Below are 114918 nucleotides of genomic sequence, written 5' to 3'. Positions count from 1 at the left end.
GGTCCCGGGTGGCGCGGTCGGCCCACTGGACGTCCTCGACGACCAGCAGCACGGGCCGGTCGGCGGCGAGCCCGAGCAGGACCCGGCCGGCCGTGTCCAGATGGTGCGGGACGGCCTGCACGGTCCCGCCCGGCGACGGCGGCAGGAGCCCGAGGGCCTCCAGCTCGCCCCGCCACGGCTCGACGACCGCGCGCCCGGCGGGCTCGCGGGCCAGCGTCCGCACGGCCAGGGTGAGCGGCAGCAGCGGCGGGCTCTCCCCCACGTCGACCGCGGCGCCGGCGAGCACGACGGCCCCGGACCGCCCGGCCCGGGCCACCAGCTCGGCGACCAGCCGCGACTTGCCGACGCCCGCCTCGCCGCAGACCAGCGCGACCCCCGGCGTGCCGGTGCGGGCCGCCTCGAACAGCTCGGAAAGGGACCGCAGCTCGTCGGTACGTCCGATCAGGGGCGGACGGGCCGGGGCGGTCACTCTGCGTACGGTATTCAGCCCGGGCCTCCTGGTCCAGCAGGTAGACCCGCCCGTGGCGCGGCCGGGCCGTGGGGACCCGACGGGCCGGGGCGGTCGCAGACACGGGACCCCCGGCCCGCTCCTGCGCCACCCCCTCGGCCCCGGCCCGGCGGCACCCTCCCCCACGCCACGAGAAGAGCGCGCCGGACCGCCACCGGATACGCCCGGCCGGAAAAAGATTCAGGCGGTGCGGCCGGAGGCCGCCAGACCCGCCGTGAACAGCACGAGCACCGCCGCGAGGACCACGAGGAGCGGCCCGGACCAGGTGCCGGTCGCCTCGTGCACGGCGCCCACGACGGACGGCCCGGTCGCGGCGACGGTGTAGCCGCCGCCCTGGACCAGCGCGGACATCCGGCGGTTCTCGGTGAGGTCCCGCGCCCGCCGGACGACGAGGGAGAAGATCACGGTGATCCCGCCGCCCTGCGCGGCCCCGCCCAGCGCGCACCACACCGCCCAGCCCTCCGGGGCGAGCAGCAGGCCGAGCGGCAGCGCCGCCCACGCCGCGCAGACCACGGCCACGACGATCCGCGGCGAGGGGCACAGCCGCAGCAGCACGGGGACGCCGAAGGCGCCGACGATCGCCGCGACCTGGAAGACCGAGGAGCTCACGCCCGCCGCGGAGTCGCTCATCCCGAGCTCGTCGCCGAGCAGGAGCGGCAGCCAGGCCGTGACGCCGAAGTAGGCGAAGGCCTGGCCGGCGAACGCGATCGTGAGGCCCCAGACCACCGGGCGGCGCCACCACACGGGCCCGGCGACGGAGGCCTCGGCGGCCGCGTCGGCCGGCGTGCCCGCGCCCAACGACCGGGTCGCCCACCACCACACACCTGCCGCGACCAGCACCAGCACGCCCCAGGACGCCAGGGCGAAGCGCCAGTCCGTGGCACCCGCGATCGGCACGGTCAGCGAGAGCGTGATCATCGAGCCGATGTTGAGCGCGGCCGTGTACATGCCGAGCACGGCGCCGGCCTGCCGCGGCAGGTCCCGCCCGATCACCACCGGCACCGCCACGTTGCCGACGGTGATCGCCGCGCCGATCAGCAGCGTCCCGGCGACCGCGGCCGGCAGCCCGTCGAGGGAACGGACGATCGTCCCGCCGAGCAGCACGCCCAGCGCGACCAGCACGCCGCGGCCGAGCCCGGTGCGCGCCAGCAGCGCCGACGCCAGCGGGGTGGCCAGCCCGAAGCACAGCACCGGGAGGCTGGTGAGCAGACCGGCCGTGCCGGCGTCGATCCCCAGGTCCGCGCGGATCGCCTCGGTGACCGGCGAGACGGCGACGATCGGACCGCGCAGGTTCAGCGCGAGCAGCAGGATCGCGGCGACGAGCAGGGCGGGGGCGACGGTCCGGGGCGGGGCTGCGGTGGGGGCGGGAGCGGCAGTTTCGTGCGTGGCGGTCACTGGTTTCATCCTTGCAGTGCGAAACCACGACGTCACGCGGTCGTGAGCGAGGGAACTGGCGTGGGCCCGTGGACGAGACGCACGACACGACGGTCGCGGTGGTGGCGGTCGCTGTAGCCGCTCAGTCCTCGCGGCGCTGGTAGACGTCCGGGATCCCGTCGGCGTCGGAGTCGACCGCCTCCTCCGCCTCCATCCGCCGGTAGCGGGCGTTGCGGATGCGCAGGATCACGCTCGCGACCAGCGCCGAGAGCAGCGAGCCGGTGAGCACGCCGATCTTCACCTCGCCGTCGATCGCCGAGCCCGGGCCGAAGGCCAGCTCGCCGATCAGCAGTGACACCGTGAACCCGATTCCGCCGAGCACCGAGAGGCCGAGCACGTCCCACCAGCTCAGGCCCTCGGCGAGCTGCGCCCGGGTGAACCGCTGGACCGCCCAGGTCGCGCCGAGCACGCCCACCGTCTTGCCCACGAACAGGCCCAGGACCACCCCGAGGGTGACCGGGTGCAGGAAGGCGCCGACGCCGGCGTCGACCACGGACACCCCGGCCGCGAAGAACGCGAAGACCGGCACGGCGACGCCCGCCGACAGCGGCCGGAACCGGTGCTCGAAGTGCTCGGCCAGGCCCGGCCCGGGTCCCGCGGCGCGCCGCACCACCGGCACGGCGAACCCGAGCAGCACCCCGGCGACCGTGGCGTGCACCCCGGAGGCGTGCACCAGCCCCCAGGTGAGGGCGGCGAGCGGGAGCAGCAGCCACCAGGACCGGACCCGCCGCTGCACGAGCACCGCGAACAGCGCGAGCGGGACCAGCGCCAGCAGCAGCGGCAGCGGGTGCAGGTCGTCGGTGTAGAAGATCGCGATGATCGTGATGGCCAGCAGGTCGTCGACCACGGCGAGGGTGAGCAGGAAGGTGCGCAGGGCCGAGGGCAGGTGCGTGGAGATCACCGCGAGCACGGCCAGGGCGAACGCGATGTCGGTGGCGGTCGGGATGGCCCAGCCGACGGCCGTGCCCGCCCCCAGGTTCAGCGCGGTGAAGATCACGGCCGGCACGATCATGCCGCCGACCGCCGCGGCCACCGGCAGCGACGCCCGCCGGGGATCGCGCAGGTCCCCGGCCACGAACTCGCGCTTGAGCTCCAGCCCGGCCACGAAGAAGAAGACCGCCAGCAGCCCGTCCGACGCCCACGCCGCGAGCGTGAGGTCGAGGTGGAGCGCAGCCGGCCCGACCGTGATCGCGCCGAGCGCCGAGTAGGCCCCGCGCCACGGCGAGTTCGCCCAGATCAGCGCGACGACGGCCGCCCCGACGAGCAGCAGCCCGCCCACGGTCTCGGTGCGGAGCAGGTCGCCGATGCGGCGGGCCTCGGGCCAGGTGCCGCGGTCGAACAGGCGGGCGGGACGGCTCACGACGGTTGGCCTCTCGGTGTGCGGGCACGGCGGGACGGACGCCGACCAGACTTCCCGGCACACCGCGGGCCACCCTACGGCACGCCTTGCGCACGCGAAAAGCGAAAATGTGGCATCTTCGGTATCGACGCAGGTGAGGAGGCCCCGTCATGACCGGTGCCGGCATCGGGTCCGCCCGTGGCCGCAGGCCCACGTCCGCCCCGGCCACCGCAGGGGAGATCTTCGCGCTCATCCGGCAGGGTGCCGTCGCCACCCGGACCGAGATCGGCCGGGCGACCGGGCTGTCCCGGACCGCCGTGGCCGCCCGGGTGGACCGGCTCCTCAAGGAGGGCCTGGTCACGGAGGTGCAGGGGGGCGCCGCGACCGGGGGCCGGCCCGCCGCCCGGCTCGCCTTCCACACCGCCGGGGGCACGGTGCTGGCCGCGTCCGTCGGCGTCAGCCGGACCTCGCTCGCCGTCTGCGACCTCGCCGGGACCGTCCTGGCCCAGGACTCGGTGCGGATGCGGGTGCGCAGCGGGCCCGAGGCCGTGCTGGAGGCGGTCGGCGACCGGCTGGCCCGGCTCGTCCAGGAGACCGGCAGCGACCCGGCCCAGGTGCGCGGCATCGGGCTGTCGATCCCCGGCACCGTCGACTCCGTCGCGGGGTGCAGCATCGGCGTCCCGGTGCTGCCGGGCTGGGCCGAGGTCAAGCTGCCGCCGCTGCTCACCGACCGGTTCCCGGTGCCGGTGCGGGTGGACAACGACGTGAACGTCATGGCCATCGCCGAACAGCACGCGCACCCCGGCATCGACGACCTGCTGGTGGTGAAGGTCTCCACGGGGATCGGCGCCGCGGTGGTGAGCGGGGGCACGCTGCAGCGGGGCGCCCGGGGGTCGGCCGGCGAGATCGGCCACACCCAGATCGCCGACGGGCCGGGCACGCCGTGCCACTGCGGCAACGTCGACTGCCTGGAGATCCTGGCCAGCGGCAGCGCGCTCATCCGCGACCTTACCGCGCGCGGGCGCACCGTCGACACCGTGTCCGGGGTCGTCGACCTGGTGCGCAGCGGGGACGCCGAGGCCGTCCGGCTGGTGCGCACCGCCGGGCGGCGGATCGGCGAGGTGCTGGCCTCGGCCGTGAACCTGCTCAACCCGGCGGTGATCACCGTGGGCGGCGACCTCGTCGGCGCCTACGAGCCGCTGGTCGCGGGCATCCGGGAGTCGGTCTTCAAGCGGTCGGTCGCCACCGCCACGCAGACGCTGCGGGTGGAGCCGGGCGCACTGGCCGGGCGCAGCGGGGTGACCGGCTGCGCGATCCTCGTGCTGGACCAGGTGCTGTCCCCCTCGGCGGTCGACGACGTCCTGGCCCAGCACGACCTCACCCCGCCGGACTGACCGCCGGGGCCCGGTAGCCGACGAACTCCAGCTCGCGCGAGACCGTGAAGCCGAGGTGCTCGTAGAGCCGGATGGCCGCGGTGTTGGTCGCGGCGGCGTGCAGGAAGGGCAGCTCCCCCCGCTCGCGGATCACCGCGCCCACCGCCCGGACGAGCCGGGCCGCCAGCCCCTGCCCGCGCGCGGCGGGGTCGGTGCACACCGCGGAGATCTCGGTGCCGCCCGGCACCCGCATGCGCTCCCCCGCCATCGCGACCAGCGCGCCGTCGCGGCGGATGCCGAGGTAGGTGCCGAGCTGGATCGTCCGCGGCAGGAACGGGCCGGGCTTCGTCCGGGCGACCAGGTCCAGCATCTCGGCCACGTCCGCGGGCCCGAGGCGCACGGCCTCCGGGTCGGGGGCGACCTCCAGCGCGTCGCCGGTCATCTGCACCCCGGGCAGGTCCATGCCGGTCTCCCAGCCCACGGGCGCCTCGCGGCGCGGGCCGGCCAGCACCGCGGACCCGCCGGGACCGCTCACCGCGGCGAGGTCGGCCCAGTCCTCCGGGGTGGGGTCCAGCGGCAGCCCGGCGAACGGGGTGACGTCCGGCTGGTAGCGGGCCGCGCGGCCGCGGAGGTCGGCGAAGGCGCGGTGCGGCCCGGTGAGGGCGGCGAGGACGGGGTTGCCGAGAGGTCCGGTCGTGTCATCGGGGGACGGGAGAGCCACGAGATCCATCCTGCCTCGCCCTCGGGGTATAGCGTTCCGACGGCTGCACACTCCGGCACGACCAGGTTGGAGCATCCTCCGTGACGCAGGCATCGACCCCCGCCGTGGTCGGCGGCACGTCCGTCCACCGCACCCGCGGCCGGCTGTCCGACGGCCGGGAGATCCTCTGGTACGACCGGGAGCCGGGCCGGGTGCCCGGCACGGACGGGCGCGGCCTGCCCGAGGTCCACACGGTGTCGCAGATCCGCTACGACGAGCTGCTCGACGAGTGGGTGGCGATCGCGAGCCACCGGCAGACGCGCACGTTCCAGCCCTCCGGCGGGGCGGACCAGTGCCCGCTGTGCCCGACGGTCCCGGGCCGCGTCACCGAGGTGCCCACCCCGGACTACGAGACGGTGGTGTTCGAGAACCGCTTCCCGTCGTTCTCCGGCGGGGTCGGCCGGGCCGAGGTGGTCTGCTTCACCAGCGACCACGACGGCCGCTTCGGCGCCCTGCCGCCGGACCGCGTCCGGCTCGTGATCGACACGCTGGCGGACCGCACCGCCGAGCTCTCCGCCCGCCCGGACGTCGAGCAGGTCTTCCCGTTCGAGAACCGCGGCGAGGAGATCGGGGTGACCCTCGCCCACCCGCACGGGCAGATCTACGGGTACCCGTTCGTCACGCCGCGGACCCGGCAGCAGCTGGAGTCCGCCCGCCGGTACCGGACGCGGACGCGGGGCAACCTCTACGCCGACATCCTCGAGCGGGAGCGGACCGAGGGCGACCGGGTGGTCACCGAGACCCGGCACTGGACCGCGTTCGTCCCCAAGGCCGCGCGCTGGCCCGTCGAGGTGCACCTCTACCCCCACCGCGGCGCCCCGGACCTGCCGGACCTCACGGACGTCGAGCGCACCGACCTCGCCACGATCTGGCTCGACGTGCTCGGCCGGCTGGAGCTCTTCCACGGCCGTCCCCTCCCCTACATCGCGGCGTGGCACCAGGCCCCGGTGCGCACGGACCGCGACCTCGCCTGGCTGCACCTCGAGCTGTTCTCGATCCTGCGGGCGCCGAACAAGCTCAAGTTCCTGGCCGGCTCCGAGTCCGGCATGGGCGTGTTCATCAACGACACCACCCCCGAGGACGTCGCCGCGCGGCTGCGCGAGCTGGGCCCCGGTCAGGACGGCGCCGTGACGGGCGGGGCGGGGGCATGAGCGTCGCCACCCGGTTCGCCGAGGTCTACGGCCACGACCCGGCCGGGGTGTGGGCGGCGCCGGGCCGGGTCAACCTGATCGGCGAGCACACCGACTACAACGACGGCTTCGTGCTGCCCCTGGCCCTGGACCGGCGGACCCGCGTCGCCGCCGAGCTCGCCCGGGGCGCCACGACGGTCCGCTCGTCCCGCGAGGCGGAGCCCGTGACGTTCGCGGCGGAGACGGTCGCGCCGGGCGAGGTCACCGGGTGGGCCGCCTACGTGGCCGGGGTGGTCTGGGCCTTCCGCCAGGCGGGGTTGCCCGTCGCGGACCTCGACCTGTTCGTGCAGGGCGACGTGCCGGTGGGGGCCGGGCTGTCGTCGTCCGCCTCTCTGGAGTGCGCGGTCGCGGTGGCGCTGTGCGAGCTGACCGGCACCGGCCTCGACCTCACCGAGATCGCGCACCTCGCCCGGCGCGCGGAGAACGAGTTCGTCGGCGCGCCCACCGGCGGGATGGACCAGATGGCCGCGATGCACGGCGTGGCGGACCGGCTCGTCTTCCTCGACACCCGGGACGACCACGTCGAGCTGATCCCGTTCGCGCTGGCCACGCACGGGCTGCGGCTGCTGGTGATCGACACCCGGGCCCCCCACCAGCTCGTCGACGGCCAGTACGGCGCCCGCCGCGCCGACTGCGCGAAGGCAGCCGAGCTGCTGGGGGTGCCGGCGCTGCGGGACGCGACCGTCGCGGCGGTGGAGAGCCTCACCGACGAGCGCCTGCGCCGGCGGGCCCGGCACGTGGTGACCGAGGACGAGCGGGTGCTCGAGGTGGTCGGGCGGCTGCGGGCGGGGAAGGACCCGCGCGCGATCGGGCCGCTGCTGTCGGCCTCGCACACGTCGATGCGGGAGGACTTCGAGATCACGGTCCCGCACGTCGACGTCGCCGCCGCCGTGGCCGAGGAGGCCGGCGCGCACGGGGCCCGGATGACGGGCGGCGGGTTCGGCGGCTGCGTGATCGCGCTGGTCGACGCCGAGGCCGGCGACGGGGTCACGGGCGCGGTCACGGCCGCCTACGCCGAGCGCGGCTGGGAGCCGCCGGTGGTCTTCGACGCCGTGGCCGCCGACGGTGCGGGGCGCGCATGACGCCGTGTCCGTGCGGGTCGGGCGAGCCCTACGGGGCCTGCTGCGGGCGTCTGCACGCCGGCGAGCGGGCGGTGACCGCCGAGCAGCTGATGCGCAGCCGGTTCGCGGCCTTCGCGGTGGGCGACGAGGAGTACCTGCGGCGGACCTGGCACCGGTCGACCCGGCCGCGCCGGCTGGACCTCGACCCGGCCGTGCGGTGGACGCACCTGGAGATCGTGGGCCGGGTGGCGGGCGGCCCGCTGGACACCGACGGGATCGTCGAGTTCCGGGCCCACCACCGGGTCGGCGGCCGGCCGGGGGTGCAGGCCGAGCGCAGCCGGTTCGTCCGCGAGGACGGGGCCTGGCTCTACCTCTCCGCCGAGTAGCGGCTGGTCAGCGGCCGGACCAGAGCGGCTCGTAGCGCGCCCATTCGCGGGCCCAGGCGGCGTGGTTGCGGGCGGCGCACCGGGCGTGGACGAGGGCGCGCAGGCCGAGCAGCACCAGCACCCCGACCAGGAGCACGAGCAGCCCGCCGACGACGCCCGTGACCGCGGCCTGCAGCGCGTCGACCGGCGGCGGGGCGATCGCGCCGCTGCTGCGGTCCACCCACACCGGCACGGTCGACCCGGCCGGCTGGGAGCCGAGGACCGGCACGGTCCCGGTGTGCACGCGGCCGTCCGGCGCCGTCCAGGAGGCGGGGGCGGTGACCTGCGCGGTGCTCGCGGCGGCGTCGACACCGATCGCCCCGTCGACGGGCTCGAGGAGGGTGGCCTCGACCGAGATCCGGTTCACGGCGTCGGCCCGGGCCTGCTCCAGCCCGTTCCCGTGCAGCTGCAGCCCGGTCAGCACCGCGACGGCGACGAGGACCAGACCGAGCACGCCGAGGAGCCAGGAGGCCGCCGACTCGACGCGGTCCGTCGCCCGCCGGGGGATCCGGTCGGTCCCGACCGCGGAGTACGGGTGCGGGCGGTCCGAATGATCCGGATTCCCTGGCCGGTGGGGTTGCACGTTCGGGGTTCCTCTCCACGGGGATACCTCCACGGTGCGCCCGGCCGCGGATCCCGGCAACGTGAGTGAGACCCACTTGACCGTGGGATCCGTCACCATGGGGAAGCGGGCCGTCACCGACCGTTCACCGAAGGTTCTCGGCCTCCGGCGGCCGCGGGGCGCCCCAGGCGAGCGCCAGGAGGAGCCGCGAGCGGTTCTCCGGATCGTCGAGCTGGGGGCCGAAGAGCTCGTGCAGCCGCGCCAGGCGGTAGCGCACCGTCTGCGGGTGGACGTGCAGCTCGGCGGCCATGGCCTGGCGGTCACCCAGATGGCGGAGGTAGGCCGAGAGCGTCTCGCACAGCCGCTCCCGCGAGGCCGGCGCCGAGGCCTCGAGCGGGCGGAGCACCTGGGCGCGCAGCACCTCCAGCAGCCGCGAGTCGCGGTGCACGATGATCGCGTCGAGGTGCTCCTCGGCGAAGACGGGGTCCTCGGGCAGCACCCCGGTGCGCTGCAGCCGGGCCGCGACCTCGGCGATGTGCAGGCTGGCCGGAAGCCGGTCCGGCGACACCGTGGGCCCGACGACCGCGCGGGTGCCGCGCAGCATCCCCGTGAGCCGCTGCCGCCGCCCGCTCTGCGCCGGGTCCGGCACGATCGCCCCGGACAGCCGCGCCCGGTTGATCATCAGCGACGCCGGGTCGAACCGGGACAGCAGGCCGTGGCCGAGCAGGCTGTCGTCCTGCACCAGGACCACCGCGACCTCCTGCGGCACCTGCCAGCCGGCCCGGGCCGCGGCGGCCTGCACGGCACCCTCGGTGGCGCGGTCGGAGAGCAGCAGCTCCACCAGCTCCTCGCGCAGCCGCTCGCGGGCGACCGCGGCCTCGGACTGCTCGAGCACGAAGCCGTGCGCCGCCGACGACGACAGCCGGTCGACGAACGCGAACACGCCCTCGGCCAGCCCGGCCAGCACCGCCGGCTCCAGGTGCAGCTCCACCGCCACCAGCGCGACGTGCCGCCAGAACACCCGCGCCCCGAGCTGGAAGGCCGACAGCAGCGTGGAGACGTCCCGGCCCTCCCGCCACTGCGTGCGGCCGATCTCCTCGAACAGCTCCTGCTCGCCGAACCCGGACGGGTACTCCCCCGTGACCTCGGGATCGGCCGCGATCTCGCTGCTGACCGCGACCAGCCGGTGCAACGCGTGGTGCGCCGCCGCGGCGACCTCCGTGCGATTCGCGTCGACGAACCGGGCGTAATCCGGCCATTCGGTCAACAATGCCGCGCTGACCTCCTCCAGCACGGCCGGGACGCGCGCGAGCAGGGCGTCGACGAGGTCGTCCGTTCCGGCGCGCGGCATCTCCACACGGAGGTTGTACGCCCGGAGGGGCGAAGGGCGCAGCCCTTTTGTACGTCCGTGACAATTCTGGCCCGGAAGAATTAACACGCGTTGAGGAGAGTCCCACCGCCTTCCTGCGACACGATCAGCGGCGTGGGACGGGGGAACGGAACGCCCGTGGGGGCGTCGGCAGGCGTGCGCGCCGGCGGGGCCGAGGCCGGCCGGCGGGCCGCGCCCGACCCGTCCGCCGTGGTCCCGGCCGATCCCGCGGGAGCCGACCGGCTGCGCGCGGCCGAGTCCGCCGAGAACTTCCCCGTCGCGATGCGGGTCCTGCCCACGCGGTATCGCCGCAGGTTGCGGGCGGTGTACGACGTCGTCCGGATGATCGACGACCTCGGCGACGAGGGCGCCGGCACCCCCGCCGAGCGGATCGCCGCGCTCGAGGCCTTCCGCGCCGACCTGCACGCGCCCGCGCCCACCCGGCCGGTGCTGCGCCGGCTGGCCGAGGTCGCGCCGGACCTGCCGGCGGAGCCGTTCGACCGGCTCCTCGACGCGAACGTCCTGGACCAGCAGCAGTCGACGTACGACACCTGGGACGCGCTCCTCGGCTACTGCGCCTTGTCCGCCGACCCCATCGGGCGGCTCGTCCTGGCCATCTTCGAGGTGCCCGCGGACGGCGGGATCGAGCACGCCTCCGACGCCGTCTGCACCGCGCTGCAGCTCCTCGAGCACCTGCAGGACGTCCGGGAGGACCGTGGCCGGGGCCGGATCTACCTGCCGGCCGCGGACCGCGCGGCGTTCGGGGTCACGGAAGCCGACCTCGACCGCCCCGTGGCCACCGCGGAGCTGCGCGCGCTCGTCCGGCACGAGACGCAGCGCGCCGAGCAGCTCCTCGACGCCGGCACGCCGATCGTCGGCGCCCTGCACGGGTGGGCGCGGCTCGCGGTGGCGGGCTACGTCGCCGGCGGCCGCGCGGCGGCCGACGCCCTGCACCGGGTCGACGGCGAGGTCCTCGGCCGTGCCGCCGAGGCCGCGCACAGCAGGAAACGGGATGTCCTGCGGCACCTGCCCGCGGTACTCCTGCAGTCCCGACGACCCGGCCGCCCGCGCGGGACCCGGCCCCGACCGGATCTCCCGCGCCCGACCCCCCGGAGCTGCCGATGACCGACCCCTCCCGGCCGGCCGCCACCACCGCCGCCCCGACCGAGCGCTCCCCCGCCGGCGACGGCACCGCCACCGACCGCGACACACTGACCGACACCGGCACCGACAACACCGACACCGACACCGACACCGACACCGACCGCACCGACTACACCGCCGACCTCTCCGCCGCCTACGCCGCCTGCGAGGAGATCACCCGCCGCGAGGCCCGCAACTTCTCGTACGGGATCCGCCTCCTGCCGACCCCGAAACGGGCCGCGCTCTCGGCCGTCTACGCCCTCGCCCGTCGCATCGACGACATCGGCGACGGCGACTTCGACCCGCCCGGCGGCGCCGTCGCGGTCTCGTTCGCGCAGAAGGCCGCCGCGCTCGCCGCGGTCAGGGCCTCGGTCCAGGCGATGCGGGAGCAGACCCCCGATCCGTTCGACCCGGTGCTGGTCGGCGTCACCGACGCCGCCCGCCGTTATCCGATCCCGCTCGGCGCCTTCGAGGAGCTGGTCGACGGCGTCGAGGCCGACGCCCGGATGGACCACGCCGCGGAGCAGCTCGGCGGAGACGGAGCTCGCGGAGTCGACCGTCAGATCGACGGAGCTCGCGGAGTCGACCATCAGAACGAGGCCGCGCGTCCGCACGCCACGTTCGACGACATGACGGTCTACTGCCGGCAGGTCGCGGGCTCGGTGGGCCGGCTCTGCCTGGGCATCTTCGGCTCCCGCCCCGACGAGCACGCCGTGGAGTACGCCGACCGGCTCGGCATCGCCCTGCAGCAGACCAACATCCTCCGCGACCTCCGCGAGGACCTGCGCAACGGCCGGGTCTACCTGCCCACCGAGGAGCTCGCGCGGTTCGGCGCCGAGCTCCGCCTCGACGCGGCCGGCGCCCTCGACGACCCGGACGGCGCCCTCGCCGCCTACATCCGCTTCGCCGCGGACCGGGCGCGCGACTGGTACGCCGAGGGGCTGAAGCTGCTCCCGCTCCTCGACCGGCGCAGCGCCGCCTGCGCCGGGGCGATGGCGGGCATCTACCGGCGCCTGCTGGAGGACATCGCCGCCGATCCGCGATCCGTCTACGCGCAACGGCGGTCGCTGTCCGGGGCGCAGAAGATCGGCGTGGCGCTCCGCGCCCTGGCGGGGCGGACGGTGTGACGGGCGCGGCGCGGGTCGCGGTCGTCGGCGGGGGGCTCGCCGGCGTCGCCGCCGCGCTCCGGTGCGCCGAGGCGGGGCTCGCCGTCACGCTGCTCGAGTCGCGCGCCCGGCTCGGCGGGGTGGCCGGCTCGTTCACCCGCGGGGAGCTCGCGGTCGACACCGGCCAGCACGTCTTCCTCCGCTGCTGCACGGCCTACCGGGACTTCGTCGCGCGGATCGGCGCCGCGGACCTGATCATGATCCAGGAGCGGCTGGACATCCCGGTCCTGGCACCCGGCGCCGCTCCGGCCCGGCTGCGTCGCACCGGGCTGCCCGCCCCGCTGCACCTGGGAGGTGCCCTCCTGCGCTACCGGCACCTTCCCGTCGCCGACCGGTTCCGGCTGGTCCGGGCGGCCCTGGCGCTCGGCGCGGTCGACCGCGCGGACCCCGCCACGGACGCCCGGTCCTTCGGCGACTGGCTGGCCGCCCACGGACAGGGCCGCCGGGCCGTCGACGCGCTCTGGGACCTGGTCGGCATCGCCACCCTGAACGCCCGGGCCGGCGACGCGTCGCTCGCGCTCGCCGCCACGGTCTTCCAGCTCGGCCTGCTCACCGACGCCGCCGCCGGCGACATCGGCTGGGCCACCGCGCCGCTCGGCGCGATCCACGACGACGCCGCCCGCCGCGCCCTCGCGGCGGCCGGTGTGGAGGTGAGGAGGTCCGCAAGGGCGCGGGCGCTGGTGCAGGACGCGACCCGGCCTGGAGGCCGGTGGCGGGTCCCGGTGGGAACTGCCGACGGAGAGGAGGAGCTCGTGACCGACCGGATCGTGTGCGCCGTACCGCCGGGCCCGGCGGAGCGGCTGCTGCCCGCGGGGGCGCTGCCGCTGCCCGGGGGCTGGGCCGACCGGCTGGGCAGCACCCCCATCGTCAACGTGCACGTCGTCTACGACCGCCGGGTCCTCGGCCCCGGGGTCGGCACCGGGATCGCTGCCGGCTTCGCCGCGGGCGTCGACACGCCCGTGCAGTGGGTCTTCGACCGGACCGGCCAGTCCGGCGCCGCCTCGGTGTACGGCCCGCGGGCCCAGTACCTCGCCGTGTCGCTCTCGGCCGCCGACGACCTCGTCGGGCTGCCCGCGGCCACGCTGCGCGAGCGGTACCTCCCGGCCCTGGAGGCGCTGCTGCCGGCCGCCCGGGACGCGGTGGTCCTCGACTCGTTCGTGACCCGGGAGCCGCACGCCACCTTCCGCGGCGCCCCCGGCCAGGCGGCGCTGCGCCCCGGCCCCCGCACCGCCCTGCCCGGGCTCTACGTCGCCGGCGCGTGGACCGACACCGGCTGGCCCGCGACGATGGAGGGCGCGGTGCGCAGCGGCGAGGCCGCCGCCGAGGCCCTCCTCGCCGACGCGGCGGCCGTACCCGCGGAGGTGGCCGCGTGACCGCCGTCCTCGGGACCGCCGACACCGCCGCGGCCGGCCCGGACGTGCCGGCCCTGCTCGCGGGCTGCCGGGACGCCGTCACGCCCGCGCTGAAGGCCGCCGTCGCCCGGCTCGACACCGCCAGCCGCGAGCAGGCCGAGTACCACCTGGGCTGGGTGGAGCTCGACGGTTCGCCGGGCCGCGGCGGCGGCAAGGCCGTGCGGCCCGCACTGGCGCTGCTCTCCGCCCGGGCCGCCGGCGCGCCGGCCGGGACCGGGATCGCCGGGGCCGTGGCCGTGGAGCTGGTGCACAACTTCTCCCTGCTCCACGACGACCTCATGGACGGCGACACGGAGCGCCGGCACCGCCCGACCGTCTGGGCCCGCTGGGGCGCGGCCTCGGCCATCCTCTGCGGCGACGCCCTGCTGGCGCTGGCCACCGAGGTGCTGCTCGAGGACCCGTCCCCGCACGCGGCCGAGGCGGCCCGGCTGATCGCCACCACCACCCGCGAGCTGATCCGCGGGCAGGCGGAGGACGTCGCCTTCGAGGAGCGCACGGACGTCGGCGTCGACGAGTGCCTGTCGATGGCGGCCGGCAAGACCGGCTCGCTGCTGGCCACCAGCGCGGCGATCGGTGCGGTGCTGGCCGGGGCCCCGCCGGCCGCGGTGACCGGCCTGCGGGAGTACGGCGCGGCGATCGGGTTGGCCTTCCAGCTCGTCGACGACCTGCTGGGGATCTGGGGCGACCCGGCGGTCACCGGCAAGCCCGTGCTGTCGGACCTGCGCTCGCGCAAGAAGTCCCTGCCCGTGACCTTCGCCGTGCAGCGCGGCGGGGCGGCCGGGCGGGAGCTGGCCGCGTGGCTCGCGCGCTCGGGCGAGCAGACCGAAGAGGAGCTGCACGCGGCCGCCGACCTCGTCGAACGGGGCGGCGGGCGCGACTGGGCCGCCGCCGAGGCGCGGCGGCAGATGGACCTCGCCGAACGGGCCCTCACCGGTGCCGGGCTCGCCGGCGACCCCCGTGCCGAGCTCGTCGCGCTCGGCCGCCACCTCACGACCCGTAGCTTCTGACCAGGGAGAACTGGTGACCCTCACCGCACCGGAGACCAGCACCACCGAGGCCGGTGACGCGCGGCGGACGCTCGACGCGGCCGTCGGCTTCCTCAGGTCGATCCAGCACGAGCGCGGCTGGTGGCAGGGCGACCTCGAGACCAACGTGACCATGGACGCCGAGGACCTGCTCATGCGGGAGTTCCTCGGCATCCGCACGGCGCGGGAGACGGAGGAGGCCGCCCGCTGGATCCGCTCGCAGCAGCGGGAGGACGGCACCTGGGCGACCTTCGCGGGCGGGCCCGGCGACCTCTCCACGACGATCGAGGCCTGGGTCGCGCTGCGGCTGGCCGGGGACGACCCGGCCGAGCCGCACCTGCGCGCGGCGGAGAAGTTCTGCGTGGCCGACGGCGGGATCGAGCGCTCCCGGGTGTTCACCCGGATCTGGCTGGCGCTGTTCGGGCTGTGGTCGTGGGACGACCTGCCGAACATGCCCCCGGAGCTGATCTTCCTGCCGAAGTGGTTCCCGCTGAACGTCTACGACTGGTCCTGCTGGGCCCGGCAGACGGTGGTGCCGCTGACGATCGTCGCCACCCTGCGGCCCGCACGGCCGCTGCCCTTCGGCGTCGACGAGCTGCGCTCCGGGGCGGCCCCCGAGGCGTTCGACGCGCCGTGGACCTGGGCCGGTGCCTTCGAGCGGCTCGACGTCGGCCTGCACGCCTACGCGAAGCGGCCGATCGCGCCGTTGCGCCGGCTGGCGATGCGCCGCGGCGCCGAGTGGATCCTCGCCCGCCAGGAGGCCGACGGCGGCTGGGGCGGGATCCAGCCGCCGTGGGTCTACTCGCTGATCGCCCTGCACCTGCTCGGCTACCCGCTCGACCACCCGGCGATGAAGGCCGGGATCGAGGGCTTCGAGCGCTTCCTCGTCCGCCGGGAGACCCCGGACGGCACGATCCGCATGCTCGAGGCCTGCCAGTCCCCCGTCTGGGACACCTGCCTGGCGGTCACCGCCCTGCTCGACGCCGGCGTCCCCGCCGACGACCCGGACGTGGTCCGGGCCGCGACCTGGATGCTCGACGAGGAGATCCAGGGGGTCCGCGGCGACTGGGCGGTCCGCCGGCCCGACCTCCCCGTGGGCGGCTGGGCCTTCGAGTTCGACAACGACGGCTACCCCGACACGGACGACACCGCCGAGGTCGTGCTGGCCCTGCGTCGGGTGGCGCACCCCGACCCGGGGCGGCTGCGGGCGGCCGTCGACCGCGGCCTCGCCTGGACCGTCGGGATGCAGTCCTCCGACGGCGGCTGGGGCGCCTTCGACGCCGACAACACCCGCGAGCTCGTCACCAAGCTGCCGTTCTGCGACTTCGGTGCCGTGATCGACCCGCCGTCCGCCGACGTGACCGCGCACGTGGTCGAGATGCTCGCCCACGAGGGCCTGGCGGACGGCGAGGCCTGCCGGCGCGGGGTGCGCTGGCTGCTCGACCACCAGGAGTCCGACGGCTCGTGGTTCGGCCGGTGGGGCACCAACCACGTCTACGGCACCGGCGGCGTCGTGCCGGCGCTGGTCGCGGCCGGGATCCCCGCGTCCGACCCGGCGGTCCGGCGCGCGGTCGCGTGGCTCGAGCGCTACCAGAACGCCGACGGCGGCTGGGGCGAGGACATCCGCTCGTACTCCGACCCGAGCTGGATCGGCCGCGGCGAGTCCACGGCGTCGCAGACGGCGTGGGGGTTGCTCGCGCTGGTCGCGGCCGGGCAGGCGCGGTCGGAGGCGGCCCGCCGGGCCGTCGCGTTCCTCGCGAGCACGCAGCTCCCCGACGGCAGCTGGGAGGAGGAGATGTACACGGGCACCGGGTTCCCCGGCGCCTTCTACATCCGCTACCGGCTGTACCGCATGACGTTCCCCGTCTCCGCCCTCGGGCGCTGGTGCGAGGAGGTGGGCGCATGAGCACGCTCCGGGACCACCGGGCACTGGGACCGCCGGTCGTCTGTGCCCCGCTGGGGGTGGAACGCGCCGCCCTCCGCGGCGTGGTCGGCGACGCGTCGGTCGTCCGGACGGGCATGGGTCCGGCCCGCGCGCAGGCGTCGGCCGCGTGGATCGCCTCCGGCGGCCCGCGTCCGGTGCTGGTCACCGGCGTGGCCGGGGCCCTCGACACCGCGGTCCGAGCGGGCGACCTCGTGGTCGCCGACGAGATCCGGTTCACCGACTTCCGGGCGCCGGTGCCCGTCCCGACCGCCGCGGCGCTCGCCGCGGCGCTGCGCCGGCTCGGCCTGCGGGTGCACCTGGGGCCGATCGTGTCCTCGCCGACGGTGGTCGAGGGGGTGCGGCGCGCGGGGCTCGGTCGCGAGGGCGCCCTCGCCGTCGACATGGAGTCCGGGTGGCTCGCCGAGGCCTCGGCGGGCGGGCCGTTCGCGGTGGTCCGGGCGATCGTCGACACCCCGGAGGCGCCGCTGGTGCGGCCGGGCACGCCGATCCGCGGCTTCACCGCCCTGCGCGCCCTGCGCCGGGCCGCGCCCGCCCTGCGGGAGTGGTTCGCGGCGGCCGCCGCCCGCGAGGTCGTGCTCGCCGAGCCGCGCAGCTTCTGCGCCGGGGTGGAGCGGGCGATCGACATCGTCGACCGGGCGCTCGACCGCTATGGCGCCCCGGTCTACGTGCGCCGGCAGATCGTGCACAACGCCCACGTCGTGCGACGGCTGACCGAGCGCGGCGCGGTGTTCGTCCAGGAGGTCGGGGAGGTGCCCCGCGGCGCGACCTGCGTGCTCGCCGCGCACGGGGTCTCGCCCGCGGTCCGCGCCGAGGCCGTGGCCCGCGACCTCGCCGTCATCGACGCCACCTGCCCGCTGGTCGCCAAGGTGCACGCCGAGGTCAAGCGGCACACCGGCCGCGGCGAGACGGTCTTCCTCATCGGCCACTCCGACCACGAGGAGGTCGAGGGCACCGTCGGCGAGGCCCCCGCCGACATCGTCGTGGTCGAGGACGAGGCCATGGCCCACACGGTGACCGCGCCCGATCCGGGCCGGGTCGCCTACGCGATGCAGACCACCCTCGCGGTGGACGAGGCCGAACGGATCGCCGCGGTGCTGCGCGGCCGGTTCCCGGCCATCTCGACCCCCCGCCGCGACGACATCTGCTACGCCACCACGAACCGCCAGCGCGCCATCCGCGCGGTGGCCGCCGAGACCGACCTCGTGCTCGTCGTCGGCTCGGAGAACTCGTCGAACTCCCGCCGGCTGGCCGAGGTGGCCGCCCGCGCGGGTACCCCCGCCCACCTCGTCGACGACGTGGGCGGGATCGACCTGACCTGGCTCCGCGGGGCCCGGCGGGTCGGGGTCAGCGCGGGGGCGTCGGCGCCCCCGGAGCTCGTCGACGAGGTCGTGTCCTGTCTCTCCGGCCTCGGCCCGGTCGCCGTCACGACGACCACCACCGGGACCGAGGACGTCGTCTTCACCCTTCCCAAGGAGGTGAGCTGACCAGATGGCCATGCCACTGCGCCAGTCGATCCGTCTCGGTTCGTACCTGCTGAAGCAGAAGATCAAGGGAACCGAGAAGTTCCCGATCCTGGTCGAGCTCGAACCACTGTTCGCCTGCAACCTCAAGTGCAACGGCTGCGGGAAGATCCAGCAGCCCGCGCACCTGCTCAAGCAGCGCATGCCGGTCGAGCAGGCCGTGAACGCCGTCCTGGAGAGCGGCGCGCCGATGGTCTCCATCGCCGGCGGCGAGCCGTTGATGCACAAGGAGATCGACGTCATCGTCCGGCGGCTGCTGGACCTCGGCAAGATCGTCTTCCTGTGCACGAACGCGGTGCTCCTGCCCAAGCACCTGCACCGCTTCACCCCGCACAAGAACTTCGCCTGGATGGTCCACATCGACGGGCTGCGCGAGCGGCACGACGAGTCGGTGGCCAAGGAGGGCGTGTTCGACCAGGCCGTCGCCGCGATCCGGATGGCGCAGGAGGCCGGGTTCCGGGTCAACACGAACACCACGTTCTTCGACACGGACACCCCGCAGGACGTCATCGACGTGCTCGACTACCTCAACGACGAGCTGAAGATCGACAACATGCAGATCTCGCCCGGGTACGCCTACGAGAAGGCCCCGGACCAGGAGCACTTCCTGGGCGTGCAGCAGACGCGCGAGCTGTTCAAGAAGGCCTTCGACGGCGGCCGCCGCCGGAGGTGGCGGCTCAACCACTCGTCGGTCTTCCTGGACTTCCTCGAGGGGCGCCGCGACCTCGACTGCACGGCGTGGGCCATCCCGTCGTACTCGCTGCTCGGCTGGCAGAAGCCCTGCTACCTGCTCGACGACGGGTACGTGAAGACCTACCGCGAGCTCATCGACGACACCGACTGGGAGGCCTACGGGCGCGGCCGGGACGAGCGCTGCGCCAACTGCATGGCGCACTGCGGCTACGAGCCTTCTGCGGTGTTCGCCACACTCGGGTCGTTGCGGGACACCATCCGCACCGCCGCGGGCGCCTGACGACGGCTCCGGGGCAGGTCGACGGGCAGGTCAGCGGTGGCGGGGCGCGGGCTCACGGGGAGGTCACAACGGGCGACCGGCCCGTTATCTCCCCGTGACCCGGCCCGCTACACTCCGGCTCACGCGCTCGACGACGCGCGCGGACTGGTACCCCGAGCCGACAAGGACCTGCATGCCGGAGCACCGGATGACGACTCTGATCCATCTCCCCCCGATCGGATCCCTGTTACGCCACGCCGGACGCCCGCTCCTGGAGTCCACGCTGATCCCCCTCGCGCTGTTCTGGATCCTGTTCACGCACGCGGGGTTCGACGCCGGGATCATCGGGGCGCTGTCCTGGTCGGCGCTGGCCATCGGCCGGCGGGTCGTCACGCGGCGGAAGATCCCCGCGATCCTGTGGCTGACCACCGTCCTGCTCGTCGTCCGGACCGTGGTCGGGCTGTGGACCGGGTCCGCGTTCCTCTACTTCCTCCAGCCCACCGTGCAGAACTTCGTGTTCGCCGGGCTGCTGCTCGTCACGATCGGGCTGGAGCGGCCGCTGCTGGCCAAGCTGGCGGACGACTTCTGCGCCTTCCCCGACGCGCTCACCCAGCACCCGCGGATGAAGAGCTTCTTCAAGAAGGTCTCGCTGCTCTGGGCGGCGGTCTTCCTGGTCAACGGCGTGACCACGCTCGCCGTGCTGGCCACGCAGACCGTCGGCAACTTCCTCATGGTGTCCACGGCCGGCTCGTACTCGCTGGTCGCGGTGGGCATCGGGCTCTCGCTCTGGTGGTTCCAGCGCTCGCTGGCCGGCGAGGGCATCGGGCTGCGCATCGGGGTGCCGCAGCCCAAGCTCCGCGTGGGCTGACCCCGTCCTCACAGGCGGCGGGCCAGCTCCTCGAGCTCCGCGTCGAGCGTCCGCCGGGAGAACTCCCGGGCCCGCCGGCTCAGCTCCGCCCGGCCCTCGGGGTCGGCCCGCAGCCGCCGGACGGCCGCGGTGACGTCGGCGGGGCGGGGGCAGACCAGCGCCAGCCCCGCCTCTTCCGTCATCCGGGCCCCGGCGCGGCCGTGCCCCGGCACAGGGTTCGCGAACAGCACGGGGGTGCCGACGGCGAGCGACTCGCTCGCGATCATCCCGCCGGCCGTGGTGAGCACCAGGTCCGCCGCGGTGATCAGCTCGGGCACCCGGTCCGTCCAGCCCAGGGCGCTCAGCCCGGGCGCGCCCCGCGCCGCCAGCCGCACCCGCAACCGCTCGTTGCGCCCGCACAGCACCACGGCCTCGACCGGAGGGCCCTCCCCCGCCCCGCCGGCGAGCACGGCGTCGACCACGCCCTCCATGCCGCCGAAGGCCAGCGAGCCGCCGGTCACCAGGACCACGAACGCCGCCTCCGGCAGCCCGAGCGCCCGCCGGGTGGCCGCCCGGTCGCCGGGGTGGAAGCGCCGGTCGACGGCGGCGGGCGCCACCCGCACCTCGGCCTCCGGGACCAGGCCGGCGGCCTGCGCGCGGCTGGCCGGCAGCAACGTCCAGGTCTCGTCGACGTCCGCCCACACCCAGAAGGGGTGCACGGCGACGTCCGTGACCACCGCGACGCTGCGCGCGGGCAGCTGCCCGCGCCGGCGCAGCCAGGCCAGCCCGCCGCTGATCATCGGGTAGGTGGAGACCACCAGGTCCGGGTGCTCCTCGCGCAGCAGCGGGGCCAGGGAGCGACCCAGGCGCGCGGCCGCGACCCGCTTGCACAGCGCGGCGAACCGCGGGTGGCGCACGAGCAGGTCGTAGCCCAGCCCGTACAGGCCGGGGGCCCAGCGCATGGTGGCGGCGTAGGAGCGGCGCAGCACCGCGTCCCGCACCCCGCCGCGGCGCCCACCGCTCGCGCTCTCCACCTCGTGCACCTCGGCGGCGGGCCAGAGCTCCCGCATCCGCGCCGCCAGCGCGCGGGCCGCCGCCACGTGGCCCTCGCCCACCGGGGCCGACAGCACCAGCACCCGGCGCGGCGCGTCACCGTCCATAGAGGACACGGTACCCCCGTCCCGGTCCCCCCGACCACTCCCCGCACGGCAAGGACGACATGACGGATCCGCAACGGTTGCTGCTGGTCACCGGCAGTATGGGCGCGGGCCACCACGCGGCGGCGCGCGCCGTCGAGGAGCGCGCCCGGCGGCTGTGGCCGGGCGTCGAGGTGACCTGGACCGAGACCCTCGACGGCATGGGCCGGCGCGCCGGGCCGGTGTTCCGGGCGGTCTACGCCGGCTGCATCCGGTACCTGCCCCGGGTGTACGAGCTGTACTTCCGGCTGCTCTGGCACGTGCCCTTCTTCCGGGCCGGCACCCGCGCCGTGATCGGGCGATGGAGCGGCCGCGGCCTGGAACCGGCGCTCCGGGAGCACCGGCCCGACCTGGTCGTGGCCACCTTCCCGGAGGGCATCACCGGGCTGGCGTGGCTGCGCCGCCGGGGCCGGCTGCCCGTCCCCGCCGTCGCCCTGGTCAACGACCCCGCCCCGCACCCGCTGTGGGCCTCCCCGGCGCTGGACCTGCACCTGGTCAGCACGGAGGAGGGCGCTGCGCTGCTCCGCAGGGCCGCGCCCGGCGCGCCGGTCCGGGTGGCGGCGCTGCCCGTGGTCTCCGCCTTCGCCCCGCCGGAGGAGGCACCGCGGGAGCGGCCCCAGGTCCTTGTCTCCTGCGGCTCGCTGGCCTTCGGCGACGTGGCCGCGGTCTGCGCCGGCGCGCTCGACGCCGGCGCGGACGTCGTCGTCACGGCGGGCCGGCTGCCCGCGCTGCGCCGCCGGCTGCAGCGGCTGGCCGGCACCCACCCGGACGGGGCGCGCCTGACCGTCGTCGACTGGATCGACGACCCCGCGACCGCCACCCGTGAGTCCGACATGGTGATCACCAACGGCGGGGGCGCCACCGCGCTCGAGGCCCTGGCCTGCGCCCGCCCGCTGCTGCTCGCCGACCCGATCCCCGGGCACGGCCGGGCCAACGCCGAGGTGCTGGCCGCCGCGGGGCTCGCCCGGATCTGCCGCGGGCGGACGGGCGTGGCGGAGGCGGTCGCCGAGCTCCGCGACCCCGGTGCCCGGGCGGTCGTCGTCAAGGACCTGCGGCGCCGGCTCGAGGCGCAGGACCTGGACCGGGACGTCGCGGCACTCGCCGGCCTCGGTGCGGTGGACCCGGTGCCGCCCGTCGAGGAGCGGTTGCGCCCGCAGGACGCCCTGTTCGTGCACGCCGCCACCCCGGAGGTTCCGCAGCAGGTCGGGGCCCGGATCACGGTCGAGGGCGCCCCCGCGGAGGGCTGGGTGGCGCACCTCGACGGCCTGGTCCGCGCGCGGGCGCCGCACCTCGACCTGCTGACCCGGGGGCTGGCCCCGCCGCGCCCGGACCGACCGCTGCGCTGGCGGCACGATCCCGCCCCGGACCCGCTGGCCCACGTCCGGCGCGAGGTGTGGCGGATCGGGCCGGAGGGCGACCACCCGAGCTGGGACGCGGCCGTCACGGCGTTCTTCGCCGACGCGCTCGACCCGGGTCTGGGCTGGGAGCTGCAGGCCGCCTGCGCGGACACCGGTGAGGCCGCCGTGCTGGCCCGGGTGCACCACGCCCTCGGCGACGGGCTGGCGGTCACCGACGGGCTGATCCGCCTGCTCACCGACGAGAACGCCGGGACCCCGGCCGCCCGGATGGCGGCCGCCACCGACGGCGGGCGGGGCGAGCGGCTCCGGCACGCGCTCACCGTCGTCCGGGGCATCGCCAGTCTCGCCGCCGCGGGGCCGGCCGGCAGGTCCCCGCTGGTCGGGCGCTCGGGACCCGGGCCGCGGCGGATCGCGGTCGACCTCGACGGGTCCGCCGTCCGGCGCGCGGCCCGCGCCCACGGCGTCGGCACCACGGTGCTGGTCCTGGCCGCCCTCGCGCAGACGCTGCACGAGGAGTTCGACGCCCCGCCGCGGGTCCGCACCATGGTGCCGATGACGACCCGGACCCGGGCGGGCGTGGGCAGCCGAGCCGGCGGGAATCGGACGGCCGCGGTGTCGGTGGATCTGCCGACCGGGCCGATGGCCCCGGCCGAGCGGATCGCCCGCATGGACCGCGCGCTGGCCGCGGGCTCGTCGGCCGGGCAGCCGGAGGGCGCGGCAGCGGTGCTGGCGGCGCTCGGTCTGCTGCCGGGCCGGGTGCAGGCCCCGCTGGTCCGGTTCGTGTACGGCCGGCGGTTCTTCCACCTGCTGGCCTCGGTCATGCCGGGTGCCCGCCGGCCGCTGCACGTGCGCGGCGGGTTGATCACGACGGTCCAGCCGGTGCTGCCGCTCGCCGACGGCGTCGGTCTCGCGGTCGGGGCGTTGCACTGGGGCCGGTACACGTGCGTGGGGATCACCGCGGACCCCGCCGTACTTCCCGTGATCGAGGGAATACCCGCTGGCCTGAGGCGGTCGTTGGGGAGTATGCAGCTACCCGTACACCCGTACTGATCGAACGGTTCGGGACGCGCACCGGGGGGTGGGTATGGACGGCGACATGGTGATCGCGGTCCCTGCCGCCGTGCTCGGGGCCGCGGGGTTCGGGCTCGCCACCGCGGCCCAGCAGCGCGCCACGCACGAGGTGGAGACCGCGCCGACGCTGAGCCCGCGGCTGATCACCACGCTGCTCCGCCGGCCGATGTGGCTGCTGGGGCTGGTGGCGACGATCGTCGCCCTGTTGCTGCAGCTCATCGCGCTGGCGTACGGGGCGATCGCGGTCGTCCAGCCGCTGCTGGTCACCGGCGTGGTGTTCGCGGCGGCGTTCTCGTCGCTGATGTCCCGCCGCCGGCCGGACCCGCTGATCCTGCTGGGCGCGCTGCTCTGCGCCGCCGGGATCGCCGCGTTCCTGCTGCTCGCGCGACCGGTGCCGTCGGACCAGGAGCACGTCGACGTCTGGGGCGGGCTGCCGCTCGCCATCGCGCTGGCCGCGGCGGTGGTCGGGGCGATCGCGTACTCGTCGCTGGTGCGGCACCCCACCCGCGTGCTCGCGCTCGCCCTGGCGACGGGGATCATGTACGGCGTCACGGCCGGGCTGATGAAGGTCGTCACGGGGCAGCTGCGGGTCGGGCTGCTGGAGCCGTTCCAGCACGTCACGCTGTACGCGGTGTGCGTGATCGGGCCGATCGGCTTCCTGCTGAGCCAGAACACGTTCCAGCAGGGGCGGATGGTGTCGCCGGCCGTCGCCGTGATCACCAGCGTCGACCCGGTGGTCGCGGTGCTGATCGGGGTATGGTGGCTCGGCGAGCGCCTCGACGCCACGCCGGCGCTCCTCGCGGGCCAGTGCATCGCCGCGGTCGTGGTGATCGCCGGGATCGCCTTCATCACCCTGCGCGGCAGCCACCTGCTCCACGAGCTCGACGCCCAGCACGCGGCGGCCGGGAGGGCCGGGCCGGACGTGGCCCCCGGATGAGCCGCATCGTGGAACCATACTGTCGAATTTCTCGCGTCGTATTCGCATCATGGAACCATAATGCGATTTCTCGGCCGTTCTACGGGAGTTGTGGATCCATAGTGCGGAGCGCGTGATGAGGGTGGAGGGCCGGGTCGCGCTGGTCACGGGGGCGTCGTCGGGGATCGGGGCCGCTGTCGCCCAGCGGCTGGCGGGCGACGGCGCACGGCTGGTGGTGACCGGGCGGGACCCGGAGCGGCTGCAGCAGGTCGCCGAGCGGACCGGCGCCAAGGCCGTCGTCGCCGACCTCGCCGCGGGCGTCGACACCCTGCTCGACGCGCTGCCCGCCCGGCCCGCGCTCGTCGTCCACTGCGCGGGGGTCGGGGCGGCCGGGCCGCTCGAGGACCTCTCCCCCGCCCGGGTCGACGAGCTGATCGACCTCAACCTGCGGGCGCCGGTCCAGCTGACCCGGGCGCTGCTGCCCGGCCTGCGGGAGGAGCGCGGTCACCTGGTGTTCGTCGCCTCCATCGCGGCCCTCGGAGTGGCCGGCGAGGCCGTGTACTCGGCCACGAAGGCGGGGCTGCGGGGGTTCGCCGACGCGGTGCGGATCGAGGCGCCCGAGGTCGGCGTCACGACGGTGCTGCCCGGGGCGGTGGACACGCCCTACTTCGGGCGGCGGGGCCGGGAGTACGACCGGCGCTTCCCGCGGCCGATCCGTGCCGACCGGGTGGCCGAGGAGATCGCCCGCGGGATCCGGCGGGGGTCCGTCGAGGTCGTCACGCCGCGGTGGCTGGCGCTGGGCGCGAAGGTGCACGGCGCCGCCCCGGCCCTGTTCGCCCGGGCCTCGCGCCGCTTCGGCTGACGCCCTGGTCGCATGATGGAACCATCATGCGACCAGAGCGCGTTCGAAACCGCACTATGGTTCCATACTGCGATTCCACGCGTCCGGAACCTCAGTATGGTTCCACGATGCGAGTCAAAGCGTGGCGCGCAGGTGCTCGGCGATGTCCGCGATCCGGCCGAGCACGCCGTTCAGGAAGCGCGGCGAGTCGTCCGTCGACAGGGTCCGGGCGAGCTCGACGGCCTCGGTGATCGCCACCGGGTCGTCGATCTCGTCCACCCAGAGCAGCTCGTAGACGCCGATCCGCAGCAGCGTGCGGTCGACGGCCGGCATCCGGGCGACCGTCCAGCCCTCGGCGTGCTCGGCGAGGAGCTGGTCGATCCGCTCCCGGTTCTCCACCACGCCGCGCACCAGCAGCGCGGCGTAGTCCGAGACGGGCGGGGCGTCGTCCGTCTCGCGGCGCTGGGTCAGCACCTCGAGGGGGTCGGCGCCGCGCGCCTCCGACTCGAAGAGGATGTCGAGGGCGCGCTTGCGGGCCTTGGTCCTGGCCCGCACGTCAGCTGCTGACGCGGCCGAGGTACCGGCCGTCGCGGGTGTCGACCTTCACCTTGGTGCCGGTCTCGAGGAACAGCGGGACCTGGATCTCGGCGCCGGTCTCCAGCGTGGCCGGCTTGGTGCCGCCGGTGGAGCGGTCGCCCTGCAGGCCCGGGTCGGTGTGCGAGATGACCAGCTCGACCGAGGTGGGCAGCTCGACGAACAGCGGCGCGTCCTCGTGGAAGCTGATCTGCGCGACCTGGTTCTCGAGCAGGTAGTTCGCGGCGTCGCCGACCACGTTCTCCGGGATGGGGAGCTGGTCGTAGGTGTCGCCGTCCATGAAGACGAAGTCCGCGCCGTCCCGGTACAGGTAGGTCATGTCGCGGCGGTCGACCGTCGCGGTCTCGACCTTGGTGCCGGCGTTGAACGTCTTGTCGACGACCTTGCCGGTCATCACGTTCTTCAGCGTGGTGCGCACGAAGGCGCCGCCCTTGCCGGGCTTGACGTGCTGGAACGCCTGGACCGACCACAGCTGGCCCTCCAGGTTGAGCACCAAGCCGTTCTTCAGGTCGTTCGTGGTGGCCACGTGCGGGTCTCTCCTGGTTCGTCGGTACTGCAGAGCGGTACTGCAGGGTCGTACTCGGCGGGGCGCGCGTGTGCCGACCGTGACGACGGATGACGAACCGGTACGACCGCACGCGGCGGATGTCGCTCTCGGCGGCGGCGCCCGGACTCCCGCCCGGGACGGACCCCGCCGAACCGCCGTCGAGGATACCGCCGCGTGCCGGAGCACGAGCGTGACCCCGGCGGGCGTCCCTCGTCAGGCGACCTCGACGAGGTCCTTCGTGAACCCGGTGAGGGTCTCGGCCGGCCCGGCCCCCGGCACGACCAGGGTGTCCTCGATGCGGACCCCGCCCCGCCCGGCGAGGTAGACCCCGGGCTCCACGGTGACGACCATGCCGGCCTCCAGCACGTCCTTCGAGGCGGCGGACAGCGCCGGGGCCTCGTGGATCTGCAGCCCGACGCCGTGGCCCAGACCGTGCAGGAACTCCGGGCCCCGCCCCGCCGCGGTGATCGGCTCGCGGGACGCCGCGTCGACGTCCGCGGCGGGCACTCCGGCCTCCACGGCCGCGCAGCCGGCCGCCTGCGCCCCGTGGACCAGGGCGTACAGCTCGCGCTGCCAGTCCGCGGCCCGGCCGAGCACCAGCGTGCGGGTCATGTCCGAGTGGTAGCCGCCGACCAGGGCGCCGAAGTCCAGCTTGAGGAGGTCGCCGGGACGCAGCGGCGCGTCGGACGGGCTGTGGTGCGGGATCGCGGAGTTCGGGCCCGCGGCGACGATCGCGTCGAACGCCGGCCCGTCCGCCCCGAGCGCGCGCATCCGGAACTCCAGGTCCAGGGCGATCTCCCGCTCGGTCCGGCCCGCCCGGACCCCGCCCGCGTCGAGCAGGTCGGTGAGCGCGTTGTCGGCGATGGCGCAGGCCCGCCGGATCGCCTCGATCTCGGTGTCGTCCTTGATCATCCGCAGCTGCGCGACGAGCCCAGGCGCCCGCTCGAGCGTCGCACCCTCCGCGGCGGCGGACAGGGCCGCGTGCGCGTCGACGGTCACGGCGTCGGACTCGAAGCCCAGCCGCCGGATCCCGAGCGCCGACGCCCGCGCGGCCAGTGCCAGCGCCGTCGCCCGCTCGATCAGCGGCGGCACGTCCGGCACCTCGGCGGCGGCCTGGATCGTGTAGCGGCCGTCCGTGCCGAACCGGCTGCCGGCGTCGTCCGTCGCGGCGAGCAGCAGGGCGCCGTTGGAGCCGGTGAACCCGGTCAGGTAGCGGACGTTGACGAGGTCGGTGACCAGCAGCCCGTCGAGCCCCGCGGCGCGCACCCGCACGCGGAGGGCCTCGCGGCGCGCGGCCTGCGGACGGGGGCTTCGGGTGCTGGTCGGGGCGGCACCGGTCATGGGTCTCAGCCTAGGCTTGGCCGCATGAGTGGGTCGGGGCTGTACTTCAGGCAGCTGCTGTCCGGACAGGACTTCGCGGTCGGCGACCGGGTCGCCACCCAGATGGTCAACTTCGCCTACCTCATCGGGGACGAGGAGTCCCGCGAGGCCGTCGTCGTCGACCCGGCCTACGCCCCGGACGACCTGCTCGACGTGCTCGAGGCCGACCGCATGCGGCTCACCGGCGTGCTCGCCACGCACCACCACCCCGATCACGTCGGCGGGACGATGATGGGCTTCGACCTCGCCGGACTCACCGGGCTGCTCGGCCGCACGCCGGTCCCGGTGCACGTGCAGAAGGCCGAGGCCGAGTGGGTCACCAAGGTCACCGGGCTCTCCGTCGCCGACCTCACCCTGCACGAGAACGACGACGTGGTGCAGGTCGGCGACATCCCCATCCGGCTGCTGCACACCCCCGGCCACACACCCGGCAGCCAGTGCTTCCTGGTCGACGGGCGGCTGGTCGCCGGCGACACCCTGTTCCTGCAGGGCTGCGGCCGCACGGACTTCCCGGGCGGCGACGTCGAGGCGATGTACCGCAGCATCCAGCGCCTCGGCTCCCTCGCGGGCAACCCGGTCGTCTACCCGGGGCACCGCTACTCCGAGGAGCCGCACTCCCCGCTGCTCGACGTCCGCCGCGCCAACGTCGTGTTCCGCCCACGGTCGGCGGAGGAGTTCGTGCTGGCCTTCGGCTGAGGGTCACCAGGCGGCTAGAGGCTCGCGAGGTAGCGCAGGGCCAGGACGTAGCCCTGCACGCCGAGGCCGACGATGGTGCCGGTCGCCACGGGGCTGACGTAGCTGTGGTGCCGGAACTCCTCGCGCGTGTGCACGTTGCTGATGTGCACCTCGATCAGGCCGCCGGTCAGCATCGCGCAGGCGTCCCGCACCGCCACGCTGGTGTGCGTCCAGGCGGCGGGGTTGAGCACGACCGGGGTGCCGGCGTCGGCGGCCTCGTGCAGCCAGCCGATCAGCTCGCCCTCGGTGTTGGTCTGCCGGACCTCGACCTCCAGCCCCAGCTCGGTGCCGGTCTTCTCGCACAGCGCGACCAGGTCGGCGTAGGTCGTGTGGCCGTAGATGCCGGGCTCGCGCAGGCCGAGCCGGTTGAGGTTGGGGCCGTTGAGCACCAGCACGCGCGTCATGCGCTCACCGTCGCATAGGCCTGCTCGAGCAGCTCCGGCGCGGGGCCCTCGAGCCGGCCCGGCTTCGCGAGGCCGTCGAGCACCACGAACCTCAGCATCCCGGCCCGGGACTTCTTGTCGCCCTTCATGGTCTCGATCAGCTCCGGCAGTACCCCGGCCTCGTACGTCGTGGGGAGGCCGATCGAGGTGAGGATCGCGCGGTGCCGGTCGGTGGTCGCGTCGTCGAGGCGTCCGGCGGCCCGGGCGAGCTCCGCGGCGAACACCAGCCCGACGCTCACCGCCGCCCCGTGCCGCCAGGTGTAGTCCTCGCGGCGCTCGATGGCGTGCCCCAGCGTGTGGCCGTAGTTGAGGATCTCCCGCAGGTGGGACTCGCGCAGGTCCGCGCCCACGACGTCGGCCTTCACCTGGATCGACCGGCGGACCAGCTCCGGCAGCACCTCGCCGGCCGGGTCGAGCGCGGCCTTCGGGTCCCGCTCGACGAGGTCGAGGATCACCGGGTCCGCGATGAAGCCGGCCTTGATCACCTCGGCCATGCCCGCCACCAGCTCCGGCTCGGGCAGCGACTCCAGCGTCGCCAGGTCCACGAGCACGGCGGAGGGCTCGTAGAAGGCGCCGACCAGGTTCTTCCCGGCCGCTGTGTTGATGCCGGTCTTGCCGCCGACGGCCGCGTCGACCATCGCGAGCAGGGTGGTCGGCACGTGCACGACCTTCACCCCGCGCATCCAGGTCGCGGCCACGAAGCCGGCCAGGTCGGTCGCCGCTCCCCCGCCGAACCCGATCACGACGTCCTGGCGGGTCAGCCCGATCTGCCCGCAGACCTCCCAGCAGAACCCGGCGACGGCGAGCGCCTTGCCCTCCTCGGCGTCGGGCACCTCGACACGGTGGGCGTCGACACCGGCGTCCTCCAGCTCCTGCCGCACGGCCTCCGCCGCCTCCGCCAGCGCGGGCTGGTGCACCAGCAGCGCGGTCCGCGACCCCAGGTCCCGCACGACGCCGGGCAGCCCGGCCCGCACCCCGCGCCCGACGATCACGTCGTAGGGGCGCTCCGCGGCGACGCGGATGGTGGTCGGCGGGTCCGCCTGTGCCGCGGACATGGCTGCGGTCGGGCTCGTCTCCGAGGGGCCGGGCTGGGTCATGGGACGACCCTAACCGCCCCCATATGCGCGACCTGCGGGCCCGTCGCGCCCGTCCTGCCCTCGCCCGGGTGATCGGGTGGCGGTCAGGAGCCGGGGCGGCCGAAGACGGGGTCCGGGAGCGGGGCGTCGTCGGACGGGGTGATCGCGTCGTCGGGGTCGCCCGGGCTCGGGGCCGGGGCGGGGCTCGCGGCGGCGTCGAGATCGAGGGCCGTGAGCACCGCGGCGGCGACCTGGTTCGCGCTGCGCTTGACCGTGTCGATCTCGACCGTGGCGACCTCCTGGTACAGCGGGGCGCGCGCCTCGAGCAGCGCGCGGAAGGTCGCCCGCGGGTTCACCCCGGCCAGCAGCGGACGCGCGGTCGACATGCCGGTGCGGCGGATGCCGTCGGCCAGCCCGACCTTGAGGTAGACGACCCGGTGCGCGGCCAGGAGTGCACGCGTCGACCCGGCCAGCACCGATCCCCCGCCGAGGGCGAGCACCCCGCAGTCCGTGCCCAGCAGCTCGGCCACGACCTCGCGCTCCACGGCGCGGAAGGCCTCCTCGCCCTGGGAGGTGAACATCTCCGCGATCGTGGTGCCGACGCGCGCCTCGATCTCGGTGTCGACGTCCGTGAACGGCACCTCCAGCCGGCGCCCGAGGACCCGCCCGACGGTGCTCTTGCCCGCCCCGGGGGGACCCACCAGCACCAGCACCGGCCTCGTCGCGTCGCTCACGGCGCGATCGTATCCGCCGTTCGCCCGGCGTCCACCGACCGCCCGCAGGCGCCCACACAGCCCGCGCCCAGTGCCCTGTTGTGAAGCGAATCGGCGAATTGGCCCCTTCGTCAGAAGGGGCCTCGGCTTCCGAGGCCGGTGGGTTCTCAGTGCGTGAAGCGGCGCGTCACGTCCTCCCGGTAGGACGCCGCGTTGCGCCGGGTCTCGGCCAGCGAGTCGCCGCCGAACTTCTCCAGCGCCGCCTCGGCCAGCACCAGCGCCACCATCGACTCGGCGACCACCCCGGCACGCGGGACGGCGCAGGCGTCGGACCGCTGGTGGATCGCGGTGGCCTCCTCGCCGGTGGTGGTGTCGATCGTGCGCAGCGCCCGCGGCACCGTCGAGATCGGCTTCATGGCCACCCGCACGCGGACGGGCTCGCCGTTGGTCATGCCGCCCTCGATGCCGCCCGCGCGGTTGGACAGCCGCTTCACCGGGTCGCCCGGGATCATCTCGTCGTGCGCGGCGGAGCCGCGGCGGTGCGCGGTGCGGAAGCCGTCGCCGATCTCCACGCCCTTCATCGCCTGGATGCCCATGAGCGCGGCGGCGAGCTTGGCGTCGAGCCGGCGGTCCGACTGGACGTAGGAGCCGACTCCGACCGGCATGCCGTAGGCCAGCACCTCGATGACCCCGCCCAGGGTGTCGCCGTCCTCGTGCGCCGCGTCGATCTCGGCCATCATCCGCTCGGCCGTGGCCTCGGAGAAGGCGCGGACCGGGCTGGCGTCGACGCGGTCGAGGTCGCCGGGCCCGGGCACCGGGTCGTCCTCGGGGGCGTCGACGGCGCCGATCGCGACGACGTGCGACACGACGTCGACCCCGAACGCCTGCTTGAGGAACGCCTTGGCGACCGTGCCGAGCACGACCTTCGCGGCGGTCTCGCGGGCGCTGGCGCGCTCGAGGACCGGGCGGGCCTCGTCGAAGCCGTACTTCGTCATGCCGGCGAGGTCGGCGTGGCCGGGGCGCGGCCGGGTGAGCGGGGCGTTGCGGGCCCGGTTCGCGATGAGCTCCGGGTCGACGGGATCGGCCGCCATGACCGTCTCCCACTTGGGCCACTCGGTGTTGCCGATCCGGACGGCCACCGGGCCGCCCTGGGTCACGCCGTGCCGGAGGCCGCCGATCACCTCGAGCTCGTCCGCCTCGAACGCCATCCGCGGGCTGCGGCCGTGGCCCAGCTTGCGGCGGCCGAGCTCGGCCTGCAGCTCCTTGGTCGTGATCTCGACACCGGCGACCATGCCCTCCAGCACGGCGACCAGCGCGGGACCGTGCGACTCCCCGGCGGTGATCCAACGCAGCACGCCGCGATTCTCTCACCCCCCGCCCATCGGCCCGACGGCACCGCTCGTGCCGCCCACCAGCGCCGCCACGAACACCACCAGCCACGCCGAGCCGAGCATCGGCGGGCCGAGCGGTAGCTCCGCCGGAGGCGCCGACCTCGACGCGCCCCTCCGCCACGTCGCCGCGCCTGATGCCCTGTCGGACCGGGGCGGTGCCGCCGGCGAGCCCTGCCCGTCGAACAGGGCACCGGCGCCACGAGCACGCGGAGCCGACCGCGCCACCACCCATCCGGCCATACCGACACCGACGACGGCCGTGAGCGCACAGCCGAGGAGCAGGGCCGGCCACGAGGCCGCGGCGGACAGGGCGCCCACCGGGGCCGCGAGCTTCACGTCGCCCAGGCCGAGCGACCGGGGCGACACCGCGTGGACCAGCAGGTACGCCCCGGCGAGGAGGGCGGCGCCCGCGGCGGCGCGCCCGACCGCCGCGAGACCCACCGGCACGGTGAGGAGCAGGGCGGCGGGCAGTGCGGGCAGGGTGAGCGCGTCGGGCAGGCGATGATGCCGCACGTCGACCACGCTCGCCACCACCGCGAGCCACCCGGCGCCGAGGAGCAGGGGCAGCCAGGCCCACGACAGCACCCCGGCCCCCGCCGTACCGACGACGCCCGCCCAGGGCACCCCGACCGCGACCTCCAGCCAGGGCGGCTGCACCCGCGTACCGCGGCGCATCCGCGCCAGCAGCACCCGGCCGGCCGCGCCGGCCAGCATCCCGAGCCCGAACCCCAGGAGCGCCCAGCCGACGACGGTCCCGCTGGGCAGCAGCCCGTTCGGCGTGATCCCGCTCGCCGCCAGCCCGGCACCCACCCCGGGCAGCGGCGGACCCGCACCCGAGAGCCCGCCGGGCACCAGCGCCTCCACCCTCACCACCACCGACACGACCATGCCGCCGATGCTCGCCCGATCTGCCGACGAGCGGTGGACCCACCGTGAAGCTGTGCACAGGCCCGCCGATCCGTGGACGAACCTCCGCGGAGCGAGCCAGGAGGGCCCCGTCCTGTCGCACCCACCTGGTAGTGCGCGTCACCCGCCTCGGCACCCGACCGGCCGGTGCAGCGCCGTTGCGGGCGGGGAAGGATCGTGGGGTGCCCGACCCCGCTCGTCCCGCCCCGCCCCTCGCACCCGCCGTCATCCGGGCGGAGATCGACCACGGCCGGGCGGAGCTGGTCGGCGATCCCGAGCGCCCGCTGGCTTGGACCCTGCTGGTCAACGGCACCGCCCAGTCCCACGTCGACCTGGCCGACCCCGAGCACCTGGAGTTCGAGTACGTCCGGCGCATCGGGCACGTGGTCGACACGATCGCACCGCCCACGACCCCGGTGCGTGCGGTCCACCTCGGCGGCGGTGCCTGGACGCTCCCCCGCTACGTCGCCGCGACCCGCCCGGGTTCGCCCCAGCTCGTCGTCGAGCTCGACGCGGCCCTGATCGACCTGGTCGCCGCTCGGCTGCCCGCCGACGACACCGGCATCGACGTGGTCAGCGGCGACGCCCGCGCGCTCCTCGCCACCCGCCCGGACGCCTCGGCCGAACTGCTTGTCCTCGACGTCTTCGCCGGCGCCCGGACCCCCGCCCACCTGACCTCGGCCGAGTTCGTCGCCGACGTGCGGCGGGTGCTCGCGCCGGACGGGGTCTACGTCGCGAACGTGGCCGACGGCGGCGCGCTCGAGTTCGCCCGCGGCCAGATCGCCACCGTGGGCGCGCAGTTCCCCGAGCTCGCGGTGATCGCCGCGCCGGACCTGCTGTCCGGCCGGCGCTTCGGCAACCTCGTGCTGGTCGCCGCCGACCGGCCGCTGCCGGTGGCCGACCTGACCCGGCGCGCCGCGGGCGACCCGTTCCGTGCGCGGGTGCTGGCCGGCCCGGCGGTCGCCACGCTGGCGAAGGGCGCCGCGGTGCGGCACGACCGCTCGACCACTCCCTCGCCGGTCCCGCCGCCGGGCTTCTTCGGGCAGTGAGGCCCGGCTAGAACGCCCCGTTCCGGATGGCCTCGCCGACGTTGGTCTGGTGCTCGGCCAGCGACGTCGCGAAGCAGGACGTGCCGTCCTTCTGGCACCGCACGAAGAAGGTCCACGGACCCGCCTCCGGGTCGAGCGCTGCGGCGATCGCGTCCTTGCCCGGCGCCGCGATCGGCGTCGGCGGCAGCCCCGTGTTCTGGTACGAGTTGTACGGCCCCGCCGTGCCCCGCGCCTCCGCCGTGGTCCGCAGGGCCTGCAGGTCCAGCGGGTAGTTGACCGTGGAGTCCAGCTCGAGCCGCTGGTTGATGTCGAGCCGGTTCGTGATCACCCGGGCGACCTTGCCCATGTCCGGGGTGATCGCCTCCTTCTCGGCCAGCGAGGCGAGCACCAGGAGCTGGTAGGTGGCGAGCCCGTCGTGGCTCGCGTCGGCGGTGAGCCCGCTCGACTCGAGCTGCGCGACCGACACCGCGAACAGGGACTTCCAGACGTCCGCGGCGGACGTGCCCGGCGCGACGTCGTACAGGCCCGGCACGATCAGGCCCTCGAACTTCCGGTTCGGCTCGGCCCGCGCGACGTCCTCGACCGCCCACTGGGGCACCCCGAGCGACGCCGGGTCGGCCGTGGCCATGACCTGCCGCAGCTCCGCCGGGCTCACGCAGCGCCGCTGGCCGTCGATCCGGCCGCAGCTGGCCTGCGAGATCAGGCTGATCACGCCGGGTGCGACGGTCCCGTCCGGCGAGCGGGTGTCGTCCAGCTGGGTGCCGCCGCGGATCTCCAGCCGCCCCACCCGCGACGACGGGTCGATCATCAGGGCGACCGCGGACTCGCCCGACATCTGCAGCCGCATCTGGTAGTAGCCGGGCTGGATCCCGAGGACCTTCTTCTCCTCGGCCGCGGCCTCGGTGAAGGCCTCCGGGCTGGCGACGACGCCGCGGCGGGCCAGCATCGTGCCGATCTGCCGGGTGGAGTCCCCGTCGAGGACCCGGACCACGGCGTCCCCCTGGCCGTCGCCGTCGAAGTCGTCCGTGAAGAAGGTGGAACCCACCAGGTACGCACCCCCGCCGAACACCACCCCGAGCAGGACCAGCGCGGCGAGCAGCACGAACAGGCCGCGCCGACGACGCTTGCGCGCGATCTCGCGCAGCTCCGCCCGCCGCGCCGCGAGCTCCTCGCGGCGGGTCAGGAAGGGACCGGTGGGTGGGGTCACGCCGCGCAGCCCGCCCGGTGGCGGATCCGACTGCTGCGGCGCGTCCCGTTCACAGCTCCGGAGGGTAACGGGTCCCCGCACCGGCCCGGCACGGAGCACGCCCGACCGGGCCGGACGGTCACCGTCGGGTGTCCAGGTACCCCTGCAGGATGGCGACGGCGGCGGCCTGGTCGATCACCGCGCGTTGCTTGCGCCCCTTGACCCGGCCCCGCAGCTGCTGGGTCGCGACGACGGTCGTGAGCCGCTCGTCGTGCAGCACGACGGGCACCGTGAGCACGGCCTCCAGCTCGGCCCGGAACGCCTGCGCGGCCTCGGCCGCCGGTCCCTCCCGGCCGGCGAGGGTGCGGGGCAGCCCGAGCACGACCTCGACGGCCAGGTGCTCCGCGACCAGCTCCGCCACGCGCCGGGCCGCGCCCTCGCGCGGCACGGTCTCGAGGGGGGTGGCGACCAGGCCGTCGGGATCGCACAGGGCGACCCCGACGCGCACCGATCCCACGTCGACGCCGAGCCGGCGCCCTCGCGGCTCGATCACCGTGGCGACCTCAACCGCGCCGAGCTGTGGACGGACACGGGATCAACCCCGGACCGCCTCGCGCAGCTTCCGGATGGCGGCCGCGACGCCCGACGGGTCCGTGCCGCCGCCCTGGGCGAGGTCCGGCTTGCCGCCGCCCCGCCCGCCGACGGCCGGCGCGAACGCCGGAATGAGCTTGCCGGCGGCCAGGCCCTTGTCCCGGGCCGCGGCGGTGGTGGCCACGACGAACGCGACCTTCTCCCCGTCCGTGGAGAACAGCGCCACGACACCCGGCTTCGACCCGAGCCGCCCGCGGACGTCCGACGCCAGGTTGCGCAGGTCGTTGCCCGCCAGCCCGGCCGGGGCCTCGACCGCCACCACGGACACCCCGCCCAGGTCCTCGGCCTGCTCGGCGAGGGTCCCGGCGGAGGCCAGCACGGCCTCGGCGCGGTGCTTCTCCAGGTCCCGCTCGGCGTCGCGCAGCCGCTCGACCAGCCCGTTGACCCGCTCCGGCAGGTCCTCCGGCTTGGCCTTGAGCTGCTCGGCCAGCTGGCTGACGAGGAGGTGCTCCTTGGACATGTGGTCGAACGCGTCGAGCCCCACGAGGGCCTCCACGCGCCGGATGCCCGAGCCGATCGAGCCCTCGGACAGCACCTTGATCAGGCCGATCTCGCCGGTCCGGCCGACGTGCGTGCCACCGCAGAGCTCGCGGGAGTAGTCGCCCATGTCGACCACGCGGACGCGGTCGCCGTACTTCTCGCCGAAGAGCATCATCGCGCCGAGCCGCTTGGCCTCGTCCATCGACGTCTCGTAGGCCTCGACCTCGCGGTTCTGCTGCAGCACCGCGTTGATCTCGCCCTCCACCTCGGCGAGCTGGGTGGGCGTGACGGCGCCGGACGGCGAGGTGAAGTCGAACCGCAGCCGCCCCGGGGCGTTGAGCGACCCGGCCTGCGCGGCGGAGGTGCCCAGCGCGCCGCGGACGCCCGCGTGCACCAGGTGCGTCCCGGTGTGGGCGCGGGAGATCGACGCCCGGCGGGCCACGTCGATCTCGGCGACGACCGGCGAGTCGACCGTGGCCGTGCCGTTGGTGACGACGCCGCGGTGCACCCGCAGGCCCGCGACCGGCGACTGCACGTCGTCCACCCGGATGGTGAACGAGTCCGACCGCAGCTCACCGGTGTCGGCCTGCTGGCCACCGGCCTCGGCGTAGAACGGCGTGCGGTTGAGGACGACCTCGACCGCCGAGCCCTCGGACGCGGCCGGCACCGGCTGCCCGTCGACCAGCAGTCCGACGATGGTGCCCTCGGCGGCCAGGTCGCGGTAGCCGAGGAACTCCGTGATGCCGTGGTTGTCCAGCACCGCGCGGTAGACCGAGGCGTCGCCGTGCCCGACCTTGCGGGAGGCGGCGTCGGCCTTGGCCCGGGTGCGCTGCTCCTGCATGAGCGCGGTGAACCGGTCCTGGTCGACTTCGAGCCCCTGCTCGGCGGCCATCTCCAGGGTGAGGTCGATCGGGAAGCCGTAGGTGTCGTGCAGCTGGAAGGCGCGGTCGCCGGGCAGCACCAGGCCGCCGGCCTTCTTCGTCTCCGCCACGGCGGTGTCGAAGATGCGCGAGCCCGCCGTCAGCGTGGAGAGGAAGGCCTCCTCCTCCGCCTCGACGACGGCCGCGATCCGCTCGAAGTTCGTGATCAGCTCGGGGTAGGTCGGCGCCATCTCGTCCCGCACCACCTCGGCGAAGGCGCGCAGCACCGGCTGGGTCACGCCGAGCAGCCGGGCCGAGCGCACGATCCGGCGCAGCAGCCGGCGCAGCACGTAGCCACGGCCCTCGTTCGACGGCGTGACGCCGTCGCCGATGATCATCACGCCGGAGCGGGCGTGGTCGGCGATGACCCGGAAGCGGGTGTCGTCCTCGGCGTTCGCCCCGTACTTGCGGCCCGACAGGGCCTCCGCCCGGGCGATCACCGGGCGGACCAGGTCGGTCTCGTAGACGTTGGCCACGCCCTGCAGCAGGTAGGCGACCCGCTCGACGCCCATGCCGGTGTCGATGTTCTTGCTGGGCAGGGTGCCGATCGGCGGGTGGCCGACCTTCGGGCTCAGCTCGCCGCGCTCGTCCTGCATGAAGACGAGGTTCCAGATCTCGAGGTACCGGTCCTCGTCGGCCTCCGGGCCGCCGTCGCGGCCGTACTCCGGGCCGCGGTCGTAGTAGATCTCCGAGCAGGGGCCGCCGGGACCGGGCACGCCCATGTCCCAGTAGTTGTCCTTGCCGCCGCGGCGCTGGATCCGCTCCTCGGGCAGCCCGGCGATCTCCTTCCAGAGCGCGATGGCCTCGTCGTCGTCCTGGTAGACGGTGACCCAGATGCGCTCGGGGTCGAACCCGAACCCGCCCGAGTCGCGGTCCCCGGTCACGAGGGTCCAGGCCAGCTCGATCGCCCCGGCCTTGAAGTAGTCGCCGAAGCTGAAGTTCCCGGCCATCTGGAAGAACGTGTTGTGCCGGGTGGTGCGGCCGACCTCGTCGATGTCGCCGGTGCGCACGCACTTCTGGATCGACGTGGCGCGCGGGTACGGCGCCGGGACGTCACCCAGGAAGTACGGCTTGAACTGCACCATGCCGGCGTTGACGAACAGCAGGTTGGGGTCGTCGAGGATCAGCGACGCGCTGGCCACCGGGGTGTGCCCGGCCTTGACGAAGTGCTCGGTGAAACGACGGACGATCTCGTGGGTCTGCACGGGGTGTCTCTCTCGCGGATAACGGGTGGGACGACGGCGCGGTGCGGCAGGGACCGCTCAGGCCCCTGCCCCGCGCGCTCGCCCCCGAGGGCGGGCCGGCTCGTCCTCGGCCACGGCCTCACTGTAGGACGGGACGTGTGCGCCCGTCCGCCGCTCGACCAGGTCGGTGAGCTCCTGCTCTCGGGTGGCCATCCCGGCACGCACCTCGGCACCGAAGGCGCCGAGGCCGGCCCCGAGCTCGCGCAGCCCCTCCGCCAGGTCGGCGCCGATGCCCTGCGGGGTGAGCCGCTGCCTGGTCTCGGTGAGCCTGCGCGTGACGTAGGCGCCGGCGGCCGCGCCGACGCCCATCCAGAACAGCCGCCTCACTTCTTCCTCCCCCGGCGACGGCCGCGGGAGTGGGCGCCGCCGTCGCGGCCGGCGCGACGGGCCTTGATGGCCTTGTTCAGGCCGTAGGAGAAGGCGGCGGCGCGCACCAGCGGTCCGCCCAGGGTCGCGGTGAACAGCGAGGTCAGCACCGACACGTTGCTGGTGACGGTCTTGGCGTTCGACGTGATCCCGTCGACCCGCTCGAGCTGGGTGTTCACGCTGTTCAGCGTGGTGTGCGCGTCGACCAGCAGCGGGGCGCTGCCCTCGTGGGCCTTGCGGATCGCGACGGTCGCCTCGTCGAGCGTCCGGCCGAGCTTCAACAGCGGGATCGCGAGCAGCACGACGAGCACCACGAACGCGATCGCCGCGATGAGCGCGGCGATCTGACCAGCCGACACGGACCCCTCCAGCGATCTTCGAATGACGACCGCCACGAGCGTGGAGATCGGCGGTCAGGCTACTCCCCCGGCCGCCGGTCCCCACGTCCGGATCACGCCCGGATCAGCCGGTGGTGTCGACCGCGCCCCCGTCCGTGTCGGCGTCGACGGCGGCCGCCACGGCCTCGGCGACCTCGCGGGGCAGGCCGCCGGTGACGAGCTGGCGCAGCCGCGCGAGCGCGCGGTGCTGGGTGACGCGGACGGCGCCGGGGGTGGAGCCGACGGTCTGCGCGGTCTCCTCGGCGCTGAGGCCGACGACCACCCGGAGGACGAGGACCTCGCGCTGCCGCTCGGTCAGCACGCCGAGCAGCCCGCCCAGGCGCTGGTTGAGCTCGGCGGTCAGCGCCAGGTGCTCCGGCCCGTCGAGCACCACGCCGGTGTCCGGGACGTCCGCGACCGGCTCGGAGCGGTTGCGGCCGATGGCCCGGAAGGTGTCGGTGACCTTGTGCGCGGCGATGCCGTACACGAAGGCACGGAAGGACAGGCCCTTGACGGTGTAGGTCGGCAGGGCGGCGAGCACGGCGACGCAGACGTCCTGCGCCACGTCCTCGGCCGAGCCGATGACCGTCTCCTGGCGGCCGAGCCGGGCGCGGCAGTACCGCAGCACGAGCGGGCGGATCTCCTCGAGGAGCCGCTCGCGGGCCCGCGGGTCGCCCTCGACGGCGGCGGCCACGTACTGCTCGAGGACCGAGGGTGCCGGGACCGACCGGGTCCGCCGCCCCGTCGTCCCCGGGACGACGGTGAGCCGCGGGACCTGGACCTCGGCGGGTGCCGGGCCGGGATCGGCGGTGAGTCCCTCCGGCTCGGCGAACGCGGCGCCGAACGGATCCGGGGGGTCGAAGGCTGCCGCGGCGGTCATCGGACCGGTTCCGAGGCAGGGCGGATCGAAGCGTGCATGGGTTCCCCTCCCCTGCGACGCACGAGGGTGTGCCCGACCCCGGGGCCGGACGGCGCCCCTCCGCGCCGTGCGGTAGTGAGCGGCCGGGGCCCGATGTGCCCGTCGGACCCTGGCCGCGTGCTCCGGACGGAGCGACCGTGCGACACCGCCCGGCCGCACGAGGCGACCCCCGACGGGCCGGTGCCCGTACCGTCCTCCCGGGCGATGATCGCGGGGCCGTGCCCTGCCCGACGAGACCGTTCGAGATTCAAGTACGTGGTCACCATCTTGGGTGATCCTCGAAATGGAGTCAAGCCCAACTCGGCGTGTTTCGGCTACCGTCCGTCGATATGACCACCGGCGGAAGCGGCCGTTCGAGCGATGCCCGGGCGCGGGCCGCGCGAACGAAGCGCGACCGCACCCGCCGCGCCCTGCTGGACGCCGCCGACGCCAACTTCGGCACCCGCGGGTGGAACCGCACGCGTATGGAGGACATCGCGGCCACCGCGGGGGTGAGCCCGGCGACCGCCTACAACCACTTCCCGAGCAAACACGCACTCATCGGCGCCGTCTACGGGCCACTGGTCCATAGTCTCGTGCAGCAGGCGGAGCAGGACCGCAGGGCCGGACGGCCGGTACTCGACGCACTGCGCGACCAGGTCAACGCCCTGACCAGGACGAGTTGGCGACACCGCGGTCTCACCGCCGCGTTCTGGTACGCCGTCCAGGACTACGTCTCGACCCGGGTCGGAGGGCCCCCGGACCCGGCCGACCTGGGCGATCCGCGCACCCTCGCCCCGGTCCCGGACGCGATCCTCGGCCTCCTGCAGGACGGGCAGGCCTCCGGGGAGCTGCGCCCGTACCCGCCGGCCCTGGAGATCAGCGGGTTGATCGTCAACACCCTCCTCATCCGCGCCGTGAACCGGCCCCACGAGCCTCCCGAGCAGACCGCCGAATTGTTACTCACCGTGCTCTTCGGGACACTCAAGCCGGAGCTGCTCTGCCACGCCCCGGAGGACGAGCGGCCGCTCGCGAGCGACCACTGAACGCTCTCACGGGACGGGCGGCCGTCGGCGCACGACGAGCGGTACCGAACGGGTGTATCCGGTCCCCCGCTGCGGGCGCGTTCCTTGCCGTACCCCACAGGTCGTCGTACCTGTACCGATCATGGAACGTCGCGCGGTGTCCCGCACCGCCACCCTGCTCTCCCTCGCACTGTCCCTCGGCGCGGCCACGGTCCTCGCGGCCGCCCCCGCCGCCGCGGCCCCCGCCGGCCCCACGGGCTCCACGGAGGCCGACAGCACGACCAGCGCCACCTCCGAGTCCACGGCCCGGCCCGACGGCGGGCGGACCGTCACCCTCTACTCCGGCCCGGTCCGCGTGCAGCGCGGAGCCGAGTGGCTGCCGGTCGACCTCACCCTGCAGGCCGGGCCCGACGGCGTCGTCCGGCCCGTCGCGGCACCCCACGACCTCACGCTGACCCCGACGGGACCGTCGGTGCGGTACGCGGAGGGCGGGTCGGCGGCCGTCGTGTGGCCGGCCCCGCTGCCCGCCCCGCGGCTCGACGGCTCGACGGCCACCTACCCGCAGGTCCGCCCCGGCTACGACCTCGAGGTCGAGGCGACCCGCGCCGGCTTCGTCGCCTCCGTGCGCAAGGACGGCGCCCCGACCGGCCCCGCGCCGGAGCTGAAGCTGACCGGCAACGCCGAGGCGGTGCCGGACGCGACCGGCTCGCTGACCGAGGCGGAGTCCGCCGTCAGCCGGGTGGTCGCGGCCGCCCCGGTCACCGCCGCGGCGCCGGTTCCCTTCGACACCACCGCGCAGACGACCGTCAAGAACACCGACACCTCGGGCGACCCGGACCTCCGGCTCGGCAGCTACGACGGCAAGGAGGCGGCCCGCAGCTACCTCACGTTCGACCTCACCCAGGCCGGTGCGAGCGGAGGAAGGCCCGCGTCGGTGCGTACGGCGACGCTGGACCTCCACCAGACCTGGTCCGCCTCCTGCCGGCCGCGCGCCTGGGAGGTGTGGACGCTCCCCGCGGGCACCACCGTCGGGCCGAAGCTCCGCTGGGCGAACCAGCCGCAGGGCGAGCGGCTGCGCGCGACCAGCACCGACACCCGCGGCAACGCCGCGGCCTGCGCACCGGGCTGGAGCAGCGTCGACGTGACCGAGCTGGTGAAGGAGTGGACGGCCGCCGGCGCCACGAGCGGCACCGTGATGCTCAAGGCGGCCGACGAGACCGACCCGCTGTCCTGGAAGCGGTTCGCCTCGGCGGAGACGGCGACCGTCCCCCACCTCACCGTCACGCTCGGCTGAGGACCCCCTCCAGGGCGTCGAGGGCCAGGTGCAGGTCCGGCTCCTCGACGACGAGCGGCGGCGAGAGGCGCAGCGTCGGGCCGTGGGTGTCCTTGGTGAGCACCCCGGCCCGCGCGAGCCGCTCGCCGAGCTCGCGCCCGGTACCGAGCGCCGGGTCGACGTCGATCCCCGCCCACAGCCCCGCCCCGCGCACGGCGGTCAGGCCCGGCATCGCGCGCAGCCGCGCCTGCAGGACCTCGCCGAGCGCCCGGGTGTGGGCGAGCACGACGTCGTCGCGCAGGATCCCGATCACCGCCCGGCCGACGGCGCACGCCAGCGGGTTCCCGCCGAAGGTCGAGCCGTGCTGCCCGGGCTTGAGCACACCGAGGACGTCCGCGTCCGCCACGACGGCCGACACCGGCACCACACCGCCGCCGAGCGCCTTGCCCAGCAGGTAGACGTCCGCCTGCACGCCGCCGAGGCCACGGGTCGCGAGCACGTACCCGGTCCGTCCGAAGCCGGACTGCACCTCGTCGGAGATCCACAGCACCCCGGTCTCGCTGCAGATCTCCCGCACCGCACGCAGGTACCCGTCCGGCGGGACGATCACCCCGGCCTCGCCCTGCACCGGCTCCAGCAGCACCGCGACCGTGTCCGGGGTGATCGCGGCGCGCAGGGCCTCGGCGTCCCCGTACGGGACGACGTCGAACCCGGGGGTGAACGGGCCGAACCCGCCGCGGGCCTCCGGGTCGGTGGAGAAGGACACGATCGAGATCGTGCGGCCGTGGAAGGCGCCGGCCGCCACGACCACGCGCGCCCGGTCGGCCGGCACGCCCTTGACCTCGTAGCCCCACTTGCGGGCCACCTTGAGCCCGGACTCGACGGCCTCGGCGCCGGTGTTCATCGGCAGCACCATGTCCTTGCCGAGCAGCGCGGCGAGCTCGGTGCAGAACGGGCCGAGCTGGTCGTTGCCGAAGGCCCGGCTGGTCAGCGTCATCCGGTCGAGCTGGGCGTGGGCGGCGGCGCGCAGCACCGGGTTGCCGTGGCCGAAGTTCAGGGCGGAGTAGCCGGCGAGGAAGTCGAGGTAGCGGCGGCCCTCGACGTCCGTCACCCAGGCGCCCTCGCCGGAGGACAGCACCACCGGCAGCGGGGCGTAGTTGTGGGCGGAGTGCTCGGCGAGCATCCGCTCGTGGTGCGCGGTCGCCGAGAGGGACACGGTGGGCTGGTCCAGAAGGGTCATGCGCGCACCTCCAACGTGCAGCACTTGGGTCCGCCACCGCCCTTGAGCAGCTCGGACAGGTCGACGCCCACGGGCTCGTACCCGCGGTCGCGCAGGGCGGCGGCCAGCCCGGCCGCCGCGGCGGGGAGGACGACGTGCCGGCCGTCCGACACGGCGTTGAGCCCGAGGACCGCCGCGTCGGCCGGCGAGGCGAGCACCGCGTCGGGGTAGCGGCCGGCCAGCACCCCGCGGGAGCGCGGCGAGAAGGCCTCGGGCAGGTAGGCGACGTCGTGCCCGGACAGCACGGCCATCGCGGTGTCGAGGTGGTAGTAGCGGGGGTCGACGAGCTCCAGGCCGATCACGGGGCGGCGCAGCACCCGGGCGGCCTCGGCGTGCGCCCGCGGCTCCGTGCGGAAACCGGTGCCGGCCAGCACGACGTCGCCGGCCACGAGGAAGTCCCCCTCGCCCTCGTTGACGAACGTCGGCTCGGTGTAGGTGCCGACCTCGACCAGCGCCTTGCGGTAGAGCTCGGCCTCGGCGGCGCGCTGCGGGTACCGGAACCGGGCGCCGTAGACCCGGCCGCCGACGACGGTCGCGGCGTTGGCGGCGTAGACCATGTCCGGCAGCCCGGGTTCGGGCTCCACGACGGTCACCTCGTGGCCCAGGTCGAGGTAGGTGCGGCGCAGGGCGTCCCACTGCGCGAGGGCCAGCTCGCGGTCGACCGGCGTCCCGGGTCGCATCCACGGGTTGATCGCGTACTCGATCGCGAAGTGCGTGGGCGGGCACATGACGTAGTGCCGCCGGGTGGGTGTGCGGTCGCCGATGGTGTCGGGACGGGTGAGAACGCTGGTCATCAAGCCTCCCTCGCGCGCCGGGAGTCACGTCCTCGGGACTCCCTGCAACGGTAAAGAGGCCTGCGTCACGCCCACAATCGACGTTCGTTGCCCATCTGCGCTCGATCGTTGCGCGTTCCGTCGCGATAACGTCGTTTCAATGCATGGTCGGCGGCGGCCTGCGGATGAGCGGCGTGAGCACCAGCACGGACTTGGTCCGCTCGACGAACCCCTCGGCCCCGATCTGCTCCAGCACCTGCTCGAAGTGCCGCATGTCCGCGGCGAGGATGCGGACAAGCGCGTCGGCGTCGCCGGACACCGTGCTGGCGTCGACGACCTCGGCCAGCCCGGCGCAGGCGCGGCGGATCGCCGCGGGCGGGGTCGACGGCCGGCAGTAGAGCTCGACGTACCCCTCGACCGCCCAGCCCAGCGCGGCCGGGTCGAGGCGCACCGTGAACGCGGTGATCACCCCGTCGGCCCGCAGCCGGTCCACGCGCCGTTTCACCGCGGACGCCGACAGCCCGACCTCCGCGCCCAGCTCCGCGAAGCTCCGGCGCGAGTCCGCGACGAGCAGCGTCACGATCTTCTCGTCGAGCGGGTCCCAGCGCACCCACCCATCTTCGGCCACGATGTCGTTCATGCACCCCACGGACTGCCCGGACGGGTCCGGCCCCGGCCGGGCCGCGGACCGGGTCTACCGGGTCGACTCGGAGGTCGGGACGCTGCGGCGGGTCCTGCTGCACCGGCCCGGCCTCGAGCTCAAGCGGCTGACCCCGGGGAACAAGGACCAGCTGCTGTTCGACGACGTCCTGTGGGTCCAGCGCGCCCAGGAGGAGCACGACGGCTTCGCCGCGTTGCTGCGGGAGCGCGGGGTCGAGGTGCACCTGTTCGACCGGCTGCTGCGCGAGACCTTCGAGCTGCCGGAGGCGAAGGCCCACGCGCTCGACCGGATCTTCGACGACCGGATGTACGGCCCGCTCGCCGTCGACGCCCTGCGCAACCTGTTCGACGCCATGGACGTGGACACGCTGACCGAGCACATGATCGGCGGCATCACCAAGCGCGAGGTGCTGGAGCGGATCGAGGAGCCGCGGTCGATCGCCTTCCACATCCTGGGCCCGGACGACTTCGTGCTGGAGCCGCTACCGAACCACCTCTACACCCGGGACACCACGGCCTGGATCCACGGCGGCGTCGCGATCAACAGCATGCGCAAGCAGGCCCGGATGCGCGAGACCGTGCACTACGAGGCCGTGTACCGCTGGCACCCACTGTTCGCCGGGGCGGGCTTCGACGTCTGGTCGGCCGGCTCGGTCAACGGGCCCGCGACCGTCGAGGGCGGCGACATCCTGGTGCTGGGCGACGGCGCGGTGCTGGTCGGGATGAGCGAGCGGACCCGTCCCGCGGGCGTCGAGCGGCTGGCGCGGTCGCTGTTCGCCGGCGGCGAGGTGGACCGGATCGTGGCACTGCGGATGCCGCACGGGCGCGCGCTGATGCACCTCGACACCGTCCTGACGATGATCGACCGCGGGACGTTCGTGAAGTACGCCGGGCTCGGGATGCTGCCCTCGTACACGGTCCGGCCGGGCGACTCCGACAAGGAGATGGTCATGACCGACCACCCGCCGGAGGACATGCACGCCGCCGTCGCTGCCGCGCTCGGGCTGGACTCGATCCGCGTGCTCACCGCGGAGCAGGACGTGCACTCCGCCGAGCGCGAGCAGTGGGACGACGGCTGCAACCTGCTCGCCGTGTCCCCGGGCGTGGTGGTGACCTACGAGCGGAACGTCACCACCAACACGTACCTGCGCAAACAGGGCGTCGAGGTGCTCGAGGTCCCGGGCGGCGAGCTCGGCCGCGGCCGCGGCGGGCCCCGGTGCATGAGCTGCCCGGTGCTGCGCGACCCCGCATGATCGACAGCGCCCGTCGAGCGAGGCCGAATACGCAGCGTGTAACTACGCCGAACGAGTGACGCACGGGCGGGTGGGCGCCCGCTCCGCAGGCAACGCCGACCTCGTTGACCCGGCGTGGCCGCCCTCGACGGACAGCGCACCGCGGTGCGCCTCCCCGGATTCCGGACCGTGCTCCGCGCCCTCCTCGTCCTCACGGCCGCCGCGGCCCTGACCGGGGCCGGCGTGGCCGCGGCCTCGCCGCCGGACCCGAAGGCGGCCGCGCCGCTCGCCGCGCCCGCCGCCGTCATGGCGCTCCTCGACGCGCGCACCGCAGCCGGCATGCCGGCCGGCCTCGCGGACTACGGGATCGAGGGCGACGTCGTCGACGTCCGGCTGGTCGGCGACCCCTCCCCCGAGGTGACCGCGCTGTTCGACGGGATCGACCCGGCCCTGTTGCGGCTGGAGACCGGTGCGGGCGTGCCGCAGCACCAGGCGCTGCGCGGCGGCCAGCGGATCACCGGTGGCAACACCCGGTGCACGCTCGGGTTCTCGGCCGGCTCCGGCGCCCAGGACTGGATCATCACGGCGGGGCACTGCACCCGAGAGTCCGACGAGTGGCTCGACGACACGGGCGAGGTCATCGGCGACGGCGCGAAGACCGCGGGCAACGGCGTCGACGTGGGGGCCGTGCCCGTCACCTCGTCGACGGCGGCCCTGCCCGAGGTGGCCTCGGTGCCGGTCCGCGGCACCGTGCCCGCACCCGTCGGCTCCGCGGTCTGCCTCTACGGCAGCACCAGCGGCAAGGCCTGCGGCACCGTGAGCGCCCGCAACCGAACCGTGAACTTCGACGGCCAGCAGCAGCGCGGGATGGTCGTGGCCTCGATCTGCACCGCCCAGGGCGACTCCGGCGGCCCGTACATCACCGCGGACGGGCAGGCGCAGGGCGTGCACAGCGGGGCCGGCAACGGCTGCACCGCCTACTTCACCCCGATCGACCAGGCGCTGAGCTCGCTGGGCCTGACCCTCCGCACCGCCTGACCCGCCCGACGAGGCGCATTATGGCTCCATAACGCACAGAAGCAGGCTCGATAATCGCATTATGGTTCCATAACGCGATCCGAGCGGCCGGAGAATCGCATTATGGTTCCATAGTGCGTCGGGGATTCGGCGGTCAGCGGCCGCGGACCGCGCGGCGGAGCTTGGGCACGCGCTCGGCGAGGACCCGCTCCGCGCCGTGCGCGGTGGGCTCGTAGTAGTCCTTGCCGACGAGCTCGTCCGGCGGGTACTGCTGCGCCAGCACCCCGTCCGGCGTGCTGTGCGGGTAGCGGTAGCCGACGGCGTTGCCCAGCTTCTGCGCGCCCGCGTAGTGCCCGTCCCGCAGGTGCGCCGGGACCGCGCCGACCGCCCCGCCCCGCACGTCCGCCATGGCGGCGTCGATCGCTGCGATCACCGCGTTGGACTTCGGGGCCGTGGCCAGGTGCACCGTGGCCTGGGCCAGCGCGAGCCGTGCCTCGGGCATGCCGACCAGCTGCACCACCTGCGCGGCCGCCGTGGCGGCCTGCAGCGCGGTCGGGTCGGCGAGCCCGATGTCCTCGCTCGCATGCACCATCAGCCGCCGCGCGATGAACCGCGGGTCCTCGCCCGCGACGATCATCCGGGCCAGGTAGTGCAGCGCGGCGTCGGGATCCGACCCGCGGATGGACTTGATGAAGGCGCTGATCACGTCGTAGTGCTGGTCGCCGGCGCGGTCGTAGCGGACCGCGACCTCGGTGACCGCCCGCTCGACCGCGGCGAGGTCGACGACGCCCGTCCCGTCCGCCAGCACCCCGTCCGCCGCCGCCTCGAGCGCCGTGAGGGCCCGGCGCGCGTCGCCCGCGGAGAGCCGGACCAGCGCGGCCTCGCCGTCCTCGGCCAGGGTGACGGCGCCGTTGAGGCCCTGCTCGGCGCTCACCGCCCGGCGGAGCACCTCGCGGACCTCGTCCTCGTCGAGCGACTGCAGCTGCAGGACCAGCGAGCGGGACAGCAGCGGCGACACGACCGAGAAGGACGGGTTCTCGGTGGTCGCGGCGACCAGCAGCACCACCCGGTCCTCGACGGCGCCGAGCAGCGCGTCCTGCTGCGTCTTGGAGAAGCGGTGCACCTCGTCGATGAACAGCACGGTGGAGCCGCCGTGGTAGTCCCGGCGGCGCCGCGCGTCGTCGATCACGGCGCGCAGCTCCTTCACCCCGGCCGAGAGGGCCGAGAGGGCAACGAAGTGCCGCTCGCCCGCCCGGGCCATGAGCCGGGCGAGCGTGGTCTTGCCGGTGCCGGGCGGCCCGTAGAGCAGCACGGACGCCGGGGCACCGCCCTCGAGCAGCCGGCGCAGCGGGGCACCGGGCTTGAGCAGGTGCCGCTGCCCGACCACCTCGTCGAGCGAGCGCGGGCGCATCCGCACGGCGAGAGGCGCGCCCGGGGCCGGGCGCGCCTCCTCCGCGGCGGCCCCGGGGACGTCTCCGCCCGCGGGCTCGCCGATGTCGAACAGGCCGTCAGCGCTCATCGGTGTCCAGGGTGCCACCCGGCACCGACGATTCGGGGCGGCAGGTCAGGTCTGCAGCTCCTGCACCAGCGTCGGCGTGCCGACCTGGGGGTTCTCCTTGTTGCGCAGCGAGGCGTAGGTGACCACCGCGACGCCCGCCGCGGCCAGGGTCACCGGCAGCGTCAGGATGTTCACGATGATCGACCGCGAGAGGCTGTTCGGGTCGGTGAAGGTCGAGACGATCGCGCTGATGATCCCGCTGTAGACCGCCGCGGCGATCGCGAAGGTGACCAGCCGGCCGAACGTGCCCCAGAACTCGCGGTTGACCAGCTCGAACGTCCGGCCGATGCCGGCCCGCTCGTACATGATCACGCCGGTCAGCGAGGCCACGAACACCACGCTGAGGTAGATGCCCGGGATGACCAGCAGCAGGAAGCCGATGAAGACCAGGATCCCGGCGAGGATGCCCCAGCCCAGCAGCGGCAGAGCGCGGCGGGCGGCGAAGGACAGCGCCTCCCCGGCGCCGACCGGCTGCTCCGCGGCCTGCCGGGTGACCACGTAGACGGACGCGCCCTGCGCCAGCAGGGACACGGCGACCACGATGATCAGCGACAGGCCGCCGCCGATCGCCACGCCGACCCAGCCGCCGCCCGCGGCGACGATCACCGCGATCAGCGCGCCGATGATCAGGGCCGGCAGCGCGGTGGCGATCTGGATCAGCAGCAGCGGCTGCCAGCTCCGCTTGAGCACCGCGAGGACCTTCGTCCACCAGTCCGAGAAGTCCGCAGCGACCAGCGGGTCGGCGAGCGGCGCGGCCGCCCCGCCCGGGTACTGCGCGGGCTGGCCGTAGCCGTAGGGCTGCTGGCCGTACCCCTCGGGGCCGTAGCCCGGCGGCGGGTAGTTCTGCTGCCCGTATCCCTGCTGCGGGTAACCCTGCTGCCCGTACCCCTGCTGCGGGTATCCCTGCTGGCCGTAGCCCTGCTGCCCGTACCCCTGCTGCCCGTACCCCTGCTGCTCGGGACCGGGCGGCGGGTAGCCGTGCTGCCCGTATCCCTGGCCGGGCTGGCCCGGACCGCCCCCGCGGCCCGGCGGCGGGGCCTGCCCGTACCCCTGCGGAGCCGGCCCCTGGGCGTGTCCCGGTGGCGGGTAGCCGCCCGGCGGCTCCTGCCCGCCCGGCTGCGGCGGTGCCGAGCCGGGCTGCGGGGCGCCCTGCTCGCCGTGCTGGTGGCGGTCGTCACCCGACGGGTTGCTCATACCGCGCAAGGTAGAGGGTTTGCCCACGTCGGTCACCGGGTCGGAAGTCCTGTGATCGGTTTGCAACCTGATCGAGTTCGTCCCAACAGCTGGGAAGTCGTTTCCGGATCGCAGGACGCGAGCGCAGTATCGGGACGGGCGCCGGTCCACCCGATCCCGCGCCCGTGCTCCGCGGACGACCCCCGCGGGACGGCCCGGCCCTCCCGGTGACCACCGGGAGCGCCCGGGCCCCCGCCCTTGATCCCCCTCTCCGCGAGGCCCACATGACCGACACCGATCTCCGTCCCGCCCCGCCCGCCTCGCCTGCACGGCCCCCGGTCGCGCTCGCCGCCCGGCTCGCCGGGATCCGCGGTTCCGCGATCCGGGACCTGCTCACCCTCACCGCGCGCGACGACGTGCTGAGCCTCGCCGGCGGCCTGCCCGCCGCCGACCTCATGCCGCGCGGGCGCATCGCCGCGGCCGCCGACCGGGCGCTCCGGTCCCCCGCCGCCGTGCAGTACTCCGAGACGGCCGGGCTCGCGCGGCTGCGCGAGGTCGTCGCCGCGCACGAGACCGGCCGGACCGGCCGGGCGGTCGCCCCCGCCGACGTCGTCGTGACGAGCGGGTCGCAGCAGGCCCTGGACCTGCTCGCCCGCGCCCTGCTCGACCCCGGCGACCCGGTGGCCGTCGAGGACCCGGTGTACGTCGGGGCGCTGCAGGTCCTGCAGGCCGCGGGCGCCGACGTGCACCCGTTCCCGCTCGACGCCGACGGGCTGCGCGTCGACGTGCTGGAGGAGCGGCTCGCCGCCGGGTTCCGGCCCCGGCTCGTGCACACCGTGTCCAGCTTCCACAACCCGCGCGGCGTGACGATGAGCCAGGAGCGCCGCCGGGCCCTGTGCGGGCTGGCCGAGCGGTACGGCTTCCTCGTCGTCGAGGACGACCCCTACGGCCTGCTGGCCTTCGACGGCGCACCGCCGCTCCCGCTGGCCGCGCACGGCGACCACGTCGTGCGGCTGGGCAGCGCGTCGAAGGTCCTGGCCCCGTCGCTGCGGGTCGGCTGGCTGGTCGCGCCGCCGGTGCTGGCCGCGGCCGTCGAGCGGCTCAAGCAGTCCACGGACCTCTGCGGCTCGTCGCTCACCCAGATGATCACCGCGGAGCTGCTGGCCGACGAGGAGTGGTTCGCCGCGCACGTCGACGGCGTCCGGCGGGAGAACCGGGGCCGGGCCGCGGCGCTCACCGCCGCGGTCGACGCCGAGTTCGGGTCGTCCGTCACCCGGTCCACCCCGACGGGGGGCATGTTCTGCTGGCTGGAGTTCGCCGACGGCACCGACACCGCCGAGCTCCTGCCGAGGGCCCTGGAGCACGGGGTCGGGTTCGTCCCCGGGAGCGCCTTCTCGGTGGACCCGGCCGCCGACGGCGGTGCCGGCCTGCGGTCCGCCGCGCGGCTCTGCTTCGCGACCTACCCGCCCGATCAGCTGACCGAGGCCGTCCGGCGGCTCGCCCGAGCCGCTTCCGTGCGGATCGCTGAGTAGGGTCGGGGACCGTGCGCGAGATCCTGGAACTGCTGGAGCGGGACGCGTCGCTGAGCCACGACACCCTGGCCACCATGACCGGCCTGCCCGTCGCGGAGGTGTCGGCCCAGATCGCGGCGTGGGAGAAGGCGGGCGTGATCCGCCGGTACAAGGCGGTGGTCGACTGGGAGAAGGTCGACGGCTCGGAGTCCACCGAGGTCACCGCGTTCATCGATGTGGCGGTCGCCCCCGCGCGGGGCGTCGGGTTCGACGACGTCGCGGAGCGGATCTCCCGGTTCGACGAGGTCCGCAGCTGCTACCTCGTCTCCGGGGGGCACGACCTGCGGTGCACGGTCGTCGGGTCGAACATCCGGGCGGTCAGCGACTTCGTGAGCCGCAAGCTCTCGACCATCGACCGGGTCACGGCCACCGCCACGCACTTCGTGCTCCACACGCACAAGCGCGACGGCGACACCTTCTTCGAGCCCGAGCCCGACCACCGGCTGCGTGTGACCCCGTGAGGACCGCCCGATGAAGCCGCTCAACGACGTCATCGCCGCCTGCCCGCCGTCGGGCATCCGGCGCTTCTTCGACATCGCCGCCGAGATGGACGACGTGATCTCCCTCGGCGTGGGCGAGCCGGACTTCGTCACGCCGTGGCGGATCCGCGAGGCCGGCATCTTCGCCCTCGAGCACGGCTACACCACCTACACCTCCAACGCGGGCCTGCCGGAGCTGCGCAGGCTGATCTGCGAGGACCTGGAGAAGCGCTACGGGGCGCGGTACGCGTGGGACACCGAGTGCCTGATCACCACCGGTGTGTCCGAGGGGCTGGACCTGGCGCTGCGGGTACTGCTGAACCCCGGCGACGAGGTGATCGTGCCGGAGCCCTGCTACGTGGCCTACGAGCCGTGCGTGTCCTTCGCCGGCGGCACCCCGGTCCGGGTGGCCACGCGGTGGGAGGCGGACTTCGCGATCGACCCCGACGCCGTCGAGGCCGCGATCACCCCGCGCACCAAGGCGATCCTCATCGGCTCCCCCGCGAACCCGACGGGCGCGGTCCAGCCGCGCGCGGCGCTGGAGGGCCTGGTCCGGCTGGCCGAGAGGCACGACCTCTACCTGATCTCCGACGAGATCTACGACCGGCTCACCTACGACGACACCCACGTCTGCCTGGGCGCCGTGCCCGGGGCGCGGGAGCGGACCGTGGTGCTGGGCGGGTTCTCCAAGGCCCAGGCGATGACGGGCTGGCGGGTCGGCTGGATCTGCGCGCCGCAGGCCGTGGCCGAGCTGTGCGTGCGGGTGCACCAGTACACGATGCTGTGCGCACCGCACGTCTCGCAGATCGCCGCGGTGGAGGCGCTCAAGGAGGCCGAGGGCGACGTCCGCGAGATGGTCGCCGACTACGACCGCCGGCGCCGGGTGTTCGTGAAGGGCCTGCGCGAGATCGGGCTGGAGTGCCCGGAGCCCGGCGGCGCGTTCTACGCCTTCCCGTCCATCCGCGCGTCGGGGCTGGACTCGGAGACCTTCGCCGAGCGGCTGCTCCACGAGGAGAGCGTGGCCGTGGTGCCCGGCGACGTGTTCGGGCCCTCCGGCGAGGGGCACATCCGGTGCTCGTACGCGACGGCGCTGCCGCAGCTGGAGGAGGCGCTCGTGCGCATCGACCGGTTCCTCGGGTCGCTGCGGTAGCCGGATCGCGATCACAACCGTCGCCGGATCGCAACACTGTGCGGCGTGGCGTTCACAGCACGGCAACTCGACGGGTGCATCCTCCGGGGGCATGGACGGCACACCTGTCACCGCCCGCACGCTCCACTCCTGCACCGCCTGCGCCTGCCCGCGGACCGCGGCCGACGTGCGCGGTCTGGCCTGGAGCAGCCACCACGTCGACGGCGTGGTCGGCTGGCTCTGCGGGCCCTGCACCCGCGCCCACCTGTTCGAGATCGAGACGGGGCAACCGGTCCGCCCCGCCTCGCTCCCCCGGTCCGCCTAGGGAGGCTCACCTGCTCCGGTCAGGCGGCCCGCGCCCGCCCGCCCGTGAGCAGGCCGTGCAGGATCACCGGGCCCAGGTCGCGGCCGCGGCGCACCAGCCAGGGGGTGCCGCGGACCACGATCCACGCGGCCCGGTGGAACGCGGTGATCTCGCGTCCACCGCCGCAGGCGGTCGGCACGGGGGCGGGCACCGCGAAGCCCGCGCCCGCGAGCAGCTCGCCCGCGGCCCGGGCCAGCAGCCGGTGCCCCAGCTCGGAGGGGTGCAGCCGGTCGACGCTCCACGCCGCGCGCTCGTAGCCGCCGGGGAGCAGGTGCAGGTCGAGCACCCCCACGGCCGGCCCGCCCGCGCTCGCCCCGTCGATCGCCGTGTCGATCGCCGTGTTCAGGGCGGTCACCCGCGTCCGCAGCGCAGCGCGCAGCCGCCCGGGCAGCCGGAACACGCGGGTGTGGTCGTGGTAGCGCAGCACCACCGGGAACGTGCCGGCCGCGGCGAGCTCCGCCAGCGTCGCGGTGAGGTCGGCGCGGATGCCGTCCGGGTCGAAGTCCGAGCGCAGGGTGTCGTTCATGCCCGCGCAGATCACCGCGGCCTCGGGCCGGGCGGGCAGCACCGCGGCGAGCTGGGCCCCGCGGACGTCGGCCATCCGGGCGCCGGTGCGGGCAGGGTTGAGCAGCCGGGTCTCCGCGCCGAGGGCGTCCCGGAGCAGGACCGGGAAGCCGCGCCAGCCGCCGCCGGGCAGCGGGTCGCCCAGCCCGACGGCCGTCGAGTCGCCGAGTGTGGCCAGGGTCGAGACGGTCCGGGGCGTCGGGAGGGTCGCGGGGGTCGGGAGGGCACGGACGGGTCGCACGCTCTGCACGGACACGAGCGCATGATCGGGTCGCGAGGCTCCGCCGGGGTGTGCGCGTGGTGACGCGTCGCCGACGGCTCCGCGAACTCCCGGGCGAACTCCCGCGCCCGGGAGCCCTCAGACCAGGCTGCGGAAGGCGGGGTAGACCGGCAGCCGGCCCGTGCCGTTGTCCGCCGGGTCGTCGAACCGCTGCTGCAGGGCGCCGGCCATCCGATCGGCCAGCTCGACGGTGGCCGGCCGCCCACCGTCCGCCGCCGCCCCCGCGAGCCGCCGCCAGTAGTCGGCCAGCGCGGCGCTGATCCGCGGCGACCGGCCGGGGTCGATCCCGATGCGCGACTCGCCGGCCACCGCGCGCGGCAGCAGCCACCACGTGCACAGCCAGACCCACAGCAGCTGGGCGTCGAGCAGGCGGGCCCGCAGGAGCGCAGGGTCGTCGAGGTCCGGCCACACCGTGGCGATCTCGTTGCGCCAGGCCTCGAGCATGGCGTCGGCCATGCCGTCGGGGAGCGCGAAGCTCGACTCGCACGCCGGGAACGGGACGCGGAAGTAGGCGGCGTCGAGCGCGACGTCGCGGAAGCAGCCCCACTCGAAGTCGACGAACCGCACCCCACGGCTGGTCACGAGGTTGTTGTCCGGGCAGGTGTCCGACGGGCTGAACGCCCGGTAGCGGGTGCCGCCCAGCAGCCGCGCGGTCTCCCGGGCCTCCGTCTCGGCCGCCGCGCTGACCGTCACGCCCAGCACCTCGGCGACCAGCTCGGGCACTCCCGCGAAGGCGGCGCGCGCCTCGTCCGCCACCGGGTCGCGACGGGCCTTCTCCCCCAGCCGGCGCAGCAGCGCGCCGAAGTCGTTCTCCCGGCCCGCGGTGGCGGCCTGCATCCGGCCGAGCGCCCGCGCCCAGCTCAGCAGGCACCGCTGCGCCGCAACGGGATCCGGCGCGAACAGCATGTCGGCCAGCGTGGAGCTGCGGCCCAGGTCCTCGAGCACCAGCAGCCGGGCCGCGGGGTCGTGCGCGATGAGCACCGGGCTGGGCCGGGCGTCGGCCGGGAGCGCGGTGAACAGCTGGCAGCTCGCGACCTCGAAGTGGAAGGGATCCGGCCGGTTCGCGTCGGGCTCGCCCACGTACTGCTTCACCACGAGGGTGCGCGGCAGGGAGAACGGGTTGCGCGCCACCCGGGCACGCGCCACCACCGACCGTTCGCTGCCACCGAGGTCCTCCGGGTCCGCGAGGACCACGGTGGCCCCGGCCCGCCGGGTGAGCAGGCGTTCCGCCGCGGCCAACGCGGTGAGCACGGGCCTGGGGAAGCCGGCCAGGTCGCGTGACATCAACGTCGACCCTACCCCGACGAGAGCGCCCGGCCGGCGTCCCTGCGCCGCCGGGAGCGTCGGGCCACCAGCAGCGCGAGGGCGGCCGCGACCACGATCCCGACCAGGTTCACCGCCAGCTGCAGCGCCGACAGCCCCGCCTCCCGCCACCGGCCCTCGACCGCCGCCACGGAGGCGAACGCGGCCGCGGGCACGGTGGTGACCGAGATGAACACGCCGACCAGGCTCGCCGCCTTGGCCGACGTGAGCGCGAGGATCCCGGCGAGGCCCGCCAGCACGGCGACGATCAGGGAGAAGGGGCCGACCTCGTAGATGAACTCGACCTGGTCGAGGTGGTCGAGCGTGCTGCTCGACAGCAGCCCGGTGGCGTCGAACAACAGCGTCGCCAGCGCGGTGATGGCCATGCCGAGCGGGAAGCCGACGAGCAGGGCGAGGCCGCCGCGCCGCAGGAGGTCTCGGCGGCGCAGCACCACCCCCACCGCCACGGCGGCGAGCGGACCGAACTCCGGCCCCAGCACCATCGCCCCGACGACGAGCACCGGCGAGTCCGTGATCGCGCCGATCGCGGCGAGCAGGCAGGCGATGGTGAGGAAGGCCTGGAAGGAGAAGCTCAGCCGGGACTCCTCGCCGGTCCGGGCGATCAGCTCGTCCCAGACGACGGCGTCGGAACCCTCGCCGGGCGCGGCCTCCTCCGCCTCGTCCGCGGCGTCGGACAGGACGGTGTCGAGGACCTCGAGGGTCACCGCGCCGTCGTGGTCCAGCCCGAGGTCGCGGAGCCGGCCGAGCAGGGCGTCGGCGCACTCGCGGGCGACGTCCGCCTCGAGCACGTCGCCCGCCGGGCGCACGGCGGCGCCCGGCAGCCCGATCAGATGGGCGACACCCGGCTCCTCCGCCAGCACCGCCCGGACCGCGTCCGTGCGGTCCGGCGGGCTGATCACACGCAGGTGCAGCACGATCGGACCCGGGTCAGGCCCCGCCGCCCTCCGCGTCCTTCGCGGCGGCCCTCGCGTCCACCTTCTGGTCCGCCTGCGCCGCCGGCTTCGGCGGGACGGCGTCGACCCCGGCCTCCTTGCGCTGCTCCGGGGTGATCGGGGCGGGCGCCGCGGTGAGCGGGTCGTAGCCGCCGCCGGTCTTCGGGAAGGCGATGACCTCGCGGATCGAGTCCTCGCCGGCGAGCAGCGCGGTGATCCGGTCCCAGCCGAACGCGATGCCGCCGTGCGGGGGCGGGCCGTAGGCGAAGGCGTCGAGCAGGAAGCCGAACTTCTCCTGCGCCTCCTCCTCGGACAGGCCCATGATCTCGAAGACCCGCTTCTGGACGTCCGCCCGATGGATACGGATGGACCCGCCGCCGATCTCGTTGCCGTTGCAGACGATGTCGTAGGCGTAGGCCAGCGCGTTGCCCGGGTCGGACTCGAACTTGTCGATCCAGTCCGGGGTCGGCGAGGTGAAGGCGTGGTGCAGCGCCGTCCACTTGCCGTGCCCGACGGCGACGTCGTCCGTCTCGTCGGCCGCCTCGAACAGCGGGAAGTCCACGACCCAGACGAAGGACCAGGCGTTCTCGTCGATGGCCCCGATCCGCCGGGCGATCTCGCCGCGCGCGGCGCCGAGCAGGGCCCGGGCCTCGTTGGGGCGGCCGGCGGCGAAGAAGATGCAGTCGCCGGGGTTCGCCCCGACGGCGGCGGGCAGCCCCGCGCGCTCCTCCTCCGACAGGTTCTTGGTCACCGGGCCCTTCTCGGACACGGTGCCGTCCTCGTCGACCAGGACGTACGCGAGGCCGCGGGCGCCGCGCTGCTTGGCCCACTCCTGCCAGGCGTCGAGCTGCTTGCGCGGCTGCGAGGCGCCGCCGGGCATCACGACCGCACCGACGTACGGGTTCTGGAAGACCCGGAAGCTCGTGGACGCGAAGTACTCGGTCAGCTCGGTGAGCTCGATGTCGAAGCGCAGGTCCGGCTTGTCCGAGCCGTAGCGGGACATGGCCTCGGCGTAGCTGATCCGCCGGATCGGGCGCGGGACCTCGTACCCGACCAGCGCCCACAGCGCCGCGAGGACCTCCTCGGACAGGGCGATCACGTCGTCCTGCTCGACGAAGCTCATCTCGATGTCGAGCTGGGTGAACTCCGGCTGCCGGTCGGCGCGGAAGTCCTCGTCCCGGTAGCAGCGCGCGATCTGGTAGTAGCGCTCCATGCCGGCGACCATGAGCAGCTGCTTGAACAGCTGCGGGCTCTGCGGCAGCGCGTACCAGGAGCCGGGCTTGAGCCGGGCCGGCACGAGGAAGTCCCGGGCGCCCTCGGGCGTGGAGCGGGTCAGCGTCGGCGTCTCGATCTCGACGAAGTCGTGCCCCTCGAGCACGGTGCGCGCGGCCTTGTTCACGGCGCTGCGCAGCTTGATCGCCGCGGCGGGCTCCGGGCGGCGCAGGTCGAGGTAGCGGTACCGGAGCCGGACCTCCTCCCCGACGCCGGTGTGCTCGTCGATCGGGAAGGGCAGCGGCGCGGACTCGGAGAGCACGACGAGGTCGGTGACCGTGACCTCGATGGCGCCGGTCGGCAGCTCGGGGTTCTCGTTGCCCGCCGGCCGCGCGACGACCTCGCCGGTCACCTGCAGGCAGAACTCGGAGCGCAGGCGGTGCGCGCGCTCGGCCATCTCGCCCTCGCGGAACACGATCTGGGCGGTGCCCGAGCTGTCCCGCAGGTCGACGAAGATCACGCCGCCGTGATCGCGGCGACGGGCCACCCATCCGGCGAGGGTCACGGTCTGGCCGGCGTGCTCGGCACGCAGGGTGCCGACGGGGTGGGTTCGCATCACGGTCGTCGAGGTTATCCGGCCCCCTCCGGGGTCCGGCCAGCAGGTTTCCCTCCGGCGGTCGCAGTCCGCGGCGCGGCGGTCACCGCGGGCCCGGCGGACTCGCGACCGGCGCGGGGAGCGTGCGGCGACGGCCCGACCGACGAGGCGATCAGAGCAGGGTGAGCTGCTCGACGACCGGGGCCGCCAACCGTTCGGCGGGCGGTGCGCCGTGCGGGAAGCCGTCCCCGCCGGTGCGCTGCACCCCTGCGCTGCGGTCCAGCCCGTGCCGGCGCAGCAGCGGGCGGACCCGCTCGGCCAGCGCCCGGCGGTACTCCGGGTCGACGTAGGCCCCGCCCCGGTACAGCCGCTCGTAGGCCGGCACGAGCGCCGGGTACTCCCGCGCGAGCCAGTCCATGAACCACTCCCGCGTGCCCGGGCGCAGGTGCAGGGCGAGCACGCTGACCCCGGACGCGCCGGCGGCCCGGACCCGCTCCAGCAGCGCGTCGAGCGCCTCGGCGGAGTCGGTGAGCAACGGGAGCACCGGCGCGACCATCACGCCGCAGTCCAGGCCGGCGTCGGCGATCCGCTTGACCAGGTCGAGCCGGGCCGGCGGCGAGGGTGTGCCGGGCTCGAGCCGGCCCTGCAGCGCGCGGTCGGCGAGCGCGAGCGACACCCCGAGCCCGACCGGCACCTCCCGCGCCGCGGCGGCGAGGTCGGGCAGGTCGCGGCCGAGCACGGTGCCCTTGGTCAGGATCGAGAACGGGGTGCCCGAGCGTGTGAGCGCCCGGATGATCTCCGGCATCAGCCGGTACCGGCCCTCCGCGCGTTGGTAGGGGTCGGTGTTGGTGCCCATGGCCACCGGTTCGCGGGCCCAGCTCGGGCGGGCGAGCTCGCGCGCCAGCACCCGACCGACGTTCACCTTCACCACGATCTGCGAGTCGAAGTCCGCCCCCGCGTCGAGGTCGAGGTAGGTGTGGGTGTTGCGCGCGAAGCAGTAGACGCACGCGTGCGAGCAACCCCGGTACGGGTTCACGGTCCAGCCGAAGGGCATCGGCGAGCTCCCCGGCACCCGGTTCAGCGCGGACTTCGCCTCCACCTCGTGGAACACCGTGCCCGCGAACTCCGGTGTGCGCACCGACCGCAGCAGGCCCCGCAGCCCGGGCAGGGCCGCCGCCTCCCCCACACCGTCCGTCAGCACCTGCTGTCCGCTCCACCGCATCCACCCAGTCGAACACATGTTCGAGTCGCCCGCAACCGTCCTCGCCCATCCGGCGGGATCGGCCGCCGTCGGCCAGGCTGCCCCCATGAAGGCGAAGACGACGACGCTCGTGGTGATGGGGGTGTCGGGGGTCGGCAAGTCGACCGTCGCCGAGGAGCTCGTGCGGCGGACGGGCTGGGTCTTCGCCGAGGGCGACGACCTGCACCCCGAGGAGAACCGGCGCAAGATGGCCGCCGGTCACCCGCTGACGGACGACGACCGGTGGCCGTGGCTGCGCCGCGTCGCCGGCTGGATCGGCGAGCAGGAGGCCGCCGGCCGCAGCGCCGTCGTCACCTGCTCGGCGTTGCGCCGGAAGTACCGGGACGTGCTCGTCGAGGGGCACCCCTCCGTCCGGTTCGTGCACCTGCAGGCGTCGCCCGACGCCCTGGCCTCCCGGCTGGCCACCCGCCGCGGCCACTACATGCCCGCCTCGCTGCTGCAGAGCCAGCTGGACACGCTCGAGCCCCTGGAGCCCGGTGAGCCGGGCCGCACGGTGAGCGGCGAGGGCGATCCCGGCGCCGTCGTCGACCGGGTCCTCGCCGAGCTCGCCCCGACCGGAGGTGTCGCATGACCACGTCACTGGTGCTCGCGAAGGCCCAGGAGACCGCGCCGGCCGCGGGGGCGACGCAGCTCGTGATCGCCGCCCTGCTCGGGATCGCGGTGATCGTCCTGCTGATCACGTGGCTGCACGTCCACCCGTTCCTGGCGCTGATCGCGGGCACCGCGGTGCTCGGGGTCGTCGGAGGGCTCGGTCCGGGGAAGACCGTGGACAGCTTCACCGACGGCGTCGGCTCGACGGTCGGCGGCGTGGGCGTGCTCATCGCGCTCGGCGCCATGATCGGAGGCCTGCTGCGGGACTCCGGCGGTGCCGACCGGGTCGTCGAGGCCGTGACGAGCCGGGTCGGCCCCAAGGGGATGCCGTGGGCACTCGCCGGCGTGGCGGCCCTGATCGGCATCCCGCTGTTCTTCGAGGTCGGCGTGGTGCTGCTGGTGCCGGTCGTGGTGCTGGTCGCCGCGCGCACCCGGCTGTCGGTCATCACCGTCGGCATCCCGGCCCTGGCCGGTCTGTCGGTCCTGCACGGGCTCGTCCCGCCGCACCCCGGCCCGCTGGTCGCGATCGACGCCCTCGGCGCGGACCTGGGCCTGACCCTGCTGTTCGGTCTGCTCGTGGCCATCCCCACGGTGGTCGTCGCGGGCCCGCTGTTCGGGCGCGTCGCATCGCGCTGGGTGCCGCTGCCGCCGCCCCCGGCGAGCGCGGCGGTCGAGGGCGGGTCCGGCGTCGAGGGCCGGCCCGACCCGCCCGCCGACCGCGACGCCCCGGCCGACAGATTCGACCGGGCCGACGGTGCCGACGGTTCGGCCGGGAGCAGCGGGACGGGGACGCGCACCGGCGAACGGACGGGCCGCCGGGTGAGCGTCGGCGCGGCGGTCGCCGTCGTGCTGACCCCCGTCGTCCTCATGCTGGTCCGGGCGATCGCCGAGATCGCGCTGCCCGAGGACAACGCGGTCCGGGGTGTCCTCGAGGTGCTCGGCGAGCCGATCGTCGCCCTGCTCGTCGGCGTGGTCGTCGCCATGCTCGCGCTCGGGCTGCCCTCCGGGATGGACCGGCGGGGGCTCACCGCCTCGGTGGGCGGCGCACTGCCCGCGATCGCCGGCATCCTGCTCATCGTCGGCGCGGGCGGCGGGTTCAAGCAGACACTGGTCGATGCGGGCCTCGGCACCCTGATCGGGCAGTGGGCCGGCGCGGCCAACCTGTCCCCGCTGATCCTCGGGTGGCTCGTCGCGGTCGCGATCCGGGTGGCGACGGGCTCGGCGACGGTCGCGACGATCACCGCGGCCGGGATCGTCGCGCCGCTCGCCGCCGGGCTGCCGCCGGCGACCGTGGCCCTCCTGGCCCTGGCCATCGGCGCCGGGTCGCTGTTCTTCTCGCACGTCAACGACGCCGGCTTCTGGCTGGTCAAGGAGTACTTCGGGCTCACGGTGGGGCAGACGATCAAGAGCTGGTCGGTCATGGAGACCGTCATCTCGGTCGTCGGCCTGCTGCTCGTACTGCTGGTGTCGGTGTTCGTGTAGCGCGCCGGGTGCCGAGGGCGGTTGCCGGCCCGACATCGCGACGGGTGAGGATGCCGGGGTGGCCCCGCGCGACCCGTCGTCCGACAGCGGGCGGCACCGTGCCCGGGTGCAGACCCCGGTCCGGGCCTCGGTCCGGGCCTCGGTCCGGGCCTCGGTCCGGGCTCCGGTCCCGCCGGAGACGGACGCGGAGCGCACCACCCCCCTCGCGCCGGTGACGGCCGAGCCCGCCCCGCCCGACCGGGCCCACGGCCCGGACCTCGGCCTCGACCACGACCGGGGACACGGCCACGGGCACGGTCACGGACCCGCCACGCCCGCGGGCCGCCGCGTCCGGCTGCTGCTCGTCGGGCTGCTGGTGCCCTGCGCCCTCGCCACCCTCGTAGGACTGGTGCTGCTCTGGCCCAGCGGCCCGTTGCCGCACAGCACCCAGCCGGCCGGCGAGGTGTTCGACGCCGAGGTGGTCGCCGCCCAGGCCAGTGACTGCTCCCCCGGCTCGGGCGACGGCGGCTGCGCGGGCCTGACCCTACGGATGGACGGCGGTCCGCTGCCGGGCCGCGACCTGGTGCAGGTCGTGCCGGTCGAGCCGTCCACGCCGCGATTCGCGGTCGGCGACCAGGTCCGGGTGGCGTACTCGGGCGGCGACGCGACGGACCCGGGCTCCTACCAGGTCGTCGACTTCCAGCGCTCGGGCCCGCTGATCGCCCTGGCCGTCGCGTTCGCGCTGGCGGTGCTGCTGCTGGGCCGATGGCGCGGGCTCGCCGCGCTGGTGGCGCTCGGGATGAGCCTGGTCGTGCTGGTGCTGTTCGTGCTGCCGGCGATCCTCGGCGGGGCCAGCCCGGTGTGGGTCGCGGTGGTCGGCGCCTGCCTGATCATGTTCGTGGTCCTCTACCTCACCCACGGCCTGTCGGCCCGGACCTCCGCAGCCGTGCTCGGCACCCTGGCGTCGCTCGGCCTGATCGCCCTGCTCAGCACGATGTTCTCGGCGCTCGCCCGGCTCACCGGCCTCGACGACACCACGGCCAGCCTCATCGCCACCCTCGGCGCGCCGGTCGACGCCCGGGGTCTGCTGCTCGCCGGGATCGTGATCGGTGCGCTCGGGGTGCTCGACGACGTCACGGTCACCCAGACCAGCGCCGTCTGGGAGCTGCGCGCGGCGAACCCGGCCCTGGGCGCCCGCGCGCTGTTCGGGGCCGGGATGCGGATCGGGCGGGACCACGTGTCGTCCGCGGTGAACACCCTCGTGCTCGCCTACGCGGGCGCGTCGCTGCCGCTGATGCTGCTGTTCACGGTGGCCGGGCGCGGCCCGGGCGACGTGCTGACCTCGCAGGACGTCGCGACCGAGATCGTCCGGACCCTCGTCGGCAGCATCGGGCTCGTCGCCTCCGTGCCGATCACGACGGGGCTGGCCGCGCTGGTCGCCAGCCGGGAGGAACCCGGCCGCCCGCTCGGCAGACGCACCCGCCGCTCCCGCTGACCGCCTCAGGTTCGGCGGGCCAGCAGGGTCGCCTCGCCGTCGCCCTCCCGGTGGTCCACCGTCTCGAGCTGCGGGAACGCCCGCACCAGCTCCCCCGGGACCGCCCGGAAGCGACCGCCCTCGTCACCGACCTCGGACAGGACGGTCAGCACGAGCAGGCCGCCGGGCGCGAGCGCGGCGGCGAGCGCCGGGTACAGAGCGGGGTCGCGGTAGCGCTGGCAGACCACGAGGTCGTAGGGCCCGGCGACGGGCAGCCCGGCGTCGAGGTCGGCCTCGAGGAACCGCACGCGCCGTACCCCCTCGGCCGCGGCCAGCGCCCGGGCCGACGCGAGTCCGGCCCCCGAGACGTCGACCGCGTCGACCGCGAAGCCCTGGTGCGCCAGCCACACCGCGACCGCGCCGCGGCCGCAGGCGACGTCGAGCGCCCGCCCACCCGCCGACAACCCGCTCCGGTCCGCCGGCCCGGACCCGCCCGGCAGCAGCCCGAGCCGGCCCCGCAGCCCGTCCGGCGGCATCGGCGTGCCGGCCCCGACCGCCGCGTGCCGGGCGTCCCACCGCTCCCGGTCGGTCGCGCTCATCCCCGCCCCCCGAGGAGCGAACGACGCCCTCGCTCACACCTCATGAGCGAGAGCGCCGGTCGTCCGGGCATCAGGCCAGCTTCGCGACGAGCTCCGTCACCACGGAGTCGAGCGGCACCGCGCGCTGGTCGCCGGAAGCGAGGTCCTTCACGCCGACCGTGCCGGCCTCGAGGTCCCGCTCCCCCAGCACGAGCGCGAACCGGGCACCGGAGCGGTCGGCGGACTTCATCGCGCCCTTCAGGCCGCGCCCACCGTAGGCCAGGTCCACGCGCACCCCGGCGCGGCGCAGCTCGGCCGCGATCACGACGAGGCGGCGCTTCGCGGCGTCGCCCAGCGGCACCCCGAACACCTCGGCCCGGGCCTCCGACCAGGGCTGCACGCCCTCGGCGCGGCAGGCCAGCAGCGTCCGGTCCACACCGATGCCGAATCCGACGCCGGACAGCGGCTGCCCGCCCAGGGTCTCCATCAGGCCGTCGTACCGGCCGCCGCCGCCGATCCCGGACTGGGCGCCCAGGCCGTCGTGCACGAACTCGAAGGTGGTCTTGGTGTAGTAGTCCAGCCCGCGCACCATCCGCGGGTTGATCGTGTACGCCACGCCGAGGTCCTCGAGGTGCGCCAGCACGGCGGCGTGGTGCTCGGCCGAGGCCGCGGACAGGTGGTCGAGCAGCAGCGGCGCGTCCTCGAGCTGCCGGCGCACCTGGGGCCGCTTGTCGTCGAGTACCCGCAGCGGGTTGATCCGCGCCCGGGCCCGCGTCGGCTCGTCCAGGTCCAGCCCGGCCAGGAACTCCTGCAGCCGCTCGCGGTAGGCCGGGCGGCACTCCGCGTCGCCCAGCGAGGTCAGCTCCAGCCGGTACCCGGTGAGCCCGAGGGCCTTGAACCCCTCGTCGGCGACGGCGATGACCTCGGCATCGAGCGCCGGGTCGTCCACCCCGACGGCCTCCACGCCGACCTGCTGCAGCTGCCGGTACCGCCCGGCCTGCGGCCGCTCGTAGCGGAAGAACGGGCCGGCGTAGCGCAGCTTCACCGGCAGCCCGGCGCGGTCGAGGTTGTGCTCGATCACCGACCGGACCACGCCCGCGGTGCCCTCCGGCCGCAGCGTGACGGACCGGTCGCCGCGGTCGGCGAAGGTGTACATCTCCTTGCTGACCACGTCCGTGGACTCGCCGACGCCGCGCGCGAACAGCCCGGTGTCCTCGAAGATCGGCAGCTCGACGTACCCGTACCCGGCCCGCTCGGCCGCGCCCGCCAGCGTGTCCCGGACGTGCACGAACCCGGCGGACTCCGGCGGGTAGTACTCCGGGACGCCCTTGGGGGCCGCGAAGGCGCTGGCGCGCTGGACGCCCTCCTGCACCGCGCTCACAGCCCGCGCCCCGGGGCCGGGGTGGCGGCGGGATCGACGTCGGCAGCGCCGGTGGTCCCGGCGAGGCCCTGCAGGAAGGGGTTGGACACCCGCTCCCGGCCCACGGTGGTCGTCGGGCCGTGGCCGGGGAGGACGACGCCGGAGTCCGGCCGGCCGAGCAGCCGCTCCCGGATGCTCTCCAGCAGCTGGCGGTGCGAGCCGCCGGGCAGGTCGGTCCGCCCGATCGAGCCCGCGAAGAGCGTGTCGCCCGCGAGGATCACCTCGGTCCCGTCCTCCGTCTCCGTCGTGAACACCACCGAGCCCTGAGTGTGGCCCGGGGTGTGGTCGACCCGCAGCCGCATTCCGGCGAGCTCCAGGTCGCTGCGGTCGGTCAGCGTGCGCACCTCCCGCGGCTCCTTCAGCTCCAGCCGGCCGCCGAAGAACGCGGCGGACTCCGACGAGATGCCCTTCATCGGGTCGGCGAGCAGCTCCCGGTCGTCCGGATGGATCCACGCCGGGATGTCCGAGCCGTCGCACACCGGCTGGACGCTGAAGGTGTGGTCGAAATGGCCGTGGGTCAGCAGCACCGCGACCGGGGTCAGCCGGTGCTCCGCGAGCACGGCCTCCAGCGGTTCGACGGCGTCCTGCCCGGGGTCGACGACCACGCACGCCTCGCCGGCGCCACGGGCGACGACGTAGCAGTTGGTCTGGAACGCTCCTGCGGGGAATCCTGCGACGAGCACGCGACCAGCCTAGACGTGCCTGCACACGGCCCTCTCAGGAACGGTCGATACCCTCCCCCGGCGATCCATTCGACCGGGAGGACGACGCACACCGTGGCCACGAACCAGATGCGGCGGGAGGCGGCCAAGCGCAAGCTGGCCAATCAGCAGGCGCGGCGCGCCGAACGGGCCCGCAGGCAGAAGCGGGTCGCCGTGATCAGCTCCGCGGCGGCCGTGGTGGTCGTGGTCGTCGCGGTGGTGCTGCTCACCACCGCCCCGTGGAAGTCCGACCCGGCCCAGCCCGCCGCGCAGGCCGCGGCCCCGCCCGGCACCGTGAACTGCCAGTACCCGTCGGACGGCGCCGCCGCGAAGCCTGCGAACGCCCCGCAGGCGGACGCGGTCAGCAACCAGGGCACCGTCCCGGTCTCCCTGACCACGTCGGCGGGCCCGATCGGGCTCACGCTGAACCGGGCCGAGGCCCCCTGCACCGTGAACAGCTTCACCTCGCTGGCGAGCCAGGGGTACTTCAACGACACCCCTTGCCACCGGCTCACCACGAGCGAGGGCCTGAAGGTGCTGCAGTGCGGCGACCCGAGCGGCCAGGGCACGGGCGGCCCCGGCTACACGATCGCCGACGAGCCGCCGACGAACCTGGCGCCGGCGGGCCAGTCCGGTGCGGTGATCTACCCGCGCGGCACGATCGCGATGGCCAAGACCTCCGCCCCGAACTCGGGCGGCAGCCAGTTCTTCCTGGTCTACGCCGACTCGACGCTCCCGCCGGACTACACCGTGTTCGGCACGATCGACGAGGCCGGCCTGGCGACCGTCGACAAGGTCGCCGGGGCGGGCACGGACGACGGCAACGGCCCGGGCGACGGCAAGCCGAAGACCCCCGTCACCATCCAGACCGCGACGGTCGCGGCCTGACCCACCTGATCACCGGGAGCTGAGGGCTCCGCCGGACCTCCGGCGGGGCCCTCAGCTCCTTCTCGGCGGGATCAGCTGGCGCTGGTGACGCGGTAGACGTCGTAGACGCCCTCCACGTTGCGCACGGCGTGCAGCACGTGCCCGAGGTGCTTCGGGTCACCCATCTCGAACGAGAACCGCGACACGGCCACGCGGTCCCGCGAGGTGGTGACCGAGGCCGACAGGATGTTGACCTTCTCGTCCGCCAGCACCTTCGTGACGTCGGACAGCAGGCGGTGCCGGTCGAGCGCCTCCACCTGGATCGCCACCAGGAACACCGACGCCGGCGACACCGACCACGCGACGTCGACCAGCCGCTCGCTGCGGGCCTTGAGGTCCGCGGCGTTCGTGCAGTCCGTGCGGTGCACCGAGACCGCGCCGCCGCGGGTGACGAACCCGAGGATCTCGTCCCCGGGGACGGGCGTGCAGCAGCGGGCGAGCTTGCAGTAGACGTCGCCCAGCTGCTTGCCGTCCTCGCCGGTCAGCACCACGCCGGCGTCGCCGGAGGGCCGCCGCACCCGCACGGTCGACGGGGTGGCCCGCTCCGCGAGCTCCTCCTCGGCGTCCTCCATCCCGCCGAGCAGCGCGACCAGCCGCTGCACGACGTGCCGGGCGCTGGCCTGCCCCTCGCCGATCGCGGCATAGAGCGCCGAGATCTCGGAGTAGTGCATCTCGCGGGACAGCGCAGCCATCGCGTCGGCGGACACGAGGCGCTGCAGCGGCATGCCCGTGCGCCGGGCCTCCCGCGTGATCGCCTCCTTGCCCTCCTCGATGGCCTCCTCGCGGCGCTCCTTGGCGAACCACTGCTTGATCTTGTTCTTGGCGCGCGGCGACTTGACGAAGCCCAGCCAGTCCCGGCTCGGCCCGGCGCCCTCGGCCTTCGACGTGAAGATCTCGACGACGTCGCCCGACTCCAGCGTGCGCTCGAGCGCGACCAGCCGTCCGTTGACCCGGGAGCCGATGCAGCGGTTGCCGACCTCGGTGTGCACGGCGTACGCGAAGTCGACCGGGGTGGACCCGACCGGCAGCGTGACGACGTCGCCCTTCGGGGTGAAGACGAACAGCTCCTTGGCCGCGAGGTCGTAGCGCAGCGACTCCAGGAAGTCCCCGGGGTCCGCGGCCTCGCGCTGCCAGTCCAGCAGCTGCCGCATCCAGGACATCTCGTCGATCTCGACGGTGCCGTTGGCGCCGTTCTGCCCGCGGGTCTCCTTGTAGCGCCAGTGCGCCGCGATGCCGTACTCGGCCGTGCGGTGCATCTCGTGCGTGCGGATCTGCACCTCGAGCGGCTTGCCGTCCGGCCCGATCACCGTGGTGTGCAGCGACTGGTACACGCCGAACCGCGGCTGGGCGATGTAGTCCTTGAACCGGCCGGGCATCGGCTGCCACAGCGCGTGGACCATGCCCATCGCCGCGTAGCAGTCCCGCACCTCGTCGACCAGCACGCGCACGCCGACGAGGTCGTGGATGTCGTCGAACTCGCGGCCCTTGACGATCATCTTGCGGTAGATCGAGTAGTAGTGCTTCGGCCTGCCCTCGACCGTGCCGCTGACCCGGGCAGCCTCGAGCTGCCGCGACACCTCGTCGATGACCTGCTTGAGGTAGGTGTCCCGGGAAGGAGCGCGGGTGGCGACGAGCCGGACGATCTCCTCGTACTTCTTCGGGTGCAGGATCGCGAAGGACAGGTCCTCCAGCTCCCACTTGATCGTCGCCATGCCCAGGCGGTGCGCCAGCGGCGCCATCACCTCGAGGGTCTCGCGCGCCTTCTTCGCCTGCTTCTCCGGCGGCAGGAAGCGCATGGTGCGCATGTTGTGCAGCCGGTCCGAGAGCTTGATCACCAGCACCCGGGGGTCACGCGCCATCGCGACGACCATCTTCCGGATGGTCTCGGCCTCCGCCGCGGTGCCGAACTCGACCTTGTCCAGCTTGGTCACGCCGTCGACCAGGTGCGCGACCTCCTCGCCGAAGTCCGTGCTGAGCCGCTCGAGCGAGTAGTCGGTGTCCTCGACGGTGTCGTGCAGCAGCGCCGCGACCAGCGTGGTGGTGTCCATGCCGAGCTCGGCGAGGATCGTGGCCACGGCCAGCGGGTGCGTGATGTACGGGTCGCCGGACTTGCGCTTCTGCCCGGCGTGCTTCTGCTCGGCGACGTCGTACGCGCGCTGCAGCAGCACCAGGTCGGCCTTGGGGTGCAGCGCCCGGTGCACGCTCGCCAGCGGCTCGAGGACGGGCTTGACGATGGCGACCCGCTGCGGCGTCATCCGCCGGGCGATGCGCGCCCGGACCCGGCGCGTGGCCGAGGGGCGGGCCGGGTCCTGCGCCGCCGTCTGGAGGGCGGTCCGCGACGCGCCGGAGGGCGCCTCCGCGGGTGCGGGTGCGTTCTGCTGGACGTCCGTCACCGGGCCTGCTCCGCTCCTGTCACCACCTACCGAAGGATAACCCTCCGGTAGCCCGGAGGAATGCTCGCCTAATAGGTGAGCAGGGCGTGCACGTCGATCCCGGTGAGCCGCTCCCGGCCCCTCAGCGCCGCCAGCTCGACGACCGTCCCGAAACCCGTGATCTCGGCCCCGACGTCCGTGAGCAGCCCGCAGGCCGCCGCGGCGGTGCCGCCGGTGGCGAGCACGTCGTCGACGACGAAGACCCGGGCCCCGGGCTCGACGGTGCCCGCGGGCAGCTCCAGCGTGGCCGTGCCGTACTCGAGCTGGTAGGTCCGCGACCCGGCGACGGCGGGCAGCTTGCCCGCCTTGCGCACCGGCACCACGCCGGTGCCCGCGACCAGCGCGACCGCGGCACCGATCAGGAACCCGCGGGCCTCGACGCCGGCGATCAGGTCGGCGGCGCCCGCGGAGGCCGCGAGCTCGGTGGTCAGGATGGCGAACGCCTCCGCGTCGGCCAGTGCCGGCGTGAGGTCGCGGAACAGGACGCCCGGCTCCGGGTAGTCCGGCACCGCCCGGACCAGCTCCCGGACCTTCTCCAGCTCCAGGACGGACTCGTCGACCTCGAGCGGGCCGGCGGGGCGGGCTGGACGGTCGGACGCCGCGCTCACCGGCGCCGCTTCCCGCTCGGCCGCCCGGACGCCGCCCGGTTCTGGCCCGCCCGGCTCTGGCCCGCCTTGCCCTGCGGCCGGCCCGGGCGCGCCCGGTCCGGGGCGCTCGCCGCCGCGGCCATCGCGCGCTCGCGGAGCAGCTCGCGGGCGAGGGCCTCGTCGTCCGCGGTGTCGAGGTCCTCGTCGCCCGTGTCCCCGGACTGCGCGGCGGCGGCCCGGGCCCGGCGGGCGGCGACCCGCTCGGCCTGCTTGCGGAACCGCGGGTCGCGCATCTTGAGGTCGACCAGCAGCGGGGTGGCCAGCAGCAGCGACGACAGGGCGCCCGCGATGATGCCGACCAGCTGCACCAGCGCCAGGTCGGCGAGCGTGCCGACGCCGAGCAGCCCCACGCCGACCACCATCAGCCCGATCACCGGCAGCACGGCGATCAGCGACGTGTTGATCGAGCGCATCAACGTCTGGTTGACGGCCAGGTTGGCCTGCTCGCCGTACGTCCGGCGGGTCAGGTTGAGCAGCCCGCGGGTGTTCTCCTTGACCTTGTCGAACACCACGACCGTGTCGTAGAGCGAGAAGCCGAGGATCGTCAGCAGGCCGATGACCGTGGACGGGGTGACCTCGAAGCCGATCAGCGAGTAGATGCCCGCGGTGACGACGACGTCGTGCACCAGCGCCACGAGCGCCGCGACCGCCATGGCCCGTTCGAAGTAGAAGGCCAGGAAGATCGTGACCAGCACCAGGAACACGGCGAGGGCGATCAGCGCCTGGCGGGTGATCTCCCCGCCCCAGGTGCCGCTCACCGCGCTGTCGCTGATCACCTGCTCGGAGGGCTGCCCGCTCGCGTCGAGCGGCTGGAGCTGCTGGAACACCGCGTCCTTGAACGAGGCGATCTGCGCCGGGTTGAGGGGCTCCGACCGGACGAGGATCGTGGCCGAGCCGCCGGCGCCGGCCGACTGGGTCGACGCCGGCTCCTCGCCGACCGAGGACCGGAAGACCTCCTCGACCTGCTGCGTGGTGATCGTCCCCGCGGCCCCCGCGGCGGGCATCTGGAACTGCGAGCCGCCGGTGAAGTCGATGCCGAGGTTGAAGCCGCGGATCGCGATCGACAGCACGCAGACCAGCACCAGCACGCCGAAGGAGATGTACCAGGTCTTGCGGTGGCCGACGACGTCGAACGCCCCGGTGCCCGTGTACAGCCGGCTGAGCACCCCGCGCTTGCGGGCGGCGCCGGCCCCGTTCGTCCCGACCATGCCTCAGGCCCCCTTGCTCGTGCCGGACCCGCTGCCGGCGGTCTCGCGCGGTTGCCGCCGCCGCTGCGCACCGATCTTCGCCACGGCCCCGAGCCCGGACAGCGTCGGACTGCCGAAGATCTTCGAGTTCGACGCCAGCGCGACCAGCGGGTGCGTGACCAGGAAGACGACGACCAGGTCCAGGACCGTCGACATGCCGAGGGTGAACGCGAAGCCCTTCACCTGCCCGACGGCCAGGATGTACAGCACCGCGGCGGCCAGGAAGCTCACGGCGTCGGCGGTGAGGATCGTGCGCCGCGCCCGCACCCAGGCCCGCGGGACGGCCGAGCGGAACGAGCGGCCCTCGCGGACCTCGTCCTTCAGCCGTTCGAAGAAGATCACGAACGAGTCCGCGGTGATGCCGATGGCGACGATGAACCCGGCGACGCCGGCGAGGTCCAGGGTGAACCCGATCCAGCGCCCGAGCAGCACCAGCACCGCGTAGACCACGAGGCCGGACAGCACCAGCGACAGGATCGTGAGCACGCCCAGCACGCGGTAGTAGAAGAGGCAGTAGACGAACACGAGGACCAGGCCGATGGCGCCCGCGATCAGGCCGGCCTCCAGCGAGGCGAGCCCGAGCGTGGCGGACACGGTCTGCGCGTCGGACGCCTCGAAGGACAGCGGCAGCGAGCCGTACCGCAGGATGCCCGCGAGGTCCTGCGCCTGCTGCTGGTTGAAGTTGCCGCTGACCTGGGTGTTCCCGTACAGCGCACCCTGGATCGTCGGGGCCGAGACGACCTCGCCGTCGAGCACGAAGGCGGCCTGCTCGCCGATGTGCGCGGCGGTGTAGTCGCCCCAGGCCTTCGAACCGTCCGCCTTGAAGCTGAGGTCGACGACGTAGCCGACGCCCTGCTGGTTCTGCGAGGCCTGCGCCGACGCGATCTGAGTGCCCTCGACGACCGTGGGCCCGAGGATGTACTTCGCGGTCTTGTCCTGGTCGCAGGTCACCAGGGGCAGCGACGAGTCGTCGTAGCCCCGCAGCGGGTCCGGGGCGTTGCAGTCGAGCGCGAGGAGCGCCTGCTGCTGGGTCACCTGGTCGGTGCTCTGCCGGGTGGCCTTCGCCTCGGCGATCGCGGCGGCCTTGGCCGGGTCCTCGCCGCCGCCCGGCGGCGGGGTCGGCTGCTGCTGGGCCGGCGCCAGCGCGGTGCTGTACGAGACCGGGGCGACCGCGCCGTCGACGACCGGGCCCGTGCCCTGGCTCTGCGGCTGCGCGCCGCCGCCGGACGGGGCCGGTGCGGTGCTCTCCCCGGCGGGCGGGGTCGTGCCGCCGGTGTCCTGCCCGGCCGGTGGCGTGGTGGCACCACCGGTGCCCTGCCCGACCGGAGGCGCGGCGGGACTGGCGGCGATCGGCTGGCCGACGACCGGGCGGATGCGCAGCTGCGCGGTCTGCCCGAGCGAGCGGGCCTGCTCACCCTGGTCGCCGGGCACCGTGATGGTGATGTTGTTCCCGTCGAGCACCACCTCGGCGCCGCTCACGCCCAGGCCGTTGACGCGCTGCTCGATGATCGCCTGCGCCTGCACCAGCTGGTCGCGCGGCGGGACCTGGCCCGACTCGGTGCGCGCGGTCAGGGTGACCCGGGTACCGCCCTGCAGGTCGATGCCCAGCTTCGGGGCGAAGGACCGGTCTCCGGTGAAGGCGACCAGCGCGTACAGCACCACGACGATGCCCGCGAACCCCGCGAGGTACCGCCAGGGGCGGATCCGCCCCGGGGTCGTTGCCACTCTCTCTGCTCTCCTGGCGTCACGGCCCGGTCACGCGTCGGCGGACGGCCTGTCCGGTCCCGTCCGCGGCATGGCCACGGCCCGGTGTTCCCGCACGATGCTGCACCATCCGGCGCAGCGGGCCGACGGCGGCCCCGCCGCGGGCGTTCCGATTACTTCTTCTCGTCCGCGGTGGAGTCCGCAGGCGTGTCCGAGACCGTCCCGTTGGCGCTCGGCGTCCCGTTCGCGCTGGTAGCGCCGCTCGCCGGGAGCTCACCAGTGGTCGCGGTGGCGCCGGTCGCGGCGGGGGTCTCCCCGGCCCCGTCGGCGTGCTCGGCGTGGTCGTCCTGGGCGACCTTGTCCCGGACGGCCGCGCGCAGCCAGGTGGTGACGACGCCGTCGGCGATCTCGAGGTCGATCGTGTCCTCGTAGGAGGCGTCGACGACCGTGCCGCGCAGCCCCGAGGTGGTGGTCACGACGTCGCCCTCGGCGAGCGCGTTCTGCATCGCCTGGGTCTGCGCCATCTGCCGCTTCTGCTTGCGACCCGACAGGAAGATCGGGATGAAGAGCAGCAGGATGAGGATCGGGAACAGCAGGCTCAGGTCCATGATGTCGTGTTTCTCCGTTTCTCGGGCAGGTCGGACGGCCGAGTCTGCCAGTCGGCTCCGACACCCGGTCGGTCGACCCGGCGTCGTGACGGCCCCGTGACGTGCGGTTTCCCTGCGAGGCCCGCCGGGCACGCCCCCGGTACCGCTCCGCCCCCGATCGAGACCGCGTTCAGAACAGCGCCGGCGGCACCTCGCCGCCGGACTCCGGCGGCCGCAGGCCGAGATGGCTCCAGGCCGCGGGCGTGGCGACACGGCCGCGCGGCGTCCGGGCCAGCATCCCGGCCCGCACCAGGTAGGGCTCGCAGACCTCCTCGACGGTACCGGGTTCCTCGCCCACCGCCACTGCCAGCGTGGACACGCCCACCGGGCCTCCCCCGAACGTCCGTACGAGTGCCCCCAACACGGCCCTGTCGAGCCGGTCGAGGCCCAGCTCGTCGACGTCGTAGACCGCGAGCGCGTCCCGGGCGACGGTCCGGGTGACGGCCCCGTCGGCGCGGACCTCGGCGAAGTCCCGGACCCGGCGCAGCAGCCGGTTCGCGATCCGGGGCGTACCGCGGGACCGGCGGGCGATCTCGACGGCCCCGTCGGGCTTCAGGTCGACATCGAGGATCACAGCGGCCCGCTTGAGCACGAGCTCCAGCTCCTCGGGCTCGTAGAACTCCATGTGCGCGGTGAAGCCGAAGCGGTCCCGGAGCGGACCGGTGAGCGCGCCGGCCCGGGTCGTGGCCCCGACCAGCGTGAACGGCGCGATGTCGAGCGGGATGGACGTGGCGCCCGGGCCCTTGCCGACCACGACGTCCACCCGGAAGTCCTCCATCGCGAGGTAGAGCATCTCCTCGGCGGGGCGGGCGATCCGGTGGATCTCGTCGATGAACAGCACGTCGCCGGGGACGAGGTTGGACAGCATGGCCGCGAGATCGCCGGCGCGCTCCAGCGCCGGGCCGCTCGTCAGCCGGATCGCCGCACCCAGCTCGGCCGCGACGATCATGGAGAGGCTCGTCTTGCCCAGGCCGGGCGGGCCGGAGAGCAGGATGTGGTCGGGCGGGTCGCCGCGCCGGCGGGCGCCCTCCAGCACCAGTTCCAGCTGCTCGCGCACCCGCGGCTGCCCGATGAACTCGGCGAGCCGGCGGGGACGCAGCGAGTTCTCGACGTCGAGGTCCTCGGGGACCGCCTCGGCGGCGACGTCCCGCAGGTCCCCCGGCTCGTACTCGGTCACCGGCTCGGTCACCTGCTCCGGCCCAGGCCGGCCAGCGCGGCGCGCAGCAGCTGCGAGGCCTCGGCCCCGGGCTTGTCGGCGAGCACGGCGTCGACCGCCTGCTCCGCGGGCTTGAGCGTGAAGCCGAGGCCGACCAGCGCCTCGACGACCTGGTCGCGGACCGGCGAGGCACCGTTGCCGGCGGTGACCGGGAGGGCCGCGCCCGCCGCGGTGACCGGCGCGGGTGCGACGACGACCTTGTCCCGCAGCTCCACCACGAGCCGCTCGGCGCTCTTCTTGCCGACGCCCGGGATGCGGGTCAGCGTGGCCAGGTCGCCGTCGTGCAGGGCGCGGCGCAGCACCTCCGGCTCCAGGACGGCGATCGTGGCGAGCGCGAGCCGCGGCCCGATCCCGCTCACCGTCTGCAGCAGCAGGAACAGCTCCCGCTCGTCCGCGTCGGCGAAGCCGAACAGGGTCAGCGACTCCTCGCGCACGATCAACGTGGTGGACAGCCGGGCCTCGGTGCCGCGGCGCAGGCCCGCCAGCGTGGCCGGGGTGCAGAACACCGCCAGCCCGACGCCGCCGACCTCGACCACGGCGTGGTCCAGCCCGATCTCCAGCACGGGCCCGCGCACGGACGCGATCACGGCACTCCCCCGCTCCTGCGAACAGTCGTTCGAGGCCGAAGGCTACCGGGGCCCACCGACACCCCCGCCCGCTGCCCCGCCCCTCGGCGTGTCCCGCCGCAGCCCCCGCGAGTCGGGAGTTCCGGCACCGCGAGTCGCGAGCTCCGGGTCAGCGGCGGGGGCGGGCGGCGGACTCGGCGAGCCGCTGCTTCTCCAGCTGCTGCCGTTGCTTCTGGCGCTCCCTCTGCGCCGCGGCGAGGCGGGCCTTGTGCGCCTTCGCGATCTCGGCGGCCCGGCGCTCCGCCTCCGCCATGCGGGTCATCATCGGGGCCCGCCAGCAGTGGCAGATCGCGAGGGCGAGGGCGTCGGCGGCGTCGGCCGGCCTCGGCGCCTCGGCCAGCCCGAGCACTCGCGTGACCATGGTCGTGACCTGCGCCTTGTCCGCGCGGCCCGCCCCCGTGACGGCGGCCTTGACCTCGCTCGGGGTGTGGAAGGCTACCGGCAGCCCGGCCCGGGCGGCCACGAGCGCGACGACGCCGCTGGCCTGCGCGGTCCCCATCACGGTGCGGACGTTGTGCTGGCTGAACACCCGCTCGACGGCCACGACGTCCGGCCGGTGCCGCGCGATCCAGCGCTCCACCTCGTCGGCGACCACGAGGAGCCGCCGGTCCACCGGCAGGTCGACGTCGCTGCGCACGACGCCGACGTCGACGCACGCCACCTGGCGGCCGCCGTCGCCGTCGACCACGCCGAGGCCGCACCGGGTCAGCCCCGGGTCGACTCCGAGCACCCGCACGCGCGCTCCCCTCACCGGTCCGCGCCGCACGCTACCGGCGCGGCACCCGGCCCCCGCGTGCGGCGCGCCGCCCCGCGGCCGAGACGATCGCCACGGGACGGGAGCTCAGGCCGGGTGCCGCTGGCAGAGGCTGAACCAGTTGCCCGAGTCGTCGACGAACACGGCCTCGATGCCGTACGGCCGCTCGGCCGGCGGCTGCAGGAACTCGACCCCGCGCCCGGCGAGCTCGGCGTGGGTGGCGTGGCAGTCGTCCGTCGCCATCACGCCCGTGCCGAGCGCCCCCTTCGCGACGAGCTCGCGGATCTGGCCGGCCGTCGACGGGTCGTGGCCCATCGCCGGGTCGGCGAGGATCAGCTCCTGGTCGGGGCGGCCCGGCGGGCCGACGGTCAGCCAGCGGATCCCGCCCTCGGACTCCGGGCCCATCACGACGTCGGTGCGCACCTCGAAGCCGAGCTTGCCGGTGTAGAAGGTCCTGGCGGAGTCCTGGTCCAGGACCCAGATGGTGGTGTGGGACATGCGGTCGATCACGGTGTTCCCTCCTCGGTGGATCGGTCGGGGGAACGGTAGGACCGCTCGGCGTCCGGAGGCTTCTCCGTGCTTGCGGTGTCCGGCGTGCGCGGTGCGGGCGGGCGCGTCCAGCTCATGAGGACGCAGCCGGGGATGGGGGGCGGACCGCCCCGGCGGACGTGCTCGTCCCGGTACGCGGTCGGGCTCAGGCCGACCAGCTCGGTGAAGCGGCTGCTGAAGGAGCCGAGGCTGGTGAAGCCGACGAGGTGGCAGATCTCGGTCACCGTGAGGTTCGCCGAACGCAGCAGGTCCTTGGCCCGCTCCACCCGTCGCCGGGTCAGGTAGGCCGCGGGCGTCTCGCCGTACGCCGCGCGGAAGGCGCGGGCGAAGTGGAAACGCGAGAAGCCGGCGGCCGCGGCCATGGCGTCGAGGTCCAGCGGCTCGGCGTAGTCGCGGTCGATCAGGTCGCGGGCCCGCCGGACGTACGCGACCGCGGGCCGGGGCGTGCCGCGGGTCATGCCGTCATCGTCCCAGCTCGGGCTGCTCCGCGGGCATCATCGGAGCGTGCAGGAGATCGCCGCGCAGGACGCGACCGAGGCGCCGGTGGGCATCGCCGTCGAGATCGTCGAGCTGGTCGCCTCGCCCGTGCACGCGTACGAGGGCCGCCCGGCGGACGGGCCACGGCCGGATCCCGAGGACCCGCGGCAGGACCGGATCGAGGTCCGGGCCGGGCTCGGCGTCGTCGGCGACCGGTACTTCAACCACGCGGCGCACCGGCGCGCGGCGGTGACCCTGCTGTCGGCGGAGGCGCTCGAGGCCGTCGCGACCGATCTCGGTGTGCCGCGCTTCGACCCCGTCCTGGCCCGCCGGACCATCGTCCTGCGCGGGGCCGCGGTCGACGCCCTGGCCGGCACCGGCGCCGAGTTCACGCTCGACTCCGGCGACGGTCGCGTCCGGTTCCGGGCGCACCGCGCGGCGCACCCCTGCCGCTGGATGGACGTCGTGCTGGCACCCGGGGCCTTCAAGGCCCTCCGCGGGCGCGGTGGCGTGCGCTGCGAGCCGCTGTCCGACGGCGTGCTCCGCCGGGGCGCCGCCACCCTCGCCGTGCCGGCCGAGCTGGCCGCCGTCGTCGCCCGCCCAGCACTCTGAGGTACGTCGAACTGCGTACTACCGCCGCCCGACGACGAGTGTGACGCTCGGCACACTTCGACCTCAGGGAGGTCCCCATGCGGGCCGTGCGGCTGCACTCCTACGGCAAGCCACCCCAGCTCGACCAGGTGCCCGAACCGGAGGCGACCGGCCCGCACGACGTGGTCGTGCGGGTCGCCGGCGCCGGCCTCTGCCGCACCGACCTGCACATCCGCGACGGCTGGTTCGCCCCGGCCGTGCCGACGGACCTTCCCCTCACCCTGGGCCACGAGAACACCGGCGTGGTCGAGGCGGTCGGGCCGGAGGTGCAGGCCGTGGCGCCGGGCGACACCGTCATCTGCCATCCCCAGCAGAGCTGCGGCACGTGCGCGGCCTGCCGCATCGGCGACGACATGCGCTGCGCCCGCGGCCTCTCCTTCACCGGCCTCACCCGGGCGGGCGGCTTCGCGGACCTGCTGCTCACCACCGAGCGCGGCGTCCTCCCGCTGCCGGCGGGTCTCAATGCCGTCGACCTCGCCCCGCACGCCGACGCCGGGCTCACGGCGATGCACGTCGCACGCAAGGCAGTGCCCTTGCTCGGCCCGGGAACGACGGTCGCGGTGGTCGGCGTCGGCGGGCTCGGCCACATCGGCATCCAGTGCCTGCGTGCGCTGACCGCGGCCACGATCGTCGCCGTCGATCCCGATCCCGAGGCCCGCGCGCTGGCCACCGAGTCCGGGGCGCACCACGTGCTGCCGGTCGACGGTGGGGAGGTCGACGGCGTCCGCGACCTCACCGACGGGGCCGGAGCGCACGCCGTGATCGACTTCGTGGGCGAGGGCGACGCCGTCGGCACCGCGCTGGCGATGGTGCGGCCGCGCGGCACGTACTTCATCGTCGGCTACGGCGGGGAGCTGCGGGTGCCGACCTTCGCCCTGGTCCTGCCCGAGATCAGCGTGGTCGGCAATGCAGTCGGGACGTTCGACGACCTCCGCGAGCTGGTTGCCCTCGCGGCCGCCGGTGGGGTCACGGTGCGGGCCCGCCGGTACTCCCTCGACGCCTTCGCCGACGCCTTCGCGGACCTCGAGCACGGTAGGATGCACGGCCGGGGCGTGCTGGTGCCCTGAACCCGAGCGCGACTCGCGCTGCCGGAACTCCCGACTCGCGCTGCCGGAACTCCCGACTCGCGCTGCCGGAACTCCCGACTCGCGCTGCCGGAACTCCCGACTCGCGCTGCCAGAGCTCCCGACTCGCGGTCAGGGGTTGCCGGTGTGCTCGGTGGTGGGGGCGAGGGCGGCCACCGGGCCGGCGAGCCACTGCCGGACCTCACGGCGGGTGCGCAGGCGCACGACGGGCAGGTCGGGCCTGCGCTCCTGCACCTCCCCGACCCGGACGGCGGTCCTGCCGTGGGTGCGCCACGCCCACCGGACGATGTGGTCCGGGTCGCTCAGGAAGGTCCGGAACGGCGGCTCGACGTTGCCGTTCCACAGCTCCTGACGGCGGATCCGCCGCGTGACGGTCCGCGGCACGACCTGCCGCGTCACCACCGCGCGCGGGAGGTCGAGCCACACCAGCAGCTCGGCGCGCGGCAGCACGAGCGGCCGGGCCGCGGAGTAGCCGTACTCGGTGATCCACTGCTCGCCGCCGGCCAGCGCCGCGACGTCGGCGGCGAACTCGGGCCGCGGCACCCAGTCCGGCCCGTGGAACAGGCCGTCGAGTTCGGTGTAGGGCAGCCCCAGCCGCGCCTCGAGCGCGCGGCCGAGGGTCGACTTGCCGGAGCCGGAGCATCCGGCGACGAGGATGCGGCGGGGCCCCGCGGGCAAGGGGTCCGAGGGGCCGAGCAGCACCGCGCCATCCTGCTGGGCCGCGCCCGGCCCCGCACCCGGGTTTCCGGTCAGTGCCGTCCGGTCAGTGCCGTCCGGTCAGTGCCGTCCGGTCAGTGCCGTTCGATCAGTGCTGTCCGGTCAGTGCGCCGCGTCGTCCCAGCTGCGGCCGTACCCGACCGACACCTCGAGCGGCACCGACAGCGTCTCGGCCGCGCCCATCTCCCGGCGCACCAGCTCCTCGACGGCCTCGCGCTCGCCCTCCGCGACCTCGAGCACCAGCTCGTCGTGCACCTGGAGCAGCATCCGGCTGCGCAGCGAGGCCGCGGACAGTGCGGTGTGCACGTTGAGCATCGCGACCTTGATGATGTCCGCCGCGCTGCCCTGGATCGGCGCGTTGAGGGCCATCCGCTCGGCCATCTCGCGGCGCTGCCGGTTGTCGCTGGTCAGGTCGGGGAGGTAGCGACGCCGGCCCAGCATGGTGGCGGTGTAGCCCTCCTTGCGGGCCACGTCGACGATCGAGCGCAGGTAGTCCCGCACGCCGCCGAAGGTCTCGAAGTAGTCCTCCATCAGGGCGCGGGCCTCCTCGGTGGAGATCCGCAGCTGCCCGGAGAGCCCGAACGCCGACAGCCCGTAGGCCAGGCCGTAGTTCATCGCCTTGATCTTGGCGCGCTGCTCGGGGGTGACCTCGTCCGCCGCCACGCCGAACACCTTCGACGCGGTCTCCGAGTGGAAGTCCCGCTTCGAGTTGAACGCCTCGATCAGCGCCTCGTCCTCGGAGAGGTGCGCCATGATCCGCATCTCGATCTGGCTGTAGTCGGCGGTCATCAGCTCGCCGTAGCCCTCGCCGACCACGAAGGTCTCGCGGATCCGCCGCCCCGCGGCGGTGCGGATCGGCACGTTCTGCAGGTTCGGGTCGGTCGACGACAGCCGACCGGTCGCCGCGATCGTCTGGCTGTACGTGGTGTGGATCCGCCCGTCGGCCGCGATCGACTTGAGCAGCCCGTCGACCGTGACCTTGAGCCGCGTGGCGTCCCGGTGCTGCAGCAGGTGCATGAGGAAGGGGTGCTCGGTCTGCTCGTAGAGGCTCTGCAGCGCGTCCGCGTCCGTGGTGTAGCCGGTCTTGGTGCGCTTGGTCTTCGGCATGCTCAGCTCGTCGAACAGCACGACCTGCAGCTGCTTCGGCGAGCCGAGGTTGATCTCCTTGCCGATCACCTCGTAGGCGGCGCGCGCGGCCTCCTTCACCTGGGCCGCGAACTCGGACTCGAGCGACTCCAGGTGGTCCCGGTCCACGGCGATGCCCGCGGCCTCGAGGTCGGCGAGCACGAACGCCAGCGGCTGCTCCAGCTCGAGCAGCAGCCGGGTCTGCTCCTTCTCGGCCAGCTCGGCGCCGAGCGCGTCGGCCAGCTCGGCCACCGCCGACGCCGACACCATCTCGGTCTCGGCGTGCTTCGCGTCGGCCTCCTCCTCGCCGCCCAGCAGGGACAGCTGGCCGTCGCCCTCCCCGCCCTCCATGGCGAGCTCCCGCCGGAGGTAGCGCAGGGCCAGGTCGGCGAGGTCGAAGCTGCGCTGCCCGGGCCGCGCGAGGTACGCGGCGAGCGCGGTGTCGCTGGTCAGGCCCCCGAGCGTCCAGCCCCGGCCGCGCAGCCCGTGCAGCACCGCCTTCACGTCGTGCGAGGCCTTGGGCACCGCCGGGTCGGCCAACCACTCCCCCAGGGCCGCCTCGTCGTCCGGCTCCAGCAGCCGGACGTCCACGTACCCGGCCACGGGGACACCGGCGTCGGCGGGTGGGCGGGAGTTCAGGCCGGCCCGGTCCTCCAGCGTCGGCTCGCCGGTGGCCAGCGCGATCCCGGTGAAGTCCCGCTCGGTGATCCCGCCGGCCACCCCGGAGAACGCGACGCCGACCCGCCGCCCGTCGCGCGCGTGCTCGGCCAGCCAGGTGCGCACGGTGCCCGGCGCGACGGTCCCGCCCTGCACGTCGAAGCCCGACTCGGCCTCCGGCTCGGCGCTCTGCAGCGTGGCGAACAGCCGCTCGCGCAGCACCCGGAACTCCAGCTCGTCGAACAGCCGGTGGACCGCGTCCCGGTCCCAGGGCCGGACCTCGAGCTCGGCGGGCACGCTGTCGAGCGGTACGTCCCGCACCAGCTCGGTGAGCTGGCGGTTCATCAGGACGTTGGCCAGGTTGGCGCGCAGCGCGTCCCCCGCCTTGCCCTTCACCTCGTCCACCCGGTCGGTGAGCTCGCCGAGCGAGCCGAACTCGCGGACCCACTTGGCCGCCGTCTTCTCCCCCACGCCCGGGATGTTCGGCAGGTTGTCGCTGGGGTCGCCGCGCAGCGCCGCGAAGTCCGGGTACTGGGTCGGGGTGAGCCCGTAGCGCTTGTCGACCTCCGCCGGGTCGATGCGCCCCAGGTCCGACACGCCCCGCTTCGGGTACAGCACCGTGACGTTGTCGGTGACCAGCTGGAACGCGTCCCGGTCGCCGGTGGTGATGAGCACCTCGAAGCCCTGCGACTCGGCCTGCGTGGCCAGCGTGGCGATGATGTCGTCCGCCTCGAAGCCCTCGACGGCGAACACCGGGATGTTCAGCGCGCGCAGGACCTCCTTGATGAGGTCGACCTGGCCGCGGAAGTCGTCCGGCGTGCTGGTGCGGTTCGCCTTGTAGTCCGCGTACCGCTCCGCCCGGAAGGTCTTGCGCGAGACGTCGAACGCCACGGCCAGGTGCGTCGGCTGCTCGTCACGGAGCTGGTTGATGAGCATCGACGTGAAGCCGTAGACGGCGTTCGTGGTCTGCCCCGTGCCCGTGCGGAAGTTCTCCGCGGGCAGGGCGAAGAACGCCCGGTAGGCGAGGGAGTGACCGTCGAGCAGCAGCAGCCGCCTGCCCTCGGGCGCGGCGGTCTTCCCGGTGCTCGCCGCGGACTTCCCGGCGGCCGGTGTGGCGGGTGACTTCGTGGCGGGGCTCATCGGGGGCGAGTCTAGGACCGGGCACCGACAGTTCCCGGCGAGCCTCCGCCTCGGCCGGGCCCCGTCCCCGATCGGGCGAGCAGCGGGCGGGCCCCGGCCCCGCCGCGCCCCGCCCTCACCCCAGCCGCACCCACTCCCCGCGCGAGGGGACCCCCGCCCCGGACAGCAGGAACAGCAGGTACCAGCCCGGCGGCGCGTGCTCCGGCCCCGGCAGCCGGACGGTCAGCCGGACCGAGCCCCGCGCGAGGATCGGCAGGTCGACGAGCCGCTGCTCGACGTCGGCGGAGTGGGTGGTGGCGCCGGGCCGCACCAGCGCGGCGGAGGCGATCGCCCCGGGGTCTCCGGTCGAGACGTCGAGCGTCCCGCCGAAGTCGACGGCCGTCTCCGCGGGCACGCAGCCGGGCGGCGTGCCGCGGAACAGGTAGGGCGGCCAGTAGACCTCGATGCGCAGCTCCTCGGTCTTGCGCGCGGGGTTCGAGCCCGCGGTGACCACCCGGCCGTCGGGCATCAGCAGGGCGACCGAGTGGTAGAGCCGCGGGACGCGCGAGGTCGCGCCCATCGCCCAGGTGCCGCTCGCGGGGTCGTAGATCTCGGCGTCGAGGGCCGCGTGGGCGGCGGACTCCTCCATCATCGCGCCGCCGTTGACCAGCACCGTCCGGTCCGGCAGCAGGGTCGCGCAGAGGTGCATCCGCCGCATGGCCAGCGAGCCGGTCGCGACGTACCACGGTGCGGCGGCCTTCAGGTCCACCACCGCGGCGGAGCCGGTCGCGCCGGTCATGTCGTGCATGTCCCACGGGCCGCCGCCCACGATCATCACCCGCTGGTCCTGCACGGGCGGCAGCAGCACGCTCGCCGCCTGGTTGCGGGCCTGCGGCACCGGCAGGCCGTCGACCGGCACCGTCGCGTTCGTCGCGAGGTCCCACATCGCCGGCCGCTCGCCGTTGTTCGGCCCGTACTGGCCGCCCGAGTAGAAGACCCGCCCGTCCTCGAGCAGGAACAGGTGCCCGTACATCGGCCAGTTCGGCGAGTTCGGCAGCGTGGTCCAGCCCGTACCGTCCCGGTAGATCTCCGGGTGGGTGTTGAGCTGCGAGGTGCCGTCGAGCCCGGAGACCGCGAGGACCCGGCCGTCGGAGAGCGCCACCAGCGTCGGGTACCAGCGGCCGCCGGCCATGTCCGGCACCGCCTCCCACGCCCCCGTCGAGCCGGTCGGCGAGCCCGGGTCGGGCGCGCCCTTGTCCTGGTCGAACACCACGGCCTGGCGCAGGCCCAGGAACGGGTCGTACCGCTCCGTCCCGCCCGCCGCGAGCAGCCGGCCGTCGGCCAGGAACGCGTGCCCGCAGCAGAACAGGTCGACGGGGGTCGCCGGCCTGCTGAGCGCGCTCGACGGGTAGTGCCAGACCGCCGTGCCGAAACGTCCGGCGGCGGCGTTGTCGGGGTCGTTGCTCGAGCCCGCGAAGAACGCGACCGAGCCGGTGTGCAGCAGCGCCGCGTGGACCGCCAGCACCCCGGAGTCCCGCTCGAGCAGCCGCCAGACGCCCATCTCGGCGCCCATCTCCCGGTCCGTCATCAGGTCCGACACCCGGTACCAGCCGCTGCTCCCGCCGACCGGGGCGTCGACGGCCAGCGTGAACAGGTGCGGCATGCCGCGGGCGCCCAGCGGGACGACGGCGAGGGCGGCGTCGGAGTTCTCCCAGAACCCCCACCCGGGCAGCCGCTCCCACGGCCCCCAGCCGTCCGCGCTGCGGCCGTCCTCGAGCCGCCAGCCGACGCTGACGTAGCCGACGTTCTCCCCCGCCGGGTTGTCGACGACGAGGACCACCAGCTCCGGCCTGCCGTCGCCGTCGAGGTCGGTGACGGCCAGCCCGGCGCCCTGGTTCTCCCAGCCCCACCAGGCCGGGACCTCGGCCCAGTCCCGCCACTCGGTCACGACGCCGTCGGGCCCGAGCGGGCCGCTGCGGTAGAAGCCGTGGTTCTGCCCGTCGGGGGCGTCGACGGACAGCACGACGAGATCCAGCTGCCCGTCCCCGTCGACGTCGGCCACCGCGATGTCCGCGCCCGCGTTCTCCCAGCCCGTCCAGTCCGGGATCGCGGTCCAGCCGGTCCAGCCGCCGGTGACCTCGCCGTCCGCGTCGAGGTCCCGCCCGATTCGGTAGAAGCCGCCGTTCGGCCCGTCCGGCGCGTCGACCGTGAACACGACCAGGTCGAGCGACCCGGTGCCGGTGACGTCGGCGAGCGCGATCCCCGCGCCCTGGTTCTCCCAGAACCCCCAGTCCGGCACCGGCCGCCACGGGCTCCACGGGCCGGTCAGGGCGCCGCCGTCCGTCAGCCCGTGGCCGACCCGGTACCAGCCGGCGTTCGCGCCCGGCGGGGCGTCGACCACGAGGACGACGACGGAGCGGCCGCCGTCTCGGGCGAGGTCGCCGACCGCGACCCCGCCGCCCGCCGAGGTGCCCGCGAACCAGTCCGGAACCGCGGTGAAGTCCGTGTCCACGTGCCCTCCCGGGTGGTCGCTACGGAACCAGAGGTGCCGGTCACAGGACGTGATACCGCGGTTCGGCCGTCACGCCAACTCCTCCGGCGGCGGGCCGAGCATCTCGCGCACCGCCTCGCAGCCCTCCTCGGTGATCAGCTGGTCGACGTACTGCTCGCGGAGGATCTTGAACTCCGGCGGCTCGTCCTCGTGCACGACGATCCGGTCCGCCCCGTGCTGCGCGGCCAGCGCGTTCACGGCCTCCTTGATGTCGTGGAACGACGCGTCCAACTCGTCGGCCAGCTCGCGCATCCGCTTGATCATCCGTGCCTCCGGTTCCGCCGTCGCTCTGCGCCGGTACGTCTCGCGCCGCCCGTCCTCGTCCGGATAGCCCGCCGCGGCCTCGCCGACCCCTCGGGATTGTCGGGCCCGCAGGCGCGGAGGTCACCGCCGGAACGGCCCTGAGAACGACGACGGCGCCGCCCCCGGACGGGGGACGGCGCCGTCGGACGGACGGAGGTCCTCTCAGGCGTTGACCTCCTCGAGGACCGCGTCGCTCACGTCGAAGTTGGCGTAGACGTTCTGGACCTCGTCCGAGTCCTCGAGCGCCTCGATCAGCCGGAAGACCTTCTTGGCGGCCTCGGCGTCGAGCTCGACCTGCATCGACGGCAGGAACGTCGGGTCGGCCGAGTCGTAGTCGATCCCCGCCTCCTGCAGCGCGGTGCGCACCGCGATCAGGTCGGTGGCCTCGGAGACGACCTCGAAGCTCTCGCCCAGGTCGTTGACCTCCTCGGCGCCCGCCTCGAGGACGGCCACGAGCACGTCGTCCTCCGAGAGGTCGTTCTTCGGCAGCACGACGACGCCCTTGCGCGTGAACAGGTAGGCGACGGAGCCCGGGTCGGCCATGGTGCCGCCGTTGCGGGTCATCGCCGTGCGCACCTCGGTGGCCGCGCGGTTGCGGTTGTCCGTGAGGCACTCGATCAGCAGCGCGACGCCGTTGGGGCCGTAGCCCTCGTAGGTGATCGTCTGGTAGTCCGCGCCGCCGGCGTCGGCACCCGAGCCGCGCTTGACCGCGCGGTCGATGTTGTCGTTGGGCACCGAGCTCTTCTTCGCCTTCTGGATGGCGTCGTAGAGCGTGGGGTTGCCGTCGGGGTCACCGCCGCCGGTCCGGGCCGCGACCTCGATGTTCTTGATCAGCTTGGCGAACATCTTGCCCCGGCGGGCGTCGATGACGGCCTTCTTGTGCTTCGTCGTCGCCCATTTGGAGTGGCCACTCATCGGCTGCCCCGTCCTTCCTGAACTCGCGCGTGTGCCCGCTGCGCGGCGCCTGGCAGGACGGGCACGCAGGGCCCGCACGAGGCCCTGCCGGATCCCACCGATGGTACCGACGGGCCCGTCACCGGCACGAACACCCCACGCGCGGCCGTGTTCATCACACGCCGGGCCGGGTTCGTTACGGATCCGGTGGGTAACTCACCGGTGTCGGTGAAAGAGCGGGCCGGGCGTTCACGTTCCGGGCCGCTCGTGCGATGTCACCGGTGAGGGACGCCGAGGGGGTGCGAGATGGGCAGGCACAGCATGCGGGGCCGCGAGCGGTCCGCGGCGCGGCTCGGATGGGCCGCGGCGGGCGCCGCCGTGCTCGCCACCGGAGGCACGGCGGCGGCGACCGTGCTCACCGGCACCGCCACCGCGGACACCCCGCTGACCGTCACGATCACGGGGGCACCGGCCCCTCTCCACACCTGTGACCTGCAGTCCCCGCCGGAGTTCGGCGACCCGGCGAACCCGGACGAGATCACCAACCGGGCCTGCGGGTACGTCGACGACCGGGGCCGGCAACGTTCGTCCGACCCGTGGATCGACGGCCAGCTGCTCGACGCAGAGGGTCGCTGATCCCGGCTCAGCCCGGCCCGCGCTCGCGGAAGGCGGCCAGCAGGGTGGAGGTCGCCTCGGGCGACAGGGTCTCGACGGGCACGTGGCCCAGAACGCGGATCGTCGCCCGCATCTGGGCCAGGTAGGCCGCACAGCCGGGACACAGCGCGAGGTGGGCCTCGATCACCGCGGCGTCGTGCGCGGGGAGCGCCCCCTCCAGGTAGTCCGTGAGGATCTCGACCAGCTCGGCGCAGGCGAGCCGGACGGCCGCGTCGTGCAGGGCGTCGGGCGTGGTCCCGGGATCCCGCGGGCCGCTCACGCGATCGCCTCCTCGAGCAGGCCGCGCAGGCGGGTCCGGGCGCGGTGCAGCAGCACCCGCTGGTTGGCCGGGGTGAGGTCGAGCAGCGTGCACACCTCCTCGGCGTCGAACCCGTGGACGTCCCGCAGTTCGACGACGGCGCGTTGCCGGTCGGGGAGCTCGGCCAGGGCGCGTCCCAGGAGACCACGGAACTCGGCGGCGAGCACCTCGGGCTCCGGGCCCCACTCCACCGGGGCCGCCTCGTCCCGCCAGTGCCCGGGGTACTCGTCGTCGTCGCCACGGAACCGGCGCGGGTCCACACCCGGGCGCTCGAGCTCGAGGACCCGGCCCGCCTCGGCCCGGCCGCGGCGGCGCGCGGTGTTCACGAGGACGGTGAAGATCCAGGTCTTGAGCGAGGCCCGGGCCGCGAAGCCGTCGAGTCCGCGCAGCACTGCCAGCCAGGCGTCCTGCACGACCTCCTCCGCCGACGCGTGCGTGCGCACGTGCGCCCGCGCCACCCTCAGCATGGCCGGGGACCAGAGCCGGACGACCTCCGCGAAGGCCTGCTCGTCGCCCCCGCGCAGGCGCTCGACCAGATCCGGGTCCGCGACCGGCACCGGAGCACGGTAGCCGCCTCACGCCGGGGCGGGAACGCGTCGCGGCAGGAGCGCGAGGGCGAGCGCGGGCAGCACCAGGACCGACACGAGACCGGCGGCGACCAGCGCTGCCCCGGTCGCCGGGTCGAGCAGGCCCATCTCCTCGCCGATCTGCGCGGCCGCCAGGAGGAAGGGCAGAGAGGTCGCCTGGAGCAGGCCCACGGCCAGCAGCTCGCGACGGTCGAGCTCGCGGCGGAACGCGAGCGCGGGCAGGCCCCGCACGACCAGCAGCGCGGCCAGGAACAGCGGCACCGCGGCCAGGGCGGCCGGGTGCTCGACCAGCCCGCGCAGGTCCAGGGTGAGCCCGCTCGTCACGAAGAACACCGGCACGAGCAGGCCGAACCCGACCGCCTCGAGCTTGACCGGGTACCGCGGGTGGCTCCGCTCGGGATCCGGGTCGAGCGCGCGCACGAGCAGCCCGGCGAGGAAGGCGCCGAGGATGGCCTCGAAGCCGAGCGCCTCGGCCGCGAGCGTCAGCCCCGCCACCAGCAGCACGGTCAGCCGGACCCGAAGTCGTGCGCTCGTGTCGGCCAGCCGCGTGACCAGCGCGGACACCCGCGGCGAGTGTTCCGCACCGAGCACGACCAGCCCGACGGCGAGGAGACCGGCGAGCAGCAGGACCAGGAGCAGCAGCCGCCCGCCGAGCGGGGTGTCCCCGCCCGCCAGGCCGACCGACAGCAGCACGACCGCGGCGACCTCGCCGGCCGAGGCGCCGGCGATCGCCAGCCGCCCGACGGGCCGGTCGCGCACGCCCGCGTCGCCGAGGACCGGCACGACGAGCCCGAGCGAGGTCGCCAGCAGCGCGACCCCGACCAGCGCGGCCCCGCGGACGCCGGCGGCCTGCAGCAGCGCGGCGACCGCGGCGGCGAGGACCACCGACACGCCGAGCGAGAGGGCGACCCGCCGGCCGGGCCCGCCGCGGAAGCGCCGCAGGTCGACCTCGGCCCCGGCAAGGAACAGCAGGAAGGCCAGCCCGAACAGGGCGAAGGCCCGCACGGTCGGGTCGGGTTCGATCCAGCCCAGCACCGCCGGGCCCAGCACGATCCCCGCGACGATCTCCAGCAGGGGTCCGGGCAGCGGCAGCGCCGGGACCAGACCGAGCAGCAGCGGGACGCCCGCGGCGACGGCCAGCACGAGCACCAGGTTCACCGACATCGCACGGCCCTCACACCAGCTCGCCGTCCGTGTGCACGTGCAGCAGGGCCGGGCCCTCGGCGGCGAACAGCTCCTTCATCCCCGCGCCGAGCTCGTCGGCCCGGTACACCGGGATCCCGGTGGCGCCGCAGAGCCGGGCGTAGCCGGCGAAGTCCGGGTTGACCAGGGAGGTCTGCCAGACCGGGAGGTCGCCGGCCAGCTGCTCCTTGCTGATCTTGCCGAGGGCGCCGTTGTCGAGCAGCACGTGCTTGACGGGGATCCCGTACTTGACCGCGGTCGTGAGCTCGGCGAGGTACTGGCCGAAGCCGCCGTCGCCGGTCACCGCCACGACCGGGCGCCGCGGATCCGCCGCCCACGCCCCCAGCGCGGCGGGGTAGCCGAAGCCGATGGAGCCCAGGTAGCCCGACATCAGCACCGGCTGCCCGGCGCTCTCGAAGTACCGGCCGAAGCTGTAGGCGTGGTTGCCGACGTCCACCGTGATCACGGCGTCGGCCGGGCAGTGCGTGGACAACGCCGCGAACACCGCCGCCGACGCGACCCCGCGACCCCGGTCGTCCGCCGCGCGTCGCGCCTTCTCCGCCCGCCAGATCGCCCACCGGGCGGCGACGTCCGGGCGCTGGTCCGCGGCGGCCGCGGCACCGAGCCGGGCGGCGAGGGCCCGGACCGTGACGGCGGCGTCGCCGAGCAGCCCGATCTCCACGCCGTGGAAGCGCCCGATGGCCGAGGGCGTGTCGTCGACCTGCACGATCGGCTTGTACGGCGCGATCCCGGTGTGGTTGGCGAACGACGCCCCGACGACCAGGAGCAGGTCGGCCTCGTTCATCAGCCAGGACGCGACCGGCGTGCCGGAGCGGCCGAGCACCCCCGCGCCGAGCGGGTGGGTGTCGGGCACGAGGCCCTTGGCGCGGAAGGTGGTGAGCACCGGTGCGCCGAGCCGCTCGGCGAGGGCCCGCAGGTCGGCCGTGGCGTCCCGGGCCCCCTGCCCGGCGATGATCACCGGCCGCCGGGCGGCGGCCAGGCGCTCGACCGCCGCGGCGAGCTCCGCCTCGGGCGGGGCGACCGCGAGGTCGGCGCGGCGGCCGGCGGGCGCGCCGGCGCGGGCGTCGGAGGGCAGGTCCTGCACCTCGTCGGGCAGGACGAGGTGGGCGACGCCGCGGCCGTCGACCGCGTGCTTGACGGCGGTGGCGGCCAGTTCGGCGTGGTCGGAGCCGGCGTGCACGGTGACGGTGGAGACCGCGACGTCCCGGAAGGCGGCGGAGAGGTCGAGGTCCTGGAAGGCACCGCGGCCCAGCACCGACGACGGGACCTGGCCGGAGATCGCGAGCACCGGCGCGCCGTCGAGCTTCGCGTCGTAGAGCCCGGTGAGCAGGTTCGTCGAGCCGGGGCCGGCGATGGCGAGGCAGGCGGCGGGGCGGCCGGTGAGCTTGCCGTAGGCGGAGGCGGCGAAGGCCGCCGCGCCCTCGTGCCGGATGCCGACGTAGCGCAGCTCGTCGCGGGCCTCGGCCCGGCGCAGCGCCTCGGCGAACCCGAGGTTCGAGTGCCCGACCATGCCGAACACGGTGTCGACGCCCCAGGCCACCAGCGTCTCCACCAGCACGTCGGACACGCTGCGCGGCCGCTCGGTGCGCTCGGGCAGGGCGACCCGGACGGAGTCGCCACGCTGCTCGACGGGGAAGGCGACGGGGGCGTCGAAGAAGCCCTCGGGCGGCCGCCCGGTCGTCGGGTCGTAGTCGTAGCCGTGCCACGGGCAGCGGAGCAGGCCGTTCTCGATCGCCCCCTCCCCCAGCGGTCCGCCCTGGTGCGGGCAGTGGTTGTCCAGCGCGCCGATGCGTCCGCCGCAGCGGGACACGGCCAGCGTCCGGCCGTCGACGACCACGGTGCGCACCCGGCCCTCGTCGGGCAGCTCGTCGAGCTCGTACCAGCAGGTCATCGGGTCACCCCCGCGTAGTGGACGCCGACCAGCTCGGCGACGTCGCGTTTCCAGCTCGTGAGGTCCTTCGGCGTGAAGTGCGAGAGGGAGTCGTGCCCGCAGGCCCGCGCGAGCACCACCATCAGGTCCGTCATGGCGCCCAGCAGGCGGGTCAGCTGCTCGGCCGCGCGCTGCACCGGCAGCCGCGCGCGCAGGTGCGGCTTCTGGGTGGCGATGCCCATCGGGCAGTTGTCGGTGTGGCAGGCGCGCATGCCCACGCAGCCGATGGCCTGCAGCGCCACGTTCGACACGGCGATCGCGTCGGCTCCCAGGGCCAGGGCCTTGACCATGTCCTGGGCCCGCCGGAACCCGCCGGTCGCGACGAGCGTGACGTCCCGGGCCCCGGCCAGGTCGAGGTGCCGGCGGGCGCGGGCGAGCGCGGCCATCGTCGGGACGCTGATCGTGTCGCGGAAGATCGTCGGTGCCGCGCCCGTGCCGCCGCCGCGGCCGTCGAGGATGACATAGTCGACACCGAGGTCGAGCGCGGCGTCGAGATCGGCCTCGATGTGCTGGGCCGACATCTTCACGCCCACGGGGATGCCGCCGGACCGCTCCCGGACCTGGTCGACCAGGGCCCGGGCGTCGAGCAGCGTGGTCCAGTCGGTGAACCGCGCCGGCGACACCGCCGCCGTGCCCTCGGGAAGGCCGCGGACCTCCGCGATCCGCCCGACGACCTTGTGGCCGGGCAGGTGCCCGCCGGTGCCGGTCTTCGCCCCCTGGCCGAGCTTGAGGTGCAGCGCCTGGACCCGGTCCAGGCAGGCCTCGTCCCAGCCGAACCGGCCCGACGCCAGCTCGTACAGGTAGCGCGAGCACTCGGCCTGCTCCTCGGGCAGCATCCCGCCCTCGCCCGAGCAGATCGCCGTCCCGGCGCCCTCTGCCCCGCGGGCCAGGGCGGTCTTCGCCTCGGCCGAGATCGCGCCGAAGCTCATGTCCGACACGAACAGCGGGATCTCCAGGCGCAACGGCCGCGCGGCCGCCGGGCCGATCGTGACCGCGGTGTCCACCGGCTCGTCGTCCAGCATCGGGAAGCGGTGCAGCTGCGCGGTGAGGACCTGCAGGTCGTCCCAGGACGGCAGCTCGGGCCGGGGCACGCCCATCGCCGCGACCTGTCCGTGCACCCCCGACAGCCCGTGCCGGGCCAGCCGGTGTATCTCGCCGACGTAGGGCTCCTCCGGGCTGTCCTGGTGGGGGTCGTCGAAGAGCCGGTCGTAGGTGGAGACGACCCGCCGTTCGGGCCGCATCGCCCGGTAGTCCGCGAGCTCGGCCTTGTCCACCAGCACCTCGTCGTCGACGACGTGGCACGAGAACTTGTAGAGCCGCTCCGCCGGGTTGTAGGCCGAGACCCCGGTGTCGAGCCGGTAGTCCCAGCCGTGCACCCCGCAGACCAGGTTCGGGCCCTCGACGCGGCCGTCCGCGAGCAGCGCGCCGCGGTGCGGGCACCGGCCCTCGAACACGTGCGCCTCGCCGCCGCGACGCACGACGACCAGGTCGATACCGTCGGCCTCGGCACCGACGGGCGCGTCCTCGGCCAGCCCGTCCCAACGGATGATCGGCAGGAAGTTCGTGTCCATGTAACGCTCCCGGCTCCGTCCGACACTGGTGGGGACACAGAGCACGCCGGACGGGCGGGCGTTACACGATCGGCGCGACGGGTGGGAGGACGGCATGGACGAGCGGATCCTGGTGGCGACGCGGCGGGCGCTGCACGCGGTGGCGGAGTCGGTGATCGCGGGCCCGCAGTACCGGGCCGACGGCACCATCCGGCTGAAGGTGACGCCCGGCGGGTTCGGCGGCACCCTCTCCGCGCTGCGGGTCGAGCACACCGACCTGGTCTGGCGGGGCGGGCGCGCCCCGCTCGCCGGCACGTGCCGGCAGCTCGCCGAGGCGGCGGGTGTGCAGGTCGGACCGCCGGAGGGGCTCTACGCCGACGGCTCGGGCGTCGGCCCGGACGAGCCGTTCGCCCCCGACCCGATCGCGGTGGAGCACCTCGCGGACTGGTTCGCCCGGGGCGACGCCGCGCTGCGGACGCTCGGTGACCCGGTGCTCTGGCCCGAGCACTTCGACCTGGGCGTGACGGCGGACCGGGTCAACTACGGGGTCTCCCCCGGCGACGCGGCGCACCCGGCCCCGTACGCCTACGTCGGGCCGTGGGAGCCCCGGCGCGGGGAGTTCTGGAACGCGCCGTTCGGGGCGCTGCGGCCGGCTTCGGCGCTGCCGGACGCCGACGCCCTCGCCGCCTTCCTGGCCGAGGGCCGGGCGGCCGCCGAGCGGGACCCGGCGGCGACGGGCTGACCCGCGCGGTCAGCTCTGCCGGACGACGTCGGCGAAGAGGGCGTGCACCCGCCCGTCGCCGGTGAGCTCCGGGTGGAACGCGGTGGCGATCACCGTGCCCTGCCGGACCGCGACCGGGCGACCCGCGGCGGCGCCGGGGTCCTTCCCCGTGCTGGTGACGGCCGGGACCGCGGCGAGCACCTCGACGTCGTCGCCGGTCTTCTCGACCCACGGCGCCCGGATGAACACGGCGCGGACCGGGCCGCCCTCGACGCCGGTGAAGGCGAGGTCGGTCTCGAACGAGTCGACCTGGCGGCCGAAGGCGTTGCGCCGCACGACGACGTCCAGTCCGCCGAGCTGCTTCTGGTCCGGCCGGCCGTCGAGCACCTCGCCGGCGAGCAGGATCATCCCGGCGCAGGAGCCGTAGGCGGGCATGCCGTCGGCGATCCGGTCCCGCAGCGGGTCGAGCAGCTCGAAGACCTCGAGGAGCCGGCTCATCGTGGTCGACTCGCCGCCCGGGATCACCAGCCCGTCGACCGCGGCCAGCTCGGCCGGGCGGCGGACCGGCACGGCCTTCGCACCGGTCGCCTCGAGGGCGGCGGCGTGCTCGCGGACGTCGCCCTGGAGGGCCAGGACGCCGATCGTCGGGACGGCTCCGGTCACTGCTCGATCACCACGTCTACCAGGGTAGACGGTGATGCGGCCCACCCGCCGATCACTGCCCGGCGGCGACCTCGCCCGCCCGCGCGGCCTCCTGCGCGGCGTGCCGGACCGCCTCGGCGACGGCGGGGGCCACCGACGGGTCGAACACGCTGGGCACGATGAAGCTGGCGTTGGGTTCGTGCACCACGTCCGCGATGGCCGCCGCGGCCGCGAGCAGCATCCGGTCGGTGATGTCGTGGGCCTGCGCGTCGAGCAGGCCGCGGAACACCCCCGGGAAAGCGAGCACGTTGTTGATCTGGTTCGGGTAGTCCGAGCGGCCCGTGGCGACCACGGCCGCGTGGTGCATCGCGACCGACGGGTCGATCTCCGGGTCCGGGTTGGCCAGCGCGAACACGATCGCGTCGTCGGCCATCGTGGCGAGCTCCTCGGCCCCGAACAGGTTCGGCGCGGAGACGCCGATGAACACGTCCGCCCCGACCAGCGCGTCGGCCAGCGACCCCTGCCGGCCCCGGTGGTTGGTCTGCTCGGCGATCGAGGCCAGGTTGTCGTCGAGGCCCGGGCGGCCGGAGTGCACGATCCCGTCGATGTCGACGGCGAGCACGTCGCCCGGCTTCTCCGACTGCAGCAGCCGGATGATCGCCGACCCGGCCGCGCCCACCCCGCACACCACGATCGTGCAGTCGGTGATCTTCTTTCCGACCACCCGCAGCGCGTTGCGCAGCGCCCCGAGGACGACGACCGCGGTGCCGTGCTGGTCGTCGTGGAAGACCGGGATGTCGAGCATCTCGCGCAGCCGGCGCTCGATCTCGAAGCAGCGCGGCGCGGCGATGTCCTCCAGGTTGATCCCGCCGTACGCCGGGGCGATGACCTCCACGGTGCGGATGATCTCCTCGGTGTCCTGGGTGTCCAGCGCGACCGGCCAGGCGTCGACCCCGGCGAACCGCTTGAACAGCGCCGCCTTGCCCTCCATGACCGGCATCGCCGCGGCCGCGCCGAGGTTGCCCAGCCCCAGCACCGCCGAGCCGTCGGTGACCACGGCGACGGTGTTGCGCTTGATCGTGAGCCGGCGCGCGTCGGACGGGTTCGCCGCGATCGCCTGGCAGACCCGGGCGACGCCGGGGGTGTAGGCGCGGGAGAGGTCGTCGCGGTTGCGCAGCGCGACCTTCGACTGCACCTCGAGCTTGCCGCCGAGGTGGATCAGGAAGGTCCGGTCGGACACCTTGCGCACGTGCACGCCGGGCACCGCGCCGAGCGCGGCGGTGATCTCCTCGGCGTGGTCCTGGTTGAGGGCGTTGCAGGAGATGTCGACGACGATCGTGGCCGTCCGGGCCTCGACGACGTCGAACGCGGTCACGACCCCGCCGACGTTGCCGACCGCCACGGCCAGATCCCCGGCGGCGCTGGCGGAGGCCGGGGCCTCGACGCGGACGGTGATGGCGTATCCGGGACCGGGTATGGGCACGGCCACGGACCCTACTCGCGCCCGCCGTGTGATCCCGCGCGCGCCGCGACCGGATTGGGCAAGGCTTGAGGCGGACCCTGTGCGCGGGGTTGTGCCCGCGCGACGAGGGGAGTGGAATCGGCTGTGACCCGCAGCACATCGGAGTGCACCCCAGCGGAGGTGGTCGCAGTGACCGTCAGATCAGACCCCAAGACCGGCCAGCGTGGAGCATCAGACGGGATCGGGGCGCCGGTCACCGATCCCTCGCTCATCCGGAACGTCGCCCTCGTCGGGCCGTCCGGGTCGGGGAAGACGACGCTGGTGGAGGCGCTGCTCGCGCACACCGGCGTGATCCCCCGGCAGGGCAGCGTGCTCGACGGGACGACCGTGTGCGACCACGACCCGGCCGCCGTCCGCCAGCACCGTTCCGTCACGCTCGCCGTCGCGCCGCTGCGGCACGGCGAGCTCAAGATCAACCTCATCGACACGCCCGGCTACGGGGACTTCGTCGGGGAGCTGCGCGCCGGCCTGCGGGCCGCGGACGCCGCGCTCTTCGTCGTCCCGGCGATCGCGGGCGCGGACGGCGAGGGCATCGACGCCGGGACGATCGCGTTGTGGCAGGAGTGCGCCGCCGTCGGGACGCCCCGGGCGCTCGTCGTCGCGCGGTGCGACCAGGCGCGGGCCGACGTCGAGGCGACCCAGATCGCCTGCCAGGAGGCGTTCGGCGGGGTCGCGCCGCTCTACCTGCCCATCTCCGCCGACCAGGGCGGCCTGTACGGCCTGCTGAGCCAGACCCCCGAGGGCGCGGCGCCGGCCGGGGCGGAGGAGGCCCGGGCCACGCTGATCGAGGGGATCATCGAGCAGTCCGAGGACGAGACGCTCATGGAGCGCTACCTCGGCGGCGAGGACATCGACACGGCGGTGCTGATCGACGACCTGGAGACGGCCGTCGCGCGCGGCGCCTTCCACCCCGTCGTGCCGGTCTGCTCGGCCAGCGGCGTCGGGCTCGACGCCCTCCTCGAACTGCTCGCGGGCGGGTTCCCGTCCCCGTTGGAACGCCCCCTGCCGATGGTGTCGACGATCGACGGCGGCGCGCACGACGCGCTCACCGCGGACCCCGGCGGTCCGCTGGCCGCCGAGGTCGTGCGCACCTCGGCCGACGCGTACGTCGGCCGGGTCTCGCTGGTCCGCGTGTTCTCCGGGACGCTGCGGCCGGACACGTCCGTGCACGTCAGCGGGCACGTCCCGGCCCCGCGGACCAGTCCGGAGGACGCGAGCGCGTTCCCACCCGGCCACGACTCGGACGACCGGCTCAGTCACCTCTACACCCCGCTCGGATCCACGCTGCAGGAGACCGAGACCTGCGTGGCCGGCGACATCTGCGCGCTGACCAAGCTGTCCGGGGCCGAGACCGGCGACACCGTGTCCGACGCCGAGCACCCGCTGCTGCTGCGGGCCTGGGACCTGCCGGAACCGTTGCTGCCGATCGCCGTCGTGGCGAAGGACCGCAGCGACGAGGACGCGCTCGCCCGCACGCTCGGCAAGCTGGTCGCGGCGGACCCGGGGCTGATCCTGGAGCGCAATCCGGAGACCCACCAGACGGTGCTGTGGTGCACCGGCGAGGCGCACGCGGACGTCGTGCTGTCCCGGCTGCGCGAGGCCGGGGCCAACGTCGACACCGAGCCCGTGCGGGTGCCGATGCGGGTCACGCTGGACCACAAGGCGAAGGTGACGGGCCGGCACGTCAAGCAGTCCGGCGGGCACGGCCAGTACGCGATCTGCCACGTCGAGTTCGAGCCGCTCCCCCGCGGGTCCGGCTTCGAGTTCAAGTCCGCCGTGGTCGGCGGGTCGGTGCCGACGCAGTACGTCCCGAGCGTCGAGAAGGGCATCCGGGCGCAGCTCGAGCGGGGTCTCACCGCGCCGTCGGAGGGACCGGACGCGCCGCCGCACCCCGTCGTCGACATCCGGGCGACGCTCGTCGACGGCAAGGCGCACAGCGTCGACTCGTCCGACGCCGCCTTCCAGACCGCCGGGGCGCTCGCGCTCCGCGAGGCCGCCGAGGCCTGCGGGGTGACGCTCCTGGAGCAGGTCGACGAGGTCGCCGTCACGATCCTCGACGACCACCTCGGGGTCGTGCTCGGCGACCTGTCGTCGCGCCGCGGGCGGGTGCTGGGCACCGAGCCGACGGACACGGCGGGGCGCACCGTGGTCCGTGCCGAGGTGCCGTCCGAGGAGCTGCTGCGCTACGCGGTGGACCTGCGGGCGATGACCTCCGGGACGGCCACGTTCACGCGGGCCTTCGCGCGGTACGGGGAGAAGTAGCGGCCGGCCGTCGCGAGCGGCGCCGGCGGGCGCCGCTCGCGACGGCTCGTGGCGAACCCGCCGGGACCGTCGGGGGTCGGTCCGGTCGGGCGCAGCCGTTGCGGGGAGCGGACGGCTGCGGCGAATGCTCTCGGTGACGCCCGCGCCCGGTCAACCCGGGAAATCTCACGTTACGCAGTGGTAACGACAGATGCAGGCGCAACGATCTCGCGTTGGGTAACGGTGTTCCTGAGGATCATCCTCGGCCGTTCGGGCGCCGATGCTGGTCCGCGCGGCGCTCCGCCTCGAAGGCCACCATCCGGGCCATCACGCCGAAGATCAGGTCGTGTCCCGGCTTCTGCGCGTACCAGTAGACGCGCCCCGCGAGCCCCCGGGGACGGAACGTGACGGTCTGCGTGTAGCGGCTCACCCCGCGGCCGGCGGGTTCGACCGTCATCCGCAGCCGCGCGACCCCCGGCAGCCGGGTCTCCGCGCGCAGCCCGAGGGCGTGCCCCTGGTCCACCTCCTCGACCCGCCACCAGTCGACCGGCGCGCCCGGCTCGAGCCGCTCGGGCCGGCCGCGCCGCAGCCCGACGCCGCCGACCAGGCCGTCGAGCCGCTGCCGCAGCGCCCACGCCCCGGGCACGGTGTGCCAGCCCTCGTCGCCGCCCAGCCCCGCGACCACGGACCACAGGACCTCGGGCGGCGCGTCGACCTCCTCGACGTGCCGGCCGGTCAGCGCGGGCGGGCCGGACCCCTCGGGGTCGGTGGCCGCCGGCCCCGCCGACCCCTCCTCGGCGAGGGCCCGGCGCACCGCCTCGCGGTACGGCGTCCGGCCGCCGGGCGGCTCCCCGACCAGCGCGGACAGGTCCGACTCACGACAGACGAGGTCGTAGGCCATCGACTCGAGCAGCGGCCCGGCGAGCTCCCGGTCGACCGGGGTGAGCGCCTCGATCGCCCGAGCGCCCAGCCGCGGCGCGGCGACCGGGACCGGAACGGTGAGGGCGCGGGCCAGGCCGGCCTCGCGGGCGTACCCGCGCAGCAGCTCGACGTAGCTGGGCGCTTCCGGCCCGCCGACGTCGAACGCCCGGTTCACCTCCGGCGGCAGCCGCAGGCAGGCGGTGAGCCAGTACAGGACGTCGTCGATCGCGATCGGCTGGATGCGGTTCCACGCCTGGTCCGGCAGCGGGAGGACCGGCGGGCCGCCGAAGACCGTCTCGGCGAGGTGCCGGATCATCTCGAAGCTCGCCGACCCCCGGCCGACGACGATCCCGGCCTGCAGCACCGCGGTGGGCACCGCGCCGGCCCGCAGGATCTCGCCGACCTCGTTCCGCGACCCGAGGTGGGCGGAGTTGGCCTCGCCGGTGGGCTGCAGCCCGCCCAGGTAGACGATCCGCCGCACGCCCCCGGCCTCGGCCGCCGCGGCGAGCGTGTGGGCTGCGAGCCGGTCGCGGTCGGCGAAGTCCGGCCCGTCCATGGAGTGCACGAGGTGGACGACGGCGTCGACGCCGCGACACGCCTCCCCGGTCGGGGCGGCGTCGCCCACGCTCCCCCGCACGACCTCCACCCGGTCGGCGAAGCCGGTCCGCGCCAGCCGCTCCGGCGACCGCACCAGACAGCGGACGGCGTGCCCCTCCGCGAGCAGCCGCGGCACCAGCCGCGTGCCGACGTAGCCCGTCGCCCCGATCACGAGAACTCGCACGGGCCCGATCGTCCCCGATCACCGGCCGGACCGCTCGTCCCCGCCCGCCGGACCTCCGGCGCCACGATCGGGCTACCGGGCGCGGCGGTACCCGATGATCACACCCCCGTGGGGTATGTCTGATTCATGGTCCCACCACGCACCCTCCACCGCCTCGCCCTCCCGGCGCTGGCCGTCCTGTCCGTCGCGCTCGTCGGCTGTTCGTCGCCGTCGCAGACGCCGTCGACCGAGACCGGCACGCCGGCCGCGACGACGGCCCAGGCCGCCCCGGCGGCCCCGGCGGCCCCGGCCGCGAGCGGCTCCGCCGGGGACGACGTCGACGTCGAGGCGACGTTCGCCACCACCGGTGACGCGATCACCTACAACCCCGAGCTGGTGCCGGCCGGCGCCACGGCGAAGGTCACGTCGTCGACCGAGGGCACCAGCTCCACCGTCACCCTCGCGGTCACGGGCCTGGTGCCGAACCGCACGTACGGCTCGCACGCCCACCAGAAGCCCTGCGGCCCCGCCGCCGCGGACTCCGGCCCGCACTTCCAGCACGTCGCCGACCCGGTGAGCCCGAGCGTCGACCCGGCCTACGCCAACCCCCAGAACGAGGTGTGGCTGGACTTCACCACGGATGCGCAGGGCGCCGCCTCGGTCACCGCCACGCAGGCCCAGTGGGCGTTCACCGACCAGGCCGCGCCGCAGTCCGTCGTGATCCACGCGATGAAGACGGCGACCGAGCCGGGCAAGGCCGGGACCGCGGGTGACCGCGTCGGCTGCGTGACCGTCGACTTCGCCTGACGGATCCCTGCGCTCGCACGCTCAGAGCGGGTGGGAGCTCGTCACCGCGACGAGCTCGCTCGTGTGGCTGCCCGCCACGCCGACGTCCGGTGGCCGGGGCCGGAACCCGGGCAGCCCGTCAAGCCCGTCGGACCCGTCGGTGACCTGCAGGCGCAGGTCACCGGCGGGCACGTCGCGCAGGGTGAGGCGGAGTTCCAGACCCTCGGGCGGCGGGGCGTGGAACAGCAGGTCGAGGCGGCCGTCGCGGACGGGCACGGGCGTGCCCGCCACCCCTGTCCCGATCTCGGCCTCGGTGACCACGCCCCCTTCACTGCGCAGGGCCACGAAGCGGACCGCGCGCTGCGGGCTGATCCGCGCGGTGACCGTCCGGCCCTCGCGGGTCGCGGTCACGGTCGCGGGCGGCAGGTCCGCCGGGAGCGCCGGGCCGGTCGCGTGGGTACCCCCGAATCCCGGCAGGTCGAGCTCCTCGCGGCCGTCGACGTAGCCGGCGGTCCACGGCCCGGGGCGGGCCTCCGCGCTGACCCAGCGGGCCGTGCGCGCGTCGGCGTCGAGCAGGTACACGAGCTGGCTCGGGGCGAGCTGCGTGGCGTCGAAGGCGTTGCGCGCGAAGCCCGTCGCACCGAGGACGAGCGCGGCCGCCAGGGCCACGGCGGGCGTGAGCCGGGGCACCGGCAGGAGGTCCAGCAGCGGGACGAGCGCGAGGCCGAGCAGGGCCATCACGAAGGCCGGGACCGCGGCGACGGACAGGCCCAGCGCCGGCAGGAACAGCACGGCCGTCGGAACCAGGACCAGCACGGCGACCACCCCCGCCACGACCTCGGCGATCCGGCCGCCGATCATGCCCGCGACGCCGCCTGCCAACGCCGGCAGGGCGGTCAGGTACGAGCCGCCCGGCGCCGCCACCGCCAGGACCACGCCCAGCACCGCCAGCCAGGCCAGCCCGCCGACGGCCAGCGCCGTCGCCCCGATCCGGTTGCGCAGCAGGGCGAACCACGCCAGCACCACGGCCGTGACCAGGCAGGCCAGCGCGACCCGGCCCCAGCCCGGCTGCCACGGGTCGCGCAGCGCCGCATAGCCCGGCCGCAGGGCGGTGAGGCCCAGCCAGGCGAGCTGGGCGAGCGCCGGTGCGACCACGAGCGGCACGAGCCCGGCGGCCGTCCCGGCCAGCAGCCGTCGCCCCGTCGTCGGGCCCCGGCGGAGCGCGACCAGGGCGAAGCCCGCGACCGCGACGACCGCGAGGACCGCGAGCGGCACGACCAGCGCGTCCGGGTAGCGGACCAGGTGGCCGACGACCGGGAAGTACGTCGCGTCGGCGGACTCCGCCCGCACGGCGGCAAGGTCGACGGTCCCGAGCCGCGACACCAGCGCCGTCGTGTTGTCCAGGTGCATCTGCAGCGACCCGAGGTCCATCCGCGCCGGGACGTCCTGCGGCCCGTGGTAGGCCGCGCTCCCGTCGATGTACGCGCTGTTCAGCCCGGTGAAGCGGCCGGCGTCGCGGAAGGGGCTGAAGTCGGTGTCGTTCGGCAGGATCCGGTAGACCTCCACCGCGAAGCTGGTCGCGACGGGGTGCGGGGCCGCCGCCGCGAACTCCCGCACCACGGCGCCGTTGCCCGGCGTGGTCTCGAACATGATCACGGGGCCGGACGTGCCGCGGGCCTCGACGTTGAGCACCACCCCGCCGTCGGCAGCCTCCGGCGCCTCCGCGACGAACGCCTCCGCCCCGCACAGGCAGGCCTCCTCGGCGTCCGTCGAGACGAGGACGACGTCGTTGCGCGGCGGGTGGGCCCGCAGCCACCGGGCCGTCTCGAGCAGGGTCGCCGTGCCCGCGCCGTCGTCGTTCGCGCCGGGGCCGGCCTGGACGGAGTCATGGTGCGCCACGAGGAACACCCGCCCGGTCGACGCGGTCCCGGGCACCGTCGTGATCACGTTGCGGACGTGGGCGGCGGCCGCAGTCCCGTCGCCGAGGGACCCGGCGTCGACGCCGACCGTGTCCTGCACCCGCGGTGCGAACCCCATGTCCCGCAGGGTGCTCACCACGTACCCGCGCACGGCGTCGTTGGCGGGCGAGCCGGCGACGTGCGGGCGCACGGCGATGCGCTCCACGTCGGCGAAGGCCCGGGCGGCGGACGGCCCGGGCGCGGCGGGGTCGCGCTCGGGCGTCGGCGGGAGGATCGTGACGACGGCGGCGACGCCGGCCGCGAGGACCAGGAGCCAGGCGAGGAGCGGGGCGAGCGGGCGCGGCACGCGCGCAGTCTCGCGGCTCGGTCCCGATCTTGCGAGTCAGGCGACCCCGAGGGCGCGAAGGCCCGCCGTGGTTCCCGCGGCCAGGACCACGACCAGCACGAACGGCACCTTCAGCCACGCCGCCACCCCACCGACGAGGACGCCCGCGGGCCGGGCCCAGCCGGCGAACCCGCCGGCCTCCGTCAGCGCGGCGGTCGCGACCAGGGCGACCAGCAGGGCGGTCGCCCCGAGGTCGGTGAGCCGGGCGAGCCGCGCCGGGAGCGTGACCTTGTCGCGCAAGAGGATGCCGGCGAGCCGCACGAGGTAGGTGCCGGCAGCGAGGGCGAGGACGGCGGCCCAGGTCATCGCTCCACCTCCGTCCGGCCGGCGAGGACCAGGGCCAGGAGCGCGACCAGGACCGGCAACCCGGGCGGGAGGAAGGGCGTGGCGGCGAGCGCGACGACGGCCGCGCCGAGGCCGACCCGGCGGGCGTCGGGCGCCCGCAGCGAGGGCAGCAGGAGCGCGAGCAGGGCGGCCGGGAAGGCCGCGTCGACCCCGAACGACGCCGGGTCCGGCACCGCCGAGCCGGCCAGCAGGCCGACGACGGTCCCGGCGTTCCAGCCGAGGAACAACAGCGCCCCGCACGTCCGGTAGGCCGCCCGGGCGCGCGGGCCGCTCCCCCGTGCCCGGGCGAAGGCGACGTTCTCGTCGATCAGGATGTGGGCGCCGAGGAGCCGGGCCGGGAGCGTCCGGCCCGCGAGGTCGCCGATCGCCAGCCCGAACGGCAGGTGCCGCAGGTTCAGCAGCAGCCCGGCCGCCACCGCGGCGATCGGCGCCCCGCCCGCGGCGACCACCGCGACCGCGAGGAACTGCGAGCCGCCCGCGAAGACCAGCACCGACATGGCCACGGTCAGCACCGGCGGCACCCCGGCGGCCGCCGCCAGGGCGCCGAAGGACATCCCGACGACCGTGATCGCCGCCCCGAGCGCCAGGGCGTCCCGGAGGTCGCCGCGCTCCAGAGCCGTTCGCCGTGCCGAACACATGGCCGTTAGGATGAACACCGTCGTGGCGTTCGTCAAACCGGATAAGGAGACCGATGAACCGAACGGAGGGGACGCCGCTCGCGGCCATCGCCTCTGCGGTGCGGCGCGAGCGGACCCGGCGCGAGCTGTCGCTCGGCGAGCTCGCGCGGCGGGCGGGGATCGCCAAGTCGACCCTGTCGCAGCTCGAGGCGGGTGCGGGGAACCCGAGCGTCGAGACGCTGTGGGCGATCGCCGTGGTGCTCGACGTCCCGTTCTCCCGGCTGGTCGACCCGCCCGCGCGGACCGTGCGGGTGGTGCGGGCCGGGGAGGGCGTGGTGATCCCGAGCGAACACTCGCCCTTCACCGGCACCCTGCTCGCGGCCTGCCCGCCCGGGGCCCGCCGGGACCTGCACGTGATCACGGCCGAACCCGGCCCGGCCCGCACCGCGCACGCGCACATCCCCGGCACGACCGAGCACATGGTCGTCACGGCGGGGCGGTGGCTGGCGGGGCCGGAGGGCGAGGAGGTGGAGCTGGGCCTCGGGGACTACGCCTGCTTCCCCGGCGACCGCCCCCACGCCTACCAGGCCCTCGAACCCGGCACCGCCGCGGTGCTGGTGATGGAGTACGTGTAGCCGTCGGTACCGGAGCCGCACCGCAGCCCCCGCGAGTCGGGAGTTCCGGCACCGCGAGTCGCGAGTTCCGGCACCGCGAGTCGGGAGTTCCGGCACCGCGAGTCGACAGTTTCGGGCGGCCGAGTCGGCTCTCTCGGGAGGTGGGACACGACGAAGCGGCCGCCCGTCGGACGGCCGCTTCACCGGTGGGCCGTCAGCCCGCAAGGACCGCGTCCGGCACCAGCCCCCGCCTCGGGTCCGAGGTGTCGGTCGCCCCGGGATCGACGCCGGCCGGGCCGAGCAGGGCGTCCGGAGCGCCCTCGGTCAGCCGACCCTGCGGCGCCACCGCCTCGACGGCCTCCCCGGCCAGATCGACAGCACCCTCCGCGGCTGCGGTCGCGCGGTCCGCAACACCCTCGGCTGCGCGGACTCCGTTCGCGATCGGTGCGCGGGCGACGTCGGAGGCGCCCTCGACGGCCTCGCCGGCGGCGTCGTGCGCCAGGTCCTTCGCGTGCGCGACCTCGCCCCCGGCGGTCTCGGTGCCGCTGAGCGGGTATTGCTTGATCCAGTCGATCTGCATCTCGGACTGCGTGACATCGCCGCCGCCCTCCGGGAACCAGTCGAGCTGGACCGTGAGGTGCATCGGGCCGGGCGGGAGGATCGAGGTGTCGTCCGTGCGCCACCACTCCTTGCCGTCGACGAACGCGGCGATGTGCTCGGGGGTCCACTCGACCGCCCAGTTGTGCCACTGGGTGGCGTCGACGTCGACGCTCCCCTGGACCTGCTGGTTGTCCTCGCCGTAGTGCAGGAACATGTCCGTGGACTGGCGCTTCGAGTCCGACATCTCCATGAAGTCGACCTCGCCGCCGACGGGCCAGTTCTCCGCGTCGGGCCACAGCAGCAGCAGCGCGTGGTAGCTCGGGTCGGCGGCCGGCGCCTTCACCCGGCCCTCCCAGCGGCCGTACTGCTGGCCCTTGCCCCAGGCCATTCCCCCGGTCGTGCCGTCAGGGGTGCCGGTGACGGTGAGGACGCCGTCCTTGACCGAGAAGGCGTCGGGCGAGCGACGGCCGGCGCCGTTGTGGCCCGCGCCGTCGTAGGGCTCCCACTCGTCGCTCAGCGAGGTGCCGTCGAACTCGTCGACGCGGTTCGGCTCACCCCAGTTGTGCATCACCGCCGCGCTGGTGTCCGCACCCGCGTCGGGAGGGCACGGGGCGGGCGCCGGGTTCGGGACCAGACCGGCACTCGGGGCGCCCGCGCCCGGCGCAGTCGGGTTCGGAGCGGCCGGTGCGGTCGCGGATCCCGGCGCGGTGCCGGGAGCGGTCGGGGACGGAGCGGCCGGTGCGGTCGCGGATCCCTGCGCCGTGCCGGGAGCGGTCGCGGTGCCAGGAGCGGTCGCGGTGCCCGGAGCGGTCGCGGTGCCAGGAGCGGTCGCGGTGCCAGGAGCGGTCGCGGTATCGGGTGCGGACGCAGCGCCAGGAGCAGTCGCGGTGCCGGGAGTCGGCGCAGCGCCGGGGACAGTCGCCCCGGGCGCGGCCGGGTCCTGTGTTCCCTGACCGGGGCCCGCCGGAGGGGCGGTCACCACTCCCGCCCGGGCCGGGGACTGAGCTGCGGGTACGCCGCCCAGCGGCGCAATCGTGGCGCTCGAGGCAGCACCGTTCGCTCCATCAGGGTCGGCGGGAGCCGCCGGTGCGCCCTCGTCCGACGCCCCGCCGGAGTCGCCGTGCATCCCCGAGTCCGCCCCACCGGAGCCGTCCGCCCCACCGGAGCCGTCCGAACCACCGGAGTCATCCGAGCCACCCGAGCCCGAACCGCTGCCGGGACCGCCGTGGTCGTCGGAGTGCGAGTCACCCGAACCGGAGTCGCCAGCACCGGAGTCGGCGGAGTCGCCGTGATCGCCCGAGGCCTGCTCACCGGCGTCGCCGCGGTCCGAGCCGCCCGAACCATGGTCATCGCCCCGGCCCGAACCGTGGTCGTCGGACCCGTGGTCGTCGGATCCCTGACCAGCAGAACCGTGGTCGTCCGAGCCGCCGGATCCGTCCCCAGCACCTGACCCGGAGCCGCCGCCCGACCCGTCTTCACCGGAACCACTGGCGCCGGAGCCACTGCCCCCGGGCTGCTCCCCCGCGCCGCCCGGCCCCCCGGCCGCGCCCGAGCCGTCGCCACCCGTCTCCTGCGGCGCAGCGGCCATGCTCCCGCTCCCTGATCCCGCACCGGGGTCGGCGGGCCCGGCCGCCGCAGCCGGGGGTCTGCAGTCCGCCGCGGCCGGGGCCGGGGCCGTCGGCGCCGCGAACGCCGCCACCGAGCCCGCGATCATCGCCGTGGCGACGATGCCGCCGATGGTCACGTATCGCCTCATCCGACTCCTCCACCACTCAAATCCCAACTGTCACAGGGACCCTAGAACGCACACAGTCACCGAGTGCCGCTGGTTCACCACGTCGTGCGACGTGTGAACCGCACCGGGTGACACTGTGCCTAGGCGGAGGTTTGTACGATTCGCGGTTTCCGGTTCACGCAGAGCGACGAGCGGCAGCCATCGACGTCGGACGGAGATCTGCCGGCACGATCGGGTGACCGCGCCAGGTCAGCAGAACACCGGCGCGCAAGGACGGTCGACGCGACGACCACCCTCCGTGCCCGGACGCGGACGACCCCGAGAACGCCGAACGCCCCGCACGAGGCGGGGCGTCCGGAGAGGTGTCAGCTCACCAACCGCGCGCGGCGTAGCGCTGCTCGGCCGGCAGGTCCGGGATGTTGATCCCGACCATCGCCTCGCCCAGCCCGCGCGAGACCTTCGCGATCACGTCCGGGTCGTCGAAGAACGTGGTGGCCTTGACGATCGCCGCGGCGCGCTGCGCCGGGTCGCCGGACTTGAAGATGCCCGAGCCCACGAACACGCCCTCGGCGCCGAGCTGCATCATCATCGCCGCGTCGGCCGGGGTGGCGATGCCGCCCGCGGTGAACAGCGTGACCGGCAGCTTGCCGGCCTTCGCGATCTCGGCGACCAGCTGCACCGGCGCCCGCAGCTCCTTGGCCGCGATGAACAGCTCCGCCTCATCCAGGGTGCCGAGCCGGCGGATGTCCGCGCGGATCTGGCGCATGTGCCGGGTCGCCTCGACGACGTTGCCGGTGCCGGCCTCGCCCTTCGAGCGGATCATGGCCGCACCCTCGGAGATGCGGCGCAGCGCCTCGCCCAGGTTGGTCGCGCCGCACACGAACGGCACGGTGAACGCCCACTTGTCGATGTGGTGCGCCTCGTCGGCCGGGGTGAGCACCTCGGACTCGTCGACGTAGTCGACGCCGAGGGACTGCAGCACCTGCGCCTCGACGAAGTGCCCGATGCGCGCCTTGGCCATCACCGGGATCGAGACCGACTCGATGATCCCCTGGATCATGTCGGGATCGCTCATGCGCGCCACGCCGCCCTGCGCGCGGATGTCCGCCGGCACGCGCTCGAGCGCCATGACGGCGACGGCGCCGGCGTCCTCGGCGATCTTCGCCTGCTCCGGCGTGACGACGTCCATGATCACGCCGCCCTTGAGCATCTCGGCCATGCCGCGCTTGACGCGGGCCGTGCCGAGCTCGGTGCTGGCGGTGCCGGCGGCGGTGTCGGACTGGGCCTGCTCGGACGACACTTTCGGTGCTCCTTCTCGGTACGGTTCCCGGGACCCCGGGCATGCTGCCGCCGCTGGTCGGCGGCCCGTCCGTCGATGGTACGCGTCGCCCCGGGGCGGTCACGCCCGCAGGTGGCGCACCCCTCAACCGCCCGTCAGCCGACCGGGTCGGTGGGCCGCAGCACCGGCCGCACGACCGGCCGCACCGCGCCGGCCGGCCCCGCCGCCGACTCGGCGATCTCGAAGTACCCGGGCAGCGGCGCGGTGCCGTGCAGCCGCAACCACCGGACGAGCCGGCGCGACCGCAGATCGAGGGTGTCCCGCACTGCGTCGTTGTGCACCCGCCGGGCCAGGACGACGAGCCGCTCCGCGTCGGCCAGCTCGGAGCGCAGCGCCGGGTCGAGCCGCGCCCGGTCGACCGTGCCGAGGGCCCGGGACAGCGCGTTCTCGACGATCTCGCGCGCCTCGATGCCGTCCTCGCTGCGCCGGGGCAGGCCGCGGACGGTGCCGGCGCCGGCAGCGCGGGCGGCCTCGTCGAGCGCCGCCGGGACACTGCCGGGTCCGGCTCGCGGCGCGTCGAGCACCTCGGCGACCCGGACCGCCACCTCCGCCCGGCGGGCCAGCGACCGCTCGAGCCCGACGCGTGCCGCGTCGGTGCGCTGGTGCAGCCGGTCCAGCCGGCGGCTCCGTGCCACGCACAGCACCGTGACCGCCACGACGACGGCCACCACGACGACCAGGAGCAGCACCAGGGCCCAGCTCACGCCGCACCCCCCGGATAGGCCTCCCGGCCGGCGACGACCTGCCGCGGGTCCGCGGCGACCGCCGCCTGGTAGACCTGCAGCACCTGCGCCGCCACGACCGGCCAGTCGAAGTCGGCAGCCCGGACGCGGCCCGCCGCGGAGAGCTCCGCCCGACGACCGGGGTCCGCCAGCAGCTCACGCAGAGCCCCGGCGAGCGCCCCGGCGTCCCCGGTGGGCACCAGCACCCCGGCGGGATCGGGCTCGCCCAGCACCCGTCGGAACGACTCCAGATCGCTCGCGACGACGGGCGCTCCGGCGGCCATCGCCTCGGTGAGCACCATGCCGAAGCTCTCCCCGCCGAGGTTGGGCGCGCAGAAGACGTCGACCGAGCGCAGCGCGGCGGCCTTGGTGTCCTCGTCGACGGCCCCGAGCACGTCGAGCCGGTCGGCGACCGGCCCGGCCTCGCGTCGCAGGTCCGCCGGGTCCCCCCGCCCCACGACGAGCAGCCGCGCGTCGAGCGACCGGAGCGCCTCGAGCAGGACCGGCATGCCCTTGCGCGACTCGGTGAACCGTCCGACGAACCCCACGGTGGGCGTCCGGGGATAGCCCGGGAGCATCGGCGCGGCGGCGAACCGGGCGACGTCGACGCCGTTGGGGATCTCGATGGCGTCGCCGCCCAGGTGCTCGACCTGCACCCGCCGGGCCAGCGACGACACGGCGATCCGCGCGGTGACCTTCTCCATCAGCGGCCGCAGCACCCCGCCGAAGGCGTGCAGGGTGCGGGAGCGCTCGGTCGAGGTGTGGAAGGTGGCGACGATCGGGCCCTCGGCGGCGAGCAGGGCCAGCACGGAGATCGAGAACGTGGTGGGTTCGTGCAGGTGGAGGACGTCGAACGCGTTCTTCTCCAGCCAGCGCCGGGCCCGTGCGTAGGTCACCGGGCCGAACGTCACCCGCGCGACCGACCCGTTGTACGGGACGCCGAGCGCCTTGCCCGCGGAGGTGACGAAGTCCGGGACCGGGGTGTCCTCGTCGGCCGGTGCGAGGACCGAGACCGCGTGCCCCAGGTCGCGCAACGCCCGCGCCAGCTCGACGACGTGCGTCTGCACCCCGCCCGGTACGTCGAGCGAGTAGGGGCACACGATGCCGATCCTCACCGGCGGCTCCCCGGTGTCAGCTCCTGGAGCATGTGCCAGTCCTCGAGGTGCGCGGCGATGTGCTCCTCGAAGGCGCGCGCCAGCTCGAGGGTGGCCTTCGGCACCGCGGCACGGTCCGGGACCGCGATCGCCGGCGACACCGTGGCGCCCCAGCCGCCGGGCCGGAAGTAGGTCACTGCGGCGTGCAGCTGGGCCCCGGTCAGGGCGCAGAGCGAGGCCGGGCCCGACGGGAGCCGGATCGTGTCGCGGAAGAACGGCACGTCGATCCCGGTGCCGGCGAGGTCCCGGTCGGCGATCAGGCAGACCAGGCCCCCGGCCCGCAAGCGTCGGGTCAGCGCCAGGTGGGCGCGCCGCCCGTCGTCCTGCGCGACGATCTCGAAGCCGAGCGACTCCCGGTACTCCACGAACCGCCGGTACACCGACTCCGGCCGCAGCCGCTCGACGACGGTGGTCATCTCCGCCGGGAGCCCGTGCCGGCGCAGCTCCTCCATCACGTAGACGCCGGCGACGTCCCAGTTCCCCGCGTGCGGCAGCGCGAGGACGACCCCACGGCCCTCCTGCATGGCGGTGATCGCGGCGTCGAGGCCCGTGGCCGTCGAGTGCCGGGCGTGGATCGTGGCCGGGTCGAGCGCGGGGAGCCGGAAGGCCTCCCCCCAGTAGCGGGCGTAGCTGCGCAGCGCCGCGCGGACGAGCCGGTCCAGCTCCGCCTCCGACGCCGCGGGCCGCACCCGGCGCAGGTTGCCGCGCAGCCGCTCGACGCCCGCGCCCCCGCGCCGCCAGGCCAGGTCGGCGCCCGCGCGGAACCCGGCCTCGGAGAGGGGAGCCGGCACGTGCCGCAGCAGCCGCCAGGCCGCGGTGTACCCGAGCTCCGCGAGGGTCACGAGGGAGGCTCCTGCGACTCCGCCGACAGGGCCTGTGCGCTGCGGTACACCAGCACGATCCGCTGCCCGACGGTCCAGACCGACGCCGCGGCGAGCCCCCACAGCAGCACGTGCAAGGCGTAGGGCACGCCGATGCCCTGCAGGAAGATCCCGACCAGCACGACGATCAGCCGCTCGGCCCGCTCGACCAGCCCGCCGTCGGCGTTCAGCCCGGCGCCCCCGGCCCGCGCCTTGACGTACGAGATCAGCTGCGCCGAGACCAGGCAGATCATCGCCGCGATCCCGAGCACCCGCTCCTCACCGATACCGAGGCACCACCAGGTGACCCCGGCGAACAGCGCGCCGTCGGCGACCCGGTCGCAGGTGGAGTCGAGGACCGCGCCGAACGGGGTGCCCCTTCCCCGGGCCCGGGCCATCGCGCCGTCGACCAGGTCGAGCAGCACGAACAGTGTGATCACGAAGGGGGCGACGATCAGCTCGCCGCGCGGCAGGAACCACAGGGCGGCCGCGGACGCACCGACCGTGCCGACGACCGTGACGACGTCCGGCGTGATCCCGCGCCCGACCAGCGCGCGGCCGATCGGGTCGGTGACCCGGTTGACGTGGACTCGGGCGACGACGTTCAGCATCGGGTGGGGCCGACTCCTGCCGGTCTCGTGCGGCGCGCCGCCGCGGTCGGCGGTGCGGATGACCAGCCTAGTCCCGCGGCCGGTCACTCCCCGTGTCGGGCTCGCGGGCGCCGTCCGTGCCCACCGTGTCGCCCGTGGGTTCCCAGTCCGGCTCCCAGGCCCCGGCGAGCAGGTCGCGGGTCTCGGACAACAGCTGCGGGATCACCTTCGTCTGCCCGACGACGGCGATGAAGTTCGCGTCGCCGCCCCACCGGGGCACGACGTGCTGGTGGAGGTGCTCGGCCAGCGAGCCGCCCGCGACCGTGCCCAGGTTGAGCCCGGTGTTGAACGCGTGCGGCGCCGCGACCTTCTTCATCGCCCGGATCGCCCGCTGGGTGAACAGCGTGAGCTCGGCGGACTCGGCGGCCGTGAGGTCCTCGAGGTCGGCGACGTGCCGGTACGGGAGCACCATCAGGTGCCCCGGGTTGTACGGGTGCAGGTTGAGCAGCGCGAACACGCTCCGTCCCCGCGCCACGACGAGGCCCTCGGCGTCGGGCAGGGACGGGATCCGGCAGAACGGACACCCGCCCTCGCCGGCCTCCTTGATGTAGGCCAGCCGGTGCGGGGTCCACAGCCTGCGGAACCCGTCCGGCGTGCCGACCCCCTCGATGCCCTCGATCTCCGGGGCTTCCCGCTCGGGCTCGGACACGCCGTCGATCCTAGTCACGCGCCCGCCCCCGGCCCGTGGCGACACCGGTCACGGGGTGAAGGTCTCTGCGGTCGGGCTGACGTTGGAGCGGCTCGCGATCCAGCTCGTGACGGCCTCGACCGCCTGCGCCACCGGCACGCCGTTGGTCTGCGAGCCGTCGCGGAAGCGGAAGCTCACCGCACCGGCCTCGACGTCCCGCGCGCCCGCGAGCAGCAGGAACGGCACCTTCTGCAGGGTGTGCGTGCGGATCTTCTTCTGCATCCGGTCGTCGCCCGCGTCGAGCTCGACCCGCACACCCTTGGCCCGCAGCTGCGCCACGACCTCCTCCACGGCCGGGACCTGCTCGTCCGTGACCGGGATCGCCACGACCTGGGTCGGGGCCAGCCACGCCGGGAAGGCGCCCGCATAGTGCTCCAGCAGCACGCCGAAGAACCGCTCGATCGAACCGAACAGCGCGCGGTGGATCATGACCGGGCGCTTGCGGGAGCCGTCCGACGCCGTGTACTCGAGGTCGAAGCGGTCCGGCAGCATCAGGTCCACCTGGATGGTGGACATCTGCCAGCTCCGGCCGATGGCGTCCTTCGTCTGGACGCTGATCTTCGGGGCGTAGAACGCGGCGCCGCCCGGGTCGTCGACGAGCGTGAGGCCGGTGTCCTCGGCGACCTTGCGCAGCACGTCGGTGGCGCGCTCCCAGTCCTCGTCGCTGCCGATCGACTTGTCCGGGTTGCGGGTGGAGAGCTCGAGATAGAAGTCGTCGAGGCCGTAGTCGCGCAGCAGGCCCAGCACGAAGTCGAGCAGGGAGGCGATCTCGCCCTCCATCTGCTCCTCGGTGCAGTAGATGTGCGCGTCGTCCTGGGTGAAGCCGCGGGCGCGGGTCAGGCCGTGCACCACGCCGGACTTCTCGTACCGGTACACCGTCCCGAACTCGAACAGCCGCAGCGGCAGCTCGCGGTAGCTGCGCCCCCGCGCGTCGAAGATCAGGTTGTGCATGGGGCAGTTCATCGGCTTCAGGTAGTAGTCCTGGCCGGGCTTGCGGACCGTCCCGTCGGCGTTGAGCTCCTCGTCGAGGATCATGCCGGGGTACATGCCCTCCTCGTACCACTCGAGGTGTCCCGAGGTGCGGAACAGCTGCCCCTTGGTGATGTGCGGGGTGTTGACGAACTCGTACCCCGCCTCCTCGTGCCGGCGCCGGGAGTAGTCCTCCAGCTCCTTGCGGATCACGCCGCCCTTGGGGTGGAAGACCGCGAGGCCCGAGCCGATCTGGTCCGGGAACGAGAACAGGTCCAGCTCGGCGCCCAGCCGGCGGTGGTCGCGGCGCTCGGCCTCGGCGACGCGCTCCAGGTGGGCGTCGAGCGCCTCCTGCGACTCCCACGCGGTGCCGTAGATGCGCTGGAGCTGCGGGTTCTTCTCGCTGCCCCGCCAGTACGCCGCGGCGGACCGGGTGAGGGTGAACGCCGGGATGTACTTCGTGGTGGGCAGGTGCGGACCGCGGCAGAGGTCGGACCAGACGGTCTCGCCGGTGTGGGCGTGGACGTTGTCGTAGATGGTCAGCTCGCCGGTGGCGTCGACCTCCATGACCTCGTCGTCCGCCTCGGTGCCGGTGCCCTTGAGGTCGATCAGCTCGAGCTTGTACGGCTCGTCGGCCAGCTCCTTGCGGGCCGCGTCGAGCGAGTCGAAGCGGCGGCGGGAGAAGCGCTGCCCGGACTTGACGATCTTCTTCATCGTCGACTCGAGCTTCTTCAGGTCCTCCGGCGTGAAGGGCTTCTCCACGTCGAAGTCGTAGTAGAAGCCGTCCGTGATCGGCGGGCCGATGCCGAGCTTGGCCTCCGGGTACAGCTGCTGGACCGCCTGCGCGAGCACGTGCGCCGCGGAGTGCCGGATCACGCTGCGGCCCTCGTCGGAGTCCGCGGTGACCGGGACGACCTCGGCATCGGCCTCCGGGGCCCAGGCCAGGTCGCGGAGGGTGCCCTCGGCGTCCTTCACGACGACGACCGCCTGCGGCCCGCTGGTCGGCAGGCCCCCCTCGCGGACGCGGGCCCCGGCCGTCGTCCCGGCCGGCACCAGGATCGGCGCGGACGCGGGCGGGGCGGGTACAGCGGACACGAGGTGCCTCCAGGAGAGCCGTGCGGGTTGGTGACTCGATGCTAGAGGTCGGGTCCGACAGGTTTCCCGCTGGCACCCGGCCCCGCGGGACGTCGCCGGGCCGCTGCTCAGGAGCGGTGCGGCAGCCCGACGTGCGTGTGCGACTCCTCCGGCCCGGCCACGACCCGGCGGAGCGGGGGCGGGCTGCCGGGGGTGACCGGGCTGAACCAGTCCACGGCGCTCAGGCCGGGACGGTCCGCGAGGCCGGCGAGCTCGGGCGCGTCGGTCCCGACCGCGTCGGACGTGCTCCGGCCGGCCTCGCTGCGGTCCGACGTGCTCCGGTCCGTTCCACCGGGGGCGGACTCGCCCCGGTCCGTCTCGTTCCGGGCCGTCGGCGGGGTTGCGGCGGGCTCGTCGCTCCGGTCGGGACCGCCGCCGGTGGGATCAGTGGGGACGGGACGGTCCCCGGCACCGGACGGGCCGCGGGTGACCGGGACACCGTGGCCCCGGGGTGCCGCGCCGGAGCTCGCCGGCACGAGCCGGGCCAGGTCGACGGCGGTGACGGGAGCCGGGAACCGGCCGTCCGACGGGCGCGGGCCCGACCCGGCGGGCGAGGTACCCGGCGCGGCGGGCCGTGCGCCGTTCGGGCCGACGGTCCCCGCGCCGGGGCGACCGTGGGCGGTGAGCAAAGCCCCGCTCGGGCCCGGGGTGCTGGCCGCGCCGACGGGAACGGGACCGACGCGGGCCGGACCGGCGGGAACCGGTCCGGCGGGCGCGCCCGCCGGGCGG

Annotated in this window: 103 protein-coding genes and 2 pseudogenes (1 of these 105 only partly in view); 36 read left to right on the top strand and 69 right to left on the bottom strand. The window is 74.8% G+C overall.

The genetic code is table 11. The features are described 5' to 3' along the window. The 3 genes from PKE99_RS22225 to nhaA form a co-directional block, all read right to left on the bottom strand. A protein-coding gene (locus PKE99_RS22225; RefSeq protein WP_037044417.1) for a helix-turn-helix transcriptional regulator crosses the window boundary here: on the bottom strand, positions 1-469 show its 5' portion. 2606 nt of this gene lie to the left of the window's left edge; 469 of the gene's 3075 nt are visible here — the first part of the coding sequence; it begins with the start codon at positions 467-469; the stop codon falls past the left edge of the window. Positions 470-688: 219 nt separating this feature from the next. Further along, positions 689-1903 (bottom strand): MFS transporter, encoded by a 1215-nt coding sequence (locus tag PKE99_RS22220; RefSeq protein WP_197040572.1) that lies wholly within the window; start codon positions 1901-1903, stop codon positions 689-691. A 121-nt stretch (positions 1904-2024) separates the two neighbouring features. Further along, positions 2025-3302, bottom strand: a complete 1278-nt coding sequence (gene nhaA, locus PKE99_RS22215; protein ID WP_037044414.1) for a Na+/H+ antiporter NhaA — start codon at positions 3300-3302, stop codon at positions 2025-2027. 149 nt (positions 3303-3451) lie between these two features. Here nhaA and PKE99_RS22210 point away from each other — a divergent pair, with 149 nt between their 5' ends. After that, on the top strand, positions 3452-4675 hold the full coding sequence (locus tag PKE99_RS22210) for an ROK family transcriptional regulator (protein ID WP_051737246.1): 1224 nt from the start codon (positions 3452-3454) through the stop codon (positions 4673-4675). Here the strand turns inward: PKE99_RS22210 and PKE99_RS22205 are convergent. Continuing rightward, entirely contained in the window at positions 4659-5375 is a 717-nt protein-coding gene (locus tag PKE99_RS22205) for a GNAT family N-acetyltransferase (protein ID WP_231498165.1), read from the bottom strand. The genes PKE99_RS22210 and PKE99_RS22205 overlap by 17 nt on opposite strands. Before the next feature lie 80 nt (positions 5376-5455). On the opposite strand from PKE99_RS22205, the gene galT reads away from it, so the two are divergent. From galT to PKE99_RS22190, 3 genes are read left to right on the top strand one after another with little or no spacing between them, the layout of a single operon-like run. Beyond that, the gene (galT, locus tag PKE99_RS22200) at positions 5456-6565 is read left to right on the top strand and encodes a galactose-1-phosphate uridylyltransferase (RefSeq protein WP_425566487.1); all 1110 of its coding nucleotides are present in this window, start codon (positions 5456-5458) and stop codon (positions 6563-6565) included. Continuing rightward, a complete protein-coding gene (galK, locus tag PKE99_RS22195) occupies positions 6562-7686 on the top strand; it encodes a galactokinase (protein WP_037044409.1) in 1125 nt (374 codons plus the stop codon). The genes galT and galK overlap by 4 nt, the downstream gene beginning before the upstream one ends. Next, the gene (locus PKE99_RS22190; RefSeq protein WP_037044407.1) at positions 7683-8051 is read left to right on the top strand and encodes a YchJ family protein; all 369 of its coding nucleotides are present in this window, start codon (positions 7683-7685) and stop codon (positions 8049-8051) included. Before galK ends, PKE99_RS22190 begins: the two co-directional genes overlap by 4 nt. A gap of 7 nt (positions 8052-8058) precedes the next feature. Here PKE99_RS22190 and PKE99_RS22185 read toward each other — a convergent pair whose 3' ends face one another. Both PKE99_RS22185 and PKE99_RS22180 read right to left on the bottom strand, forming a co-directional pair. Continuing rightward, complete coding sequence (locus PKE99_RS22185) at positions 8059-8772, bottom strand: Rv1733c family protein (RefSeq protein WP_425566488.1); 714 nt, start codon at positions 8770-8772, stop codon at positions 8059-8061. A 25-nt stretch (positions 8773-8797) separates the two neighbouring features. Further along, positions 8798-10003: a PucR family transcriptional regulator gene (locus PKE99_RS22180; protein WP_037044405.1), complete on the bottom strand. Its 1206-nt coding sequence runs from the start codon at positions 10001-10003 to the stop codon at positions 8798-8800. Between the two features lie 156 nt (positions 10004-10159). On the opposite strand from PKE99_RS22180, the gene hpnC reads away from it, so the two are divergent. The 8 genes from hpnC (at position 10160) to PKE99_RS22140 (ending at position 20052) form a co-directional block, all read left to right on the top strand. Further along, positions 10160-11146: a squalene synthase HpnC gene (hpnC, locus tag PKE99_RS22175; protein WP_051737243.1), complete on the top strand. Its 987-nt coding sequence runs from the start codon at positions 10160-10162 to the stop codon at positions 11144-11146. Beyond that, entirely contained in the window at positions 11143-12291 is a 1149-nt protein-coding gene (locus PKE99_RS22170; protein ID WP_197040571.1) for a squalene/phytoene synthase family protein, read from the top strand. The genes hpnC and PKE99_RS22170 overlap by 4 nt, the downstream gene beginning before the upstream one ends. After that, positions 12288-13703: a hydroxysqualene dehydroxylase HpnE gene (hpnE, locus tag PKE99_RS22165; RefSeq protein ID WP_037044402.1), complete on the top strand. Its 1416-nt coding sequence runs from the start codon at positions 12288-12290 to the stop codon at positions 13701-13703. The genes PKE99_RS22170 and hpnE overlap by 4 nt, the downstream gene beginning before the upstream one ends. Continuing rightward, on the top strand, positions 13700-14749 hold the full coding sequence (locus tag PKE99_RS22160; protein ID WP_156067452.1) for a polyprenyl synthetase family protein: 1050 nt from the start codon (positions 13700-13702) through the stop codon (positions 14747-14749). The genes hpnE and PKE99_RS22160 overlap by 4 nt, the downstream gene beginning before the upstream one ends. Before the next feature lie 13 nt (positions 14750-14762). Continuing rightward, positions 14763-16673 (top strand): squalene--hopene cyclase, encoded by a 1911-nt coding sequence (gene shc / locus PKE99_RS22155; RefSeq protein ID WP_037044400.1) that lies wholly within the window; start codon positions 14763-14765, stop codon positions 16671-16673. After that, the gene (gene ispH / locus PKE99_RS22150) at positions 16670-18196 is read left to right on the top strand and encodes a 4-hydroxy-3-methylbut-2-enyl diphosphate reductase (protein ID WP_051737242.1); all 1527 of its coding nucleotides are present in this window, start codon (positions 16670-16672) and stop codon (positions 18194-18196) included. Before shc ends, ispH begins: the two co-directional genes overlap by 4 nt. Before the next feature lie 4 nt (positions 18197-18200). Then, positions 18201-19205, top strand: coding sequence for an adenosyl-hopene transferase HpnH (gene hpnH / locus PKE99_RS22145; RefSeq protein ID WP_037044397.1), 1005 nt, complete (start codon positions 18201-18203; stop codon positions 19203-19205). A 187-nt stretch (positions 19206-19392) separates the two neighbouring features. Continuing rightward, entirely contained in the window at positions 19393-20052 is a 660-nt protein-coding gene (locus PKE99_RS22140; protein WP_231498164.1) for a VC0807 family protein, read from the top strand. Between the two features lie 8 nt (positions 20053-20060). Here the strand turns inward: PKE99_RS22140 and PKE99_RS22135 are convergent, their stop codons facing one another. Continuing rightward, entirely contained in the window at positions 20061-21191 is a 1131-nt protein-coding gene (locus PKE99_RS22135) for an MGDG synthase family glycosyltransferase (RefSeq protein WP_037044392.1), read from the bottom strand. Positions 21192-21250: 59 nt separating this feature from the next. Between PKE99_RS22135 and PKE99_RS22130 the strand changes: the two genes are divergently transcribed. The 3 genes from PKE99_RS22130 (at position 21251) to PKE99_RS22120 (ending at position 25434) form a co-directional block, all read left to right on the top strand. Then, positions 21251-23635: an MGDG synthase family glycosyltransferase gene (locus PKE99_RS22130; protein ID WP_051737241.1), complete on the top strand. Its 2385-nt coding sequence runs from the start codon at positions 21251-21253 to the stop codon at positions 23633-23635. A 46-nt stretch (positions 23636-23681) separates the two neighbouring features. Continuing rightward, the gene (locus PKE99_RS22125; RefSeq protein ID WP_231498163.1) at positions 23682-24593 is read left to right on the top strand and encodes a DMT family transporter; all 912 of its coding nucleotides are present in this window, start codon (positions 23682-23684) and stop codon (positions 24591-24593) included. 115 nt (positions 24594-24708) lie between these two features. Then, on the top strand, positions 24709-25434 hold the full coding sequence (locus PKE99_RS22120; RefSeq protein WP_037044389.1) for an SDR family NAD(P)-dependent oxidoreductase: 726 nt from the start codon (positions 24709-24711) through the stop codon (positions 25432-25434). A 114-nt stretch (positions 25435-25548) separates the two neighbouring features. Here the strand turns inward: PKE99_RS22120 and nusB are convergent, their stop codons facing one another. The 3 genes from nusB to PKE99_RS22105 all read right to left on the bottom strand — a co-directional run bounded on the left by nusB (position 25549) and on the right by PKE99_RS22105 (position 27895). Then, positions 25549-25968, bottom strand: a complete 420-nt coding sequence (gene nusB, locus PKE99_RS22115; protein WP_037044388.1) for a transcription antitermination factor NusB — start codon at positions 25966-25968, stop codon at positions 25549-25551. A gap of 1 nt (position 25969) precedes the next feature. Further along, positions 25970-26533 carry an elongation factor P gene (gene efp, locus PKE99_RS22110; RefSeq protein WP_037044386.1) on the bottom strand — a complete coding sequence of 188 codons (564 nt, stop codon included), beginning with the start codon at positions 26531-26533 and terminating at the stop codon, positions 25970-25972. A gap of 234 nt (positions 26534-26767) precedes the next feature. Continuing rightward, positions 26768-27895, bottom strand: coding sequence for a M24 family metallopeptidase (locus PKE99_RS22105; RefSeq protein WP_051737240.1), 1128 nt, complete (start codon positions 27893-27895; stop codon positions 26768-26770). Positions 27896-27919: 24 nt separating this feature from the next. Here PKE99_RS22105 and PKE99_RS22100 point away from each other — a divergent pair, with 24 nt between their 5' ends. Continuing rightward, on the top strand, positions 27920-28630 hold the full coding sequence (locus tag PKE99_RS22100) for an MBL fold metallo-hydrolase (RefSeq protein ID WP_037044385.1): 711 nt from the start codon (positions 27920-27922) through the stop codon (positions 28628-28630). A gap of 14 nt (positions 28631-28644) precedes the next feature. Here the strand turns inward: PKE99_RS22100 and aroQ are convergent, their stop codons facing one another. The 5 genes from aroQ to PKE99_RS22075 all read right to left on the bottom strand — a co-directional run bounded on the left by aroQ (position 28645) and on the right by PKE99_RS22075 (position 33180). Continuing rightward, complete coding sequence (gene aroQ / locus PKE99_RS22095) at positions 28645-29073, bottom strand: type II 3-dehydroquinate dehydratase (protein ID WP_037044384.1); 429 nt, start codon at positions 29071-29073, stop codon at positions 28645-28647. Continuing rightward, the gene (aroB, locus tag PKE99_RS22090) at positions 29070-30167 is read right to left on the bottom strand and encodes a 3-dehydroquinate synthase (protein ID WP_037044381.1); all 1098 of its coding nucleotides are present in this window, start codon (positions 30165-30167) and stop codon (positions 29070-29072) included. The genes aroQ and aroB overlap by 4 nt, the downstream gene beginning before the upstream one ends. 125 nt (positions 30168-30292) lie before the next feature. Next, positions 30293-30922, bottom strand: a complete 630-nt coding sequence (locus tag PKE99_RS22085; protein ID WP_063739724.1) for a shikimate kinase — start codon at positions 30920-30922, stop codon at positions 30293-30295. Positions 30923-31068: 146 nt separating this feature from the next. Then, positions 31069-32256, bottom strand: coding sequence for a chorismate synthase (aroC, locus tag PKE99_RS22080; protein ID WP_037044379.1), 1188 nt, complete (start codon positions 32254-32256; stop codon positions 31069-31071). Between the two features lie 12 nt (positions 32257-32268). After that, positions 32269-33180: a prepilin peptidase gene (locus tag PKE99_RS22075; protein WP_051737239.1), complete on the bottom strand. Its 912-nt coding sequence runs from the start codon at positions 33178-33180 to the stop codon at positions 32269-32271. Between the two features lie 200 nt (positions 33181-33380). Between PKE99_RS22075 and PKE99_RS22070 the strand changes: the two genes are divergently transcribed. Then, on the top strand, positions 33381-34247 hold the full coding sequence (locus PKE99_RS22070) for a spermidine synthase (protein ID WP_037044376.1): 867 nt from the start codon (positions 33381-33383) through the stop codon (positions 34245-34247). Between the two features lie 7 nt (positions 34248-34254). Here the strand turns inward: PKE99_RS22070 and PKE99_RS22065 are convergent, their stop codons facing one another. The 6 genes and pseudogenes from PKE99_RS22065 to shbA all read right to left on the bottom strand — a co-directional run. After that, a complete protein-coding gene (locus PKE99_RS22065) occupies positions 34255-35454 on the bottom strand; it encodes an endolytic transglycosylase MltG (RefSeq protein ID WP_231498162.1) in 1200 nt (399 codons plus the stop codon). A 118-nt stretch (positions 35455-35572) separates the two neighbouring features. Continuing rightward, on the bottom strand, positions 35573-35986 hold the full coding sequence (gene ruvX, locus PKE99_RS22060; RefSeq protein WP_037044373.1) for a Holliday junction resolvase RuvX: 414 nt from the start codon (positions 35984-35986) through the stop codon (positions 35573-35575). A gap of 42 nt (positions 35987-36028) precedes the next feature. Then, positions 36029-38689 (bottom strand): alanine--tRNA ligase, encoded by a 2661-nt coding sequence (gene alaS / locus PKE99_RS22055; protein ID WP_037044372.1) that lies wholly within the window; start codon positions 38687-38689, stop codon positions 36029-36031. A 57-nt stretch (positions 38690-38746) separates the two neighbouring features. Then, positions 38747-39055, bottom strand: coding sequence for a hypothetical protein (locus PKE99_RS22050; RefSeq protein WP_037044370.1), 309 nt, complete (start codon positions 39053-39055; stop codon positions 38747-38749). Next, the gene (locus tag PKE99_RS22045; protein WP_037044369.1) at positions 39052-39453 is read right to left on the bottom strand and encodes a DUF948 domain-containing protein; all 402 of its coding nucleotides are present in this window, start codon (positions 39451-39453) and stop codon (positions 39052-39054) included. Before PKE99_RS22045 ends, PKE99_RS22050 begins: the two co-directional genes overlap by 4 nt. A gap of 199 nt (positions 39454-39652) precedes the next feature. Next, a pseudogene (gene shbA / locus PKE99_RS22040) lies at positions 39653-40351 on the bottom strand (RNA polymerase sigma factor ShbA); the annotation flags it as partial. Between the two features lie 368 nt (positions 40352-40719). Here shbA and PKE99_RS22035 point away from each other — a divergent pair. Together PKE99_RS22035 and PKE99_RS22030 are read left to right on the top strand one after the other, a co-directional pair. Then, positions 40720-41415, top strand: a complete 696-nt coding sequence (locus PKE99_RS22035) for a TetR/AcrR family transcriptional regulator (RefSeq protein ID WP_037044362.1) — start codon at positions 40720-40722, stop codon at positions 41413-41415. A 136-nt stretch (positions 41416-41551) separates the two neighbouring features. Then, positions 41552-42688, top strand: coding sequence for a DNRLRE domain-containing protein (locus PKE99_RS22030; RefSeq protein ID WP_037044360.1), 1137 nt, complete (start codon positions 41552-41554; stop codon positions 42686-42688). Here the strand turns inward: PKE99_RS22030 and rocD are convergent. From rocD to PKE99_RS22015, 3 genes are all read right to left on the bottom strand, one after another. Continuing rightward, positions 42675-43907 (bottom strand): ornithine--oxo-acid transaminase, encoded by a 1233-nt coding sequence (rocD, locus tag PKE99_RS22025; protein WP_037044359.1) that lies wholly within the window; start codon positions 43905-43907, stop codon positions 42675-42677. The two genes, PKE99_RS22030 and rocD, sit on opposite strands and share 14 nt — an antisense overlap. Further along, entirely contained in the window at positions 43904-44740 is an 837-nt protein-coding gene (ddaH, locus tag PKE99_RS22020) for a dimethylargininase (protein ID WP_051737238.1), read from the bottom strand. Before ddaH ends, rocD begins: the two co-directional genes overlap by 4 nt. 136 nt (positions 44741-44876) lie before the next feature. After that, entirely contained in the window at positions 44877-45359 is a 483-nt protein-coding gene (locus tag PKE99_RS22015; protein WP_231498161.1) for an Lrp/AsnC family transcriptional regulator, read from the bottom strand. On the opposite strand from PKE99_RS22015, the gene PKE99_RS22010 reads away from it, so the two are divergent. Together PKE99_RS22010 and PKE99_RS22005 are read left to right on the top strand one after the other, a co-directional pair. Beyond that, entirely contained in the window at positions 45358-46632 is a 1275-nt protein-coding gene (locus PKE99_RS22010; RefSeq protein ID WP_051737237.1) for an arginine deiminase, read from the top strand. The two genes, PKE99_RS22015 and PKE99_RS22010, sit on opposite strands and share 2 nt — an antisense overlap. A gap of 114 nt (positions 46633-46746) precedes the next feature. Then, a complete protein-coding gene (locus PKE99_RS22005) occupies positions 46747-47649 on the top strand; it encodes a S1 family peptidase (RefSeq protein WP_037044357.1) in 903 nt (300 codons plus the stop codon). Between the two features lie 133 nt (positions 47650-47782). Here PKE99_RS22005 and PKE99_RS22000 read toward each other — a convergent pair whose 3' ends face one another. Both PKE99_RS22000 and PKE99_RS21995 read right to left on the bottom strand, forming a co-directional pair. Beyond that, positions 47783-49147 carry a replication-associated recombination protein A gene (locus PKE99_RS22000; RefSeq protein WP_037044356.1) on the bottom strand — a complete coding sequence of 455 codons (1365 nt, stop codon included), beginning with the start codon at positions 49145-49147 and terminating at the stop codon, positions 47783-47785. A gap of 45 nt (positions 49148-49192) precedes the next feature. Beyond that, positions 49193-50380, bottom strand: a complete 1188-nt coding sequence (locus PKE99_RS21995) for a hypothetical protein (protein WP_037044355.1) — start codon at positions 50378-50380, stop codon at positions 49193-49195. Between the two features lie 263 nt (positions 50381-50643). Here PKE99_RS21995 and PKE99_RS21990 point away from each other — a divergent pair, with 263 nt between their 5' ends. From PKE99_RS21990 to PKE99_RS21975, 4 genes are all read left to right on the top strand, one after another. Then, positions 50644-51891: an aminotransferase-like domain-containing protein gene (locus PKE99_RS21990; RefSeq protein WP_037044354.1), complete on the top strand. Its 1248-nt coding sequence runs from the start codon at positions 50644-50646 to the stop codon at positions 51889-51891. An 11-nt stretch (positions 51892-51902) separates the two neighbouring features. Continuing rightward, a complete protein-coding gene (locus PKE99_RS21985) occupies positions 51903-52391 on the top strand; it encodes an Lrp/AsnC family transcriptional regulator (RefSeq protein WP_037044353.1) in 489 nt (162 codons plus the stop codon). A gap of 10 nt (positions 52392-52401) precedes the next feature. Further along, entirely contained in the window at positions 52402-53559 is a 1158-nt protein-coding gene (locus tag PKE99_RS21980; protein WP_037044352.1) for an aminotransferase class I/II-fold pyridoxal phosphate-dependent enzyme, read from the top strand. A gap of 91 nt (positions 53560-53650) precedes the next feature. Continuing rightward, entirely contained in the window at positions 53651-53863 is a 213-nt protein-coding gene (locus PKE99_RS21975) for a hypothetical protein (protein ID WP_037044351.1), read from the top strand. 19 nt (positions 53864-53882) lie between these two features. Here the strand turns inward: PKE99_RS21975 and PKE99_RS21970 are convergent, their stop codons facing one another. The 5 genes from PKE99_RS21970 to PKE99_RS21950 all read right to left on the bottom strand — a co-directional run bounded on the left by PKE99_RS21970 (position 53883) and on the right by PKE99_RS21950 (position 60030). After that, the gene (locus PKE99_RS21970; RefSeq protein WP_231498160.1) at positions 53883-54722 is read right to left on the bottom strand and encodes a GDSL-type esterase/lipase family protein; all 840 of its coding nucleotides are present in this window, start codon (positions 54720-54722) and stop codon (positions 53883-53885) included. A 102-nt stretch (positions 54723-54824) separates the two neighbouring features. Next, positions 54825-56030: a hypothetical protein gene (locus tag PKE99_RS21965; RefSeq protein ID WP_037044349.1), complete on the bottom strand. Its 1206-nt coding sequence runs from the start codon at positions 56028-56030 to the stop codon at positions 54825-54827. Positions 56031-56041: 11 nt separating this feature from the next. Continuing rightward, positions 56042-56983: a DUF389 domain-containing protein gene (locus PKE99_RS21960; RefSeq protein WP_037044347.1), complete on the bottom strand. Its 942-nt coding sequence runs from the start codon at positions 56981-56983 to the stop codon at positions 56042-56044. A gap of 13 nt (positions 56984-56996) precedes the next feature. Further along, positions 56997-58832, bottom strand: a complete 1836-nt coding sequence (gene aspS / locus PKE99_RS21955; protein WP_037044345.1) for an aspartate--tRNA ligase — start codon at positions 58830-58832, stop codon at positions 56997-56999. 148 nt (positions 58833-58980) lie between these two features. Next, the gene (locus PKE99_RS21950; RefSeq protein ID WP_037044343.1) at positions 58981-60030 is read right to left on the bottom strand and encodes an Rv2578c family radical SAM protein; all 1050 of its coding nucleotides are present in this window, start codon (positions 60028-60030) and stop codon (positions 58981-58983) included. Between the two features lie 85 nt (positions 60031-60115). On the opposite strand from PKE99_RS21950, the gene PKE99_RS21945 reads away from it, so the two are divergent. From PKE99_RS21945 to PKE99_RS21935, 3 genes are all read left to right on the top strand, one after another. Beyond that, positions 60116-60640, top strand: a complete 525-nt coding sequence (locus PKE99_RS21945; RefSeq protein WP_037044579.1) for a gluconokinase — start codon at positions 60116-60118, stop codon at positions 60638-60640. Continuing rightward, positions 60637-62142, top strand: a complete 1506-nt coding sequence (locus PKE99_RS21940) for a GntT/GntP/DsdX family permease (RefSeq protein ID WP_037044341.1) — start codon at positions 60637-60639, stop codon at positions 62140-62142. The genes PKE99_RS21945 and PKE99_RS21940 overlap by 4 nt, the downstream gene beginning before the upstream one ends. A 106-nt stretch (positions 62143-62248) precedes the next feature. Further along, positions 62249-63616, top strand: coding sequence for a YibE/F family protein (locus PKE99_RS21935; protein WP_197040569.1), 1368 nt, complete (start codon positions 62249-62251; stop codon positions 63614-63616). A gap of 5 nt (positions 63617-63621) precedes the next feature. On the opposite strand, the gene PKE99_RS21930 is transcribed toward PKE99_RS21935, so the two are convergent. From PKE99_RS21930 to PKE99_RS21920, 3 genes are all read right to left on the bottom strand, one after another. Next, a complete protein-coding gene (locus PKE99_RS21930; RefSeq protein ID WP_037044338.1) occupies positions 63622-64194 on the bottom strand; it encodes a class I SAM-dependent methyltransferase in 573 nt (190 codons plus the stop codon). Between the two features lie 70 nt (positions 64195-64264). Then, positions 64265-65545 (bottom strand): histidine--tRNA ligase, encoded by a 1281-nt coding sequence (hisS, locus tag PKE99_RS21925; protein WP_037044577.1) that lies wholly within the window; start codon positions 65543-65545, stop codon positions 64265-64267. 5 nt (positions 65546-65550) lie between these two features. Further along, complete coding sequence (locus PKE99_RS21920) at positions 65551-66276, bottom strand: MBL fold metallo-hydrolase (RefSeq protein ID WP_037044335.1); 726 nt, start codon at positions 66274-66276, stop codon at positions 65551-65553. A gap of 93 nt (positions 66277-66369) precedes the next feature. On the opposite strand from PKE99_RS21920, the gene PKE99_RS21915 reads away from it, so the two are divergent. Further along, positions 66370-67182 (top strand): peptidylprolyl isomerase, encoded by an 813-nt coding sequence (locus PKE99_RS21915; protein WP_037044332.1) that lies wholly within the window; start codon positions 66370-66372, stop codon positions 67180-67182. 71 nt (positions 67183-67253) lie between these two features. Here PKE99_RS21915 and PKE99_RS21910 read toward each other — a convergent pair whose 3' ends face one another. The 10 genes from PKE99_RS21910 to PKE99_RS21865 all read right to left on the bottom strand — a co-directional run bounded on the left by PKE99_RS21910 (position 67254) and on the right by PKE99_RS21865 (position 77501). Further along, entirely contained in the window at positions 67254-69614 is a 2361-nt protein-coding gene (locus PKE99_RS21910; RefSeq protein ID WP_037044330.1) for a RelA/SpoT family protein, read from the bottom strand. A gap of 68 nt (positions 69615-69682) precedes the next feature. Then, positions 69683-70198: an adenine phosphoribosyltransferase gene (locus tag PKE99_RS21905; RefSeq protein WP_037044576.1), complete on the bottom strand. Its 516-nt coding sequence runs from the start codon at positions 70196-70198 to the stop codon at positions 69683-69685. A gap of 59 nt (positions 70199-70257) precedes the next feature. After that, positions 70258-71508: a protein translocase subunit SecF gene (secF, locus tag PKE99_RS21900; protein ID WP_271214906.1), complete on the bottom strand. Its 1251-nt coding sequence runs from the start codon at positions 71506-71508 to the stop codon at positions 70258-70260. A gap of 3 nt (positions 71509-71511) precedes the next feature. Further along, a complete protein-coding gene (gene secD, locus PKE99_RS21895; RefSeq protein ID WP_037044324.1) occupies positions 71512-73272 on the bottom strand; it encodes a protein translocase subunit SecD in 1761 nt (586 codons plus the stop codon). 152 nt (positions 73273-73424) lie between these two features. Further along, complete coding sequence (gene yajC / locus PKE99_RS21890; RefSeq protein WP_063739722.1) at positions 73425-73859, bottom strand: preprotein translocase subunit YajC; 435 nt, start codon at positions 73857-73859, stop codon at positions 73425-73427. Positions 73860-74028: 169 nt separating this feature from the next. Further along, complete coding sequence (ruvB, locus tag PKE99_RS21885) at positions 74029-75075, bottom strand: Holliday junction branch migration DNA helicase RuvB (protein ID WP_425566485.1); 1047 nt, start codon at positions 75073-75075, stop codon at positions 74029-74031. A gap of 8 nt (positions 75076-75083) precedes the next feature. Beyond that, entirely contained in the window at positions 75084-75701 is a 618-nt protein-coding gene (gene ruvA / locus PKE99_RS21880; RefSeq protein ID WP_037044318.1) for a Holliday junction branch migration protein RuvA, read from the bottom strand. Positions 75702-75849: 148 nt separating this feature from the next. Then, positions 75850-76476: a crossover junction endodeoxyribonuclease RuvC gene (ruvC, locus tag PKE99_RS21875; protein ID WP_051737236.1), complete on the bottom strand. Its 627-nt coding sequence runs from the start codon at positions 76474-76476 to the stop codon at positions 75850-75852. A gap of 105 nt (positions 76477-76581) precedes the next feature. Further along, positions 76582-77004 carry a VOC family protein gene (locus tag PKE99_RS21870; protein WP_037044315.1) on the bottom strand — a complete coding sequence of 141 codons (423 nt, stop codon included), beginning with the start codon at positions 77002-77004 and terminating at the stop codon, positions 76582-76584. Next, on the bottom strand, positions 77001-77501 hold the full coding sequence (locus PKE99_RS21865) for a helix-turn-helix transcriptional regulator (RefSeq protein WP_051737235.1): 501 nt from the start codon (positions 77499-77501) through the stop codon (positions 77001-77003). Before PKE99_RS21865 ends, PKE99_RS21870 begins: the two co-directional genes overlap by 4 nt. A 46-nt stretch (positions 77502-77547) precedes the next feature. Between PKE99_RS21865 and PKE99_RS21860 the strand changes: the two genes are divergently transcribed. Both PKE99_RS21860 and PKE99_RS21855 read left to right on the top strand, forming a co-directional pair. After that, the gene (locus PKE99_RS21860) at positions 77548-78132 is read left to right on the top strand and encodes a molybdenum cofactor biosysynthesis protein (RefSeq protein ID WP_231498159.1); all 585 of its coding nucleotides are present in this window, start codon (positions 77548-77550) and stop codon (positions 78130-78132) included. A 77-nt stretch (positions 78133-78209) separates the two neighbouring features. Then, positions 78210-79238, top strand: a complete 1029-nt coding sequence (locus PKE99_RS21855; RefSeq protein ID WP_037044312.1) for an NAD(P)-dependent alcohol dehydrogenase — start codon at positions 78210-78212, stop codon at positions 79236-79238. 129 nt (positions 79239-79367) lie between these two features. Here the strand turns inward: PKE99_RS21855 and PKE99_RS21850 are convergent, their stop codons facing one another. From PKE99_RS21850 to PKE99_RS21830, 5 genes are all read right to left on the bottom strand, one after another. Then, a complete protein-coding gene (locus tag PKE99_RS21850) occupies positions 79368-79958 on the bottom strand; it encodes a P-loop NTPase family protein (RefSeq protein ID WP_037044309.1) in 591 nt (196 codons plus the stop codon). Between the two features lie 117 nt (positions 79959-80075). Then, the gene (gene polA / locus PKE99_RS21845; RefSeq protein WP_037044307.1) at positions 80076-82895 is read right to left on the bottom strand and encodes a DNA polymerase I; all 2820 of its coding nucleotides are present in this window, start codon (positions 82893-82895) and stop codon (positions 80076-80078) included. 115 nt (positions 82896-83010) lie between these two features. Next, positions 83011-85386: a galactose oxidase-like domain-containing protein gene (locus PKE99_RS21840; protein ID WP_037044304.1), complete on the bottom strand. Its 2376-nt coding sequence runs from the start codon at positions 85384-85386 to the stop codon at positions 83011-83013. Positions 85387-85455: 69 nt separating this feature from the next. Continuing rightward, positions 85456-85689, bottom strand: coding sequence for a hypothetical protein (locus PKE99_RS21835; RefSeq protein ID WP_037044301.1), 234 nt, complete (start codon positions 85687-85689; stop codon positions 85456-85458). A gap of 201 nt (positions 85690-85890) precedes the next feature. Beyond that, entirely contained in the window at positions 85891-86643 is a 753-nt protein-coding gene (locus PKE99_RS21830; RefSeq protein ID WP_037044299.1) for a YebC/PmpR family DNA-binding transcriptional regulator, read from the bottom strand. Between the two features lie 285 nt (positions 86644-86928). On the opposite strand from PKE99_RS21830, the gene PKE99_RS21825 reads away from it, so the two are divergent. Further along, a complete protein-coding gene (locus PKE99_RS21825; RefSeq protein WP_156067448.1) occupies positions 86929-87258 on the top strand; it encodes a hypothetical protein in 330 nt (109 codons plus the stop codon). A gap of 7 nt (positions 87259-87265) precedes the next feature. Here the strand turns inward: PKE99_RS21825 and PKE99_RS21820 are convergent, their stop codons facing one another. Genes PKE99_RS21820 through PKE99_RS21800 form a run of 5 tightly spaced genes read right to left on the bottom strand, consistent with a single transcriptional unit; the run spans position 87266 to position 92886 of the window. Then, positions 87266-87556 (bottom strand): anti-sigma factor family protein, encoded by a 291-nt coding sequence (locus PKE99_RS21820; RefSeq protein ID WP_231498158.1) that lies wholly within the window; start codon positions 87554-87556, stop codon positions 87266-87268. Further along, positions 87553-88152 carry an RNA polymerase sigma factor gene (locus PKE99_RS21815; RefSeq protein ID WP_037044295.1) on the bottom strand — a complete coding sequence of 200 codons (600 nt, stop codon included), beginning with the start codon at positions 88150-88152 and terminating at the stop codon, positions 87553-87555. The genes PKE99_RS21820 and PKE99_RS21815 overlap by 4 nt, the downstream gene beginning before the upstream one ends. A gap of 18 nt (positions 88153-88170) precedes the next feature. Then, entirely contained in the window at positions 88171-89346 is a 1176-nt protein-coding gene (locus PKE99_RS21810; protein ID WP_037044293.1) for a cation:proton antiporter, read from the bottom strand. Positions 89347-89356: 10 nt separating this feature from the next. After that, the gene (locus PKE99_RS21805) at positions 89357-91276 is read right to left on the bottom strand and encodes a thiamine pyrophosphate-binding protein (protein WP_037044290.1); all 1920 of its coding nucleotides are present in this window, start codon (positions 91274-91276) and stop codon (positions 89357-89359) included. After that, a complete protein-coding gene (locus tag PKE99_RS21800) occupies positions 91273-92886 on the bottom strand; it encodes a glutamate synthase-related protein (RefSeq protein ID WP_051737234.1) in 1614 nt (537 codons plus the stop codon). Before PKE99_RS21800 ends, PKE99_RS21805 begins: the two co-directional genes overlap by 4 nt. 94 nt (positions 92887-92980) lie before the next feature. On the opposite strand from PKE99_RS21800, the gene PKE99_RS21795 reads away from it, so the two are divergent. Next, entirely contained in the window at positions 92981-93607 is a 627-nt protein-coding gene (locus tag PKE99_RS21795; RefSeq protein ID WP_037044289.1) for a hypothetical protein, read from the top strand. Positions 93608-93616: 9 nt separating this feature from the next. Here the strand turns inward: PKE99_RS21795 and pdxT are convergent, their stop codons facing one another. Both pdxT and PKE99_RS21785 read right to left on the bottom strand, forming a co-directional pair. Then, positions 93617-94249, bottom strand: coding sequence for a pyridoxal 5'-phosphate synthase glutaminase subunit PdxT (gene pdxT / locus PKE99_RS21790; protein ID WP_037044287.1), 633 nt, complete (start codon positions 94247-94249; stop codon positions 93617-93619). Positions 94250-94301: 52 nt separating this feature from the next. Continuing rightward, complete coding sequence (locus PKE99_RS21785) at positions 94302-95711, bottom strand: NAD-dependent malic enzyme (RefSeq protein ID WP_037044566.1); 1410 nt, start codon at positions 95709-95711, stop codon at positions 94302-94304. 159 nt (positions 95712-95870) lie between these two features. Between PKE99_RS21785 and PKE99_RS21780 the strand changes: the two genes are divergently transcribed. Continuing rightward, on the top strand, positions 95871-98012 hold the full coding sequence (locus PKE99_RS21780) for an elongation factor G-like protein EF-G2 (RefSeq protein WP_425566483.1): 2142 nt from the start codon (positions 95871-95873) through the stop codon (positions 98010-98012). A 235-nt stretch (positions 98013-98247) separates the two neighbouring features. On the opposite strand, the gene PKE99_RS21775 is transcribed toward PKE99_RS21780, so the two are convergent. Beyond that, on the bottom strand, positions 98248-99693 hold the full coding sequence (locus tag PKE99_RS21775; RefSeq protein WP_037044283.1) for an SDR family oxidoreductase: 1446 nt from the start codon (positions 99691-99693) through the stop codon (positions 98248-98250). Between the two features lie 126 nt (positions 99694-99819). Between PKE99_RS21775 and PKE99_RS21770 the strand changes: the two genes are divergently transcribed. Continuing rightward, complete coding sequence (locus tag PKE99_RS21770; RefSeq protein WP_051737232.1) at positions 99820-100479, top strand: superoxide dismutase family protein; 660 nt, start codon at positions 99820-99822, stop codon at positions 100477-100479. A 21-nt stretch (positions 100480-100500) separates the two neighbouring features. Here the strand turns inward: PKE99_RS21770 and PKE99_RS21765 are convergent, their stop codons facing one another. Genes PKE99_RS21765 through PKE99_RS21755 form a run of 3 tightly spaced genes read right to left on the bottom strand, consistent with a single transcriptional unit; the run spans position 100501 to position 103745 of the window. Continuing rightward, positions 100501-102723: a M28 family peptidase gene (locus PKE99_RS21765; RefSeq protein ID WP_037044282.1), complete on the bottom strand. Its 2223-nt coding sequence runs from the start codon at positions 102721-102723 to the stop codon at positions 100501-100503. Positions 102724-102759: 36 nt separating this feature from the next. Further along, on the bottom strand, positions 102760-103068 hold the full coding sequence (locus tag PKE99_RS21760) for an AzlD domain-containing protein (protein ID WP_037044280.1): 309 nt from the start codon (positions 103066-103068) through the stop codon (positions 102760-102762). Further along, entirely contained in the window at positions 103065-103745 is a 681-nt protein-coding gene (locus PKE99_RS21755) for an AzlC family ABC transporter permease (RefSeq protein WP_037044278.1), read from the bottom strand. The genes PKE99_RS21760 and PKE99_RS21755 overlap by 4 nt, the downstream gene beginning before the upstream one ends. 53 nt (positions 103746-103798) lie before the next feature. On the opposite strand from PKE99_RS21755, the gene PKE99_RS21750 reads away from it, so the two are divergent. Further along, positions 103799-104359 carry a helix-turn-helix domain-containing protein gene (locus tag PKE99_RS21750; protein WP_037044276.1) on the top strand — a complete coding sequence of 187 codons (561 nt, stop codon included), beginning with the start codon at positions 103799-103801 and terminating at the stop codon, positions 104357-104359. A 193-nt stretch (positions 104360-104552) separates the two neighbouring features. Here PKE99_RS21750 and PKE99_RS21745 read toward each other — a convergent pair whose 3' ends face one another. The 9 genes and pseudogenes from PKE99_RS21745 to PKE99_RS21705 form a co-directional block, all read right to left on the bottom strand. Then, positions 104553-105506 carry a glycoside hydrolase family 16 protein gene (locus tag PKE99_RS21745; protein ID WP_156067446.1) on the bottom strand — a complete coding sequence of 318 codons (954 nt, stop codon included), beginning with the start codon at positions 105504-105506 and terminating at the stop codon, positions 104553-104555. A 1537-nt stretch (positions 105507-107043) separates the two neighbouring features. Then, positions 107044-107973 carry a pyridoxal 5'-phosphate synthase lyase subunit PdxS gene (gene pdxS, locus PKE99_RS21740; RefSeq protein WP_037044273.1) on the bottom strand — a complete coding sequence of 310 codons (930 nt, stop codon included), beginning with the start codon at positions 107971-107973 and terminating at the stop codon, positions 107044-107046. 134 nt (positions 107974-108107) lie between these two features. Continuing rightward, the gene (locus tag PKE99_RS21735) at positions 108108-108716 is read right to left on the bottom strand and encodes a hypothetical protein (protein WP_051737229.1); all 609 of its coding nucleotides are present in this window, start codon (positions 108714-108716) and stop codon (positions 108108-108110) included. Next, on the bottom strand, positions 108713-109849 hold the full coding sequence (locus PKE99_RS21730; protein WP_037044270.1) for a glycosyltransferase family 4 protein: 1137 nt from the start codon (positions 109847-109849) through the stop codon (positions 108713-108715). The genes PKE99_RS21735 and PKE99_RS21730 overlap by 4 nt, the downstream gene beginning before the upstream one ends. After that, complete coding sequence (locus tag PKE99_RS21725; RefSeq protein ID WP_037044268.1) at positions 109846-110730, bottom strand: phosphatidylinositol mannoside acyltransferase; 885 nt, start codon at positions 110728-110730, stop codon at positions 109846-109848. Before PKE99_RS21725 ends, PKE99_RS21730 begins: the two co-directional genes overlap by 4 nt. Then, a complete protein-coding gene (gene pgsA, locus PKE99_RS21720; RefSeq protein ID WP_037044553.1) occupies positions 110727-111359 on the bottom strand; it encodes a phosphatidylinositol phosphate synthase in 633 nt (210 codons plus the stop codon). The genes PKE99_RS21725 and pgsA overlap by 4 nt, the downstream gene beginning before the upstream one ends. Before the next feature lie 67 nt (positions 111360-111426). Further along, positions 111427-112047, bottom strand: a complete 621-nt coding sequence (locus tag PKE99_RS21715) for an HIT family protein (protein WP_081924026.1) — start codon at positions 112045-112047, stop codon at positions 111427-111429. Between the two features lie 48 nt (positions 112048-112095). Continuing rightward, on the bottom strand, positions 112096-114150 hold the full coding sequence (gene thrS, locus PKE99_RS21710; RefSeq protein ID WP_037044266.1) for a threonine--tRNA ligase: 2055 nt from the start codon (positions 114148-114150) through the stop codon (positions 112096-112098). Positions 114151-114257: 107 nt separating this feature from the next. Then, positions 114258-114918 (bottom strand): annotated as a pseudogene (locus PKE99_RS21705) (hypothetical protein); the annotation flags it as partial.

This window comes from Pseudonocardia halophobica (assembly GCF_027922425.1).
In the GTDB taxonomy this organism is placed as follows: domain Bacteria; phylum Actinomycetota; class Actinomycetes; order Mycobacteriales; family Pseudonocardiaceae; genus Pseudonocardia; species Pseudonocardia halophobica.
Note: the sequence above shows the minus strand (reverse complement) of the source record. Positions and strands in the feature narration are given on the sequence as shown.

Bases quoted from the DNA above. Each gene is read 5' to 3' on its own strand.
- PKE99_RS21755 (WP_037044278.1), bottom strand. From the start codon at position 103,745: ATGTGTTCGGCACGGCGAACGGCTCTGGAGCGCGGCGACCTCCGGGAC.
- galK (WP_037044409.1), top strand. From the start codon at position 6,562: ATGAGCGTCGCCACCCGGTTCGCCGAGGTCTACGGCCACGACCCGGCC.
- PKE99_RS22140 (WP_231498164.1), top strand. From the start codon at position 19,393: ATGACGACTCTGATCCATCTCCCCCCGATCGGATCCCTGTTACGCCAC.
- PKE99_RS22075 (WP_051737239.1), bottom strand. From the start codon at position 33,180: ATGGTCGTGTCGGTGGTGGTGAGGGTGGAGGCGCTGGTGCCCGGCGGG.
- PKE99_RS21855 (WP_037044312.1), top strand. From the start codon at position 78,210: ATGCGGGCCGTGCGGCTGCACTCCTACGGCAAGCCACCCCAGCTCGAC.
- PKE99_RS21940 (WP_037044341.1), top strand. From the start codon at position 60,637: ATGACCACGTCACTGGTGCTCGCGAAGGCCCAGGAGACCGCGCCGGCC.
- PKE99_RS22210 (WP_051737246.1), top strand. From the start codon at position 3,452: ATGACCGGTGCCGGCATCGGGTCCGCCCGTGGCCGCAGGCCCACGTCC.
- yajC (WP_063739722.1), bottom strand. From the start codon at position 73,859: ATGGACCTGAGCCTGCTGTTCCCGATCCTCATCCTGCTGCTCTTCATC.
- PKE99_RS22125 (WP_231498163.1), top strand. From the start codon at position 23,682: ATGGTGATCGCGGTCCCTGCCGCCGTGCTCGGGGCCGCGGGGTTCGGG.
- PKE99_RS22185 (WP_425566488.1), bottom strand. From the start codon at position 8,772: ATGGTGACGGATCCCACGGTCAAGTGGGTCTCACTCACGTTGCCGGGA.
- PKE99_RS22190 (WP_037044407.1), top strand. From the start codon at position 7,683: ATGACGCCGTGTCCGTGCGGGTCGGGCGAGCCCTACGGGGCCTGCTGC.
- pgsA (WP_037044553.1), bottom strand. From the start codon at position 111,359: ATGCTGAACGTCGTCGCCCGAGTCCACGTCAACCGGGTCACCGACCCG.
- ddaH (WP_051737238.1), bottom strand. From the start codon at position 44,740: ATGACCAGCGTTCTCACCCGTCCCGACACCATCGGCGACCGCACACCC.
- PKE99_RS21795 (WP_037044289.1), top strand. From the start codon at position 92,981: ATGGACGAGCGGATCCTGGTGGCGACGCGGCGGGCGCTGCACGCGGTG.
- PKE99_RS22000 (WP_037044356.1), bottom strand. From the start codon at position 49,147: ATGAGCGCTGACGGCCTGTTCGACATCGGCGAGCCCGCGGGCGGAGAC.
- PKE99_RS21745 (WP_156067446.1), bottom strand. From the start codon at position 105,506: ATGCACAACTGGGGTGAGCCGAACCGCGTCGACGAGTTCGACGGCACC.
- PKE99_RS22170 (WP_197040571.1), top strand. From the start codon at position 11,143: ATGACCGACCCCTCCCGGCCGGCCGCCACCACCGCCGCCCCGACCGAG.
- PKE99_RS21810 (WP_037044293.1), bottom strand. From the start codon at position 89,346: ATGTCGGTGAACCTGGTGCTCGTGCTGGCCGTCGCCGCGGGCGTCCCG.
- PKE99_RS22035 (WP_037044362.1), top strand. From the start codon at position 40,720: ATGACCACCGGCGGAAGCGGCCGTTCGAGCGATGCCCGGGCGCGGGCC.
- PKE99_RS21995 (WP_037044355.1), bottom strand. From the start codon at position 50,380: ATGAGCAACCCGTCGGGTGACGACCGCCACCAGCACGGCGAGCAGGGC.
- PKE99_RS22130 (WP_051737241.1), top strand. From the start codon at position 21,251: ATGACGGATCCGCAACGGTTGCTGCTGGTCACCGGCAGTATGGGCGCG.
- PKE99_RS22100 (WP_037044385.1), top strand. From the start codon at position 27,920: ATGAGTGGGTCGGGGCTGTACTTCAGGCAGCTGCTGTCCGGACAGGAC.
- PKE99_RS21835 (WP_037044301.1), bottom strand. From the start codon at position 85,689: ATGATCAAGCGGATGCGCGAGCTGGCCGACGAGTTGGACGCGTCGTTC.
- PKE99_RS21800 (WP_051737234.1), bottom strand. From the start codon at position 92,886: ATGGACACGAACTTCCTGCCGATCATCCGTTGGGACGGGCTGGCCGAG.
- PKE99_RS21975 (WP_037044351.1), top strand. From the start codon at position 53,651: ATGGACGGCACACCTGTCACCGCCCGCACGCTCCACTCCTGCACCGCC.
- PKE99_RS22010 (WP_051737237.1), top strand. From the start codon at position 45,358: ATGCACCCCACGGACTGCCCGGACGGGTCCGGCCCCGGCCGGGCCGCG.
- PKE99_RS21965 (WP_037044349.1), bottom strand. From the start codon at position 56,030: ATGTCACGCGACCTGGCCGGCTTCCCCAGGCCCGTGCTCACCGCGTTG.
- hpnH (WP_037044397.1), top strand. From the start codon at position 18,201: ATGGCCATGCCACTGCGCCAGTCGATCCGTCTCGGTTCGTACCTGCTG.
- PKE99_RS21930 (WP_037044338.1), bottom strand. From the start codon at position 64,194: ATGAGCGCGACCGACCGGGAGCGGTGGGACGCCCGGCACGCGGCGGTC.
- PKE99_RS21750 (WP_037044276.1), top strand. From the start codon at position 103,799: ATGAACCGAACGGAGGGGACGCCGCTCGCGGCCATCGCCTCTGCGGTG.
- PKE99_RS22015 (WP_231498161.1), bottom strand. From the start codon at position 45,359: ATGAACGACATCGTGGCCGAAGATGGGTGGGTGCGCTGGGACCCGCTC.
- PKE99_RS22120 (WP_037044389.1), top strand. From the start codon at position 24,709: ATGAGGGTGGAGGGCCGGGTCGCGCTGGTCACGGGGGCGTCGTCGGGG.
- ispH (WP_051737242.1), top strand. From the start codon at position 16,670: ATGAGCACGCTCCGGGACCACCGGGCACTGGGACCGCCGGTCGTCTGT.
- PKE99_RS21830 (WP_037044299.1), bottom strand. From the start codon at position 86,643: ATGAGTGGCCACTCCAAATGGGCGACGACGAAGCACAAGAAGGCCGTC.
- aroB (WP_037044381.1), bottom strand. From the start codon at position 30,167: ATGTCCGCGGCACAGGCGGACCCGCCGACCACCATCCGCGTCGCCGCG.
- aroQ (WP_037044384.1), bottom strand. From the start codon at position 29,073: ATGACGCGCGTGCTGGTGCTCAACGGCCCCAACCTCAACCGGCTCGGC.
- PKE99_RS21980 (WP_037044352.1), top strand. From the start codon at position 52,402: ATGAAGCCGCTCAACGACGTCATCGCCGCCTGCCCGCCGTCGGGCATC.
- rocD (WP_037044359.1), bottom strand. From the start codon at position 43,907: ATGACCCTTCTGGACCAGCCCACCGTGTCCCTCTCGGCGACCGCGCAC.
- PKE99_RS21950 (WP_037044343.1), bottom strand. From the start codon at position 60,030: ATGCGGTGGAGCGGACAGCAGGTGCTGACGGACGGTGTGGGGGAGGCG.
- PKE99_RS21770 (WP_051737232.1), top strand. From the start codon at position 99,820: ATGGTCCCACCACGCACCCTCCACCGCCTCGCCCTCCCGGCGCTGGCC.
- secF (WP_271214906.1), bottom strand. From the start codon at position 71,508: ATGGTCGGGACGAACGGGGCCGGCGCCGCCCGCAAGCGCGGGGTGCTC.
- PKE99_RS21865 (WP_051737235.1), bottom strand. From the start codon at position 77,501: ATGACCCGCGGCACGCCCCGGCCCGCGGTCGCGTACGTCCGGCGGGCC.
- polA (WP_037044307.1), bottom strand. From the start codon at position 82,895: ATGAGCCCCGCCACGAAGTCACCCGCCACACCGGCCGCCGGGAAGTCC.
- PKE99_RS22105 (WP_051737240.1), bottom strand. From the start codon at position 27,895: ATGACCGGTGCCGCCCCGACCAGCACCCGAAGCCCCCGTCCGCAGGCC.
- PKE99_RS21990 (WP_037044354.1), top strand. From the start codon at position 50,644: ATGACCGACACCGATCTCCGTCCCGCCCCGCCCGCCTCGCCTGCACGG.
- PKE99_RS21805 (WP_037044290.1), bottom strand. From the start codon at position 91,276: ATGACCTGCTGGTACGAGCTCGACGAGCTGCCCGACGAGGGCCGGGTG.
- PKE99_RS21945 (WP_037044579.1), top strand. From the start codon at position 60,116: ATGAAGGCGAAGACGACGACGCTCGTGGTGATGGGGGTGTCGGGGGTC.
- PKE99_RS21825 (WP_156067448.1), top strand. From the start codon at position 86,929: ATGGGCAGGCACAGCATGCGGGGCCGCGAGCGGTCCGCGGCGCGGCTC.
- PKE99_RS22180 (WP_037044405.1), bottom strand. From the start codon at position 10,003: ATGCCGCGCGCCGGAACGGACGACCTCGTCGACGCCCTGCTCGCGCGC.
- PKE99_RS21760 (WP_037044280.1), bottom strand. From the start codon at position 103,068: ATGACCTGGGCCGCCGTCCTCGCCCTCGCTGCCGGCACCTACCTCGTG.
- PKE99_RS22135 (WP_037044392.1), bottom strand. From the start codon at position 21,191: ATGGACGGTGACGCGCCGCGCCGGGTGCTGGTGCTGTCGGCCCCGGTG.